The 115343-nt window shown below is 60.3% G+C and carries 101 protein-coding genes and 2 riboswitches (1 of these 103 running past the window's edge); of the genes, 48 read left to right on the top strand and 53 right to left on the bottom strand.

All coding sequences use genetic code 11. From position 1 onward, the window contains the following. From AUR04nite_RS05175 to AUR04nite_RS05155, 5 genes are all read left to right on the top strand, one after another. Positions 1-601, top strand: partial view of a DUF2848 family protein gene (locus tag AUR04nite_RS05175; RefSeq protein WP_246055379.1) — the 3' portion only. Its footprint begins 77 nt before the window's first position; the window shows 601 of its 678 coding nt (coding positions 78-678); its start codon lies beyond the left edge, outside the window; its stop codon occupies positions 599-601. 5 nt (positions 602-606) lie between these two features. Continuing rightward, on the top strand, positions 607-2076 hold the full coding sequence (locus AUR04nite_RS05170) for a 4-hydroxyphenylacetate 3-hydroxylase family protein (RefSeq protein WP_141362656.1): 1470 nt from the start codon (positions 607-609) through the stop codon (positions 2074-2076). Positions 2077-2094: 18 nt separating this feature from the next. Beyond that, positions 2095-2448 (top strand): cupin domain-containing protein, encoded by a 354-nt coding sequence (locus AUR04nite_RS05165; RefSeq protein ID WP_141362654.1) that lies wholly within the window; start codon positions 2095-2097, stop codon positions 2446-2448. 3 nt (positions 2449-2451) lie between these two features. Beyond that, complete coding sequence (locus AUR04nite_RS05160; RefSeq protein WP_141362652.1) at positions 2452-2976, top strand: flavin reductase family protein; 525 nt, start codon at positions 2452-2454, stop codon at positions 2974-2976. 106 nt (positions 2977-3082) lie between these two features. Next, the gene (locus tag AUR04nite_RS05155; RefSeq protein ID WP_141362650.1) at positions 3083-3886 is read left to right on the top strand and encodes a carbon-nitrogen hydrolase family protein; all 804 of its coding nucleotides are present in this window, start codon (positions 3083-3085) and stop codon (positions 3884-3886) included. A 286-nt stretch (positions 3887-4172) separates the two neighbouring features. Here the strand turns inward: AUR04nite_RS05155 and AUR04nite_RS05150 are convergent, their stop codons facing one another. After that, positions 4173-7181 (bottom strand): alpha-mannosidase, encoded by a 3009-nt coding sequence (locus AUR04nite_RS05150; protein WP_141362648.1) that lies wholly within the window; start codon positions 7179-7181, stop codon positions 4173-4175. 392 nt (positions 7182-7573) lie between these two features. Here AUR04nite_RS05150 and AUR04nite_RS05145 point away from each other — a divergent pair, with 392 nt between their 5' ends. Further along, positions 7574-8164, top strand: coding sequence for a TetR/AcrR family transcriptional regulator (locus tag AUR04nite_RS05145; protein WP_141362646.1), 591 nt, complete (start codon positions 7574-7576; stop codon positions 8162-8164). A gap of 11 nt (positions 8165-8175) precedes the next feature. Here AUR04nite_RS05145 and AUR04nite_RS05140 read toward each other — a convergent pair whose 3' ends face one another. Further along, a complete protein-coding gene (locus AUR04nite_RS05140; RefSeq protein ID WP_141362644.1) occupies positions 8176-9513 on the bottom strand; it encodes an MFS transporter in 1338 nt (445 codons plus the stop codon). Positions 9514-9704: 191 nt separating this feature from the next. On the opposite strand from AUR04nite_RS05140, the gene AUR04nite_RS05135 reads away from it, so the two are divergent. Then, a complete protein-coding gene (locus tag AUR04nite_RS05135) occupies positions 9705-10406 on the top strand; it encodes a hypothetical protein (protein WP_170184099.1) in 702 nt (233 codons plus the stop codon). A gap of 98 nt (positions 10407-10504) precedes the next feature. Beyond that, positions 10505-12172: a bifunctional phosphoribosylaminoimidazolecarboxamide formyltransferase/IMP cyclohydrolase gene (gene purH / locus AUR04nite_RS05130; protein WP_141362640.1), complete on the top strand. Its 1668-nt coding sequence runs from the start codon at positions 10505-10507 to the stop codon at positions 12170-12172. Between the two features lie 85 nt (positions 12173-12257). On the opposite strand, the gene AUR04nite_RS05125 is transcribed toward purH, so the two are convergent. Next, complete coding sequence (locus AUR04nite_RS05125; protein ID WP_170184098.1) at positions 12258-12860, bottom strand: TetR/AcrR family transcriptional regulator; 603 nt, start codon at positions 12858-12860, stop codon at positions 12258-12260. Positions 12861-12963: 103 nt separating this feature from the next. Here AUR04nite_RS05125 and AUR04nite_RS05120 point away from each other — a divergent pair, with 103 nt between their 5' ends. Further along, positions 12964-13749, top strand: a complete 786-nt coding sequence (locus AUR04nite_RS05120) for an SDR family NAD(P)-dependent oxidoreductase (RefSeq protein WP_141362637.1) — start codon at positions 12964-12966, stop codon at positions 13747-13749. Between the two features lie 105 nt (positions 13750-13854). Here the strand turns inward: AUR04nite_RS05120 and AUR04nite_RS05115 are convergent, their stop codons facing one another. The 3 genes from AUR04nite_RS05115 to AUR04nite_RS05105 are packed head-to-tail and all read right to left on the bottom strand — an operon-like array spanning position 13855 to position 18096. Further along, entirely contained in the window at positions 13855-16767 is a 2913-nt protein-coding gene (locus AUR04nite_RS05115) for an ABC transporter permease family protein (protein WP_141362635.1), read from the bottom strand. A gap of 1 nt (position 16768) precedes the next feature. After that, on the bottom strand, positions 16769-17494 hold the full coding sequence (locus tag AUR04nite_RS05110) for an ABC transporter ATP-binding protein (RefSeq protein WP_141362633.1): 726 nt from the start codon (positions 17492-17494) through the stop codon (positions 16769-16771). Further along, entirely contained in the window at positions 17491-18096 is a 606-nt protein-coding gene (locus AUR04nite_RS05105) for a PadR family transcriptional regulator (RefSeq protein ID WP_141362631.1), read from the bottom strand. Before AUR04nite_RS05105 ends, AUR04nite_RS05110 begins: the two co-directional genes overlap by 4 nt. Positions 18097-18360: 264 nt before the next feature. Here AUR04nite_RS05105 and AUR04nite_RS05100 point away from each other — a divergent pair, with 264 nt between their 5' ends. Both AUR04nite_RS05100 and AUR04nite_RS05095 read left to right on the top strand, forming a co-directional pair. Continuing rightward, positions 18361-19581, top strand: coding sequence for an NRAMP family divalent metal transporter (locus tag AUR04nite_RS05100; RefSeq protein ID WP_141362629.1), 1221 nt, complete (start codon positions 18361-18363; stop codon positions 19579-19581). A gap of 12 nt (positions 19582-19593) precedes the next feature. Beyond that, complete coding sequence (locus AUR04nite_RS05095) at positions 19594-20403, top strand: putative hydro-lyase (RefSeq protein WP_141362627.1); 810 nt, start codon at positions 19594-19596, stop codon at positions 20401-20403. 77 nt (positions 20404-20480) lie between these two features. Here AUR04nite_RS05095 and AUR04nite_RS05090 read toward each other — a convergent pair whose 3' ends face one another. The 5 genes from AUR04nite_RS05090 to AUR04nite_RS05070 form a co-directional block, all read right to left on the bottom strand. Next, the gene (locus AUR04nite_RS05090; RefSeq protein WP_141362625.1) at positions 20481-21470 is read right to left on the bottom strand and encodes an adenosine deaminase; all 990 of its coding nucleotides are present in this window, start codon (positions 21468-21470) and stop codon (positions 20481-20483) included. A 66-nt stretch (positions 21471-21536) separates the two neighbouring features. Continuing rightward, positions 21537-22211, bottom strand: a complete 675-nt coding sequence (locus tag AUR04nite_RS05085) for a GntR family transcriptional regulator (RefSeq protein ID WP_141362623.1) — start codon at positions 22209-22211, stop codon at positions 21537-21539. Positions 22212-22238: 27 nt separating this feature from the next. After that, a complete protein-coding gene (locus AUR04nite_RS05080; protein ID WP_141362621.1) occupies positions 22239-23981 on the bottom strand; it encodes an acetyl/propionyl/methylcrotonyl-CoA carboxylase subunit alpha in 1743 nt (580 codons plus the stop codon). After that, positions 23978-25564: a 5-oxoprolinase subunit B/C family protein gene (locus AUR04nite_RS05075; RefSeq protein ID WP_141362619.1), complete on the bottom strand. Its 1587-nt coding sequence runs from the start codon at positions 25562-25564 to the stop codon at positions 23978-23980. The genes AUR04nite_RS05080 and AUR04nite_RS05075 overlap by 4 nt, the downstream gene beginning before the upstream one ends. Next, positions 25561-26319: a LamB/YcsF family protein gene (locus AUR04nite_RS05070; RefSeq protein WP_141362617.1), complete on the bottom strand. Its 759-nt coding sequence runs from the start codon at positions 26317-26319 to the stop codon at positions 25561-25563. Before AUR04nite_RS05070 ends, AUR04nite_RS05075 begins: the two co-directional genes overlap by 4 nt. A gap of 238 nt (positions 26320-26557) precedes the next feature. Here AUR04nite_RS05070 and AUR04nite_RS05065 point away from each other — a divergent pair, with 238 nt between their 5' ends. Continuing rightward, positions 26558-28657, top strand: a complete 2100-nt coding sequence (locus tag AUR04nite_RS05065) for a catalase (protein ID WP_141362615.1) — start codon at positions 26558-26560, stop codon at positions 28655-28657. A 74-nt stretch (positions 28658-28731) separates the two neighbouring features. Here AUR04nite_RS05065 and AUR04nite_RS17855 read toward each other — a convergent pair whose 3' ends face one another. The 4 genes from AUR04nite_RS17855 to AUR04nite_RS05050 form a co-directional block, all read right to left on the bottom strand. Beyond that, positions 28732-28875, bottom strand: a complete 144-nt coding sequence (locus tag AUR04nite_RS17855) for a hypothetical protein (RefSeq protein WP_170184097.1) — start codon at positions 28873-28875, stop codon at positions 28732-28734. Positions 28876-29014: 139 nt separating this feature from the next. Then, positions 29015-29749 carry a siderophore-interacting protein gene (locus tag AUR04nite_RS05060; RefSeq protein ID WP_141362613.1) on the bottom strand — a complete coding sequence of 245 codons (735 nt, stop codon included), beginning with the start codon at positions 29747-29749 and terminating at the stop codon, positions 29015-29017. Further along, the gene (locus AUR04nite_RS05055; protein WP_246055394.1) at positions 29742-30728 is read right to left on the bottom strand and encodes a FecCD family ABC transporter permease; all 987 of its coding nucleotides are present in this window, start codon (positions 30726-30728) and stop codon (positions 29742-29744) included. Before AUR04nite_RS05055 ends, AUR04nite_RS05060 begins: the two co-directional genes overlap by 8 nt. A gap of 14 nt (positions 30729-30742) precedes the next feature. Then, on the bottom strand, positions 30743-31810 hold the full coding sequence (locus tag AUR04nite_RS05050) for a FecCD family ABC transporter permease (protein ID WP_170184096.1): 1068 nt from the start codon (positions 31808-31810) through the stop codon (positions 30743-30745). A gap of 58 nt (positions 31811-31868) precedes the next feature. On the opposite strand from AUR04nite_RS05050, the gene AUR04nite_RS05045 reads away from it, so the two are divergent. Next, a complete protein-coding gene (locus AUR04nite_RS05045; RefSeq protein WP_141362607.1) occupies positions 31869-32822 on the top strand; it encodes an ABC transporter substrate-binding protein in 954 nt (317 codons plus the stop codon). Between the two features lie 215 nt (positions 32823-33037). On the opposite strand, the gene AUR04nite_RS05040 is transcribed toward AUR04nite_RS05045, so the two are convergent. The 4 genes from AUR04nite_RS05040 to AUR04nite_RS05025 are packed head-to-tail and all read right to left on the bottom strand — an operon-like array spanning position 33038 to position 37818. Then, positions 33038-34081 carry an alcohol dehydrogenase catalytic domain-containing protein gene (locus AUR04nite_RS05040; protein WP_141362605.1) on the bottom strand — a complete coding sequence of 348 codons (1044 nt, stop codon included), beginning with the start codon at positions 34079-34081 and terminating at the stop codon, positions 33038-33040. A 41-nt stretch (positions 34082-34122) separates the two neighbouring features. Next, positions 34123-35427 (bottom strand): four-carbon acid sugar kinase family protein, encoded by a 1305-nt coding sequence (locus tag AUR04nite_RS05035; protein WP_141362603.1) that lies wholly within the window; start codon positions 35425-35427, stop codon positions 34123-34125. 2 nt (positions 35428-35429) lie between these two features. Further along, positions 35430-36695 carry a RuBisCO large subunit C-terminal-like domain-containing protein gene (locus tag AUR04nite_RS05030; protein WP_141362601.1) on the bottom strand — a complete coding sequence of 422 codons (1266 nt, stop codon included), beginning with the start codon at positions 36693-36695 and terminating at the stop codon, positions 35430-35432. 58 nt (positions 36696-36753) lie between these two features. Continuing rightward, complete coding sequence (locus AUR04nite_RS05025; protein WP_141362599.1) at positions 36754-37818, bottom strand: 2-keto-3-deoxygluconate permease; 1065 nt, start codon at positions 37816-37818, stop codon at positions 36754-36756. Between the two features lie 436 nt (positions 37819-38254). Here AUR04nite_RS05025 and AUR04nite_RS05020 point away from each other — a divergent pair, with 436 nt between their 5' ends. Both AUR04nite_RS05020 and AUR04nite_RS05015 read left to right on the top strand, forming a co-directional pair. Next, entirely contained in the window at positions 38255-39097 is an 843-nt protein-coding gene (locus tag AUR04nite_RS05020; RefSeq protein ID WP_141362597.1) for a GntR family transcriptional regulator, read from the top strand. Positions 39098-39320: 223 nt separating this feature from the next. Further along, positions 39321-39461, top strand: a complete 141-nt coding sequence (locus AUR04nite_RS05015) for a hypothetical protein (protein ID WP_218024636.1) — start codon at positions 39321-39323, stop codon at positions 39459-39461. Between the two features lie 91 nt (positions 39462-39552). On the opposite strand, the gene AUR04nite_RS05010 is transcribed toward AUR04nite_RS05015, so the two are convergent. Then, positions 39553-40959, bottom strand: coding sequence for an MDR family MFS transporter (locus AUR04nite_RS05010; RefSeq protein WP_246055375.1), 1407 nt, complete (start codon positions 40957-40959; stop codon positions 39553-39555). Between the two features lie 168 nt (positions 40960-41127). Here AUR04nite_RS05010 and AUR04nite_RS05005 point away from each other — a divergent pair, with 168 nt between their 5' ends. From AUR04nite_RS05005 to AUR04nite_RS04995, 3 genes are all read left to right on the top strand, one after another. Continuing rightward, positions 41128-41718, top strand: coding sequence for a TetR family transcriptional regulator (locus AUR04nite_RS05005; protein ID WP_141362593.1), 591 nt, complete (start codon positions 41128-41130; stop codon positions 41716-41718). 213 nt (positions 41719-41931) lie between these two features. After that, the gene (locus AUR04nite_RS05000; protein WP_141362591.1) at positions 41932-44154 is read left to right on the top strand and encodes an NADP-dependent isocitrate dehydrogenase; all 2223 of its coding nucleotides are present in this window, start codon (positions 41932-41934) and stop codon (positions 44152-44154) included. 136 nt (positions 44155-44290) lie between these two features. Next, positions 44291-44668 (top strand): hypothetical protein, encoded by a 378-nt coding sequence (locus AUR04nite_RS04995; RefSeq protein ID WP_141362589.1) that lies wholly within the window; start codon positions 44291-44293, stop codon positions 44666-44668. 4 nt (positions 44669-44672) lie between these two features. Here AUR04nite_RS04995 and AUR04nite_RS04990 read toward each other — a convergent pair whose 3' ends face one another. Next, the gene (locus AUR04nite_RS04990; protein WP_141362587.1) at positions 44673-45275 is read right to left on the bottom strand and encodes a hypothetical protein; all 603 of its coding nucleotides are present in this window, start codon (positions 45273-45275) and stop codon (positions 44673-44675) included. 325 nt (positions 45276-45600) lie between these two features. Between AUR04nite_RS04990 and AUR04nite_RS04985 the strand changes: the two genes are divergently transcribed. The 3 genes from AUR04nite_RS04985 to AUR04nite_RS04975 all read left to right on the top strand — a co-directional run bounded on the left by AUR04nite_RS04985 (position 45601) and on the right by AUR04nite_RS04975 (position 47147). Beyond that, positions 45601-46071, top strand: coding sequence for a nucleotidyltransferase domain-containing protein (locus AUR04nite_RS04985; protein ID WP_141362585.1), 471 nt, complete (start codon positions 45601-45603; stop codon positions 46069-46071). Beyond that, on the top strand, positions 46068-46418 hold the full coding sequence (locus tag AUR04nite_RS04980; protein ID WP_170184094.1) for a HepT-like ribonuclease domain-containing protein: 351 nt from the start codon (positions 46068-46070) through the stop codon (positions 46416-46418). The genes AUR04nite_RS04985 and AUR04nite_RS04980 overlap by 4 nt, the downstream gene beginning before the upstream one ends. 249 nt (positions 46419-46667) lie before the next feature. Then, on the top strand, positions 46668-47147 hold the full coding sequence (locus tag AUR04nite_RS04975) for a GtrA family protein (protein ID WP_141362580.1): 480 nt from the start codon (positions 46668-46670) through the stop codon (positions 47145-47147). On the opposite strand, the gene AUR04nite_RS04970 is transcribed toward AUR04nite_RS04975, so the two are convergent. Both AUR04nite_RS04970 and AUR04nite_RS04965 read right to left on the bottom strand, forming a co-directional pair. Then, positions 47144-48676, bottom strand: a complete 1533-nt coding sequence (locus tag AUR04nite_RS04970) for a deoxyguanosinetriphosphate triphosphohydrolase family protein (protein WP_141362578.1) — start codon at positions 48674-48676, stop codon at positions 47144-47146. The two genes, AUR04nite_RS04975 and AUR04nite_RS04970, sit on opposite strands and share 4 nt — an antisense overlap. Positions 48677-48719: 43 nt before the next feature. Continuing rightward, positions 48720-49637 (bottom strand): NAD(P)-dependent oxidoreductase, encoded by a 918-nt coding sequence (locus AUR04nite_RS04965; RefSeq protein ID WP_141362576.1) that lies wholly within the window; start codon positions 49635-49637, stop codon positions 48720-48722. Between the two features lie 358 nt (positions 49638-49995). Between AUR04nite_RS04965 and AUR04nite_RS04960 the strand changes: the two genes are divergently transcribed. Then, the gene (locus tag AUR04nite_RS04960) at positions 49996-50244 is read left to right on the top strand and encodes a type II toxin-antitoxin system Phd/YefM family antitoxin (RefSeq protein WP_141362574.1); all 249 of its coding nucleotides are present in this window, start codon (positions 49996-49998) and stop codon (positions 50242-50244) included. Further along, positions 50241-50507, top strand: a complete 267-nt coding sequence (locus AUR04nite_RS04955; protein WP_141362572.1) for a Txe/YoeB family addiction module toxin — start codon at positions 50241-50243, stop codon at positions 50505-50507. Before AUR04nite_RS04960 ends, AUR04nite_RS04955 begins: the two co-directional genes overlap by 4 nt. 322 nt (positions 50508-50829) lie before the next feature. Here AUR04nite_RS04955 and AUR04nite_RS04950 read toward each other — a convergent pair whose 3' ends face one another. From AUR04nite_RS04950 to AUR04nite_RS04920, 7 genes are all read right to left on the bottom strand, one after another. Next, a complete protein-coding gene (locus AUR04nite_RS04950) occupies positions 50830-52041 on the bottom strand; it encodes a glycerate kinase (protein WP_141362570.1) in 1212 nt (403 codons plus the stop codon). 15 nt (positions 52042-52056) lie between these two features. Next, positions 52057-53544 (bottom strand): SLC13 family permease, encoded by a 1488-nt coding sequence (locus tag AUR04nite_RS04945; protein WP_141362568.1) that lies wholly within the window; start codon positions 53542-53544, stop codon positions 52057-52059. Then, positions 53541-54200, bottom strand: coding sequence for a response regulator transcription factor (locus AUR04nite_RS04940; RefSeq protein WP_141362566.1), 660 nt, complete (start codon positions 54198-54200; stop codon positions 53541-53543). The genes AUR04nite_RS04945 and AUR04nite_RS04940 overlap by 4 nt, the downstream gene beginning before the upstream one ends. Before the next feature lie 2 nt (positions 54201-54202). Continuing rightward, positions 54203-55702 carry a sensor histidine kinase gene (locus AUR04nite_RS04935; RefSeq protein WP_141362564.1) on the bottom strand — a complete coding sequence of 500 codons (1500 nt, stop codon included), beginning with the start codon at positions 55700-55702 and terminating at the stop codon, positions 54203-54205. After that, the gene (locus AUR04nite_RS04930; RefSeq protein WP_141362562.1) at positions 55695-56072 is read right to left on the bottom strand and encodes a hypothetical protein; all 378 of its coding nucleotides are present in this window, start codon (positions 56070-56072) and stop codon (positions 55695-55697) included. Before AUR04nite_RS04930 ends, AUR04nite_RS04935 begins: the two co-directional genes overlap by 8 nt. A 125-nt stretch (positions 56073-56197) precedes the next feature. After that, complete coding sequence (locus AUR04nite_RS04925; RefSeq protein WP_141362560.1) at positions 56198-56764, bottom strand: YdeI/OmpD-associated family protein; 567 nt, start codon at positions 56762-56764, stop codon at positions 56198-56200. Positions 56765-56812: 48 nt separating this feature from the next. Then, positions 56813-57268 (bottom strand): Rossmann-fold NAD(P)-binding domain-containing protein, encoded by a 456-nt coding sequence (locus AUR04nite_RS04920; RefSeq protein ID WP_141362558.1) that lies wholly within the window; start codon positions 57266-57268, stop codon positions 56813-56815. 1186 nt (positions 57269-58454) lie between these two features. Between AUR04nite_RS04920 and AUR04nite_RS04915 the strand changes: the two genes are divergently transcribed. Then, positions 58455-60932: an AAA family ATPase gene (locus AUR04nite_RS04915; RefSeq protein ID WP_141362556.1), complete on the top strand. Its 2478-nt coding sequence runs from the start codon at positions 58455-58457 to the stop codon at positions 60930-60932. Between the two features lie 332 nt (positions 60933-61264). On the opposite strand, the gene AUR04nite_RS04910 is transcribed toward AUR04nite_RS04915, so the two are convergent. Genes AUR04nite_RS04910 through AUR04nite_RS04890 form a run of 5 tightly spaced genes read right to left on the bottom strand, consistent with a single transcriptional unit; the run spans position 61265 to position 70163 of the window. Further along, positions 61265-64348, bottom strand: a complete 3084-nt coding sequence (locus tag AUR04nite_RS04910) for a type I restriction endonuclease subunit R (protein ID WP_141362554.1) — start codon at positions 64346-64348, stop codon at positions 61265-61267. Further along, the gene (locus tag AUR04nite_RS04905; protein ID WP_141362552.1) at positions 64335-65627 is read right to left on the bottom strand and encodes a restriction endonuclease subunit S; all 1293 of its coding nucleotides are present in this window, start codon (positions 65625-65627) and stop codon (positions 64335-64337) included. Before AUR04nite_RS04905 ends, AUR04nite_RS04910 begins: the two co-directional genes overlap by 14 nt. Next, a complete protein-coding gene (locus tag AUR04nite_RS04900) occupies positions 65624-67585 on the bottom strand; it encodes a type I restriction-modification system subunit M (protein ID WP_141362550.1) in 1962 nt (653 codons plus the stop codon). The genes AUR04nite_RS04905 and AUR04nite_RS04900 overlap by 4 nt, the downstream gene beginning before the upstream one ends. Positions 67586-67638: 53 nt before the next feature. Beyond that, positions 67639-69699 carry an N-6 DNA methylase gene (locus tag AUR04nite_RS04895; protein WP_141362548.1) on the bottom strand — a complete coding sequence of 687 codons (2061 nt, stop codon included), beginning with the start codon at positions 69697-69699 and terminating at the stop codon, positions 67639-67641. Continuing rightward, on the bottom strand, positions 69699-70163 hold the full coding sequence (locus AUR04nite_RS04890; RefSeq protein WP_170184092.1) for an NYN domain-containing protein: 465 nt from the start codon (positions 70161-70163) through the stop codon (positions 69699-69701). Before AUR04nite_RS04890 ends, AUR04nite_RS04895 begins: the two co-directional genes overlap by 1 nt. Before the next feature lie 748 nt (positions 70164-70911). On the opposite strand from AUR04nite_RS04890, the gene AUR04nite_RS04885 reads away from it, so the two are divergent. The 3 genes from AUR04nite_RS04885 to AUR04nite_RS04875 all read left to right on the top strand — a co-directional run bounded on the left by AUR04nite_RS04885 (position 70912) and on the right by AUR04nite_RS04875 (position 75934). Beyond that, the gene (locus tag AUR04nite_RS04885) at positions 70912-73011 is read left to right on the top strand and encodes a KAP family NTPase (RefSeq protein WP_141362544.1); all 2100 of its coding nucleotides are present in this window, start codon (positions 70912-70914) and stop codon (positions 73009-73011) included. Between the two features lie 515 nt (positions 73012-73526). Continuing rightward, on the top strand, positions 73527-74588 hold the full coding sequence (locus tag AUR04nite_RS04880; protein ID WP_170184091.1) for an SAVED domain-containing protein: 1062 nt from the start codon (positions 73527-73529) through the stop codon (positions 74586-74588). Beyond that, a complete protein-coding gene (locus AUR04nite_RS04875) occupies positions 74585-75934 on the top strand; it encodes an SMODS domain-containing nucleotidyltransferase (RefSeq protein WP_141362540.1) in 1350 nt (449 codons plus the stop codon). The genes AUR04nite_RS04880 and AUR04nite_RS04875 overlap by 4 nt, the downstream gene beginning before the upstream one ends. Positions 75935-76902: 968 nt before the next feature. Here the strand turns inward: AUR04nite_RS04875 and AUR04nite_RS04870 are convergent. Together AUR04nite_RS04870 and AUR04nite_RS04865 are read right to left on the bottom strand one after the other, a co-directional pair. Then, positions 76903-77943, bottom strand: a complete 1041-nt coding sequence (locus AUR04nite_RS04870; RefSeq protein ID WP_141362538.1) for a methionine synthase — start codon at positions 77941-77943, stop codon at positions 76903-76905. 31 nt (positions 77944-77974) lie between these two features. Continuing rightward, positions 77975-78967, bottom strand: a complete 993-nt coding sequence (locus AUR04nite_RS04865; protein WP_141362536.1) for a putative oxygenase MesX — start codon at positions 78965-78967, stop codon at positions 77975-77977. A gap of 122 nt (positions 78968-79089) precedes the next feature. On the opposite strand from AUR04nite_RS04865, the gene AUR04nite_RS04860 reads away from it, so the two are divergent. The 4 genes from AUR04nite_RS04860 to AUR04nite_RS04845 all read left to right on the top strand — a co-directional run bounded on the left by AUR04nite_RS04860 (position 79090) and on the right by AUR04nite_RS04845 (position 84725). Further along, positions 79090-80031: a LysR family transcriptional regulator gene (locus tag AUR04nite_RS04860; RefSeq protein WP_141362534.1), complete on the top strand. Its 942-nt coding sequence runs from the start codon at positions 79090-79092 to the stop codon at positions 80029-80031. A 223-nt stretch (positions 80032-80254) separates the two neighbouring features. After that, positions 80255-80345, top strand: a riboswitch (SAM riboswitch). A gap of 121 nt (positions 80346-80466) precedes the next feature. Beyond that, a complete protein-coding gene (locus AUR04nite_RS04855; RefSeq protein ID WP_141362532.1) occupies positions 80467-81804 on the top strand; it encodes an O-acetylhomoserine aminocarboxypropyltransferase/cysteine synthase family protein in 1338 nt (445 codons plus the stop codon). After that, the gene (locus AUR04nite_RS04850; protein WP_141362530.1) at positions 81801-82994 is read left to right on the top strand and encodes a cystathionine gamma-synthase; all 1194 of its coding nucleotides are present in this window, start codon (positions 81801-81803) and stop codon (positions 82992-82994) included. The genes AUR04nite_RS04855 and AUR04nite_RS04850 overlap by 4 nt, the downstream gene beginning before the upstream one ends. 87 nt (positions 82995-83081) lie before the next feature. Beyond that, a complete protein-coding gene (locus AUR04nite_RS04845; protein ID WP_141362528.1) occupies positions 83082-84725 on the top strand; it encodes an HNH endonuclease signature motif containing protein in 1644 nt (547 codons plus the stop codon). On the opposite strand, the gene AUR04nite_RS04840 is transcribed toward AUR04nite_RS04845, so the two are convergent. The 4 genes from AUR04nite_RS04840 to AUR04nite_RS04825 all read right to left on the bottom strand — a co-directional run bounded on the left by AUR04nite_RS04840 (position 84722) and on the right by AUR04nite_RS04825 (position 87998). After that, a complete protein-coding gene (locus AUR04nite_RS04840; protein WP_141362526.1) occupies positions 84722-85351 on the bottom strand; it encodes a hypothetical protein in 630 nt (209 codons plus the stop codon). The two genes, AUR04nite_RS04845 and AUR04nite_RS04840, sit on opposite strands and share 4 nt — an antisense overlap. Positions 85352-85476: 125 nt before the next feature. Further along, positions 85477-85995 (bottom strand): gamma carbonic anhydrase family protein, encoded by a 519-nt coding sequence (locus tag AUR04nite_RS04835; protein ID WP_141362524.1) that lies wholly within the window; start codon positions 85993-85995, stop codon positions 85477-85479. A 72-nt stretch (positions 85996-86067) separates the two neighbouring features. Further along, entirely contained in the window at positions 86068-86907 is an 840-nt protein-coding gene (purU, locus tag AUR04nite_RS04830) for a formyltetrahydrofolate deformylase (RefSeq protein ID WP_141362522.1), read from the bottom strand. A gap of 50 nt (positions 86908-86957) precedes the next feature. Beyond that, the gene (locus AUR04nite_RS04825) at positions 86958-87998 is read right to left on the bottom strand and encodes an FAD-dependent oxidoreductase (protein WP_218024635.1); all 1041 of its coding nucleotides are present in this window, start codon (positions 87996-87998) and stop codon (positions 86958-86960) included. A gap of 51 nt (positions 87999-88049) precedes the next feature. Next, positions 88050-88126: riboswitch (ZMP/ZTP riboswitch) on the top strand. A gap of 38 nt (positions 88127-88164) precedes the next feature. Between AUR04nite_RS04825 and AUR04nite_RS04820 the strand changes: the two genes are divergently transcribed. Continuing rightward, positions 88165-89028 carry a bifunctional methylenetetrahydrofolate dehydrogenase/methenyltetrahydrofolate cyclohydrolase gene (locus AUR04nite_RS04820; protein WP_407646654.1) on the top strand — a complete coding sequence of 288 codons (864 nt, stop codon included), beginning with the start codon at positions 88165-88167 and terminating at the stop codon, positions 89026-89028. A gap of 67 nt (positions 89029-89095) precedes the next feature. Here the strand turns inward: AUR04nite_RS04820 and AUR04nite_RS04815 are convergent, their stop codons facing one another. The 4 genes from AUR04nite_RS04815 to AUR04nite_RS04800 are packed head-to-tail and all read right to left on the bottom strand — an operon-like array spanning position 89096 to position 93337. After that, positions 89096-90484, bottom strand: a complete 1389-nt coding sequence (locus tag AUR04nite_RS04815; protein ID WP_141362515.1) for an MFS transporter — start codon at positions 90482-90484, stop codon at positions 89096-89098. A 31-nt stretch (positions 90485-90515) separates the two neighbouring features. After that, positions 90516-91733: an NAD(P)/FAD-dependent oxidoreductase gene (locus AUR04nite_RS04810; protein ID WP_141362513.1), complete on the bottom strand. Its 1218-nt coding sequence runs from the start codon at positions 91731-91733 to the stop codon at positions 90516-90518. A 2-nt stretch (positions 91734-91735) separates the two neighbouring features. Then, positions 91736-92059 (bottom strand): 2Fe-2S iron-sulfur cluster-binding protein, encoded by a 324-nt coding sequence (locus AUR04nite_RS04805; protein WP_141362511.1) that lies wholly within the window; start codon positions 92057-92059, stop codon positions 91736-91738. Positions 92060-92080: 21 nt separating this feature from the next. Then, on the bottom strand, positions 92081-93337 hold the full coding sequence (locus tag AUR04nite_RS04800; RefSeq protein ID WP_141362509.1) for a cytochrome P450: 1257 nt from the start codon (positions 93335-93337) through the stop codon (positions 92081-92083). Between the two features lie 113 nt (positions 93338-93450). Between AUR04nite_RS04800 and AUR04nite_RS04795 the strand changes: the two genes are divergently transcribed. The 4 genes from AUR04nite_RS04795 to AUR04nite_RS04780 all read left to right on the top strand — a co-directional run bounded on the left by AUR04nite_RS04795 (position 93451) and on the right by AUR04nite_RS04780 (position 96711). Beyond that, positions 93451-94353, top strand: a complete 903-nt coding sequence (locus AUR04nite_RS04795; RefSeq protein ID WP_141362507.1) for a LysR substrate-binding domain-containing protein — start codon at positions 93451-93453, stop codon at positions 94351-94353. Between the two features lie 125 nt (positions 94354-94478). Then, positions 94479-95642: a sensor histidine kinase gene (locus AUR04nite_RS04790; RefSeq protein WP_141362505.1), complete on the top strand. Its 1164-nt coding sequence runs from the start codon at positions 94479-94481 to the stop codon at positions 95640-95642. Then, positions 95639-96304 carry a response regulator gene (locus tag AUR04nite_RS04785; RefSeq protein WP_141362503.1) on the top strand — a complete coding sequence of 222 codons (666 nt, stop codon included), beginning with the start codon at positions 95639-95641 and terminating at the stop codon, positions 96302-96304. Before AUR04nite_RS04790 ends, AUR04nite_RS04785 begins: the two co-directional genes overlap by 4 nt. Before the next feature lie 155 nt (positions 96305-96459). Beyond that, complete coding sequence (locus AUR04nite_RS04780; RefSeq protein WP_141362501.1) at positions 96460-96711, top strand: SHOCT domain-containing protein; 252 nt, start codon at positions 96460-96462, stop codon at positions 96709-96711. A gap of 115 nt (positions 96712-96826) precedes the next feature. On the opposite strand, the gene AUR04nite_RS04775 is transcribed toward AUR04nite_RS04780, so the two are convergent. After that, positions 96827-98191, bottom strand: coding sequence for an MFS transporter (locus AUR04nite_RS04775; RefSeq protein ID WP_141362499.1), 1365 nt, complete (start codon positions 98189-98191; stop codon positions 96827-96829). Positions 98192-98288: 97 nt separating this feature from the next. Here AUR04nite_RS04775 and AUR04nite_RS04770 point away from each other — a divergent pair, with 97 nt between their 5' ends. Continuing rightward, positions 98289-99206 (top strand): LysR family transcriptional regulator, encoded by a 918-nt coding sequence (locus tag AUR04nite_RS04770; protein ID WP_141362497.1) that lies wholly within the window; start codon positions 98289-98291, stop codon positions 99204-99206. A 52-nt stretch (positions 99207-99258) separates the two neighbouring features. Continuing rightward, positions 99259-99615 (top strand): VOC family protein, encoded by a 357-nt coding sequence (locus tag AUR04nite_RS04765; protein ID WP_141362495.1) that lies wholly within the window; start codon positions 99259-99261, stop codon positions 99613-99615. 3 nt (positions 99616-99618) lie between these two features. Here the strand turns inward: AUR04nite_RS04765 and AUR04nite_RS04760 are convergent, their stop codons facing one another. Beyond that, positions 99619-100242, bottom strand: coding sequence for a response regulator (locus AUR04nite_RS04760; RefSeq protein WP_174787860.1), 624 nt, complete (start codon positions 100240-100242; stop codon positions 99619-99621). Then, complete coding sequence (locus AUR04nite_RS04755) at positions 100239-101378, bottom strand: sensor histidine kinase (protein WP_141362491.1); 1140 nt, start codon at positions 101376-101378, stop codon at positions 100239-100241. Before AUR04nite_RS04755 ends, AUR04nite_RS04760 begins: the two co-directional genes overlap by 4 nt. Positions 101379-101486: 108 nt before the next feature. Here AUR04nite_RS04755 and AUR04nite_RS04750 point away from each other — a divergent pair, with 108 nt between their 5' ends. The 10 genes from AUR04nite_RS04750 (at position 101487) to AUR04nite_RS04705 (ending at position 110756) form a co-directional block, all read left to right on the top strand. Continuing rightward, complete coding sequence (locus AUR04nite_RS04750) at positions 101487-102239, top strand: GAP family protein (protein WP_141362489.1); 753 nt, start codon at positions 101487-101489, stop codon at positions 102237-102239. A 70-nt stretch (positions 102240-102309) separates the two neighbouring features. Continuing rightward, positions 102310-102807: a hypothetical protein gene (locus tag AUR04nite_RS04745; RefSeq protein WP_141362487.1), complete on the top strand. Its 498-nt coding sequence runs from the start codon at positions 102310-102312 to the stop codon at positions 102805-102807. A 54-nt stretch (positions 102808-102861) separates the two neighbouring features. After that, complete coding sequence (locus AUR04nite_RS04740; protein ID WP_141362485.1) at positions 102862-103320, top strand: NUDIX hydrolase; 459 nt, start codon at positions 102862-102864, stop codon at positions 103318-103320. Positions 103321-103461: 141 nt separating this feature from the next. Then, entirely contained in the window at positions 103462-104301 is an 840-nt protein-coding gene (locus tag AUR04nite_RS04735) for an exodeoxyribonuclease III (protein ID WP_141362483.1), read from the top strand. A 9-nt stretch (positions 104302-104310) separates the two neighbouring features. Continuing rightward, positions 104311-105318 carry a tryptophan--tRNA ligase gene (trpS, locus tag AUR04nite_RS04730; RefSeq protein ID WP_141362481.1) on the top strand — a complete coding sequence of 336 codons (1008 nt, stop codon included), beginning with the start codon at positions 104311-104313 and terminating at the stop codon, positions 105316-105318. 2 nt (positions 105319-105320) lie between these two features. Beyond that, positions 105321-105836: a 2'-5' RNA ligase family protein gene (locus AUR04nite_RS04725; RefSeq protein WP_141362479.1), complete on the top strand. Its 516-nt coding sequence runs from the start codon at positions 105321-105323 to the stop codon at positions 105834-105836. Continuing rightward, positions 105836-106729 carry a LysR family transcriptional regulator gene (locus tag AUR04nite_RS04720; protein WP_141362477.1) on the top strand — a complete coding sequence of 298 codons (894 nt, stop codon included), beginning with the start codon at positions 105836-105838 and terminating at the stop codon, positions 106727-106729. Before AUR04nite_RS04725 ends, AUR04nite_RS04720 begins: the two co-directional genes overlap by 1 nt. A 114-nt stretch (positions 106730-106843) precedes the next feature. Further along, on the top strand, positions 106844-107941 hold the full coding sequence (locus AUR04nite_RS04715) for a tartrate dehydrogenase (RefSeq protein ID WP_141362475.1): 1098 nt from the start codon (positions 106844-106846) through the stop codon (positions 107939-107941). Between the two features lie 99 nt (positions 107942-108040). Then, entirely contained in the window at positions 108041-109456 is a 1416-nt protein-coding gene (dctA, locus tag AUR04nite_RS04710; RefSeq protein WP_141362473.1) for a C4-dicarboxylate transporter DctA, read from the top strand. Positions 109457-109622: 166 nt separating this feature from the next. After that, the gene (locus tag AUR04nite_RS04705) at positions 109623-110756 is read left to right on the top strand and encodes an alanine--glyoxylate aminotransferase family protein (protein ID WP_141362471.1); all 1134 of its coding nucleotides are present in this window, start codon (positions 109623-109625) and stop codon (positions 110754-110756) included. Positions 110757-110843: 87 nt separating this feature from the next. Here the strand turns inward: AUR04nite_RS04705 and AUR04nite_RS04700 are convergent, their stop codons facing one another. The 5 genes from AUR04nite_RS04700 to sdhC are packed head-to-tail and all read right to left on the bottom strand — an operon-like array spanning position 110844 to position 115035. After that, a complete protein-coding gene (locus AUR04nite_RS04700; RefSeq protein ID WP_141362469.1) occupies positions 110844-111518 on the bottom strand; it encodes a mycothiol transferase in 675 nt (224 codons plus the stop codon). Positions 111519-111563: 45 nt separating this feature from the next. Next, positions 111564-112346 (bottom strand): succinate dehydrogenase iron-sulfur subunit, encoded by a 783-nt coding sequence (locus AUR04nite_RS04695; protein ID WP_141362467.1) that lies wholly within the window; start codon positions 112344-112346, stop codon positions 111564-111566. Further along, positions 112346-114133, bottom strand: a complete 1788-nt coding sequence (gene sdhA, locus AUR04nite_RS04690; RefSeq protein WP_141362465.1) for a succinate dehydrogenase flavoprotein subunit — start codon at positions 114131-114133, stop codon at positions 112346-112348. The genes AUR04nite_RS04695 and sdhA overlap by 1 nt, the downstream gene beginning before the upstream one ends. Positions 114134-114174: 41 nt before the next feature. Continuing rightward, entirely contained in the window at positions 114175-114618 is a 444-nt protein-coding gene (locus tag AUR04nite_RS04685; RefSeq protein WP_141362463.1) for a succinate dehydrogenase hydrophobic membrane anchor subunit, read from the bottom strand. Between the two features lie 3 nt (positions 114619-114621). After that, positions 114622-115035 (bottom strand): succinate dehydrogenase, cytochrome b556 subunit, encoded by a 414-nt coding sequence (gene sdhC / locus AUR04nite_RS04680; protein WP_170184090.1) that lies wholly within the window; start codon positions 115033-115035, stop codon positions 114622-114624. Positions 115036-115343 lie beyond the last annotated feature (308 nt).

Below are 115343 nucleotides of genomic sequence, written 5' to 3'. Positions count from 1 at the left end.
AATGGTCGCCGGCTATACCGGCCGCGACGAACATGCAGTTCAAGAACACATTGATGAACTAGCTGCCATCGGCATTGCACCTCCACCAGCGGTCCCGATGTTCTACCCGGTTGAAGCGGAATCGTTTACCTCAGTCGAATCTCTCCCCGTCGCTGGATCTGCGACCAGCGGCGAAGTGGAACCACTCTACATCCGCCATCAGGGACGCTACTACCTAGGGGTCGCGTCCGACCACACCGACCGCGAAGTCGAAACTAGGGATATCGCCGAATCCAAGCGTGCCTGCCCCAAACCCGTATCCCGCCAAGTCGTTGAGATCGAGGATATCGAAAACTTCAGTCTCGATGGAGCAAGAGCCCGCACTTGGGTGGACGGAGTTTTGTACCAAGACGGAACACTCAACAACCTGCGGACTCCGGCCAATGTCGTTGGCCTATTCCTAGAACGTCACGATATCGGTGACCAGGATTTCGTCTGTCTCGGCGGCACTCTGCCGGTAATCGGCGGGCAGTTCACCTACGGTTCACACTGGCGAATCGAGCTTGAACTCAACCCAGAAACAACCATTATTCACTGCTACAACACCTACAAAGGAGCATAATCACCATGCGTACCGGACAGGAATACCTAAACTCGCTCAACGACAACCGTCGCATCCTGCTCGACGGACAGGTCGTCAGCGACGTAGTCAACCACCCAGCTTTTGCGAATGTAGCCCGCACCGTCGCGGAACTCTATGACATCGCCGCTGACCCAGCTAACGGCATGCAGTACCATGCCGAAGAAATCAATGCGCCGGCGAACCTTGTCTTCAGTGCGCCGCGCACCGCCGAAGAAATGCAGATGCGCCGCAACGCCGTTGAACGTTGGTCCAAGCACACCCATGGCTGGGTGGGACGCAGCCCAGACCACGTGGGCACATTCTTCTCAGCATTCGGCACCCACCTGGATGTCTTCGAACACCCAGAACGCGATTTCGCAGGCAACGTCCGCCGCTACTACGAGCGCATCCTCCGCGAAAGCCTCTACGTTTCTTACGCAATCATTCCACCTCAGTACTCGCGGGCAACCACCGCTTCAGGCTGGGAAGGCGACTTCCTCCAGGTCGGCGTGGTCCGAGAAACCGAACAGGGTTTGATCGTTCGTGGCTCTCAGATGCTGGCTACCGGCGCTGCCATTGCGGATGAAATTTTCATCACCTGCATCAAACCGATGGGCCCTGATGACGTCGACTTTGCAATTTCCTTTGCGCTACCAGTAGACACAGAAGGTCTTAAGCTCCTCTGTCGCCGTCCCTTCGCTCCGCAGGCTAGTAGCGAGTACGACTACCCGCTGACCAGCAACTACGACGAGCCAGACTCCCTGGTTATTTTTGAAGACGTATTGGTTCCTTGGGACCGGGTCTTTATCGACCGTGATGTTGACAAGCTTCGCCGCCAGTTCTTCGAAACTGGAGCGCATGCTTTGGGCAACTGGCAGGCACAGACTCGTCTGAACACCAAACTACAGTTCATCGGTGCCGTAGCTCGCAAGATCACTCAGGTCAACGGCACCGAACGCATCCCGGGTGTACAGGAGAAACTTGGCGAACTGGCTGCGACGATTTCCTCGGTAGAGTCCGCACTGATTGCGGCGCAGTACACGGCTGAGCCGGATGCCCAGGGCTATCTGATCCCGGGCAAGCGTGCGTTGTATGGGGCCATGGGCTTGCAGTCCGAAACGTACCCCAAGGTCATCGAAATTTTGCGCGACCTTGTAGGTGGCGGTGTGCTGCAGATGCCATCTGGTGTCAACGATATGCATAGCGCTGTCACCGGGCCGGATGTCGAACGCTACATTGCCTCGCCGAATGTCAGCAGCGAAGAGCGAATTAAACTTTTCCGTCTGGCCTGGGACATCATCGGCACAGAGTTCGCCGGCCGTCACCAGCAATACGAAATGTTCTACGCGGGCGCACCCTTCGTGGTGAAGGGCGCATATACCTTCCGCAACTACGGATACGAGAAGCATGTCGCTGAACTTGATGAATTCCTCAATAGTTACAGCTCCACCACCTCTGAACCCGCCACTAACTAAATTTCAAGGAGACTCAAAATGGCAAAGCCAGAATTCGAATTCGGTCCCACAGAGGCGGTTGAATTCACTAACTGCAACCCACACATTGAAGGTCTTTCTGAAGCGATCCTGGCACGTGACGACTCCAGTGATGCGGTGACCAGAATCCTGAAGTTCGAGCCGGGGACGGATACCAGCCCCAACGGAGCACTCACCCATGACTTTTGGGAAGAGGTGTACATCTTTGAAGGTTCCTTCGTCGATCAGCGTCTGAAGCGCACTTTCAAGGCAGGCGACTGGGCCACACGTCCACCTGGTATGGAACATGGTCCATGGATCTCCGAGAACGGCGCGAAAATGTTCGAAGTGCGCTACTACCAGAAGGAGGATTAGGCCATGGCACTCCCACAAACTTTTGCGGTGCCAGACCCCCTGGCCATGCGCCAGGCAATGGGCCGCTTCCTGACCGGCGTGGCCGTGGTCACCACCGAGCACGAAGGCGAGGGCTCTGGAATGACCATCAACTCGCTGACTTCAATCAGCTTGGAACCGCCAATCCTGATGGTGTCGTTGAACTTCAACACTCGTACCGGTGATGCTATTCGGGACGGTGGTCGTTTCGCAATCTCCATCCTTGGTTCCAAGCAGGAGGCAGTGGCGCGTCAGTTCGCTACCCGCGGTGGCGCACGATTCGAAGCAGGCAGTTTCGACGCCACCCCTGATGGACTGCCAGTGGTCAGCGAGGCGCTGAGCCAGATCGAATGCAAGGTGGTTCACCAGTATGACATCGGAGACCACCAGGTATTCTTCGGCCAAGTCACTGCCAGCCGGGATCGCGACGGTAGTGGACTTGCCTTCAACGCCGGCAAGTTCGGAAGTTTCGAAGATTTCAATCACGAACGAGCACCCTGGCTGTTCTAACCGGGCGGTAACGGGAGCACAATGATCTTCATTGGGCCGCAAGCTACTGAGCTTGCGGCCCAATGAGGCATCAACAGTTTTACGTATTAACAGTAGGAGAAAACGAATGAAAATCGCACTTGCGCAGATCCTCAGTACTGCAGATATCCAAACGAACCTCGAATTGGTGAAATCCCACAGCATCGACGCTGCTGCGCAGGGTGCACGGCTGATTGTTTTTCCGGAGGCGACGATGCGTTCATTCGGCAATGAGCTTCAGTCAGTAGCGCAGGAGCACAGTGTGGACTGGGCTAACGCAGTACGCTCCATAGCAGCCGAACACAACATCACTATCGTGGTAGGAATGTTCACTCCCGGGGAAGGCGAACGCGTACGCAACACTCTGCTTATCACCGGGCCTTGCGTGGACAAATCTTATGACAAAATCCACCTCTACGATGCTTACGGCTACCAAGAGTCGGTTTCCGTTACACCGGGTGATAAGACAGTCACGTTCGCTATTGACGGTGTCACATTCGGTGTTGCTACCTGCTATGACGTGCGCTTCCCGGAAATTTTCTTTGCGAACGCAGCCAATGGAGCCGTCGTGAACATTGTGTGTGCTTCCTGGGCTATGGGGCCAGGCAAAGTGGAGCAGTGGCAGCTGGCAACTCGTGCCCGCGCGATGGACAGCACTACCTATGTAGTAGCCGTAGACCAAGCTGACCCGCATACGGTATCCGGGGCATTGGTGACTAACGATCCTCTGGGAGTAGGACACAGCTCGTTTATCGCGCCGAACGGAACCATACTGGAAGATTTAGGTGAGGCCCCAGTCTTGCGCATCGTTGAGGTCGATCCGCAGGAAGTGGAACGTGTCCGGGCAGGCCTTCCTGTGCTTGCCAACGCGCGCCTGCGTTCGAAGAGCTGAATCCGGCTCCGCGCCTGCCCGTGGACACGTAACCTCCTTCTCTTCAGAAATGTTTGGGACGGCGAAATTAAAGTTTCGTCGCTTCAACTCATTTTCATGTAACCTCAGCAGGTTGCTAACCCTCGCTGTGGGCGAGCAGGCCTTCAGAAACCATGAGGTATGGGGCAGCCCATCACCGAAGCAGTATGCCCAACGTGGTGATCCAGCGTGATCCGACGGACAAATGATGGTACCGGAATCGTAGCCTTTGACAACCGGAGGCTGCCTCCGGTTGTCAAAGTGACTGCTAGGACAGCTTCAGCCGCACCGTGCGCACCTCGAAGGCTCCAAGCTGCAGCTTGAGCGTGCCCTCGGACAGTTCAAGGTCTTCGAAGTGCTCCTCCAGCAGGCTCACGGTGGATGCCGAAGCAACAGCAGTGTTGAAGGCCAGCTCCCCGCGGGCCCGCCGGCCCAGCGACTCGTAGACGCGGACCACCAGATCGCCGGAGCGGTCAGCTGCCAGCTTCACGCTGGAAATGACAAGTCCTTCTCCGCTGATGCGCACCAGCGGCTCAACAGCCTTGGCGCCGACAACCACTTGTTCGTCGCTGTTCAGCAACGCACCGGCCTTGGTTGCGGAGGCAATGTCCGCGCCAATCACCAATCCATAGCGGTGGGTCTGCACACCCTGATCGGTGGCCGGGTCGGGGAAGCGCGGCGCCCGCAGCAACGACAGCCGCAGGGTGGTGGTGACATTCGCCTCCACCGAGTCGCGGGTGACGTCGAAGCCGTAGATTGAATCATTGACCAGCGCCGCGCCGAAACCCGGTTCCTGTGCCAGCACGAATCGGTGCATCGACGTCTCGAACTTCGCCGCCTCCCAGCTGGTATTCACGTGTGTGACACGCTGGTGGTAGCCGAACTGTGTTTCAGCCAGCGTGTGCTCGGCGCGGATATCCAGCGGGAAGGCAACCTTCAAGAACTTTTCAGCCTCATGCCAATCGGTGCTCTGGCGGATCTGCACGGTGCGCTCGCCGGGAGCCAGAGACACTTCCTGGACTACAGACGAGTTGGAGAAGGAACGCCCGATCGTCACCACCGCGCTGCCGTCGAGAACCTGCGCCTCTAGGACGTCGACGTCGCGCAGGTCGGTGACCTGGTTGCGGTAGTACTTGTCCACGTCCCAGGCGTCCCATATGTTCGGGAAATCCTGGTGCAGCTGCAGCAAGTTGGCAGGCTGGCCCGCCGCGATGGCTTCCCTGCCGGTGGCAAGGTCCACCGCGGAGGTGATCAGGCCCTGGGCGTCGATGACGACGCGGACCAGCTCGTTCTCCAGGATATAGCCGCCCTCGGACGAACTCAGGCTGACAGCGACGCCGTTGACTGCACTGGCTTCGCGGGCCGCGCCGAAGGGAACGTTGTTCCGGGTGAAAGCTGCGCCGTTGAAGGCGAGCCTTGTGCTGCCTTCGCCCGCCAGCTGCTGCTGGGCGCGGAGGATGAGGTCCTGGGCCTGCTCGATAACCTGGGCGTAGCGGGCCACGACCTCGCGGTGCACCCAGGCGATGGAGGTGCCGGGCAGGATGTCGTGGAACTGGTGCAAAAGCACTGTCTCCCACAGCTCATCCAGCTCGTCGTAGGGGTAGTCGGCGCCGGTGTAGATTGCTGCGGTGGAAGCCCAGAGCTCGGCCTCGACCAGCAGTTGTTCGGTGCGGCGGTTGCCCTGCTTGGTCTGGTGCTGGCTGGTCAGCGTGGCGCGGTGCAGCTCAAGGTAGAGCTCTCCCACCCAGACCGGAGGGTTGGGCAGCTCGGACTTGGCACGGTCGAAGAAGTCGTTGGGGTGCTCCCACGTGACGGTCGCGCTCCCTTCGAGATTAGCCAGGCGCTTGGCCTTGCCGGTCATCTCGCGGGTAGTGCCGCCGCCGCCATCGCCCCAGCCCACCGGGGCAATCGAATTGTTGGTCACGCGCGCTTCGCGGAACTGCCGCGAGGCCTTGGCGACTTCTTCGCCCGAAAGCTGCGAGTTGTAAGTGTCCATGGACGGGAAGTGGCTGAAGATCCGAGACCCGTCGATGCCTTCCCAGTTAAATGTATGGTGCGGGAACTTGTTCTGCTGGTTCCACGAGATCTTCTGGGTGAAGAACCATTCAAAGCCGGCACGGCGCATCAGCTGCGGCAAGGCAGGGGAGTAGCCGAAGGAATCGGGCAGCCAGACTCCGGCGCTGGTGATGCCGAATTCGTCGCGGAAGAACTTCTGTCCGTAGAGGAACTGGCGGACCAGGGATTCGCCCGAGGGCATGACGGTATCGGATTCGACCCACATGCCGCCCAGCGGCAGGAACCTTCCGTCGGTAACAGCCTTCTTGACGCGTTCCCAGACTTCGGGCCGGTGGCTCTTGAGCCACTTGTACTGCTGGGCGCTGGACATGCCGTAGAGGAAGTCTTCGTCATAGCCCAGCAGCTCCACCATGGAGGAGCATGTCCGTGAGACCTTGCGGATGGTTTCGCGCAGCGGCCACAGCCAGGCCGAGTCGATATGCGAATGGCCGATGGCTGAAATCTTGTGGGCGCTGTGTTCGGCGGGAGCCGCCAGTACTGCTTCCAGCTCCCTGCGGGCATCGGGCGCGGTGTCTACGATGCGCTGCAGGTCCAGACGGTCCAGGGCGTTGTCCATGGCCTGCAGAATCTGTGCCTTGCGCGGACCGACTGGAAGCTGTTCCTGCAGATCAAAGAGGACTTCCAGATCGAGTGCCAGTTCGTGGACCGCTGGTTCGAACACCGCCAGGTCCATGCGGCGGGTGGTGTAGAGCTTGCGCGGCGAGGAAGTGAGGATATCGCCCTGCTCGGTGGGCAGGAATGGGTGGTAGTCGAGCAGCACCGGGTTGGAGGCGGCCTCTAGGTAAAGGTCGACCAGTTCGCCGCCTTCGGCTTGCTCGGCGACCGGGACCCATTGGTTGCGCGGATTCAGCGCCTTGATGGTGATGCCGTCCGGCCGGTAGATCAAGCCTTCGCATTGGAAGCCGGTCATATTGACGTCGAAGCCCAAATCGATGACCGCCTCGACCTTGCGTCCTGCCCACTGCTTGGGAACCTGTCCGCTCAGGTGGAACCAGGTGGTGCCCCAGGCGGCGCCCCACTGCGTTCCCACCGAAGTTGGGCTGTAATCCAATGCCAAGCCCTCGGCCGGAGATACCGGTTCTCCGGGCAGTTCATGCCAGGAAACTTCCAGCGGCACGGTGTGCGAGTAGATGGCGGGGCGAATACGTTCTTCGAGAACTCGCTTGACTCGTCCGGTTGTCAGTGAGGCGTCGTCGTGCATGAAAACCTTTCAATTAGGCGGTCGTGCTCGGGTGCAGTTCCTTGGCCACCATACCTAAAATTACTAGTCCTGGGTTGGTTCGACTCTCGAAACTGCGGATCGGTTGCCCGTCATCGGAAGGTCATGTGCCGCGTGCCGAGTATGAGCGGCGGAATCCGCTGCGCGTCGGCAGCGGCCATGAATATGGACAAGTTGTAAGTACAAGGAAAAGTGGTCGCCGTTCCCTTGTCTTCAGCTAGTACTCATGGAAATTGTCTAGGATAAGGAGCCTGATGTTGAGGAGCTTTCACGTCCGCTTCGTCAGATCGAACATTCTCAACTATCGTTGGACAGTTGCCGGTGATATTCACCTGCCCTAAGACCACCGCCAACTATGAAAGGGGGACTCGAAGATGCGCTCAGATGCCTTGAGGAGGCGTGAGCTGATTCTTCGCACCGCGCGCCAGCTGTTCGCGGAGCACGGTGCAAACATTGCGATGGAAAGCATCGCAGATGCAAGCAACGTCGGCATCGGTACCTTGTACCGAAACTTCACCGCACGTCCAGAGCTCGTTGAAGAAGTCACCCTGGACATGCTTCGCGACGTGAAGAGCGCCGCCGAAGAAGCCGTTGTGCGGCTGGGCGAAGGAGAGCTGAACGCTTGGGACGAGTTCCTTCAGACACTGATCAGCCTGAACCTCGGTGCGCTGAGCGAAGCCTTGGGCGTGCAGCTTCCTGCCACCGTGGGCGGACGCATCATGGATCTGCAGCGATCCACCGTCAAAGTGGTGAACCAGGCGCTGGAAATGGCGAAGCAGGAGAACCTGATCCGCCATGACATCACCGGAAATGAGCTGATCACCGGCATCGGAATTGTCACCCGCCCCTTGCCGCGGGCCTTCGCCAAGGCGGCCCCGGGGCTGAGCCAGCGCCTGACCAGCATCATGATGGACGGCATGAAGCCCAACCCAGCCCTTCAACCGGCAGGTTCCGCCAGCTCCTAGCAGCCGCCTTGCTAGCCCAGTTCGTGGCCCTTGGTCTCGGGAGCGAACTTCGCCATGAACAGGATGGCGAGCACTACAAGAACCGTGGCACCGGCGAACAGCCAGGTCAATCCCACAACAGGCCACAGCGCCGCGAAGAGCAGCGGGCCGAACCCGGCGGCAAACCGGGACATGGTCGACGCCCAGCCGAAACCGCTGGCGCGCAGCTCGGTGGGGTAGAGCTCCGAAACATAGGCATAAAGCACGGGAATCGCCACCTGCACCACCGCACCGAACACAAGGATCCAGGCCACTGCCGCGGCAGGAGCCTGCAGGCTCTGTGCAACGATCATCAGCACTACGCCGGACAGCGGCGCGGAGACGGCAAGCAGCCATTTGCGTCCGACCTTCTCCACCAGCAGCGCGGCAAGCACCACGCCCACCAAGCCCATCAGCGCCATGACAGCGGTGGCGAAGAAGGATGCCGACTGCGCCATGCCAGCCTCGGTCAAGATGGTCGGCAGCCAGGTCAGCGCCAGGTAGTACACCAAGAGGATAGTGACGAACAGCAGCCAGCTGGTGGCCGTCAGCTTCCAGGAATAGCGCCACAGCGCGACGACCTGCTCCCACCAGCGCGGAGCCTTCGGCAGCGATGCGGTAGTGATGACGTAGTCCCGCCGCTCGGCGCCGGTGCGTTCAACCAGCGAATCGATGACTGCGCGGGCTTCCGCCTCGCGCCCCTTGGCCGCCAGATACAACGGGGACTCCGGCATGGAGCGGCGCACCACGTACACCATCAGCGCAGGAAGAATCATGACCAGCAGGATCAGCCGCCAGTTGTCCGCCGTGGCCATGACCCAGCCGGAGACGAGGAATGACAGGGCCGCGCCCACGGGCCACCAGCCGTCCATTGCTGTGAGCACCCGGCCCCGGTACTTTGCCGGGGTGAATTCGCCGACCAGCGCATAGTCCACCGGGATGCAGCCGCCCAGACCGACGCCGGCAAGGAAGCGGAAGGCGACGAAGAAGCCGAAGTTCGGGGAGAGCGCTCCAAGCACCGTGAACACGGCGAACATCAGCAGGGTCAGGCTGAAGGCGTTCTTGCGACCGAACCTGTCGGCAATGCCGCCCCAGAGGAATGCGCCGATGGCCATACCCACGAGGTTCGAGGTGCCCAGCAGCGCCGCAGTCGGCCGGTCCAAGCCCCATTCCTGGGCGACCAGCGGAATCAGTGCGCCGTTGAGCGTGACATCCCAGGCATCGAACATGAAGCCGAGCCCGCCGATGATGAAGATGGTGCCCTGCACTTTCCATTTGAAAGGCAGCTCCTGCACCACATGGGTGCCGGAGGGAAGGGTTGCAGTGGACACGGCGTGGGTACCTTTCGGTGTGCGAGACGGTGGCGGCTAGTGCCGGGTCGAAGCATAGCTGAAATTCGCCGACGGCGCTTATTCGCCTTACTTCCGATTTCACGGCACGTCAAGGCCTGTTGCGCATGCTGGATAGGGAGTAATCTTCGGTCATGGGAGTAGATTGGACAGCTCTCGAAGAGGCTCTACGGGTGGCAGCCCTTCGACACGCGGCTGAAGTAATAGATGGACACCCGGATCAGACCTTTTATGCCGTAGCCCTGCATGGGGTCAGCACAGAAGAAAGCGACAGCATCGCCATGCCGCTGCTTGCCCTGAATTCGCTGCAGGCGCTGGCCCGCGACCGAAACACCGAGCAGCGCGAACAGTTCGTTGAACGCGGCGAGGACCTTGACGAGCCCGACGACTACGAGGACCGCGCCGATGCGGACCTGACCGAAGGGCTCATCGAAACTGGTTCAGCGGCGGAAGACGATGACGATTCAACTGACGAGGACGACGACGGCGAGGACCTAGACCAGGTGCTGGCCTCCATCGAAGCGGACCTGGACGAGGACGACTCGGAGAGCTTCTACTCGGACAAGTGGGAGCCCAGCGACTGGCACTGGTCGTCCATTGACCTGTGCGAAGACCCGGCGGCCAGCATCTGGTCCGATGCGATGACGGCTCTGGCTGCCCGCGAAGGCTGGGAGCCGACGATTAAGCGCTACTACCAGACGCTGATCGCGGTGGCGCAGTCGCTGCGCGATGAGCTCAATGCCCAGACCAGCGAAGACCTCGTCACCTACGTTGCCGACGAAGACCATGCTGAGCAGCTGCTGACGCTGTGCTTGACGCCTAAGCAGCTGGCAAAGCATTTCCCGCAGCTGGGGGAGCTGATTGACGAACACTGACATGAACTGATCCCGCAGGCCGAGATTTCGCTAGAATGGAAGGCGGTGGCCTTTGCGCCGCCCGCCCCATTCATTCTCACCGCCGGGAGAAAAATTTCGTGAGTAAGACCGTCCTGGACCAAGTCGCTATTCGCCGCGCACTGATTTCCGTCTACGACAAGACCGGTCTGGAGGAACTGGCTGCTGGACTCCACGCCGCAGGCGTCCAGTTGATCTCCACCGGCTCCACCGCAAAGAAGATCGCCGCCGCTGGCATCCCAGTGACCGAGGTTGAGCAGGTGACCGGCTCTCCAGAAATGCTCGACGGCCGTGTTAAGACCCTGCACCCGATCATCCACGGCGGCATCCTGGCAGACCGCCGCGTGCCGGAGCACATGGAAACCCTGACCGAGCGCAACATCGGCCAGATCGACCTGGTGGTTGTGAACCTGTACCCCTTCGTGCAGACCGTTGCCTCCGGCGCATCCCAGGACGAAGTTGTCGAGCAGATCGACATTGGAGGCCCGGCAATGGTCCGCTCGGCCGCCAAGAACCACGCTGCCGTATCCATCGTGGTGGACCCGAGCTTCTACCCTCAGGTCATCGAGGCCGCCGCAGCCGGAGGCTTCGACTTGAAGACCCGCCAGCGCCTGGCAGCCAAGGCTTACGCCCACACCGCAGCCTATGACTCCGCAGTGGCCTCCTGGACCGCAAGCCAGTTCCTTGATGAAGACGGCGACGGCGTCATCGACTGGCCAGCCTACGCAGGCGTCGCCCTGCAGCGCGCCGCGGTGCTGCGCTATGGCGAGAACCCGCACCAGCAGGCGGCCCTCTACGTCGACGAGGCAGCCCCGGCAGGCATCGCCCAGGCCGACCAGCTGCACGGCAAGCCAATGAGCTACAACAACTACGTCGACGCCGATGCCGCGCTGCGCGCCGCCTTCGACTTCGACAAGCCGGCAGTGGCAGTCATCAAGCACGCAAACCCCTGCGGCGTTGCAGTGGCTTCCGACGACGCTGAAGACGCCATCGCCGACGCACACCGCAAGGCGCACGCCACCGACCCGGTCTCCGCATTCGGCGGAGTCATCGCCGCGAACCGCACCGTGACCAAGTCCATGGCTGAAACCGTGAAGGGCATCTTCACGGAGGTGGTCATCGCCCCTGACTTCGAGCCGGAAGCTGTTGAGATCCTCTCGGCCAAGAAGAACATCCGCCTGCTGGCCCTGCCGGATGGCTACGGCCGCAACGTGAATGAGTTCCGCCAGGTGTCCGGCGGTATGCTGGTCCAGGCAGGCGACACGATCAACGCCGAGGGCGACGACGTGGCCAACTGGACTCTTGCAGCCGGCGAGGCCGCCGACGAGGCGACCCTGGCTGATCTTGCCTTCGCATGGCGCGCGGTGCGCGCTGCGAAGTCCAACGCCATCCTGCTGGCCAAGAACGGCGCCGCCGTGGGCATCGGCATGGGCCAGGTCAACCGCATCGACTCCTGCAAGCTGGCAGTGGAGCGCGCCAACACCCTGGGCGTGAAGGTCGAGTCCGGTGCCGATGCGGCCGGCGGCGCAGAAAACGCCACTGGCGAATCCGAGCAGCGCGCCGCCGGTTCGGTAGCCGCTTCGGACGCGTTCTTCCCGTTCGCCGACGGCCTGCAGATCCTGATCGACGCCGGCGTCAAGGCTGTGGTGCAGCCAGGCGGTTCGGTGCGCGACGAGGAAGTCATCGCAGCAGCTAATGAAGCTGGCATCACCATGTACTTCACCGGTGCACGCCACTTCTTCCACTAGGAAGCACCAGGCGTAAAGCCCAAAAGACCTCAGGCCATGAACCCCCGAAGGGATTCATGGCCTGAGGTCTTTGCTGTCCTGGCGGCTAGTTGATCCCGGCGCCGAGCCAGGCGAAATTCTCGCGGGCCAGCGCCGCCACGTCCAAGGTGCCGGGGTGTTCCTCTTCGGCCCAGTCCTCCAGCGCGAGGCGGATGGAGCAGGTGGCGGCCGCAGCCCAGAGCTTGGCGGTGCGCTGGCTCAAATCTGGTTCGACTTCCTGCAGCAGCTGCGCCAGCACGTGCTCTGAACGGGTATTGACCCGCTGCCAGACATCTTCGATGCCCTGGTTCGCTTGGCGCAGGGCCAGCAGTTCATGCATCGCGGTGCCGCTGTCTCCTGCCTCAAATGCCGAAGCGTCCAAGGTGGTGGCCAGTGCGGTGTCGATGCGCTCGCGAAGTGATCCTGATGCCTCGTTGCGCAGGGTCTTCTGCCACTGTTCTGCACCCACCTGCAACAGCGGCGCCAAGGATTCCTCTTTGGTGGGGAAGTAGCGGTAGAAGGTGCGCAGCGAAATCCCCGCTTGGTCGGCGATGTTCTCCACCGTGGTGGATTCGATGCCCTGCCGCGCAAAAAGTGCTGCGGCAGCCTTGGCAATCTCAAGTTCGGTGGCCGCTTTGCGGCGCTGCGTCAGATTCTTCCGTTCACTCACAGTTCTACGATAAACGCTATCTCTAACGTCACATAATATACTTATGGCACGATGTGCCAATTAGGCGTATGGTGAAGTTATTGAACTTAGAGAGGAGCTCATCATGGAGCGTTTTGAAAATCGCCGAGTCATTGTCACCGGCGGCGGATCCGGCATCGGGCAGGCAACTGTTTTGCGCATGCTGCGCGAAGGCGGCCGTATCGTTGCAGCCGACGTTTCTGAAGCCGGTCTTGCTGATACCCGCCAGAAGGCAGGGGATATGGCTGACCGCCTGAAGGGCATTATCATCGACGTCTCCAACGAACAGTCTGTCAAGGACGGCGTGGCCGAGGCGGCGCAGTGGCTGGGCGGCCTCGACGCGCTGGTCAATGCCGCGGGCATCCTTCGTTCCTCGCACACTGAACAGACCAGCACTGAGTCCTTCGAGCAGATCCTGCGCATCAATCTGGTTGGCACTTTCCAGATGATCCGCGAATCTATCAAGTACCTGCGTGAGGGTAAGTTGCCATCGGTGGTCAATTTCAGCTCCACCTCGGCAATGTTCGCCCACCCGTATATGTCTGCCTATGCGGCCAGCAAGGGCGGCATCCAGTCCATGACCCACGCCATGGCTTCGGAATTCGCCAAGGACAATATCCGCTTTACCGCAGTGCAGCCAGGATCGATCTCCTCGGGAATGACCGATGGATCCGGTGCCAGCCAGCAGAGCGTAGGTCCGGGCCTTCCCGAGGATGCAGACATGTCCCTGTTCATGAAGCTTGCTCCGGCCCTGGGCCAAGGTTTCGGCGGAGCCGACGCCGTGGCCAATGTGGTTGCCATGCTGGCCAGTGAAGAAGGCTACTTCATCACCGGCACCGAGATTCGCATTGACGGCGGTACCCACTTCTAAGGATCCGCGCGGGCAAACCCCAGCCCCAAAACAGCAAGGCCCGAAGTTCGAGAATTGAACTCCGGGCCTTGCTGTTTTGGGGCCAGAGCGCCTGAACTTGAGTCATCAGACCAGGGTTCGCCGCCTCAGCAGCGGCAGCTGCGCCTTGGTGAAGAGCCAGGCAACCAGCGCACCGACCAGTGGAACCACAATCACCAGGACCGCCAGCTGCATCCACGGGATGGAGAGCCCCAGATCTCTGAAAAGCGACTGCATCGACAGCGCACCGAGCCCGCCTGCCGCCAGCCCAAGAACCGTGCCCAGCACCGAGGTGAGCCCCAGTTGGGCCGCCGACAACTGTTTGCGCAGCCTAGGATCCGCGCCAATGCTTGCCAGCACCGAATGGTCCTCGCGCCCGTCGGCCAACGCCAGCCCGGCGGTGATGCCTGCCGCGCTCAAGGTAATCAATGCAGAAACAGCGACCAGCGCCCACAGGCCCAGAGAAATCCCGCTCTGCGGTCCCGGCTCGAAGTAGGGTGTGGGGTAGTCTTCCCCGGCAGCCTGCATTAGATCGAGATTCAGCTTGTCCTGCACCGCGGCCGAAGGCATGCCGGTGGGGGTGATGAGCAGCGCACGGTCCTGGACCGGGATGCCCAGCGAGGCGGCGGTTTCCGGAGAAATGACCGCGTAGTAGGGCAGCGGCCGTTCCGGCTGCTCCACATGGGCCAGCAGCGTGCGGGTCTGAAGAGACTGCAACAGGTCCCGCGAGTAGCGCTGCCCTTCTGGCAGTTCCGGGGGCTCGATCGCGACAGCTTCCGCATCTCGTTTGGCGACCGTTGTCGTTCCATCCGAGTTCAGATAGATCCGGTTGCTGATGACAGCTCCGCCGCGCCGCAGCATGGTGAGCGCTTCCGCACTGGGCTTGCGGCCCATCAACGCTTCAAGCTCGTCCTGCCCGCCGACGACGATGCCGGGGAGCCAGCCGCTGGAATGGGTCTCTGCCATTGATCCCTTGCAGCGCCAATCGGCCAGATCGACAGGCTTGTTGTCTTCTGCGAGCACACAGCGATTTTCAGCCTGTTCCTGCAAAACCCAGTTGTAGCAGCCCGAAGGCTGGCTGCCAGCCGAGGCATCTCCCGTCTGCGGGGATACCGCCAAGCACTGTTCCAGGCTCGGACCGCCGCGCAGTATTTGCGTCTGGGTTTCTACCCCGAGGACCTTCTTTGCCGCGGCAGCGACTTCTTTGCCGTCGACCATGCGGATTGCCTGCTCTGAGCCGTTGGCACTATCCGAGGGGCTCGCCGAGCCAGGCAAATAGTCGACGATCGACAAGGGCAGCAGCGCCTGGTTGACGTTCGTTGACCAGATGTGATTGTCAATTTCGTTCTGCGACATGCTCGACCAGGCGATCAGCGTCGCGCTGGACAGCGTCGCGGCCGCCAGAACTGCTGCAACGGCGGGCACCGTTCGGCCGAGATTTCTTGCCGAATCGCGTGAAGCAAGCCGCAAGGGTAGGGGAAGCCACGTGGTTTTCGCTGTCAGCAGCCGGATCAGCGGTCCTGTCAGCAGAATCAACGAGGCGACCAGTCCGACGGCACCGGCAATGACCATCCCTACGGTAACCACTGTGCGCAGCTCGTAGTCCTGCACCAGCTTCAGCTGTTCGACCAGCACCGCGGCGCCCATGAGGACAAGGGCGGCGCACAACAGGAAGAGGCTTTTCACCCTGAATTTCGGGGCCTTGCCGCCCTGGGTGCGTGCGGTTCTCGCGGACTGGCGCAGCACCTGCTTAGCCACGTTTCGTGCTGGAGCCAATGCGGAGACCAGGCCGGCGAGCACGGCGATGAGGATGACTGCGAGGATGACCAGCCATGGAATGTGCAGCCACTGCTGGGGTGCGCCCCTGTACTGCCGGTAGAGCATCCAACCGATTCCTAGCCCCGTGCCGAGCAGCGCACCGGCACATCCTCCCAGGAGGCCCAGCCACAGCCCTGCGGAGGTAACTACCGACTTGAGTATCGAGGATTCGGCTCCGGAGGCGGCCAGGAGCTTGAGGTCCTGCTGTTGTTTGCGGGTTCCCACGGCAAAGGCCGCGCCCGCCAAGAGGCCGACTTCCAGGAGCACGAGGGCGGCGATGAGCCCGGCCATCGCTATCCATGCCAAGTTGGAGCTGTTGTCGAGCTCATCGCCGAAGACGAAGGCATCAGCGCCCAATTCTGCGTCGCTGGGTGGATTGCGGAAAAGCTCTGCCGAGGTCAGTACGGCGCCGCGGGAGTTGAGCTGCTGCGCCAGCTCCCATGAGGCAGGCTTGCTCCCTGCCAGATAGTATTTCGTTTCCGAGGTATCCGGCGCGAGGGTCTTCGGCAGGCTTGAGGGGTTCAGATAGAGCGCTGGGATCGAGGTGTCGAACTCATAGTTGCGCACGGCGCCGACGATCGTGAATTTTCCTGCGTTCGTTTCAAAGCTGTCCCCGAGCTTCAGGCTGAACCGCTCCATAAACCCAGGTGTTGCCGTGGCTTCATGCGTTGAAGCGGCGGCCCTGCCGTCAAGCAGGGAGAATTTACCGGCAAATGCAGGGTTTAAGACATCTCCCGCCACAGCATTGAAGCTGAGGGATCCGGAGGTGCGCGGCGCAGTCATCATGATGTCGCTCAGCGGCAGGAGGTCATAGTCATCCACCACTAGGTCCTGGAAAATCTCGGCTGAGACGGGTTGCGTGCTGTTGTTTGGTTCGCCGTCGTGCAAGACGCTGGAGAGATCTCCTTGCGGGCCCTGCCTGACATTTTTCATGTCGGCGAAGTCGAGGCTGACCCGCCCGGCGCTCTGCCCCAGCTCGACGGCGATCTTTTCCTCAGTGGTGGGGACGGAGCTGAACCCGACGACGAGCGCGGCAGAGATCAACAGGATGGGAACGGCGATCAGCGCCGCAATCAGCGTCGAGCGGCCTTTGTGCTTCTTAATGTCCCGCCAAGACAAGCGCAGGGCGAGCCTGAACTGCTGGGCTCTGACCCCTCGATTCGGTTCTAGATTCAGGCTCATCTCAGACCGCCGATTGGTTCAGCAGAATGGACGGGTCATATGACTGGGAGGCTTCGTCGACAATCCGCCCGTCCTTGAGAAAGAGGACCCTGTCCGCCCATCCTGCATGGCGCGCCTCGTGGGTGACCAGTACTACGGCGCATCCTGCGTCCGCGCGGTGGCGCAGTACTTCGAGGATTCCGTCGCCGGTGGCTGAATCCAGTGCGCCGGTGGGTTCGTCGGCAAGGATGAGGCGGCGCTGCCCAACGATTGCCCGGGCAATCGCGACCCGCTGCTGCTGTCCTCCGGAGAGCTGGTCCATGAAGCGCTCGGAGAGCTTTTCAATGCCCACGGTGCGCAGTGCATCCTTGGCCTGGCGCCGAGCCTTGCGCGGTGGCACGCCATCTAGCTCCAGAGGGAGGGATACGTTCTCCAATGCCGTCAGCGATGGCACAAGGTTGAAATCCTGGAAAACATAGCCGATGGCGCGGCGGCGCAGGCGCGCCAGCTCGTTGATGTTCAAGGACCCCAGCGGGGTGTTCTCGACGAAGATTTCGCCGCTGGAGGCCCTGTCCAGGCCGCCTGCCAGGGTGAGCAGGGAGGATTTGCCGGATCCCGAGGGGCCCATGACCGCTACGAATTCTCCCGCGGAGATCTCAAGATCAACCTCGCGTAGGGCTCCCACCGAGGTGGCTCCCGACCCGTAGGTTCTGCTGACTTTTCGAAGCTGCAGCACTTGCTCGCTCATCGTGAAACCTCCTGGGAGTTCTTGTCCTGGCTGCCGGCGGTGGTAGGTGCAGCCTTTCGACGCGCGGTGCTGGATTGGTGCTTCTTGAGCCATCCCTCGCAGTGGTCGAGCCAGCGGATCTCTGCTTCAGCGGTGAAGATCAGTGAATCAAGCACCAAGATCCATGCCACGTCGTGGTCTTGTTCGGCTTCGGCCTTGGCCGCTGCTCGGCGCTGCCGGGTGTAGCTCTGCAGGTTGAGCATCGAGGCGGTGCGCTGCGCCTGCAGGATTGCTTCGATGTCCAATCCGTCGAGCGTCAAGGCCAGCGACAGCTTGATGGCCAGTTCGTTGCGCGGGGGATTGGAGGCGATGACCGGGGCGCTGAACCATTTGGAGACTTCTGCCTGGCCGGCTTCGGTGATGCGGTACATGACGTGGCCTTCGCCGTCATCGCCGTCGTTGGCAGCCAGCCCGTCGCGCTCCAAGCGGTCAAGCGTCGTGTAGACCTGGCCGATATTCAGCGGCCAGGTAGATCCCGTGCGTTCCTCAAATTCGCTGCGCAGCTGATACCCGTACATCGGCTGGTCTTGGAGCAATGCCAGCAGTGAGTGGCGGATGGACATGTGGACCCCCGTGATGATCGATGGATGGCAACGCCTCATTGGCGATGCATACTCAGTATAGACCAAAGTATGAATACTGAGTATGCACTGCAAAATATAGTCGACGTGGTCAGCGTTCAAATTGAGGGGAGTGGTGCGTCTTTGGGTGGTCGAGTCACGAAGATTGTTCAACAACTACTTGCCTAGATTGTTCAACAACCTGTATTGTCTTGTGCATTACAAGTTCTTGTGACTGCCGTCACCGCTAGCGAATCGGATAAGACAATGACCGTCTCTGACTCCACGCCTAAGGCCAATTCCAAGGCCAAGCGCACAGCATTACTTGGGGCAATGTTCCTCATGGCCACCAGCGCCATCGGCCCGGGCTTCATTACCCAGACCACAGAGTTCACCGTCAAGATCGGTGCGGCTTTCGCCTTTGCGATCGTGGTGTCGATTCTCGTCGATATTGCCGTCCAGCTCAATGTCTGGCGCGTGATCGGCGTCAGCGGCCTGCGCGCCCAGGAATTGGGCAACAAGGTCATCCCGGGCGTCGGCTGGCTGCTGGCCGCGCTAGTGTTCATCGGCGGCATGGTCTTCAACATCGGCAACATCGCCGGCACCGGCCTGGGCATCAACGCCATACTGGGCGTTGATCCGAAAATCGGCGGAGCGATCTCGGCTGTCATTGCGATCTTGATCTTCCTGTCCAAGAAGGCAGGCATGGCGCTCGATCGGATCGTGGTGCTGCTTGGCGCCGTCATGATCCTGCTGATGCTCTACGTGGCCATTGTCGCGGCTCCTCCGGTGGGCGAGGCGCTGAAGAACGTGGTGCTTCCAGAGAAGATCGACTTCCTGATCATCACCACCCTGATCGGCGGCACCGTCGGCGGCTACATTACCTATGCCGGCGCGCACCGCATGATCGACTCGGGAACTTCCGGCATTGAGAACGTAAAGTCCATTTCCAACACCTCGGTCCTGGCCATCATCGTCACCGGCGTGATGCGCGTGCTGCTGTTCCTTGCCATCCTCGGCGTCGTTGCCGGCGGCGTGGCCCTGACCAGCGACAACAAGGCGGCCGAGGCATTCGGCGCCGCCGCAGGGGAAGTGGGCTTGCGCTCCTTCGGCATCATCCTCTGGGCCGCAGCGCTGACCAGCGTCATCGGCGCCGCCTACACCTCGGTCTCCTTCGTTACCAAGAGCAGTACCTCCGAGCGCACCCGCAACCTGATCACCGTTGGCTTCATCGCCGTCTGCGCAGTGATCTACATGCTGCTGGGCAAGGCTCCTGCCACCCTGCTGATCTTCGCCGGCGCCTTCAACGGTCTGATCCTGCCGGTAGGCCTCGCGGTGCTGCTGTGGGTGGCCTGGCGCCGACGCGATTTGCTGGGCGGCTACAAGTACCCGAAGTTCCTGTTGATCATTGGAGCCCTGGCCTGGCTGCTGACCGTTTACCTGGGCTACAGCTCGCTGTCGGGCCTCGCGGCACTCTGGAACGCCTAGGAGAGCTGCGCAATGCAAGATCTCAGTTCAATTGATCCAGCGCAGCGCGCGGCGCTCACTCCGGCGCAGGCCCGCGAATGCTTCAGGGCCGGACAGGTGCTTCCCACCGCCGGCATCAGCGCCGGCTATGCGCAGGCCAACCTGATCATTGTTACCCAGGAGCTCGCCTTTGACTTCCTGCTGTTCGCTCAGCGCAACCCGAAGTCCTGCCCGATCCTCGGGGTGCTGGAAGCAGGAGAGGTGACCAGCGAGCTGCTGGCCGGCGGTGACATCCGCACCGATGTTCCGCAGTACTTTATCTACGAGAACGGCGTGAAGGTGGCCGAGCCTACGGACCTGGGCGGCTACTGGCGCGACGATCTGGTCACGTTCATCGTCGGGTGCTCCTTCACCTTCGAATCGGCACTCATGGACGAGGGCATCAAGGTGGCGCACATCGAGCAGAACGTGAACGTCCCGATGTACAAAACCACAAGGCGCAGCAATTCGGCGGGATCTTTGTCAGGCCCCATGGTGGTTTCCATGCGGCCGATCCCTGCCTCGCAGGTCGCCGACGCCGTGCGGATCACCTCCCGCTATCCCGCGGTGCACGGGGCGCCGGTGCACATCGGCAACCCGGAAGAACTGGGCATCAAGGACCTGTCGACTCCGGACTTCGGCGACGCGGTGCAGATTCCGGCCGGACACATCCCGGTGTTCTGGGCCTGCGGGGTCACTCCGCAGGCCGCGGTCATGGAGTCGAAGCCGGCACTGGCGATCGGCCACGCGCCGGGCCACATGCTGATTACCAACGCCAGGGATTCCCAATACCAGGTCCCATAAATTCTCCAGGGCGATGCACCGCATGGTGCATCGCCCTAGATATTTAATTGGCAATGATGTGGCAGCGACTTTGCGTCCTAGTGGGCATCGGCCCATTCCTGGACCTCGGCCAGGTACTTCTGCTTGGTCGCCTCATCCAGGAACGAGGAGTTGAAGGAATTGCGGGCCAGCTGCGCCAGCTGGGCGGCGTTGAGTCCCAGTGGCTTGATGGCCGCGGCGATATTCGCATCCATGTACCCGCCGAAGTAGGCGGGGTCATCCGAATGCACCGAGACGTTCAAGCCCATCTCCAGCATCTGCGGCAATGGGTGGGCATGGATCGAGTCGACGGCACGCAGGCGCACATTGGACAGCGGGCAGACGGTCAGCGGGATCTGCTCGGCGACCAGGCGGCGCACCAGAGTGCGGTCTTCCACGCAGCGGATGCCGTGGTCGATGCGCTCGACCTTCAACAGGTCCAGCGCCTGCCAGATGTAGTCGGCCGGGCCTTCCTCGCCGGCATGGGCCACCACATGCAGCCCGTGCTCGCGGGCGTAGTCGTAGACCTTGGCGAACAGCGACGGCGGGAAGCCGATCTCCGAGGAATCCAAGCCGATGCCGTCGATGGGGTGCTTCTCCTCGACCAGGGTCTGCAGCAGTTCCAGGGCGTCGCTGGCCGGTGCATGGCGCCAGAAGCAGGCAATGAGCTTGTGCGTGATGCCCCAGCGTTCTTCGCCCTCGGCCAGGCCCGCGCGGATGCCGGCGACCACCTCGGCCAGGCTCAACCCGCGCTCCACATGGGCCTGCGGGTCGAAGAACAGCTCGACGTGCCGCACGCCGCTGCGCTGGGCGTTCTCCAGATAGGCGACGGTGGCCTGCTGGAAGTCCTCGGAAGTGCGCAGCACAATCAGGTTCGTGTACAGCAGGTCCAGGAATGACTGCAGGTTGGTGAAGCTGTAGCGGGCCTTGAGGTCCTCTATGGATTCATAGGGAAGCTCGATGCTGTTTTTCGCAGCCAGCTCCATGATCATGTCGGGCTCCAGGGTGCCCTCTAGATGGATGTGCAGTTCGGCGACTGGAAGCTTCACGATGTAACCCCTCAACAGCGGTTCGACGACGGTGTGCTTCCCACTCTAGGACAGTGGCCCGTGCAGCTAGGCGCGATCAGCCAGATGTCGCAGCAGTTCCGCCTCCGCCATGTCCAAATATCCGCGCAGCGTCTGCGCGGCTTCCTGTCGCTTGCCTGCGGAGAGCAGCTCGACCAGCGTGGCATTCTGCTCCACATAGTGCGAGTGGAAGTCGGGGGCGTCGCTCATGGCATGGAAGACCAGGCGCATGCGGGCCAGCACCCTGCCCATCAGCTCCTGCAGCAGCGAGCTGCCGGAGGTGAGCACCAGCTGCTTGTGGAACTCCTGGTTGGCGTTGGCCATCGCCGCGACGTCATCCGCTGCATGGGCCTTGCGCGCGGTGGCGATGATGGCCGACAGCGCGCTCAAGTCCACGTTCGGCCCCCAAGCCAGACAGGCCGGCTCGATGGTGCGGCGCACCGCGTAGATCTCCCGCACGTCATCCGCGTCGGGAGAGGCGACGAAGACCCCGCGGTTGGGGATGCGGGTGATAATCAGTTCGCTGTCCAGCAGCGTGAAGCTCTCGCGCAGAGTATTGCGCGAGAGCCCCAGCGACTCGGCGAGCGCCTGCTCGGACAACTTGGTTCCGGGCAGCAGCTCGCCGGAGGCGATCTGTGCACGCAGCAGGTCGGCGGCCCAGGCGCTTGAATGCGCGTGGGGTGCCTTGGCGGGCGGTGCTGGGGTGGTGCTGCGTGCGTTCATAGGGTCAAATTTACTGGATTTCACCGATCACTGGATTTCGCCGATCACTTGGCCGCGGACCAGCGCGGCGCCGACCTGCAGTGCGGCGGGGGAGAAGATTCCGGCGCGGTGGGCTGCAATATTTGATTCCATCTTCATGGCTTCCACCACTGCTATGGTCTGTCCCTTGTCCACGTGTTCGCCGTCCTGGACGCTGAAGCGCACCAGGTTGCCGTCCATGGTGCTGGCGATCTCGTTCGGGTTGGCCTCTGCCTGCTGGCCAGTGTCACCATCCGCCGCCTGGACTGCTCCGCCGGTGCGGTGCAGCGCCTGGACCATGGCCGAGGGAAGGCCCAGCTGCACTGCCTTGCCGTCCAGCTCGATGGTGATGGTTTCCCGGGCGGTGTCCCGCTGCGGCAGGTCCAGCTGTTCGCTGGCCTCCAGCTGATCCATGAACTCGTCTTCGATCCACGTGGTGTAGACCTTCAGCTGCTCTTCGGAGGCGAAGTCGGGGTGTTCGAGCACCGCCTGGTGGAAGGGCAGCACGGTGGGCACCCCGTCCACGAGCATTTCCTTCACCGCAATGCGGGCGCGGCGCAGCGCCTGGGTGCGGTCCTTGCCGTGCACCACGAGCTTGGCGATCAGCGAATCGTAGAAGGGCGGGACGAGCGATCCGCTGCGCACCCCGGAGTCCACGCGGATGCCTGAGCCCGTGGGCGCTTCGAAGCGGGTGATGGTGCCGGGGGCCGGCAGGAAGCCGCGGGCCGGGTCCTCCACATTGATGCGGAATTCGAAGGCGTGGCCCACCGGCTGCGGGTCCTCGGTAATGGACAGCGGCAGGCCGTCGGCGATGCGGAACTGTTCGGCCACCAAATCTAGACTCGCAGTTTCCTCGGTGATCGGGTGCTCCACCTGCAGGCGGGTGTTGACTTCCAGGAAGGAGATCAGCCCGTCGGGGGCCACCAGATATTCAACGGTGCCGGCGCCCACATAGCCCGCCTCGCGGCAGATGGCCTTGGCGGACTCGTGGATGCGTGCGCGCTGCTCGTCGCTCAAGAACGGTGCCGGGGCTTCTTCCACGAGCTTCTGGTGGCGGCGCTGCAGCGAGCAGTCGCGGGTGCCCACGACGATGACATTGCCGTGGGTATCCGCCAGCACCTGGGCCTCGATGTGGCGCGGGCGCTGCAGGAAGCGCTCTACGAAGCATTCGCCGCGGCCAAAGGCCACGGTCGCCTCGCGCACCGCGGACTCGAAGGCCTGCGGGATCTCTTCCATGGTGTAGGCGATCTTCAGTCCGCGTCCGCCGCCGCCGAAGGCCGCCTTGATGGCTACCGGGACGCCGTGCTCTTCGGCGAACTCGCGCACCGCCTGGGCGTTGTCCACCGGGCCGTCGGTGCCGGGAACCAGCGGGGCGCCTGCCTTGACCGCGATGGTGCGGGCGGTGACCTTGTTGCCCAAGGCTTCGATGGCCTCCGGTGAAGGGCCGATCCAGCTCAGCCCGGCGTCGATGACCGCCCGGGCGAAGTCGGCGTTTTCCGAGAGGAAACCGTAGCCCGGGTGCACAGCATCCGCGCCGGAGTCCTTGGCGATCTGGATGATCTTGCCGATGTTCAGGTAGGTGTCTGCACCGGTGGAACCGTGCAGCGGGTAGGCCTCGTCGGCGCGGCGCACATGCAGGGCGTCGGCATCCGGGTCGGAGTAGATGGCTACCGAAGCGATGTTGGCGTCGTCGGCGGCGCGGGCCACGCGCACTGCGATCTCGCCGCGGTTGGCGATCAGTACCTTTTTCATTTGCTTCCTTCGAATTCTTCGGTGCTAAAGCGGATGGTGCTGCCGGCTGGCAGCTGGGCGGCGAAACTCAAGTCTTCTTCAATGACGGTGGCGATCACCGGGTAGCCGCCGGTGACGGGGTGGTCTGCCAGGAACAGCACCGGCAGGCCGGAGGGCGGGACCTGCAGCGAGCCCAGGGCCACGCCCTCGCTGGGCAGCTCCTGGTGGATGCCGCGCTGCAGCGGCGTGCCTTCGGTGGCTAGGCGGATGCCCACGCGGTTCGACTCGCTGGTCACCTGCCAGGTCTGCGAGGTCAACTGCTTGATGCCGTCATCCCCAAACCAGTTCTGCCGCGGCCCGGGAACCACTCGCAGGGTAAAGACGCCCTGTGCATCGGGTACCGGCAGGGTGCTTGGCTGCGGGTTGCCCACCACATGTCCATGCTCGGGCTGGAGCACTGGCAGCAGCTGTCCTGCCGCCAGTGGCTTGGGGCCCAATCCGGAGAGCGTATCGGTAGAGCGCGAGCCCAGAGTCAAAGTCATATCGAGGCTGCCGCGCACGGCGACATAGCTGCGCAGGCCCTTGCCGGTTCCGTTCATTTCCAGGCGCTCGCCGTGAAGTAGTGCGAAGGGAGCGTTCATGGCGGCCTGCCGTGGTTCGCGCAGTTCGTCGCCCTCGGCCGGAGTGATCCACAGGTCTGCTTCGGCTCCGGACACTGCCAGCACCTGGTCGCCTTCTGCCTCCACGCTCAGCATGCCTGCCAGGTTCTCGATGACTGCGGCGCCCGCAGGGTTGCCCACCAGCGCATTGGCCTGGTGGTAGGAGGTCTTGTCTGCCGCGCCTGCGGCGCCCACGCCGAGGTTGCCGTAGCCGGAGCGTCCGGCATCCTGGATCAGCGATTGCAGGCCGGGGGAGAGGATCCTCAGCCCTTGTGATGCAGTGTCCGGTGCGTGCTGCTGGGCCGGCTCGGACATCACCGTGATGGCTTCGGTCGCCACGGTGAACTGCACGGTGTCCTGCGGTCGGATCAGCGCAGGGTTCTCGCGGTCCAGGTCCCACATGGGTACGTCGGTGTGGCCGATCAGCTGCCAGCCGCCGGGGGACTGCCGCGGATACACCGCGGAGTATTCTCCGGCCAGGGCCACCGATAGGGCCGGAACCTTGGTGCGCGGGGTGCTGCGCCGCGGCACGTTGAGCAGGTTGTTTTCCGAGCGCAGGTAGGCGAAGCCGGGTGCGAATCCGCCAAAGGCGGCGGTCCAGCGCTGCGAGGTATGCGCGGTGATCACTGCCTCAATGCTCAGGCCTGTCAGTTCCGCTACCTCGGCGAGGTCCTCGCCGTCGTAGTGTACGGGCACTTCGACGAGCTTGCCGGTCTTCGCGGCGGCCGCGCCAAGTTCCAGTGCAGGAAGCAGCTTGGCGGCCTTGGCGGCGTTGGCCGCGGCGTCGAATTTGACCAGCACCGTGGACGCGGCGGCCAGGATGTCCTTCTGCCCGGCCAGCGGGGAGGCTTCAAGTACCGAGTTCAGTGCCAGGACGTCGTCCAGGGATGGCAGGTCGATCAGCAGGTCGTGGCTGCCGGCCCGGTGGATGGCGGTGATGCTCACACGAAGCTCCGGATCTCTACGCCTGCCTGCTCAAGGCCCTGGCGCACGGCGGCGGCCATGGCCACGGCGCCGGCGGTGTCACCGTGCAGGCAGATGCTTTCCGCCGGCATGGTGATGGTGCTTCCATCCACCGCGGTCAGGGTGCCTTCGGTGGCTAGGCGGATCATGTTCTCGGTGACGGCGGCCGGGTCGTGCAGCACAGCGTTGGCTTCGCGGCGGGAGACCAAGGTGCCTTCGGGGGTGTAGTTGCGGTCGGCAAAGGCTTCTGCCACGCCGCGCAGCCCTGCCTGCTCTGCCTTGGCCAGGGCGACGGATCCGGGCAGCAGCAGGACCGGCAGGTCTTCGCCGAAGGCCTTGATGGCGTCGACGACCGCCTGGGCGTGCACCTCATGATGGACGATCGTGTTGTAGAGGGCGCCGTGCGGCTTGACGTATTTGATCTCGCCGCCGGCGGAGCGGGCCAGGGCCTGCAGGGCTCCGAGCTGGTAGAGCACGTCATCGGCCAGCTCGGTGGCCGAGCAGTCGAGGAAGCGGCGGCCGAATCCTGCAAGGTCCCGGTAGCCCACGTGGGCGCCGATGGTCACCGAGGCGGCCACCGCGTCGCGGCAGGTCTGGCGGATGGTGCTGGGGTCTCCGGCATGGAAGCCGCAGGCGACGTTGGCCGAGGAGACCGAGGTGAAAATGGCTGCGTCGTCGCCCATTTTCCAGTTGCCGAATGATTCGCCTACGTCTGAGTTCAGGTCGATGAACGCCATTGTGATCCCCGTCTCGTGAAATTGCCTTTGTAACAGGATGCACCAAATTCTCAGATTGTTCAACAATCTGGGGTGAAGTTTTCGAATCTGAACACAAGATGGGAAATCCCTGCCGCGGTAGCCATCAAGGCAGAGCGCTCATAGCGTGGCAAGTACCTCGGTGCACCAGAGCGTGAAGCCCAGCGTAACTTCAACCGAAGGTTTTCAGCAGTGAATCCCTAGGAGCAAGGAGCACGTCATGAACCATCCATCACCACAGCCAGGCCATGCAGGCAGCAAGCATGGGACACAAATCCCCAGCCAGACATCTGAATCCTTGACCACAAGCCAAGGTTCGCCCATCACCGATACCGATCATTCGCTCAAGGTCTCGGACCGCGGCCCTACGCTGCTGCAGGATCACCACTTGCGTGAGAAAATCATGCACTTCGACCATGAGCGGATTCCCGAGCGGGTAGTCCACGCGCGCGGCGCCGGCGCCCACGGAATATTCACCAGCTACGGCACAGCGGGGGATCTGTGCATCGCAGACTTCCTCCAGTCGGGCAAGCAGACCGAGGTCTTCGTCCGCTTTTCCACCGTCGTCGGATCCCGCGGCTCCATGGACACCGCCCGGGACACCCGTGGATTCGCCACCAAGTTCTATACCGAAGAAGGGGTCTTCGACCTCGTGGGAAACAACATCCCGGTGTTCTTCATCCAAGACGGCATCAAATTCCCCGACGTGGTGCACGCAGTCAAGCCTCACCCCGACCGCGAAATCCCACAGGCACAGTCCGCCCACGACACCTTTTGGGATTTCGTGTCCCTGCATACCCCGGCACAGGCCCACACCATGTGGAATATGAGCGACCGCGGCATCCCGCGCTCCTATCGCATGATGGAGGGCTTTGGCGTCCACACCTTCAGGCTGATTGGCACAGGCGGCAAATCTTCGCTGGTCAAATTCCACTGGAAGCCTAAGCTTGGTGTTCACTCATTGACCTGGGAAGAATCCCAGCTGGCGGCCGGCGCCGACCCGGACTTCCACCGGCGGGACCTGGCCGATGCCATCGACGCAGGCCATTACCCGGAATGGGAGCTGGGCGTGCAGATCTTTGAAGACGACGGCACCGCCGAATTCCATGGAATCGACCTGCTCGACCCCACCAAATTCGTCCCGGAAGAACTGGTTCCGGTGCAGCTGCTGGGCAAGATGGTGCTGGACCGCAACCCCTCGAACTATTTCGCGGAAACCGAGCAGGTGGCATTCCACCCGGGCCATCTCGTGCCCGGCATCGACGTCACCGACGACCCATTGCTGCAGGCGCGGCTCTTCTCCTACCTGGACACCCAGCTCACCCGGCTGGGCGGTCCGAACTTCGGGCAGATACCCATCAACCAGCCCAAGAACCCGGTCAACGACATGTTGCGCGACGGGTTCCACCAACACAAGATCCATGAGGGCATCGCACCCTATAAGCCGAACTCCCTCGACGGCGGCTGCCCGTTCATGAGCCAGCTGGCAGAAGGGGAGCTTCCGCCGCTGGAATACCCACAGCGGGTGGAAGGCGAAAAGGTCAGGGCAGAGCCAGTGAGCTTCTCGGACCACTATTCGCAGGCCCGGCTGTTCTACCGCAGCCTCAGCCGCACCGAACAGGAGCACGTCAAGCAGGCCTACAGCTTCGAGCTGGGCAAGTGCACGGTGCCCGAGGTCCGAGAACGCCAGCTTCAATGCCTGGCGAACATCGACGCGGCACTGGCCCAGGCCGTGACCCAAGCGCTCGGCTTGCCGGTTCCGGAAGCTGAAACCGCTCCCGGGGAGGTGGAGCCAAGCCCGGCGCTCTCGCAGGTCGGCGGCAGCTGGCCGGTGGACGGGCGCAATATCGGCATTGTCATCGGCGCGCAGGCCCCGGAAGGCCATGGACAACTGGTGCAGGCGATCAAGGACGAACTCATGACGCCTTTGACCGTTGCCCCGCACGGGGGAGAGACTTCAGCCGGCGTGAAGGTGGAACGCACTTATTTCACCGCACGCTCCATCGAATTCGATGCGCTGGTTCTTGTGGGGGACCTTGCTGCGGTCAAGGATGCGCAGGTGCCTCTCGATGCCAAGGCAGGAGCCAACCCGGGAAGTGGATCCGCCGTGGATCCCCGTGTGGTTCTGCTGTTGCAGGAAGCCTACCGGCACAGCAAGGCCATCTACTGTGTGGATGACGCGGCCCATAAGGCGCTGGCGACAGCCGGCATAAGCGCCGATGCGCCGGGCGTCTTCACCGTTGCGCCGCAGTCGCTGGCACAGCAGCTGGCAACCACCCTAGCCATGCACCGCGTCTGGGATCGGTTCCCAGTTAGCTGACAACTGCGAAAAAGTGTCGGGTCAAAGCAATAGCTTTGACCCGACACTGTCGTTAAGTTCTTTGAAATCAGACGTTACTGCTTAGAATCTGGCTCATCGTTGTTATGGGCGAAAGGAATGATGCCGCCCGGCGCCTCTTCAGGTACGGTCTTGTTTTCTTCGTGTGGATTAGGAGTTTCTTCTGGTGCGACAGTCTCGTCGTGGTGCTCGTTGCTCATGTTTCGATACCCCTTCGTCGTCCGTTGAATTAAGTGGCTTAACTTGTTCTGCCACTGCCGTCAGCATAGGAGGGCGGAAAAGACTTCGCTCGATTCTTGGCGTTGCCTGAGAAGCTCGTGGATTGGGACTGTTTCAAGATCAAAGACGCCAATAACCGGTGAACTGGATATGGTCTCGGCTGATGTCGTAGTCATTGACCAGGACACGTCGAAATTCTGTGCACCAACCGGCTTCGCCGGCAATCCAGAAAAATATAGGCTCCTTCACCGCGCGAGACGGCAGCGCTAGATGTCGCATAGCCTCAGTGGGATCAGTCCGTAAGGGGACCACCGAAACGCTGTCGCTGTGTTCTAGATCCGCAGCACCACGGTCTGAGAACAGAATTGCTTGATGGCTATTCGCCTCATTTTCCTCGATAAACCGTTCCATTGCAGGCCGAGCAGTATCGTCCGCAAGGAGAACTGTAAATCTTGCCTCTGGAACTAACCGGCACATGCGAGTGGGAACCGACCACAATAGATCGCCGATCGAAGCGGTGCGAAGCCAGTCAATTGCAGCGCCATGATCATGAAGCACAAAATCTACGCTGATTCGGTGGCCTGAACCATCGCAATGGCGCACCGTATATTCGCGGCCATTGAAAAGTTCGGCATCGTGTTCTGGGTGCAACTTTTCAGGATATGCATATTTGGAGAAATAAAGGACTACTACGTCGTCGAAACCGTGGCTGGCGAAATACTCGCCGCTGGTGGTTTCAAAGACAATGCGCACGAAATCAGATTGAGGCTGGCTGCGTTCTATCACGCGGAGCAGTTCCCACCGCGGCGAGTGCCGATGCTGGTCCCTGAGCGGAGTACGACGTCTTTCAGCCATGAATTCTCCTTTGCCGGAAAAGCAGCCAAAGGAAGAACCCGCCGCCGAACACCACCGTAATGACACCTACCGGGAGACTGACCGAGAATGCATATTGAGCTACCAGATCGCTGACGGCCAATAAGATGCCGCCGGTCAATCCGCAGCTGATGAGGTTCCTTGACTTCGTTAAGGCAAAAGAAATATGAGGTGCAACTAGGGAAATGAAACCTATCGGCCCGCAGCTCACCACAGCAAGAGCAGCTAATAGGGCAGCAATAAATAGTAGAACCAGTCGTGTTCTCGTAACTTGGACGCCAAGACCTGCAGCTAGGTCATCACCCATCTGCAGCATCTTCAAGTCAATACCGAACATAATCTGAGTAATGAGAAGAATAGCTACGCCTGCCAGCAGCCAAACAAGTTCTTCTTTACCGCGTCCCTGAAGGGATCCAACGAGCCAAGTTTGAGCAACCTCGGCAGACGGGACGAAAACCTGAGTTAGCAGAAAATTGGTCAGGGCCGTGGCCAATGCAGCTAATCCAACTCCCAGCAGTATGAGTCGAGAACCGCTGAGTCTGAGAACTTTAACAGCACCTATGAGAATGAGAGCCGCCATAATTGCTCCGGCCACAGCACCAAATGAAGCGCTGGCCAAGCTTCCGCCTAGAAGCAGGATAACCATCGCACCACCAAATGAGGCGCCGGTAGTAATGCCGATGATGTCGGGGCTGGCTAGCGGGTTGCGCAGCAGCTGCTGTGTCAGGCTGCCGCTGGCAGCGAGCAGCATGCCGGCGCAGAGAGCCACGGCTGCCCGCGATAGACGTCGTTCAAGTACGAAGAACTCAGTCATAGGGGCTGGAGCCTGGCCTCGAACAGTATTGAAAAAGTCCGCTAGGCTCACGCGGTAGCTGCCGAAGAAGGCTGAAGATACGAGCACAACCAGCGCTAGAACGAGGAGTATGGCAATCCAGCGTATTTCGCCTCGGCTCGGTCGCATGGAGCTATATGGTGTCATGTCAGCTTCCTACGGGCCGAAAACGCCACCAACAGCATGAGCAGTATCGAGCCGAGCACGGCGGTCACGATTCCCACTGGAACTTCTGCCCCGTGCCCGACGAGCCTGCCGATAATGTCGCATACCAAAAGCAGAGATGGGGCGGCCAATGCACTAAATCGGATGACTTGCTTGGTGTCGTGCCCTATGAAAAGCCTGACCATATGTGGAACTGCGAAACCAATGAAGGCTACCGGTCCAGCCAAAGCAGTTGCTGGCCCACAGAGTAACGCCACAATGAGCAGTGAACTGGTACGAACCATGGCGACTGATATTCCCAGTGCCTGTGCACTGTCGTCTCCCAGGTCCAAGATGTTCAGCTTGCCTCCAATGAACCAGGAAAATATCAGCCCGGCAAGGACCAAAGGTGCCACCCATGCTGCGGCTTCCAGCGGGCGTGCAGTCAGCGATCCGACCTGCCAAAACCTGAACTGATCAAGGACCTTGTCATTGGTGAGGACAATGCCCTGCGTAATTCCTGCCAGAACGGCTGAAAATGCGATGCCACAGAGGGTGATTCGCACTGCGGAAGACCGAAAACTCGGGAGCATAGCGCATAGAAAGAGAAAACCGGCAGCCAGAAGTGCGCCAAGTAGAGATGAGAGCAATCCAATCCAGAGTCCGGCCGCTCCGAGCAGCATGATTCCTGAAGCTACACCGAGCGAAGCACCGGCACTGATGCCTAAGACTCCGGGGTCGGCGATCGGATTGCGGATGACACTCTGCATAATGGCGCCGCTTGCCCCGAGAGCTGCGCCGACAAGCAAGGCGTTGACCGTTCGTGAGAAACGAAGGTCGAACACAATCAGTCGATCGGCTATCGATCCGTCTCCGCTTGAGAGGGCTAGGAGGTCGGATAAGCTCAGAGACTTAGAACCTAAAGCCAAACTCCCAAGGCATAACAGCACGAGGACCGTCAGCGATACCAGATAGCTGATGAGAATTTTGTTTAGTGAAGGGCCCGATTGCGCAGCAGTTTCTTGCCGGGCTTCTCGTTGGGACAGGGGTGATAAACGATTCAACACACTCGTGTCCGACAGGTTAGACTATGCTTGCTCACCAGATAATAATAAAGGAATGTTAATGGCTCCTATTACTCGCGCCCGGCTTTTCTCCGCTACCTCAGCATTGCTCATCACCGGTTTGGCATTGACTGGGTGCGCAAGCTCAGCCACCGACGCATCACCATCAGCAAGCGCCTCCTCCTCGCAACAGGGCTATCAAGTGAAACACGCCATGGGTGAGACCAAGCTGCCAAGCACCCCACAGCGCATTGTCGTCTTGGATTCACCTCATCTAGACGCTCTGGTGTCTCTGGGCATCACTCCAGTGGGAGCTACTGAATCGGGTGCGGGCAGCGGATTGCCTGAGTACTTGGACTTGGATGATGGCAAGGTCAGCAGCGTAGGGCTGACATCGGAGCCATCCATCGACAAGATTGCAGAACTTAAGCCTGATTTGATCATTGGGTCCAAAGTCCGTCACGAGGCGATCTACTCGGAGCTATCTGCCATCGCGCCGACAGTCTTTTCGGAGAATTCTGGAACTGACTGGCAGGAACAGGCCAGAGTCACCGCTGCTGCTGTCGGACAGAGCGAGAAAATGGAAGCACAGCTTGCTTCCTTGGAAACTCGCGCTCATGAAGTCGGCGAGGAAATCGGGGCTGAGGGCACTACCTTGTCGATGGTTCGTTTCCGCCCAGATAATTTCCGACTCTATGGCCCAGATTCCTTCTCAGGCTCGCTTCTGACCGAGGTTGGATTCGATCTTGGTTCTGAAGGCTGGAATGAATACTCGATGAAGGAACTGAGTCCTGAACAATTCGAGCAGATCGACGGGGACGTTGTATTCTATGCGAATCCAGGTGGAGACCCCAACGCGACCACAATGTCCAAGGTGACCGGTCTGTGGAAGGAGCTACCCGCTGTAAAGGCAGGGAAAACCTTTGAAGTTGAGGATGAAACCTGGATGGTAGGCATTGGCGTAGTGGGCGCAAATGAAATCCTTGATGATCTGGAAGAAGACCTCTCAAAGTAGCCAAGAGCAGCACGGCTGCCTAATGCTATAAGGCAGAAGATGCCGATGGCCTCGGGACCTTGCGGTTCCGAGGCCATCGACATGTACACCCGGTATGGGCATTTACTTAAGGGTGGAAGTCCCCTGGAGATGGGGTGGTGTGAGAGGCGGGTGACCTTCACCGTCTCGATTCGGGAATGACCGTAGGTGAATATCTTGATTTCCAGAAACTTGTTCTAGGTAAGTGAAGGAACCAGCAGCACTTTGCAGGCGTCTCCAGTGAGTAGTTCAATTGCTTCGTCCATCTGCTCCAATCGCATGCGATGGGTGACGAGCCAATCCAGTTCCACCCGGCCCGAATCCAGCAGCTGTAGGCTCTGCTCCCAGGTCTCCCAGAGACGGCGGCCAAAAATTCCACGCAGGGTGATGCCCTTTTTATTGATGTAGGCCGCGACGTCGATCTGCGAGGTACGACCTGGGTGCCCAACGGTCACCACGGTGGCTTCACGCCGCACCGCTTCGAAGAGAACATCCAGGGTGCCTGGTGCACCGGAGCATTCAAAGCCCACTTCAAAACCGCCACGGCGACCGGCCAAATCACGGCAGCGCTCCACGACATTATCGCTCGGATCCAATGCGATGGCCCCTAGCCGTTCGGCTTGCGCTCTGCGGAAAGGATTCGGGTCTACTGCCACTACATGCGAGGCGCCTAGATGTAGCGACAGGTAAATAGTGGCCAGGCCCACCGGTCCGGCTCCGCTGACCAGCACTGAACCGCCAGCCACAGAATAGTTTGCACGCTGGATCGCATGCACGGCTACGCCTGTTGCCTCCAGCAGCGCCCCGGACTCAAGAGAAAGGTCGGTTGGCAGGGGTACACAGATCTCGGCAGGCACCGCAGAGTATTCGGCGAAGACCCCGTCGAAGTGCATGCCTAGGATTTTGGTTTTCTCGCAAGTATGGGCACTGCTGGTTCGGCAGGCGAAACACTGTCCGCACGCTAGATGACTCTCCAGGGCCACGCGGTCGCCGATCTTAAGGTTGGTGACCCCGGCGCCCACCTCCACCACGGTTCCCGCGCCCTCATGGCCCAATACCACAGGGAGGTTCAGGTTAAAGGCCTGGGCTGAGGGAGTCCACTCGTAGAGCTCGCGATCTGTGCCGCACAGCGAGGCAGCGCCGATTTCCAGCACCACCATGCCAGGCATGGCCTTTGGATGCTCGGCGTCGGCGGTGAAGGTGGCTCCTCGTTCAGCGGAGGTTTTGAGAATGGCGCGCATGGCTGGTCCTTTCCAGAATTGATGCGAAGAAGTAGTGGTTTTCAGTGCCCGGTGAGACGGGCGAAACGGTTGAGGATATCTGTCGGACCGACCTGCCCGCCTTTGAGCAGCAAGTTACAGCCGGCAACACGGGAGGAACCGTGTGGTTGGACGATTGGTCCTGCGGTGACGAACTGGGCGGCTACCCGAAGCTGGGAAATGCCCATACTGATCAGCGCGTGGCTGGAAGTATCGCCGCCGAAGACTGCGATGTCTGCGGTGAGTTGTGCCTCGGCCATTTGAGCGGCGACATCGCCGATGAGCGCGCCCAAGTGGCCAGGATCTACGGGAGGGCCGTCGGTGAATCGAGGGTCGTTCGCACCTTTCGTGGAATGCACCACCACATGGCGCCCAGCCTGCAGTGCTTCGGCCACCTCGGTCACCAGTTGGCGATGCAATTCCTTGTTGGGTCCGTGCAAGAGCTCTTGGGGCAACGGGACTTCGGTCCATCCTTGGTCCACTGCCTTGGCGATCTGCTGCGCGGTGGTGCTAGAGGCTGAAGCGCTGACCGCTAGCACCGGTAAGTCTGGGTGCGCGGTGACAATGTTACGAACGCTCTGGGGATCAGCCTCAAGGGTTCGAGTCAGCGCAGCCATGATGCCGCCGGAGCCAACGACGATGCCTGGCGGTCCGTTGGTTCCTTCGGCCAGCAGCTGCTGGGCCGCGGCATCCATATGAGCTTCGGTGCAGGCATCAACAACGAATGCTTCCTGTGCCCGATCCTCACGGGCCGCAGACCACTGGGCCGCGAACTCACCGTGCTCATGGGAGGGCAGCGCGATCACCGATGGCGTGTTGCCGGAGGCGAACTGCTTGGTCAGAATGGCCGCCAGCTCGCTATCATACATGGGGGTTGACGGGTGCTGAGACATGACCGGGTGCAGATCCAGGCGGTAGACCTGGCCTTGGTAGTTGGCGAAGTGGTGGCCGAAGGCGGTGTACCGTCCGAAGGATGGCTGGGCCGGGAGAACCGGAACCGGGCCATGGCTTGCGTAGCGTTCGCGCAATAGTTCGATTCCTCGTCCGATGCTGCCGATGGCCGGCGAGCTGTCGAAGGTGGAGCACACCTTGTAGAGCAAGACATCAGGCGACCAGCTGGCGATAGTGGCGACATCCCGACGGATCAGATCATCAAACTCCTGGCCGCCCAGAGAGCGGGCCGGGCCCGCGACCCCGAGCACCTGTACGTCTTCGGGCAATTCGACTTCGCCAATCACCAATGCGGCGTTGACGCCGTTAGCATGGGCTTGAGCGAGCACGTCAGCGGCGCCGGTAAGGTCGTCGGCCACAAATCCAATACGTGCCATGCTTAGTTATCCTTTACGAATTTCTTGACCGCGTGTAACAGGTCGGTGTCGCCTCGGTTGCTGTAGTGGGCTGCTACCTGGCGTAGTTCGGTGCCTTCGACCGCTGCATCCCAGGCCTGGCGTAGGCTGCGCACTCCGGCGCCGGGTCCATCGGGGTGAGCGGCGACGCCACCGCCGGCGAGCATCATCAGGTCGGTAGATCCGATGGCTTGGAAGGTCGGGGCTGGCGTACCTACATTCTGTCCTGAAGAGAGCACCGGAACTACCGCTTCGGTCCTGCCTAGCGGGGTCAGCAAGCTGCGAATATTGGCCGATACTTCTTCATCGGTTTCGTAGAACTTGCTTCCCAGTCCGCTGGCATGCAGGTGGTCTGCACCTGCCAAGCGGGCCAGCTGTTGCCACACCTTGTAGTCGACACCGAGTCCGGGATGGCGCATGGAAGCGGCCAAGCCAGCACGGTGTCCATGAATGGCGACCTCGCTGAATTCGCGCAACATGGCCAGGGCGGGAAGACCCATCACGGGGATATTGAGCATGACGCAGGTACCGCCAGCCTTGACCACCAGGTCGTGGCGCCGGCGCAGGCCGGCGACGTCTCCGGTGATGTTGAAGGCATACATCGTGTGGTGCCCAGTGACTTCCCGGGCCGCAAGGATTTCCTCCATAGCCACGGCTACTCGGCGCTCCAAGGGAAGGTAGGCCGGGTCGGTCATCAGCTCATCGTCCTTGATCAGGTCGATGGAAGCCAACGCGAGCTCACGAACCACGAGGCGGAATTCATCTTCTGAGAGTCCGACATTGGGTTTGATGATTGTGCCTACCAAGGCTCCTTGGACCCCACCTAGGAGTTTACGGGTGCCGGCAATACCGAATGCCGGGCCTTGGTGGGCATTGATAAAGTCTTCGGGCAGCTCGATATCTTGCAGTCGGCAGGCATAAAGCTCGCCGAGTTCAAAGAGGTTGCCTGCCACAGTGGTCTGCAGGGTCGCCAGATCGGTGCCGATATTTTCCATCGGAAACTCGACGGTTGCCAGCGCAGCACGGACCTTTTCAGATGTAGCGCGTGAAGGCAAGGACGGTGCGCGAAGGCCGAGTTTTTCAATCTTGGTGACGTGGGCTGCGTGTCGGACTCGGATCCTTTCAGATTCGCCCGGGACTGGGAGGAAAGTACCACTAGACTGTTCGCCGGCGAGCAACGCGGCTGCTTTCTCCGGCTCGATGCTTGATTCAATGTAGTAAGTGCAGCGCACAATCCGAGAGTCGCGCATGGGATACTCCAAACTTCTGTGGTGTACTGAAAAAATTCGTGGAAACGGTCTGCATGGCTTAGCTGGACATCGCTTCGGGGATCTGATTTTTCTTGGAAAGCCGCTCGTAGTATTCGAGCTCCCATTCGGGGGACACTCCGCGACGGGCCTGCCATTTGGCGACCAGGGCTACAGCAAACGGGATCAGGATGGAAGTAGTGACCACGGCGGCTGCGATCTGCGCGGTGGCGACTGATTCGATGGCTTGGTAGGCCGGATCGGCGAGGGCCAATGCTGCAGGGGTAGCAATGGCGTTGCCTGCAGTTGTCCCTTCTGCCATTCCTGCGATGAGGTTACGGGTCTTGCGTGGTCGGCGATGTATCGCGTGGAAGCACCAGAGCACCAGCATGGAGGCCGGGCCGGAAATTAAGACGGTAGCTAAGCCCAGCAGTATGCCCTGCATGCCGCTCGTGATCAATGTGGAGAAGTCAATGCTTCGGCCCACCACAAAACCGAGGAATGGGATCAAGAGGGATTCGCCGACGCTCAGGAACTCGCGGGCTGTGCGGGAAAGATTACCTAAAATGAATCCCAAGGCCAGTGGCAGGACCAAGCCAACGAGGTCCTGGAGTGGGAACGTGGCCAGGCCCGCGGTGCCAAGGGCAATCATAGTGATGAACGGTCCGTCGTTCAGCGCGATCACTGCCACCGTTGCCCGGTCGGTCTTATTGCCGTACTGGCCAGTCAACGCAGCGAATAGCGCGCCGTTGGAGTTGGTCATGGCTGCGATGATGGCTAGTGGAGTCAGGCCGAGGATCGAGCCTCCGGGAATCCAGAAAGCTACCGCCAGTCCCACGGCGATGCCGATACCAACTTTGCCGATAAGGATCGCGATGCCCTTTTCGAGTGTCGGCCCAGTGGTTCGTACATCGAGCTGGGAACCGAGGCAGAAGAAGAACAATCCGAGCAACGCTCCGGTTCCATCGCGGAAGAGCGCGGTGGTGAAGCTTCCTACCTCAAGCGCCTGGGGGAAGAAGGTATTAATGATGGCCCCGAGGAACAGCGGGATGAGCATGAGGGCACCAGGGATGACAGACAACTTTGTCAGCCAATCCCTGGTGCTGCCCTGATTGCTAGTAGCCATGATCGTAGTCTTTCTGCCGAAGTACCCCGGTGCCACCGTGGACGGGGAATTAATGATCGAAAGGAGAAAATCGTCATACGGATGCACTGGAGCTTCCCATTGCATCCACTGTCCTAGCACGCCCGCCGGAGTAGTAGTTTGAGCCGGCAATGGCGAGGAGGCCGAAAAAGAATCCCTCACTTCCAGTTGTACGTACTTTTTGTACGTACAACTGGTTATAGTGAATATCAGGATGTGATCCAAGTCAAGTTAAATCTGTGACCTGGGCAATGTTTTAGTTTGGTTCCAAGTCATCTGGCAATGGCAGATACTGCTAAAAGGCTTCGTCAGAGCTGAAATGATAAGGGTGGAGATTAGACTGAAATGAAGTGCATGGCAGTCGTTTGAAGCATGGCCAAAAAATTGTATCGGCGCACGCCGGGAAACGAGGAAGGGTATGAACTTCGCACCACACGAGAGCTTGCTTAGCCGTTCCTCTGGGCAACCCCTGCACTCGCAGATAAGAAACATCCTGCAACAGCAAATCGTCGACCATGGACTGGAAGCTGGCACACCTCTACCCACGGAAGAGGAGTTGCAGAAGAATTTTGGCGTATCACGCAGTGTGGTACGACAGGCACTCGCAGGTTTGGCCGAAGAAGGCTTGATTCGTCGGCAACGTGGCAGGGGCAGCGTGGTTGCAGCCGCACCGGTTCTGAGGCGGCACATTCAACAAGCTGGCGGCTTGGATCAACAGGCTGCAGCTAGTGGCCAAAAGATGATGACGCATGTCCACTCCATTCAGCGATGTAACGCGCCGGATGAAGCTACTCAAGCTTTGGGCGTTATGGATGTGTTGCGAATCGAACGGATACGTATGTTGGAATCCGTACCCGTAGCCTTCATGCGCACTTGGGTTCCCTTTGCACCTTTTAGTGATTTTTCTGTCGAGTTACTGGAAAACGCATCTTTGCACCAACTGATGCGCGAACGAGGGCATATTCCTGTTGGCGGTCCGCGTAGCGTACAAGCGGTTTTAGCCGATGAGGCATTGGCGGAATTTCTACAATCTTGCACAGGAGATCCAGTTCTCCTGCTCCAAGGCGTAACTCAAGATGCTCACGGACGAGGGCTTGAATGGTTCAATGTTTGGCATAGGCCAAATACAATCTTCGACGTAGAAGCGAAAGTTACGCCTCCGGGTCTGATTTCAGCACAAGAACTATCCCAGTTGCATCGAATGTCTCAGAAACTTGAATCGGAGCTTGCTAGGGTCAGTGCGGCCACAAATTCGCAATAGTACTTGGGTCTTGGAACTCTGACTGGTCGTGCTCGTTGCCCGGGTTCTTTGCCTGATGTGTGGCGTCTGGTTGGCGCTCGCTGTGCGCCGCACCAGAATGTTTACACCCTTCGTGCAGATATTGATGTTTTCGGCATACTTTTTGCTACACCTACATGGCGTGTGAACTTCGATACTTCGTGCGGAACGCGCGGGAGTTTGAGTAAATTACGCTGCACTACCCATGGCATGTCTGTGGAAGGAGCTACCTGCTGTAAAGGCAGGGAAAACTTTTAAAGTTGAGGATGAAACCTGGATGGTCGGCATCGGCGTAGTGGGCGCAAATGAAATCCTTGATGATCTGGAAGAAGACCTCTCAAAGTAGCCAATAGCAGCACTGCCGCGTAAAGCTATATGGCAGAAGATACCAATGGCCTCGGGACTTTGCGGTCCCGAGGCCATTGCCGTCCTGTGTTCTAGCGATGTGCAGAGGAACGCGCAGGTTCCTTGATGAACAGTGACAAAACGAATGTCAGCGTTGTAATCACCCCGCCGATGAGGAATGCTGTGTGTGCCCCGGCAGCATAGCTGGCGGCTGTTTCGGCTCCGCTGTCGAGCTGCAGGTTGGCTGCGAACATCAACACGGTGACAAACACAGTGGTGCCGATGGCTCCTGCCAGCTGCTGGCTGGTGTTGAAGATCGCTGAACCGTGGTCGTAGTAGCGCGGTTCCACCGATGACATGGCTGAGGTCATCAATCCAGTCATCAGCAAGGCCATGCCGGCGGAGAAAATCATGTGGATCATCATGAAGGTGCTCAGTTCTGCTTGCGCGTCCAATGATGCATAGAGCCACTGTCCAACAGCGATCAGCGCGGTACCTGGAATCAACACCGGCCGCGGGCCGAACTTGTCATAGATGCGTCCGAAGATCGGGGCCGCTACCGCCTGGACGATGCCGCCGGGCAGCAGCATGAGACCGATGGCCAGGGCATCGAATCCGCGGCCGGTTTGCAGGATGATCGGAAGGATCATCAAGGTGCCCAGCATGGTGCCGAAGGCAATCATGATGATCACGATAGCCAGACTGAAATTGCGGTTTTTGAACACCATGAAGTTCAACAGCTCGCGGCCGCTGCGTGCCAGGCGCATCTGGCGGTTGATGAACAGCACCAGTGACGCGGCGCCGACGGCGAGGGCGCCGATGGTTAGTACAGGCTGCTCGGTGAGCTTTTCAACGTTGGAAATGCTGTAGACCAGCAGGCCGAAGGCTAAAGCAGAAAGGAGTACTGAAGCATAGTCCACTTTGGACTCGCGGGCATTTGACGGGACCTTGAGGAAAATTCCGCCGAGTACCAGTACCAGCAGACCGATAGGCAGCATCAAGGCGAAGACGTAGTGCCAGCCCAGAGAATGCACGATGGCACCGGAGGCGGTTGGGCCAATGGCGGGGCCTACGCCGATGACAACGGAATTTAGCCCCATAACGGTGCCGCGCTTATTGATCGGCACCAGGGTCAAAGTGGTGGTCATCATCAGCGGCAGGATGATCGCGGTGCCCACCGCCTGAATGATTCTCGCTAATAGGATCAGCGCGAAGTTCGGGGCAAAGGTCGCTAGGAGCGTGCCGCCGAGGAAGCTGATAATCGCAAAGTGGAAGAGCGAACGGTGGCTGTAGCGCTGGAGCAGAAAGCCGGTGGTAGGGATGACCACGGACAAGGTCAGCAGGAAGCCTGTGGTCAGCCATTGGCCTGCGGTCGCGGTGATGTTGAGGTCCTGCATGATGTCGGGCAGCGCAACGGTCAGCACTGTTTCATTCAGGATCATCGTGAAGGCCGCTAGCGCGAGGGTGATGATGACGCCGACCAGCTGCTTGGTACTCAACTGACCGGTGTCTTCTTGTTTGCTCAGCGTAGGAGCCATCGGCGCTGTGCCTTCTTTCTGAGAGTGTGGAGTGAATTTGAATTCTGTCATAGTCTGCCACTTTTGATTCAGAAAAGTGGCAGAATGTGACAGAAGATAAAATACTTGTTGATTGGCTGGGGAGGAATAATGGGGATTCGCGAGCAGCGCAAAGCAGCGACCCGCGGACAGATCCAGCGGGCTGCTTTGGACTTGGCGGAGCGCGATGGGTTGGAACATGTCACGATCAGCCAAATCGCTGCGCAGGCTGGAATCGCCGACAGGACCTTCTTCCGGTACTGCGAATCCAAGGAATCGGCAATCTTTCCCAAACACGATGCGCTTTTTGAAGCGATTGCCGGGTGCCGCCTCTTGCCTCATGCCGATGGCTCGCAGATTTTTGAACAGCTGCTTGCCGCCTGCCGGGAAGTGTTTGTGTGCGAAGTGAAAACCACGGAGTTCCGCCGGGTCTCCCAGCTCATTCTCTCGGAGCCGAAGCTTGCAGCGTTTGCAAAGCAGGAGGAGCAATGGCTGGTGGAAATTGTTCAGAAGCATCTAGACGGCCATGGAATCGATTCGATGCAGTCGCTGTTGATCGGCGAACTGGTGGCTACGACCTGGCGGGCGGCATGGCAGCGATTCGCCATCGAAGATCAGCCGGGACAAGAGGCTGATCCCGTGGCACTCTACGACCAAGCGATTGCGACGTTGGGCCTGCTGTGCGCGGGATTGTCCGAATAGCGATTTTTGTACATTGAGTTATCGATCATTAACTTAGATGTGACGAACTGCTCGTCGGCTGTTCAGCCCGGCATTTCGGCGTTAAATCGGTGTTGCTCATCGCGTTTTCCTCACAGAAACAGTGTGTCTTTGCTCAATATCGGGTAGATTTGGAACGTTGAGTTCAGGGCGGTTAACCCGCTTCCGCACGACGTTCAGGGAGACGCCACACCTATGGCCAAGATTATTTACACCCACACCGACGAAGCGCCAATGCTGGCAACGCACTCGTTCCTGCCAATCGTCCAGGCATTCGCCTCGACCGCCGGTGTGGAGCTGGAGACCCGCGACATCTCGCTGGCCGGCCGTATCATCGCCACCTTCCCGGATTACCTCACCGAAGAGCAGCGCATCGGTGACGCCCTGGCAGAACTGGGCGACCTGGCTAAGACTCCAGAAGCCAACATCATCAAGCTGCCGAACATCTCGGCATCGATCCCACAGCTCAAGGCAGCCATCGCCGAGCTGCAGGCAGCAGGCTACGCACTGCCTGACTACCCGGACAACCCATCTTCGGATGAAGAGACCGACGTGCGCGCACGCTACGACAAGATCAAGGGCTCCGCAGTGAACCCAGTGCTGCGCGAAGGCAACTCGGACCGCCGTGCACCGCTGTCGGTGAAGAACTACGCCCGCAAGTACCCGCACTCCATGGGTGCATGGTCGGCAGATTCGAAGACCAACGTTGCCACCATGGGCGTTGACGACTTCGCATCCAACGAGAAGTCGGTTGTCATCGACGCGGACAAGTCGATCTCCATCCGCTTCGTCGGCACCGACGGCGAAGTCAAGGTTCTGAAGAAGCCTTTCAAGGTGCTCAAGGACGAAGTCATTGACGGCACCGTCATGCACGTTGCAGCCCTGCAGGACTTCCTGAAGGCAGCCGTGGCCCGGGCCAAGGAAGAGGGCATCCTCTTCTCGGCACACCTGAAGGCCACCATGATGAAGGTTTCGGACCCAATCATCTTCGGCCACGTGGTCAAGGCCTACTTCTCCGAGCTGTTCGACACCTACGGCGACGAGCTGGCAGCAGCCGGCCTGAACCCGAACAACGGCCTGGCAGCAATCCTGGGCGGCCTGGACGAGCTGTCCGACGAGGTCCGCGCCGGCGTTGAGAAGCTGATCGCCAAGGGTCTGGAAGAGGGCCCGGCAGTTGCCATGGTCGATTCCGACAAGGGCATCACCAACCTGCACGTACCATCCGATGTCATTGTTGACGCTTCCATGCCTGCAATGATCCGCCTGGGCGGCAAGATGTGGGATGCCAAGGGCGACACCGCAGACACCTTGGCAGTACTGCCTGACTCCTCCTACGCAGGGGTCTACCAGGCTGTAATCGAGGACTGCCGTGCCAACGGCGCCTACGACCCAACCACCATGGGCACCGTGCCAAACGTCGGCCTGATGGCTCAGAAGGCTGAAGAGTACGGCTCCCACGACAAGACCTTCGAACTGGCTGCAGACGGCCACGTCCAGATTGTCGATGAGAACAACACCGTGCTGATCGAACACCAGGTCTTCGCAGGCGACATCTGGCGTGCATGCCAGACCAAGGACGTCGCCATCCGCGACTGGGTCAAGCTTGCAGTGAACCGCGCCCGCGCCTCCCAGACCCCAATCGTGTTCTGGCTGGATGAGAAGCGCGCCCACGACGCAGTGCTGATCGCCAAGGTCAACGAGTACCTCAAGGACCACGACACCGACGGGTTGACCATCGAGATCCTGAACCCGGTTGAGGCAACCAAGTACTCGATCGAGCGCATCCGCAAGGGCGAAGACACCATCTCGGTGACCGGCAACGTGCTGCGCGACTACCTGACCGACCTGTTCCCAATCCTGGAACTGGGCACCTCGGCAAAGATGCTGTCCATCGTTCCACTGCTGGCAGGCGGCGGCCTGTTCGAGACCGGCGCCGGCGGCTCCGCTCCAAAGCACGTGCAGCAGCTGGTGTCCGAAAACCACCTGCGCTGGGATTCGCTGGGCGAGTTCATGGCACTGGGCGCTTCCTTCGAGCACCTGGCAGTAACTACCGACAACGCCCGCGCACAGGTTCTTGCGGACACCCTAGATGCAGCCACCGGCACCTTCCTGCTGGAAGACAAGTCGCCAAAGCGCAAGGTCGGCGAGCTGGACAACCGCGGCAGCCACTTCTACCTGGCCAAGTTCTGGGCTGAAGAGCTGTCCAAGCAGGACAAGGACGCCGAGCTGGCTTCCGCGTTCGCCGAGGTTGCCAAGGCACTGGACGCCAACGAAGAGGCCATCGTCGCTGAGCTGGCAGAGGTCCAGGGCCAGCCAGTAGACATCGCCGGCTACTACCGCCCAGATGAGGCAAAGACCACCGCGGTCATGCGCCCATCGGCTACCTTGAACAAGGCTCTGGAACTGCTGAACAAGTAGTCCTGAACTAAGTACGCGTCAGGCGCCGTTCCCTTTGGGGAACGGCGCCTGACGCGTTTTTGTCGTCTTGGTCTGGCAGGCACTATACGATCGGGATAAAAGTTCTGCCCACCGCCCGTCCAGGAGTCCCTTTTTTATGTACATCCGATTCCAATCGCCGAAGAAGAACCATCGAGGCATTCACGTGGGGATCTTCGGGCTGGCCAACTCCTTAGGGAACCGCGGTCTGCTCAGCGAAGAAGAGCACCGGCTCTGGCGGTCCATGAATGACTGGTACAACGCTGCCTACCCTGATCCAACTGCTGCGTTCCCGGAGGTCTATGATGACGACGTAAATCCCGGGGCTGTGGCGTGGTTCAAATCAACGGCTGTGCATCTGCTGGAGAAGATTCCGCCCTATCTTCAGCTGCTGGATCGATACGGCGTTGACTGCGAACTGGTCACGTCAGATGACCCAGGCAAGGTGGTCTACGAAGACGAGTTTCAAATCGTCGTCGTGCCTCGCGAAGGATAGGCGGCTACAGTTCCGGCTCGTGCTCCAGCCAGGGAAAACCTAAGGGGTTCTTCTGGGACAGCAATCGAACTCTTTCAGCATTATGCGAACGCGGAACCAACGGCAGGTTGGCCAATGAAACCTCTATGGATTGCAGGACAGGCACAGTGGACTCGCTGACCCACTGGCATTCGGTAATCCAGCCCAGCTGCGGGTCTTCGTAAGCCGGCATTCTTCTGAATGAACCTCGCGGGACGACATAAACGATTCCGTCGGTGAATGATGGCTTGCTATCTGCACCGTGGGCGTAGGACAGGAAGATTCTCCGGTTTTGAATGCTTGGCGTCTGGGTTCCGAAGGAAAAGCAGGCGTTGAGAAATCCTGGGCACTGTGGAGAGCGGATCGCATAGGCAATAGCCCAGGTCGGGTCTTCGGTGGCGAAAACCGCAGTCGCCTTTGAAAAGTCGTCAAGGCTGAAATCAATTGGAGCTCTTGGCTCTAAGACTTCCAGCGAACGTGATCTAGAACCATGAAGCAGGTACTGGCCACTCGCTGCATACTCCATGAGTTGGGACCAGACATCGTCTCCCGCTACAGGTGCAGGCTCATGCCAAGAATGAACTGCCATGAAAATGCCCCCTCCTTACTTGAAGGAAGAATTCGAAACGTTCGTCGGACAGATCAGCTCGGCTCAATCCCATAAGCATGTCACCGAAAGTATCAACAGTTGATACTTTCGGTGACGTGAAGCTACTCGTCTCCAAGCATTGCTTCTCCACATTTGGGCCTGACAAACGGGACATGGAGCCAACTGTCCCACAACCTGTGGGACTTTCGCAGCGGGGTAGCCTTTGCCGGTCGACAAGTATGCGCAGTCAAGGTATCTCGAACCCGATGACACTTAATGTCTAGGAGCGGTTCACAGAGTTGCTCGATGATTATAAGGTTTACTTATGGACGTTGTTCAGCTCTACTCGCAGGCGCAACACGAAGAGAAGCTTGCACGGCTTCGTCGTGTCATGGCACTTCGCGGTCTTCGAGCAGCTGGTCATTCTCAACAGCAGATTGCCGATCTGCTCGGCATAAGCCAACCAGCTATTTCCCAGCAGCTGAAAATGTCTCTGGACGACATTTCATCCGCTGACCTAGTGAGAGCAGCCGCTCCGATTCTAGTTTCGCTTGCCTCAGATCGAGGCTTTAGCGATCTTGCCGTTTTCGGATCAGTTGCCAGAGGCGAAGCTGGACCAGACTCAGATGTCGATTTGATCATTAGGCCGGCAAAAGATGCAGATCTTTTTGAGCTTATTGCGTTTTCCGAGCTATGCACTTCGATCTTGGGACGCCCGGTAGATCTGGTTTCCTACAATGGCTTGAAGCCCAAAATTGACGACGACATTCTCCGAGACCTGAAGCCATTGTCGTGAAACGTGCAGTCGCCAAAGAGTACCTACATTTAGACCAACGGCTGAAGCAGATCGCTCTTTATACAGAACGAGGGGTCGAGTCTTATGCCGAGCCACTGGTGCAAGATGCTTGTGATGCACTTTTGATGCGGATCGGCGAAGCTGCTAATCGGCTTTCGAGGCTTGATGAACCTGATCCTGCAAGTGTTCCTTGGCATCGCGTGGTGAGCATGCGCAACTGGCTGATTCACGGATACGACGTCATCGACCGTGAACTGGTTTGGCAGACGATTTCTGTCGCATTGCCGACGCTGAACAAGGATCTGGCGGAGCGAATATCTGTGGCCCATCGTGTTGTAGGCACCTGAGCCTGGTCGCGATTTGGCGAAGTTTTTGCCGTCAGACTACCAGCAGCATCGGAGAAATTGCCTTTAAGAACTCGCATGCGCGCAAGCTCACATAGTGTTCATCGTGCCGTGTGAACACGGGTTTTTACACGCGGGTAACAAGAGCTCAAACAGGCTATTTTCAGCCAACTCTTTGTCTATGGCCACTGACTAACACTAAAATTAGTTCGTTAGGCGATGTTTTTCGCTGTTGTCCAGTTCAGGAGAAGTATGTCCCTGCGTGAAAACCCTGTGGTTGTCCGTGCTCTGCGTTTCCTCGGAGTCGGCGGATTTTGCTTCATCGTCACCCTTGCAGTGAACTACGGCTTGAAGTTCACCGTGCTTGAAGCACATCCAACCACTGCCTTCTTGATCGCCAACACCGTGGCGACAGTGGTCTCCTATGTTCTTTCACGCCAGTACACCTTCCAAGACCGCAACGACGCTTACCGCAAGCGCATCCAGTTCATTGGATTCTTCGTCGTTTCAGGCCTGGGCATCATCATCAACTCCGCCCCGCTGTATGTTTCGCGCTGGGTCTTCGGGCTGCACACCCCAAACATTTCCTTCCTCGCGCAGGAAACCGCAGACTTCATCTCCGGCCCGGTCATCGGCACCGCCATTGCCATGGTGTTCCGTTGGTGGGCACTGCACAAGTTCGTCTTCCCTGAAGACGCCAAGGCAGAAGAAAAAGTCGAGCTCGCGGCCTAGAGCCCGCGCCCTGCCTCCCACAGGTTGTCCGAGGTTCCGGTCAGCAGCGCATTCAGCGACACTGCCTGGGCGTCCGTGAATGAGGCAATGTAGTCAACGATTGCCCGGGCCTGGCCTAAGCGCTGCACCTCGTGCGGGCTGGCTTGCCTGAAATGCTCGGGAGACCGTTCCTTGAGCTGCTTGTATTCTTCGGTGGTTGCTTCCACTGAATCCAGTAGACGGCGCGGTGCGCGCCCGGCATCTTGGACGTCGTTGAGCCAGTTGTGGAATCCTTCAGCCAGCGAACGGATGATCCGGGTCTGCCCGCGCTGGTACACGGCAAGATCGGGACGCTCCAGCACAAAGCGGGCATGCACGAACTTCAAGACGATCACGTCATGCCAGGCGGCATCGCCTAGCCGGACATGTCCGCTGCGGATCGTCGGATTCTCCTCCACGATGACAGATTCCTGCAGCCTGTCGATCCAGCGCCGGGTGAATGCCGTGACCGCCCGGTCTGCACCCAAGCCGCCGTTGTAGGGAACCGCCAGCAGGCCATCGACCAGGTCGTGGCCCACGCGCTGCACCGAGTCCCGGAAGGCTTCAGGGTTTGCCACCCATGGATCCTTGGCCAGGGCCCGGCGCCAGGTCAGTTCCAAGGCATGGCCCGGCCTACGGGCGTCTAGCTCCACCTGCTTCAGGGCGGCGAGGCCGGCGGTATTCTCCAGCCAGGCGCGCAGCTCGGCGGAGACGCTGGTGTACTGCAATACTCCCGCGCGGTAGAAGTCATCCAGATCATGCACCGCATAAGCAATGTCGTCAGCAATGTCCATGACGGAGCTTTCGATGGTCTGCTGGTGCTTGGCGATGGTCGGGAAGACCGAGAGCACATCACCCATCTCGTGGGCTTCAATGTCATAGGCCGAATACTTCAAGGCACCGGCGGCCGGGTCGGTGCCGACGCCGCGGGGCAGCAGCTCCGGGGACAGCGGGGCCAGGGCGCGCCACTCATTGCGGGTCCACGGGTACTTCAGCACTGCGGCCCGCACTGCCCTGGTCAGGTTCATGCCGCGTGCGGTGGCATCGCAGCTGTCCAAGGCGGTGAGGATGCGGAAGGTCTGGGCGTTGCCTTCGAAGCCGTCGGGCAGGCGCAGGAAGCCGCGGGCCACGCGGTCAAGTTCCTGCTCTCCAAGATGGCCGAAGGGCGGGTGGCCCAAATCGTGGGCGGCGGCCGCCGCCTGCACCACCACAGGATCGCAGCCGCCCAGATGCTCGACGAGGCTGCGGGTCTTCTCATCGGAGGTGCGCAGCCGGATGGCGATGGAACGCGCAACGGCTGAAACCTTCAGCGAATGCGTCAGCCGGTTGTGGACCAGCGTTCCGGAGCCTGCCTGCGGAATGACCTGCGTGACCGAGGAAAGGCGCGAAAAATACGGCGAGAAGCGGATGCGTTCAATATCGACGCGGAACTCGTCTTCACCCTCGCGCTGAACTTCGGCGATGGCGCGTTCGCGACCGCCGGTGACATGTGTCTTGACCCTTGCTTCCATGGTAAAAACCAGCCTAGGGGATCAATCCAGATCTGCAGCGGAACTAGCTGACGACGTTGAAAGTTTTCTTCCCGGCGGCGATGCAGGTGACCTGGTCGATGGCCATTTGCGAAACCAGCGAGATGAACTGTCCGGTATCTCCAGCCATATGCGGAGTGATGATGCAGTTCGGGGCATCCCACAGTGCGTGGTTTTCCGGCAGCGGCTCAGGATCTGTGACATCCAAGGCCGCGTGCAGCCGGCCGGACTGAAGCTCCGGCAGCAGTGCTTCGGTGTCCACGATGGGGCCGCGGCCCACATTGACCAGCAGCGCTCCGTCTTTCATCAATGACAAGAAATCCCGGCCCACATACTTTTCGGTGTCATTTGTATGGGGCAAGGCCACCACAACGACGTCGGCTTGCGGCAAGTCTGCCGCGAGCCGGTCAAGGCTTCTGACCTCGGTTCCGTTGCCGCTGATGCGTGCGGTGCGGGCGTAGCCGACCAGCGAGGCAGGATTGAACGGTTGGATGCGGCTGGTGATTGCAGTGCCAACGCCGCCGGCGCCCAGGACCACAACATTCGAACCATGCAGAGATGAGGTCCAGGTCCTCACCCAGTTGTGCCCGCGCTGCCGTTCTCCCGCCAAGGGCAGCTGGCGCAGGGAAGCCAGGATTAGGGCGAGGCAGTGTTCGGCGGTGGCATCTTCCACTGCGCCCTTGGAATTGGTCAATGCCACCTGCTCTGGCAGATGCTCCAGCACCCATTCGTAGCCGATGGACAGCAGATGGACATGCTTCAACCCTTTGATGCGCGAGACCCTTGAACGCATCAGCGGGTTGCTGGGCCGTTCGGTGACCAGCATGTCGGCGGGCGGCGCATCATGAGGGTCGTCGTTGATGTGCCACAAGATCGGCTCGATGCCCGGAACCTGCAGCCTGTCAACCAGGTCTTGCCAGGGGAGTAGTACACGTAATGCCATCTGTGCAGTCGGGTCCTTTCGCTCTTCTCCATTCTGACCGCTGCAGGAGCGTTGTTCATAGTTGTGGTCGAGTGGTGTACGAGATCCTTCCTGATACTTGACCACGTCTGGAACATTCCAACAAGTATTTACTGGCTTACTCGCCGCCGCTAAAGAGATAACCGCTGGACAAGGAACGCCAATGTCTGCACTCGTGGCCTTCGCCGCATTGGTGGGCTTTCAAAAAATCTAATAAATGGATCAGGAGAAAAGGGGTGATCTATTGCGCCGGTGAAGCAGCGCCTTGTCAGATGTGGTCCTCATAGCTATGGACTTTAGTTCCCTAGTGGTACCATATCTAGTACCACTAGGAGGCGAAATGGCAATCACAGCCACCGAAGCACGCCGCGATCTCTTTGGTCTCATCGAGCGCGTGAATCTGGATCAAACTGAAGTTGAGATCATGTCCAAGCGCGGGTCTGCAGTGCTTATGTCAAAAGAAGAATACGATTCCCTCGTCGAGACAAGCTATCTTTTGCGCTCACCTAAGAATGCAGTACGCCTGCTCGCTGCACTCGAATCGGCACGAGATGGACATACGGTAGAGCACGAGCTTATCGAACCGTGAGCAGCAGACTATTAACTTGGACTGCTAATGGGTGGGACGACTATCTTTACTGGCAGACCCAGGACCGCAAAACGCTCAAACGTATCAATCTTCTCATTGAAGACGTGCTGCGGGATGATCCTTTTGAAGGTATAGGAAAACCTGAACCGCTGAAGCACGCGCTGGCTGGCGCTTGGTCAAGACGTATTGATGAAGTTAACCGGTTGGTTTATGTTGCTGATGACCACTCGGTGACCATTCTTCAGGCAAAATACCACTACTGAACTGAATCGCTAGCGGAAGAATGTAACTTGCAATGTTCGTCAGTGTCCTATGCGCCAGGATTGAACGGTAGCAACAGCTCACAGCAGATCCGCCCCGTCACGCGGGCCTTGAACCATGAAACCGCCAGCTGGGTAGTCACTGCGTCGGACCTAGCCTAAACACCACTCGGACAAGACAGTATTACGAGTAATGCCGCACCCGGGCCGGTGGACCGTCACCAACCTGTTGGCGGGCAACAGCAGAAATCACTGCAGTTGGTTAACAGCTCCAGCCCTGCAGACACGAATGACCCGTGTCCGCAGGGCTAAATCTCTTATCCGGCTACGCCATCTGCTCTCCACGCGCCGCCATTGCGGATCCCAGAAGCACCAAGCGCATGGTGCGCTCGGCTGCATCGATGAGCAGCTGCTCGCCGCACTCCACTGCCTCGGCCAAAGGCATGGGCAGGGTCATAATTGAGGCCAGTGCATCGATGCCAATTTCATGGACGCTCGGAGCGCCTTGACCAAGGGTGCCGGCCAGTCCGAGGACAGGGACACCTGCACGCTGGGCACGGGCTGCGACTTCTGCAGGAACCTTGCCATGTGGAGTCTGGAAGTCGATGGCACCTTCGGCGGTGATCACCAGATCAACTTGCTGCAGGGCTGCATCCAAGTCGATGCCAGCCATGCCAGAATCCAGCAGCACGTCAAAACGTCCGCCCAGTTCGGCCCCCAGTACTGCGCTCATGCCCACACCCAGGCCACCAGAAGCACCGGTGCCAGCGCCGTACTTCAAATCCTTGCCTTGCACGAAAAGGGCTTCGCGTTCAAGCAGTTCGGCCCAGTTCTCCAACCCTGCCTCCAGCTTGGCCACCTGCTTTGGGGTGGCCCCCTTCTGCGGACCGAAGACTCGTGCCACGCCGCGTTCGCCGCACAGCACGTTGTGGATGTTGCAGGCAAGGGTAATCGGCACTTCGTTCAACCGCGGATGCAGGCCGCCGGCATCTAGCGATGCCGCCCGGCGCAGCGCCCGCCCGCCGAACCCGATGTCCTTGCCCTGCTTGTCCAGGATGCGCACGCCCAAGGCCATCAGGGCTCCGGCGCCGCCGTCGCTGGTGCCCGAGTCTCCGCAGCCGAGCACAATGCGTTCGGCTCCGGCATCCAGTGCCGCGGCAATCAGCTGGCCCACGCCATAGGTGGTCGTAGTAGTCGGGTTGCGCAGTTCGCGGGGAACCAGCGAAAGCCCTGCTGCGGAAGCCATTTCCAACACCGCGGTGCGTTGTCCTGACTGTTGGATCATCACCCAGCCAGCGGTGACTTCCTGGCCCACCGGCCCGGTGACAGTCTCGGTGAACACCTGGCCTCCGGTGCTGGCGGCAATGGCAGCCACGGTGCCTTCGCCTCCGTCGGGAATGGGCATCTGCACCAGCTGCGCGCCGGGCAGGATGCGGCGCACCCCGGCGGCGATGGCCGAGGCCACGGTGCTGGCATCTAGGGATTCCTTGAAACCGCTGGGGGCGATCAAAATGCGTTGGGGAACGATCATAGCCATGGTTCTTGCTCCTTCTTAGGGGGTGGGGGAAAGGATGTTCAGTCCGAGCGCCGGCCAGATCAGCCAGCTGAACAGCATCAACAGGGCGAACATGACCGGTGCGAAGCGTGTTGCAAAGCTTCGAAGCTCGGCGGGGGAGAAGCTTGGGGAATCGGGGATGTCGCTGAACAGTGCCACAGGTTTGGCGCTGCTGGTCAGCGTGTGGCAGAAGCCTGCCGCCGCGGTGGACAGGAAGGCAGACGCCACGGGATTCAGTCCCTGGCTCATGGCCAAGGGAATGATCAGCGGGATCAGCACCGCGGAACGGGCCGAACGGGACTGGATGACCAGGTGCGCCGCCAGAGAGAGCACCGTCAGCACCACCACTGTTGCCAGCGAGCCGCCGGCACCCAACCAACCCAGCGGTGCAAAAATCACTGATGCCAGCCAGCCGGCAGCGCCCGTGTTGTTCAACGCGGTGCCCAAGGCCAGGGTGAAGGCCAGGAACAGCAGGATGTTCAGCGGGGTTTTCTTGATGCTGGCGCCGATGCCCGCCCCGGTGAAGCCGGGGAAGTTCATTACCGCCGCGCCAACCAGTGCAATCAGCACCGGGTCGATGCCGGTGGCCGGGGAACTGGCCCAACCGCTGATGACCACCAGCAGGACTACCAGCGCGCGAAGCATGGCTGGGCTCAAGGTGTTGTCCCGCTGCACTTCCAACTGGCTGCGGGTTTCAGCATCCAGCGAACCACGCTGCTCGCGCGGAACCTGCATTCGCAGGATCATTTCGCAGGCTGCTAACGCGGAAACCAGCGCCAGCGGTGTTCCCAGCACAATCCAATACAGGAAGCTGATTGGCTCCAGCCCCGCCGCGGCCAGCAGCTGGTTGGTGATCAAATGCGCTCCTGCACCGATCAGCGTTGCCACTGCGGAGAGCAGCACCACCGATGGAATCAAAAGACTCAATCCCACCACCACCGCACGTTGGGAGGCGAAGATGCCTGCCAGCACGGTGAAGATCGGCAGAGCCAAGGCCGCCCGCCCGCTGGTGGCGGGGATCGCGAAGGCAGTGGCACACAACGCGAAGGTCACCAGATAGAACAGCTGGCGCACCGTGCGCGCCCGGGAGATCACCTTGAAGCCCAGATAGTCAGCCAACCCGCTGGCGCTGATGCCGCCGGCCAGCAGGAACGCTCCGAGCAGCAGCCAGATCGTGTCATCCGCCAGTGCAGAGAACAGCTGCTGCGTATCCAGTGCGCCGACAGCCACCAGGGCCAGGCAGGCGCACAGGGCCACATAGGTGTCGGGAAGCTTCGTGGACGTCCACGCCCAGATCGCAATGGCGAAGATTCCAAGGGTCAGTGCTCCTGCGGTTCCGGGTCCGCCGGGCGCGAAGGCCAGCAGCCCGCTGGCGCAGGCAAGAGCCGCTGGAAGGAGCCAGCCCAGCCGCCGCTTGCTCTGCCTGCCGGGCTGTTGCGGCGCCGGGGCGCTCGCCGGTGTGGTGCGGTAGTAGACCTCGGTCATTTCAATCGGTATCCCGCCCCGCGGATGGTCTCAATGCGTTCGGCGCCGATCTTATTGCGCAGGCTACGCACGTACACGTCCACCACATTGGAAGCCGGGTCGAAGTCCAGCCCCCAAATATGCGCAATCAGCTGGTCGCGGGAGAGAACTTGCCCGGCATGCTCCACGAACACTTCCAGTAGTGCGAACTCCCGGGTGGTCAGGTCTACTTCCTTGGTGGAGGTGGTGACCCTGCGGGAACGAACATCCACGCTCAGATCTTTGTGCGTCAGCAGCTGGGCAATGGCAGGCTCCGCCTGCCCGTCACCGATGCGCAACTTCACCCGCGCCAGCAGTTCCGCGAACTGGAAGGGCTTGGTCATGTAGTCATTCGCCCCGCCTTCCAGACCTGCCACGGTGTCGAATACCGAGTCTCGAGCAGTCAGCACGATCACCGGGGTGCGCACGCCTTCGCCGCGCAGGGTTTCAAGAACGGTGAAGCCGTTCATTGCAGGCAGTCCGATGTCCAGGATGATCATGTCGATCTCTCCCTGCCGGGCGATCAGCAGGCAGGAGGCCCCGTCTCCTACGATGCTCGTCTGGTAGCCGGCCGACTGCAGCCCGCGGCTGACGAAGGAGGCGATATGCGCGTCGTCTTCGCAAATCAAGATATGCATTTCTAAGTCCTCTCCACCAGCTCAAGCGGAGCCGTGATGGTCATTGGTTCATAGGCTGGCACGTCAATGCCGAAGCGGGCGCCCTCACCCTTCACACTGGATACCCAGGCCGCCCCATGGTGGGCATGGGCAATGGTTCGCACAATCGCAAGGCCAAGCCCGGCCCCTGCCCGCTCATGCGGGTTGGATCCAGAACGATGCCCCTCGCCGCGTTCAAATCGCTCGAAGATGCTGGAGACATCAGCCGCTGCAATGCCCGGCCCGGAATCGTGGATCCAGAAGCGCAGTACGTGCTCGCCCTCCTCGGTGACCTCGAAGTTGGATCCCATGCGGATGCGGTCTCCGGGTGCCGTGTACTGCACGGCATTGGTGGCCAGCTGGAGGAATGCCTGAGTGATGCGCTGGGCATCGAGCTGGGCGGTGCCCTCAGCAATCTGGACCAGCTGCCAGCGCCGGTCTCCGAGCACCTGCACCTTCGCTTCGATATCAAGCATCAGCTCCACCAGCTCTGCTTCGGCAGGTCTGACGAAGTTCGGCTGCTCGGAGCGGGCCAGCACCAACAGATCAGAGACGATTCGTCCCATGCGTGCCAGTTCGGAATCCACCAGCCGCAGTGTGGCTGCCCGTTCTGCGGGGTCGTCACTGAGCAGTTCAAGGTGTCCACGCACGATGGTGATTGGCGTGCGCAGTTCATGGCCTGCATCATCAACGAAGCGCTGCTGGGTGTCGTAGATGGCCTGCAACCTGTCGAGCATGTGGTTGAAGGTGGTGGCCACCGCGGCGATGTCATCATTGCCGTTGACCGGCACACGCTCTGTGAGGTTTCTGGTGGAAATCTCCTGTGCCACCTGCTGTACCTGGCGGATGGGCTTGAGGATCTGCCCTGCTACCAGCCACGAGATGCCACAGGTCAATAGCAGGCCGGCTAGCCCTACCCAGCCCATGGCCAAGGTGGTGCGCTGCAGGGCAGCCACTGCCTGGTCGGTTGACTGAGTGATGATCAGCGCGCCGCGCTGAGAACCGAATTCGACCGGGATCTGTGCCCAGTGCAGGGCGCCGTCTTTGGTCTTGCTCACCCCGGCTGTTTCATTGCCGTCAATTACCTGGCGTAGCTCTTCAGGCAGCACACTGGTACTGGTTCCAGAACGCACCCAAGCAGTGGACGCTCCTTCAGAAGCCACGACCTTTTGGTCAACTACAGCCAGCAGGCTCTCACCGGTGGTCAGCGACTGACGGTGTACATAGAGGCTGAGCATCTGATCTACTGATTCAAAAGCCCCACCGGTGCTCGGGTTGCTGCCCGTTTCGGCAAAACGCACGAACTCCGCGCTTTCCTGAGCAACCGCCTCATTGGCGCTGTGCGTAATCTCTAGCTGCGAGATGCTGCGTGCCGTAGCAGAGACCGCTACCAAGGCAATTGTCGCGGTGAGCAGAATCCAGCCGGTGATGCGCAGTCTGGCGGAGATCTTTGATTGGCGGATCTTTGCAGGTGCCTTAGTCATCGTCATCGCCGCCATCGTCGTCATCATCGTCGCCGGCGGTGCGAGGAGCCGGTGCTGGGGTGGCTTTTTTCCTTGGAGCCTGGGTAGCTTTCGGAGCGGGCTTCGGTGCGGGTTTGGCAGATGGCTTAGGCTTAGGTGCCTTGGTCTCCTGCTTTGCCTTGTCGTCCTCGTTCTTTTTGCTGTCCTTTGCCTTGGCAGAAGGCGAAGGTGTAGCAGTCGGGGTGGCGCTTGGCGTATTGCTGACGACCACCGGTTTCTTCGGTACATCCGGTATTTGGTCGTTGACCAGCAGCAGCTGGCTTCCGAAGATCAGTCCCAGGGGGATCAGCAGCAGCCCGATGACTAGGGCAGTAGTTCGTTTTTTCCTCACAGGTTTCATCATGGTCTACGAATGTGAAACGGGTGTGAAGAGTGCTTAAAGAAATCTTCATCAAGCCTAGTCAAGCTTCCAATAGGCCAGTGAAAATTGCTAAGAAATTGTTTATTCAGCGCGCGTTACTCTGGATCCTCGCTTAGTTGGGAAATAAATCGAGTGATACGTGCGGCCCTTGTCTTCTCGGTCTTTGCAATCATCAGCTGGTGCAGGATGTGATAGCGAGGCTGGGACTTCAGCGCCTCGAAGGCGGTTTTGGCTGAGGGGTGCGCATCGAGGGCGCGTTGCAGGTCTTCGGGCACGCGGGCTGTGGCCTGTCCTTGGTAGGCGCGATCCCACCTGCCGTCTGCCTTGGCTTTGTCGATTTCGGCTTGCCCACGTGGGCGCATTCTTCCTTGCTCGATCAGTGCTGCCACGAACTGTGTGTTCTTTTCGGACCATACTGAAGCCTTGCGACGAGGAGTGTATCGCTGCAGGAAAGTGGTTTCATCTCGGCTGCGGCGTTGGCCATCGATCCACCCGCTGCATAACGCTTCCTGCAGAGCATCGGCAACCATCAGCGAAGTCGGCTCTGTGGTGCCCTTTTTGGCTACAAGCAGCCACACTCCATCGCTGGTTTCTTCGTTCTCGTCCAGCCACTCACGCCAGGCGGCTGCGTCTTTGAGAATCAGCGGGTTGTCATAGTCCATGGTAACTATTGTGCTTAATAATCGGGTCAACGACGAGCGGAACTGGCATCATTTGTGGCCAAGTTGTTCAATGAGCGAGCGTTCGAACTCATGGCTCAGTCCGGCACGGCGCTTACGCCGCAGGCTGTGAAGCCGTTCATCCTCCAGCACCGCCGAGAGCGTCTGATCCATCGAGTGCAATGTGGTAGTGAAGAGTTTGCCCGCCCGATTGAGCATGTTTTGGTCTACCTCCGGCAGCCAGAGCGGTAAGGACCGCTCTCCGGACCAATATGTCACGCCGTGCTCAAGTAGACACCGATCCGAAGCCGGGCGAAGTACGCCATCGAAGACTGCCACCTGTGCTGCTGCGTGAAGGAACTGCTCGAAACTCATCATCGGTCCCGCTGCATCGAGCACGGGTGGAAGTTCGCCGGCGACGACGGCGCCCGCTAGGTCTCGGACGTCAGTGAATTGCACCGGGCGGGAGAGGTCCTCGGGGACCAGAGCCGGATCGTCTGAGGCCATTCGATTCATCCAGTAGCCGAGCTGGTCGCTGCGATCGCCTGGACCGGCGATTAACCCTAGACGAATGATCCTCAGCCGTTCGCCAGCGTCTGCTCGCAGTTATGCTCTGCGGCTGCTTTCGCGTCCGTGTGAGTTGTCCTGAGATTTATGCCGTTTCTATTTTGAGCGAGTCGTAGCTCTGGGACCATGGAATCGGATTTCTATAGGTCTAATCATTTCTTGTTTAGGGCAGATTCTAGGTCATATTCGATGCCTCTGCCCGATTCATAACTCAACGTGCCGTCAAGTGATGAAACTTCCAAGACAACACTGCCTTTACCTTTTTCTGCCGGGCCAAAATTGTCCGGTAAGATCCCAGTCTCCGTTTCGCATAACATTCCACTGGCTGGCATAAGCTCCCCCCATGAGTTGAGCCGTCGGATTTGATGTACTTCCATCCGAACGGGAGGAACGAGATGCCGACCCCACCAGAAGCATCCAACTCCTTGGTAGTCTCTACGGACATATGTACTTCAATCCGTTTAATACCTTTTGGGGGTTCTGGGTAATCGGGGTACATGCACTTGGGGTTGGCTTTAGTCCAATCGACTCTAAATTTGGCGACTTCCACCCCGGAGCGATCTTCCCAGAGCACAACGTCACCGGGCTGTTTAATGTAGTTCCCGCGGTCGTTTCGCGTTTGTTCAAGATTAGTGGACGGTTTCTCGACTGGGGGCTTATTCATCGTCGCTTGAGGAACTGGAGCGCTACAAGAAGTTAGACTCAAGCTAATGATTGCAGTGGCATAAGCTTAAAGTTTTCTGTACATAAAATTGATCTTAGCGGCTTGAACGGACTATTTTCGAAGTGACAGAATAGCCCGTGATCTAGTTCATGACTGATCTCTATCCATGCCACTTTCGTAACTCTGGCGGCAACAATTGGGCAGCTGTATAAGTTTTAAGTATTGTAAAATAGAGCAGTATTGAAATGGTGTACTCTAACCTACGAACCGGGCACAGGGCAGTTAGACCGTGAATAACTAATCTGTTCAATAGGTGTTGCCGCTTGTTCGTGCGAATACGGCAGGAACACCAGTAGAATCATCGGATAATGATACTGATTGCACATAAGCATTAAAATTATTGTTATCGCATTGTTGCTTATACGCACGCCCCTGGGGTCGAGATCTTGAAGGAGAAAAGTAATCTTTACAGGTATTGAAGTCAAAGGCCGTTGCTACGTTGAAGCGGAGAAAATCGAGTTCTTTCCGATTCCTGAAAAGAAACAACGCCAACAGCCTCGCGTTGCTGTGGTTTACGGCAAAAACGGAACGGGTAAGAGCACTATCGGTGAGTCGCTTGCGATGCTCTGCTACGAGCAGGCACCGAAGTCTCTGAACCCGACCGAGTCTCCGGCTGATCCAATTGATCTCGACGTCATGCCACTTTTTCAAGCAAATAATCAGTCTTCTGTTTCGGAGGAGACAGACAGCCTAGTATTTAATGAGTCATTCATTGAGCGTCATGTAAAGCTCAAACGTGAAGGCCTTGAGACAGTCGTGCTATTTGGCGATCAGGTGCAAGTTCAAGAAAGACTAGAACGAGCCCAAACTGCACGCAAACTTCAGAATTCAGTCGTGGAAGACGCCACGACTGAACATGACGAAGCGATTCAGGCTGAACTACACGCCTTTAATGCGCTTCAGAAATCTCTTAGACTCGGTTGGGCTCAGAGACAGAAAAAAATTCGTGGAAATTCAGGCGCTTCTCCTGTCGGTAAGGAGATTGTTACTAGAATCGCCAAGACTAGTTTTCGATCTGATCGCCCGGCCAATTTCACTTCCGAACTCTCTAATAGAATTGATGAGTTTCTCGATACTGTCGACTCAGAAGTACCCCAGCGGCCATGGGTCGGATTGCTTGACAAGAATTTTGCCCAGACGATTGACGGTAAATTGCTCGAAACAACGCTAGAGGCTCCAACGGGCAGTGGAATTGCCGCGAAAGTGGGCAAAGCATTACAGGATTTTGCATCTGATGTACACCGTGCGCGGAATCTATTCGCAGACGATGCCGTTTCATGCTGCCCTCTCTGTCTGCAGGATACTTCTGCTAACTACAAGCAACAACTCGTTGCAGCCATTTCATCTGCAATCGACGACGAAGCGATGGCGTTCAGTAACAAACTGGACCGGTCCAAAGTGCCATTAGTGACTCTTGATACTTCTCTAATCGACTCGCGATTCAGCGTCGAAGCCGCCAGATTTGATACTGCTCGCGTTACGTTGAACCAGCAACTTGAAAAGTGGAACGAGGCCTGCGAGTCAAAGAAGCTTGCTATGTATTCAGTCGTTCATTGGAACAATGAATGTTTGCAGGCAGCTACTCAAGACCTGATGGAAAGTATTTTATCGCTTGAATCCCGCGCAAACGAGATCGATTTAGCTATTCAGGAGCGTGCGAAGCGACAGAAACAACTGGAGGACGAAAACGTTATTGCCGCACGGATCGAGTGTGATTCTCTCGTAAAGACTTTTATTGAGGCAAAAGTTCGTCTGTCGAAAGCGGAAGCCGCCTTCGAGCTGGAAGACAAAAAACTTGTCGACGCAGCGGAGCTAGAAGCAAACCTCTCCGCCCAGCTCATGAATGCACAAGTTGCCGTCGATGACATCAACAGTTCGTTGCGTGCAATTTTTGCGGAAGACGAACGGCTTGCACTTACTCTGAGTATTTCACCAGAGGCAGACCCACATTATGTCCTGCGCGCAAGAGGTCGAGCCGTTCGCCCAGACAGGTTGTCGATAGGTGAGCGCAATATTGTGGCTTTGGCGTACTTTTTCATTTCGGTACGAAAACGACTTGACGAGCTCCTAAGGACGGCTTCGAACCGATGGCTTATCATTGGGGTCGACGACCCGGTTTCAAGTATGGATATGGATAATCGGCTTGGGATACACGGGTTTTTAAGTTCACAGATGCAACGCATCTTCACAAGTGGCCATGAACGCGTACGAATGGTTCTTTTGACTCACGACCTCGGTGTAGCTCGGGAGCTCGACAAAGCATCAGTAACGTCACTTCTGAACGCCGTAAAGGCACGCGGTGAAAATTGGAATTGGGGTTTCAACCAAGTCAAAAGTCAGCTCATCTCCAGATTCGAACTTAATATGAGTCATGGTCTAGTTCGCATCGATGGAAAGCTAGATGCACAAAACGATTATGGGAAACTGATTAACATAATGTGGAGAAGTGCTACTGACAAGCTGAGCGTCGACGACGTGCTTTCACTGACAATTGCGAATGTAACACGACGAGTTCTTGAAGCCTTCTCAACGTTTATTTACAACGAGTCCTCAATACCTTCTCAAACACTTTCGGACGAATATGCCCGAGCCACGTCGGGTGCAGAGCTAATTGTTGACCTTGGACCTGGACACCGAATGTTCCTGCATGGAAACAGCCATTCCGAGGACCAGATTACGGCGATGAGCGATTATGGTGGCATTACTGGGGTAGACACTGACGAGCAAATTCGACACGTACGCAAAGTTCTTGCAGTCATGTTCACGCTTCAGCCATACCATGTGACTTCGTATCTAGAAGAGGGATCCAATATCACGATCCCAACACTTGAAAGTTGGTGCTCTGACCTGCTTGGGCAGAAAGGCGCGGAAAGAGTATAACGTGACTTCGAGGTGTTGACTTTGCGAATCATAGGGAATATGTGGGAATGAGTAATAGTCAATAACGATTATCAGTTGATCCGGATCTGGTATGCAGACTCAGCTTTGCTGACTGGTGCGCCTTAGAAACCTGCATCACGAGGCATTTTGATGGACTAAACGCCAGTTTGTTAGGAGACGAAAATAGAAGGAAGAGAATATTCAAATATTCGAGTAAATTTCATCAGTGTGTGAGCCTCTCTGAAGCTCCCGAGCAATCAACTGGGCGTCGCGACATTTCTTTGTGAGAGCTGCATGGATCAGTTGCAGCTCCCACGCAAGAACCGAATTTGTTATTCGTTGTCTTGGGCGTCTTTCTGTGCTTGCTCTCGCAAGCGCTTCTGCAGTCCGGCCGCGAGGAGGACTTCGACAATTTTCTCTGGGCTACCTAGTGATAGCAGGACATTGATCGCGTTCTGATGTCCTTCACCTGCGGTATAAATCAGTTCCTCGATGACCTCTATCAGGGTTGGTGAAGTACTGAAATCAGATGGGCCATTGGCCACGGCTTCGCGTTGCAGCTGCTCGTGGGACACAGCGTGCCGCAGGATGGACTCAAATACGTTCACTCTGTCTTCATCGCTGACGCCGGTGCCTTCGAAGATCTTGTTGATCTGTTCGATCAACCCGCCGAAAGTCTCGGAGGTCTTCTCCCGTGGAACACCGGATCCAGCACCGGTCATGCCCTTCAGCCCCTTGCCCTCTCCAGTGGTTAGTTTCAGGTCCTGGGTTTCCTGCTTCTTTAACGCATAGTGGGTCAGTACCACGTCAGTCAGGTCGATCCTGTTGCCGGTCGCGGTGGTCTGTAGGGCCTTGGACAGCAGTTTCAGGTAGATCGCCAATTTCTCTACCCGGGTATCGCCGTAATCGATGATCTGGGAGAAGAAATCATAGGACTTGTTGAACGCGCCGGCGGTCTTGCGGAACTCTTCCAGCTTTTCCAGCTCCAGCTTGTCGTTGTTGAACACCGCGGTCTTGTGCCGATGCTTGAACACGTCAATGGCCGGCTGCAAGTGCGACACGAGGCCGTTGTGGTTGCGCTGGGCCACCCATTTCTGCGCGACCAGGTCCACATCCCTGTCGTTATAGATCCCCATGGCATCAAGTTTCATGATCATGTCGTGAATGATGTCTGGGTTGGATTCCTGCTTGATAGACGCGTCCTCGTAGTACGTCTGGAACGCTTCAAGAATGATCCCAGGGTCGTTGACGAAGTCCAGGACGAACGTCTGGTCTTTGCCTGGGATGATACGGTTCAAACGGGAGAGAGTCTGCACGGCGGCGATGCCGGAGAGCTTCTTGTCCACATACATGCCGACCAGTAGTGGCTGGTCGAAGCCGGTCTGGAACTTATTGGCCACCAGCATGATCTGGTACTCGTCAGTGCCGAACGCCTTGGTGAGCGAGCGGCCCTTTAACCCGGGGTTCATATTGTGCTCGTTGAACGGCTCGGTCCCGGATTCAGGGTCGTTGACGTCCCCGGAGAATGCCACCAGGGCAGCCAGTTCGGATTGGAGGCCCTTGGCGCGCAGATAGTCGTCAATGGCCAGCTTGTAGCGCACGGCTTCTTTACGGGACGAAGTGACGACCATGGCCTTGGCCCGGCCAGCCAAGTGGTGGGCGACGTTCTGCCGGAAATGCTCGACGATGACCGCGACTTTCTGGGCGATGTTGTGCGGGTGCAGCTTCACCCACTGCATCAACGCTTTGGCGCCCTGGTCCCGGTCGACTTCCTGCTCGGCTGTCTTTTCGTTGGCGTGGGCGATCCGCGCCGCCATCTGGTAGGTGGTGTAGTTCTGTAGCACGTCGAGGATGAAACCTTCTTCAATGGCTTGCTTCATCGAATACAGGTCGAAAACCTGCGGTACGCCGTTCTCATCGGGGCGGCCGAACAGTTCAATAGTTTTCGCCTTCGGAGTGGCAGTGAACGCAAAGAACGACAGGTTTCCCGTGCCACCTGCGCGGGCTGCCATTTCCGCCGCGAGTACGTCCTCGGTGCTCACCTCGTCGTTCTCATCGAGACCGAGACTGGTCAGGACTTTCTTCAGCGATTTGGCCGCGTCCCCGGACTGGGAAGAGTGTGCTTCATCGGCGATGATCGCGTAGTTGCGTCCAGCTAAACCCTTGTTCTTGCGGATCTCTTCCAACGCATGCGGGAAGGTCTGCAGGGTGACGCCGATAATCTGCCGTCCCTTGAGCAACGCGTCAGCTAGCTGGGAAGACTTAGATCCTTCGGAGCCACGGGTAATCGGTGCGAAGACTCCGGCTACCGTTTCCAATTGTTCGATGGCTTTTTGCAACTGCCCATCCAGCACGGTGCGGTCAGAGATCACGATGACCCCGTCAAAGACCTTCGACCCGTCCCCACGATGCAGGGACGCAAGCCGGTAGGCAGTCCAAGCGATGGAGTCAGTCTTGCCAGACCCGGCTGAGTGTTGGATCAGGTAGTTATGCCCTGGCCCTTCAGCCAGAGCGGCTTCGGACAGGGCGTTGACGGCGCGCCACTGGTGGTAGCGGGGGAACCGGGTGGAGGCTTTGAAAGTCTTTTTCCCGGTGATCGGGTGGGTGTCCTCCTCGAAGCGGTAGTGGATGAACTTGCCCAGCACGGTCAGCCACGCATCGCGTTCGAGCAGTTCTTCCCAGAAGTAAGCGGTGGGACTGGTCCCTTCACGCGGTGTGTTGCCTGCTCCGTTGTTATTGCCGGCGTTGAAGGGAAGGAACCGTGTGGAGGTGCCTTCCAGCTTCGTGGTCATGTGCACTTCTTGGTTGGACACCACGAAGTGCACCAGGGCGCCGCGCCTGTAGGTGAGTAGCGGCTCGTCCTTGGGGTTGCGGTCCTGCTTGTATTGCTTCAGTGCTGCCTGGGCGTCTTGGGTCAGGTCAGTTTTCAGCTCGACGGTGGCCACGGGGATGCCGTTGAGGAAGAAGACCAAGTCCAGGGACTTGTTGTTGCTGGTGGAGTAGTGCACTTGCCGCATCACGCGCAATCGGTTCTGGCCGTAGCGTTTGATAGTGACGGGGTTCAGTCCGTCGGCAGGCTTGGACTGGAACATGCGGAAGGACGCCGGGGTGACGGCGAAGCTCTTCTTGATGGCGTTCAGCGTGCCTCCGCCATTGAACGGGTCCAGGCCCATGACTGTGACTAGGCGGTCTAGTAGACGAACCTTGGCCTTGGCGAGCAAAGCCGGGTTCAACCCTGGCTTGAGCATCTTGGCCAGTTCGTCTGGGGCGGTGTCTTCGAGCCAGCCGAACACGTCCTCGGGGAAGAGAGCGCGATCGCGGTCGTACCCTTCATCGGTAGGGGAGTAGTACCATCCTTGGGCTGCGAGGTACTCGCAGATTTCGTTTTCGAATTCGATTTCGTTATGCAGCGCCAACGGACGATCCTTCCACACCACTGATTGCCGGATCGATGATGCTGCGGACGTCGATCTTCCCGGTGACCGCGGCACTGATCACCGCGGCGCGTCGTTCCTTGGACAACGCGATCGCTTCACGCGCGTCAGCGATCGCATTGTCGATCTCACTTGTTTCTTGTTCAATGAAGTCGGCAAGAGCTGCCTGTTCAGAGAGCGGAGGCATGGCGATTGGGACCATTGCAAAGTTTGAAAAACGCATGGCTTGTCCATCTCTCACAAGATTAGAGGTAGAGCGTAGCGCGGAAATGTATCCTGTTGATTTGAACAAATACTTAACGTACTTTTTGAAGACTGGCCGAGTATTTGTAAGCATCACGTATGCGGAACTGATTTTTCCCGATACTTCCGAATACTCCAGACCACCTTGAAAACTTCGCATACTGATTACAAAATCGCCGGCTTCGACGTGCTTCAGTATGTCGAAGCCTTTTTGAACAGTCACGACTCTGTTACCAGTCAGCTCGATGTATTGCTGTTGCTTGATAACCCCGAATTCCTGTGTAGCTGCAAGTTGTTCGTCTTCTGCCATTGCCTTTTCGTTGCGGACCTTGAAAAATCGTCTGCCGCTTCGTACCTCCCAATGAGAAGGTATTTCTCCTAGCCAATCTACGCCGCTGTCTTTCATTGGTGCGTTAGGATTAAGCCCCTTGGTGACTGCGTGGGTGATCGTTGCTGTACGGCGCTCGGACAGCAACTCAATAAGTTCTTCCTGATCCGCGATAAAAGCATCGATCTCAGTGGTCTCACGATCCAAAAATGTAGCGATGGATTTCTGCTGTGGAAGCTCAGGCAATTGAACGACAAAGTCCTTAGTGAAGCTTTCCGGGACTCTTTTTAGACCTCCTGCACCCGTCATGGAAGCCTTTCCAAACTGTTTGAAGGAATCCTCTTGCAGGACATAAAACAGATACCGTCTGTCGATATGAGCATTAGGCCGTACAACTGTAACTTCTGTGGTGCCAAAACCGAATTCTAAATCTAAGTTATCTAGAACCGTAATTTTTCCGTTTTCAAAGCATGGCGTCACTTTGGCATATGCGATATCACCGTTTTCGAAATACGAATATCCTGTCAGTAAATCTTTGACGGGACGTGACCTCGAGCCATCGAAGCCGCCATGCTCTTTGATGGCTTCCATTGGCAAGAAAGTCGCTTCTTGTTCAGGTGCATTCCTCACCTGCATTGGCACCGCGGGATTCAGATCGATTAGAAAGCGAAGACGAGTTTTTCGACTCATGCCTTCACCTGCTCAAGACGTGCGCGGATGCGGCCTAGAACCGCGTCGAGGTCAGCATCGATCTCATCCAGAGGACGCGGCGGCACATACTGGTAGAAGTGACGGGTGAACGGGATCTCGCAGCCTTCTTTCGTCTTAGCCTCGTCGATCCAAGCATCAGGAACGAACGACTTCACTTCACGCTCCAGATAGGCGTGGATGTCTTCGTCCCATGGCACGTTCTCGGTATCACGCAGATCCGCGTCAGCTTCGATCTTGCTCTTGGCACCGGTGCACACATCTGCCGTCTCATCCCGCTCAGACAGGCCCAAGACCAGAGTCTTGAACTGAGGTGCGTTCAAGTCAACGCCACTGGTCTTCATCCGAAGTTTCAGTGCCTTGGTGAACTCGTCCCGGTTCTTCCAAACCTTGCCTGCGTCCATGGATTCCAGTGCGGTACGCAGAGTGGCCTGGGTTGCGGCGGTGAGCTTGGCCAAGGCTTTGGCAGTCAGAGCGGTGTCGATGCGATCGGAGGTAGTGGCGAAGTTTAGCTTCAGCGGCCGTTCAACGGTGATGGTGCGGTAGAAGAAATCAGTGGTGTTGAAGATCTTGGACTGCTCGGTTTCGGTGAAGTCGCCGTAGAGGTTTACGATCTTCTCGATGTCTTCTGGTCCCAATTCGTTGCGCTTGGATCCCAGACCCTTGCGCATCTTACGGAACATCTTGGACCCGTCGACCAGCTGGACCTTGTTCTTGCGTTCGGTCGGTTTTTCCTTGGACAGTACCCAGACGTAGGTGCTGATGCCGGTGTTATAGAACATGTCGGTGGGCAGGGCGATGATCGCTTCGAGGTAGTCGCGTTCGAGCAGCCACTTGCGGATGTTTGATTCGCCTGAGCCAGCGCCGCCGGTGAACAGCGGGGAGCCGTTCAATACGATGGCCGCGCGGCCACCGGTGGTGTCTTCGCCTGGTTCGCGCATTTTGGAAATCAGGTGCAGCAGGAACAGCATGGACCCGTCAGAGACGCGGGGCAGTCCTGGGCCGAAGCGGCCTGCGAAGCCCTTCTCGTTGTGTTCTTCACGGACGGTCTTTTCCTGCTTCTTCCAGTCCACGCCGAAGGGCGGGTTGGACAGGCAATAGTTGAAGGTGGAGCCAGCATGTCCGTCATTGAGCAGGGTGTCGTCGTTGACGATCGCGTCGACGGCCTGTCCCTTGATGACCATGTCGGCCTTGCAGATCGCGTAGGACTGCGCGTTGAGTTCCTGGCCAGCCAAGGTGAGGCGGGCGCGGGGGTTCATTTCCTTGAGATGATCTTCGGCGACGGAGAGCATGCCGCCGGTGCCGGCCGTCGGGTCGTAGACGGAGCGGACGATGTCCCCGTCACGCAGGGCTTCGTCATCATTGGCGAAGAGCAGGTCGACCATGAGTTCGATGACTTCACGTGGAGTGAAGTGCTCACCGGCGGTTTCGTTGGATGCTTCGGCGAACTTGCGGATCAGTTCTTCGAAGATGTGACCCATTTCTGCGTTGGAGACACTGCCTGGGTGCAGGTCGACGTCAGCGAACTGCTGGATGACCAGAAGGAGCAGGTTGCTTTCTTCGAGTTCTTCGATGCGGTCTTCGATCTTGTACTTGGTGAAGATGTCACGCACGTTTTCGGAGAAGGCATTGAGGTAGGCGAGCAGGTTTTCGCGTAGGTTTTCAGGGTCGCCGACCAGAGTAGTCAGGTCGTAGCGGCTGGTGTTGTAGAAGGAGTGCTGGTGCCCGGCGCGGGTCTTGAGCAACACTGGGCGGACGGGCAGGCCTTTGGCTTCTGCGTCGGCGACAGCTTCTAGAACTTTTGGCTTGGTGTCTGCCAAGACTGCGTCGAGGCGGCGCAGGACGGTGAAGGGCAAAATGAAGTCACCGTACTGGTGGGCTTTGAAGTTGCCTCGGAGCAGGTCGGCGATGCTCCAGATGAATGTTGCGTGGTTGCTCATTCGCAGGTGGTCCTTGATGAAATGTAATAATGGGGGGTCTTGCGGGGTGCTTTTTAGGCCGGGGCGATGGTTCCGCTGGATACGGAGTTTTGCAATGCGGCGAGGTGTTCTTCTGCCTTGGCTGCGGTGTTCCGGGCGGCGTTTGCGAAAGCCGAATAGTCACGGACTGCCTGGCCGATAGCTTGTTGTGCTTCCGGTGACAACTGGGCGACAAGAAGATGTTTTGCATCGACACGTTTGATGGTGATTCCGGTCAGCATTGCCTGGTTGCTTTCCGCGGTGATCTGCGACGCGACATAGTAGGGGTCCCAGGCTTGGCTGAGGTCCCTCAAGATGGTGACATTCTTGTCAACGGCGAGGCCTTCTTCATCCCATACGCATGCATTGATTCGTGGTCCTGTCGTGGTTATCAGAATGTCTCCTGTCTGGGTTGCGACAGGCGATTTCTTTGCAGTTCGTGCGGAGCTGGTTCGTTCTTCCGAGCGTCCGGTACGCACAGTTCCCATGGTAACTACTTGAACCTTTGGCGAAGAAGTCGTGTCGGCTGCCGAGCTTCGTGTTGAGGAAAAGTCGCCGCGGACGACGGTTCCAACTTCGGTTAGCGCGCGCAGAGGGACAACTTGGGACGCTTCGGCAACTGACAGGAGCGCTGGGAGCTCTGGCTGTTGCTGTGCTGCATCGGCTAATGCACTATAGGAGGCGTAGACATCTTCAACCAAGTGCTTGTTCTTGTCGGGGTCTTCCACCGTGAGCAGCCAGCGCTGGGGGAGAAGCACAGCATCAGGGGCTAAAAGTTCGGTAAGGGGAACAGCCGCTGAAATCTCAGTATCAAGCGTGCCTTGCTGGCGCCATGCTTCGAGCGAAGCGATAGCTTTGGCGTAGGCATCAGCGATGTCTATGTCTTGAGCGTTCTGGCTGGTCCCCGCGTCCGACTGGGTAACATCAATCATCAATACTTCAGAAGGAGCACTGCTCTTGCGAAGAACTAGGATACTCACTGGAATTGCAGTATTGATTTGAGTCTTTCCGGGCAGAGAAACGACAGCTTCGATCGCTCCTTGGGACACCATGCGCTTGAGGATATCCCGCGTGGTGCTTCCCCTCATGAGAACATTCGTCGCCACGACCACAACTGCACAACCGTCTTGCCGCAACGAACGGTAAGCGACTTGCGGCCATGCCGCATCCGCGTTGCTTCGGGGTGGCCTGCCGAACGGCCAAACGATTTCCTGCAGATCTTCGTCGTTGAGTCGCGTGCCGAAGGGTGCATGGAAGGTAATCCGGTCAAAGCTCGCTTCATGTGCAGAACGCAATACATCCTTTGAGAGCAATTCGGCGTGGACACCTTTGGTGTAGAGAAGGCATGCTGCGACTTGACTGGCTTGAACGTTGATGTCCAAGCCAGTTAGGGACCAGCTGGGTTCGAAGCGTGCTGCAGTGGAAAGTGTTTGCCCGTAGCCACTGCCGAAATCAGCAAAATCGGAGCCTCCACGCGGCAGCAAAGCCACGAGGAAATCTGAAAAAGCCGGCGTGGAAAGATGCTCGGCTCCGCCAATCCACGAAGTTTTCCGCACCAAGTCAGTCAGCTCTGCGGCGAGCTGCCCTGGATTCCCGTGTGCGAGGATCTTGCTGAAGACATTGGCGAGCAGATCTTTGTCGCCAAGCTGTGTTGATTCAGAAAGCAGCTGCTCCATGGAAGCGGCAACAAGAGGTCGGTCCTGTGACAAGGAATCAATACTGCGCTTCGCGAGCTCAATGAAGTCATCTTTGCTGGTTTCAGCGAGCGGGCGCTGATCGTTGGCCTGTACCCATCGAGCCAGGGCCAGCAAAGGAAAAAGCACTTGATGGTATCTGGTGACGTCGTATCGTCCGCGCAACAAGTCTGCAATGGACTGCACGGCGCCTCGTTCATGGAACTGTACGTTCTTCCCAGTCTTGAGCGTCCATTCTTTGACTTCTTCCAAGGAGAACAAGGGACGGGCGCTAGTTCCTGCTGCTGGCTGGGGGAACGTACCGTCGCGGCGTCGCCAGTTGCTGACGGTAGGCACTTTCAAGCCAGTCAGTTCTGCGATGTCGCTGATACTGACGAGCTGCTGATCTTTGGTTGTGGTCATTAGGCTGCGAGCCTTTCAATATCGTAGATCGGAAGTTCAATCATTGAGCGGGCTACGAGTTGCAGCCGCTTGGAAATGTGCCCGGTGCGGCCGACGACGGTCACATATGCGCCTTCTTGGCCAAGTGCGAGAACTGCGTCGACGAATCCACCATCACCCGAAGCAAGCACGATGCGGTCGAAGCGTTCAGCGATGTTTTCAAGCAGCATCACGTTCTGCAGTTCATGGTCGGCGCCATCCTTGCCTGATTTGTGCAGGTAGCGGTAGGGGGTAGTGCCTGCCATGGCCAGCTCCAACAGCCCAGCGCTGCTTGAGACGGCAATGATGACATGGTCTGTCTCTTGCATGTGCGTCACGTCCCTGTAGAGGGCCATGAACTTAGTGATTTCATCTGCCTTGATGCAGCCGGTGCCGAGCTGGTTCTCAAGGTCAATGAGATGCAGTGTTCGGTTTGCGGTGTTCACAGCGATCCTCCCTTGGTCGAGTTGTCCTGTGTTATGACTCAACCCTAAACCACCAAGAAGCGGAAGACAAGCTGAAAACATGTTTTCAGTAAAAAATCGCTTCAATAACTTTTCGAGATCTTAATGAGGGTTGGTTATTACTCTAAATACCCCATGTCAAATGCTAGATTGCGAATCACTTTGTTCTTTGGTCAGTCTCGCGAAAACCAAAATTTTCATTGCTCAAGGGAGTTGAAGACCCTTGTATCTATGATTCAACGCCGGTTGCTTGCCGGCTGGAGGCTGCTTTGACGATGGGTGGCCAACATGTTTCAGAAGATGTCCGAACAGTCAGCGGCATCGGTTGACTGCGACTTGAATGCGTTTGAGTGTGCAATCCTGTTGGCTGAACAACTCCGTCTCAATGCATCTGGCACGTTCAGCCTCGGGCGCGCTGCCTAAAAAGGTTGTTAACGAGCCGTAGGTAATCGCCGTGCTCTGACGGGCTCCGCGCCAAGTTCTCTTTATTCATCCGATAGCGACAGGTTCAAGACCAGAACTATTAAAGTCTCGAAAATTACCCAGTCCGTCGCTTCTGAGGCCAAGTGTTTGTCCATGAACTTCTTTGAAACCTTATTCGTCGAAGTTGCCGTAGCGATGGGTGGTAAATCAATACCCAACATTTCGAGCAATGGCATGGTCCGTTAGAAGCACATAGAACTAAGTTATTCTCGGCCTAAGAGTTGAAATGCAAGAGGATAATTGAAGCATGGAAAATCTCATGTGGACGGATGAAGCTCTCCGCGACAGTAACGGCGACGCTTTCGGACGACTGCGATATGCACAGCGGGCCGCGGAGCTTATTCACAGTACTCACTCATTTGAGACGAGCGCAGTTTTTGGACTCAGTGGACCTTGGGGTAGCGGTAAGACGTCACTGGTGAACATGATTGTAGAGGTTCTGCAAAAGGAGCATGGTGAGTGGGGAGTAACCAAGTTCACCCCTTGGGCTACGAGCGATGTGATGGGATTGTTGGGCGAGTTCTACTCCACTATTGCCGAGGTGCTCCCCAAGAAGAGGGGCCGACGGGTGCGAAAGGCGCTTGCTGTGACAGCGTCGGTGGCCGCGCCCGCAGCGAATCTCATTCCGTATGCGGGTGGTACGGCCGCAGAAGGTATTCGGCTGGCGGGTGAGGCGTTGGCTAAGTTGCCCTCCTGGGAGGTTGCGTTTGGCAAAGCTTCAGAAGAATTGAAAGAATTGCAAAAGCCTATCTTTGTAGTGGTCGATGATATCGACCGGCTGAATGGCGATGAGTTGCTGACTCTCTTGAAGGTAGTTCGACTTCTCGGAAGGTTCAACGGCGTTCACTACATACTTGCTTATGATGACGAAACCTTATATCGAAGCATGATGTCATCCAACGCTGTCAGCCCACACGATGGTACGGCTGAAAGGTTCATGGAGAAGATTGTCCAGTACCCATTATTCGTCCCGCCGTTGCTGCGGCACCAGCAGATCTCTCGGTTGAATAGTGGTTTTAAAGAAATTTCGCGCCAAACTGCAGATGATGGTTTGTCTAACCGGCGAATCAGCGGGTTGATCGACTGTTTCACGGATCTCTTGAGCACCCCTCGTGCTATTGACCGGTATATCGCGCAATTGCGACACCATATACCGCTTCTTCCTTCCGAAGAAGTCGATGACGAGGACGTTCAGTTACTTACACTAATTAGGGTCAGCTTCCCATCACTTTTCAACTCACTGCCCCGGTATCGAAGTGAACTAACCTCTGGGCACACCAGCGAACTAAAGTTCGATGCTGGGTCTGCGAGCTATATTCGCTTCGACATAGAGCCACTGTTGGAAGTTGTCCCGGTCGAGCTCCGGCGGAGCGCCAGGACTTTGCTGGTCGCGCTTTTCCCGAAGATCGCTGAGAAAGGAAAGCTCGCAACTCATAGGAGTCAGCGGCGACAAAGTGTCCAGCACGAAGAATATTTCGATCGGTACTTCGCAATGGGTATCCTCGATCATGATGTTAGTGACCGGGAGGTCGAGTCGGCGGTCGTCTCTGCGATTGATGGTTATGACGCTAAATTGAAGGATCTTATTTTCGGGCAATCGGACGAACTCCGGGGCCTCGTGCTCAGCAAGTGCATCGATCCAGCTAATCAACCGACTACGAGCGCGCGCCGCATCCAATTAGCTGAAGTTCTCGTCCCGATGGCGAACGACCTGCCTGTCAATGACAACGTATTTATCAGTGATCAAGATCGGATACTCTCCTGGATTGCTGACTTGCTCGTTGGGGCCGACAAGGAAACCTCGGTAGATAAGATTCAAACCGTCATTTGGAAATTCAATGGCTTGGCCCTTCGCCTCCGAGCTTGGAATAGGTTGGAGAGTACGATCGAGGATTTATCCTCATCGAAGAGACCTTCTTGGCCTGACCGGGTGACAGATATGATTGTTGATGACTCAATCGCAGACTTTCTGGAACATCTCAGGCAAGGCGACGACGCGGAGATCCGATCTGGCATCGGTTATCAGGTGCTATTCATATTGCGCCACCGTGCGGAAGAGCTTCGAACCTCGATACTCCAACTTTTTGAGACCGATGAGGTGGATCTATCGACTCTTGCCTCGCGACTGACATCTGCCCGAACCCTGATGGGTGTTTCACCTGACTGGCAACTTTCGCCGGACTTCGATCAGGAGACATTCAACCAGATCGCACCACCCGGAGACGACCCCTGGTATCACGAACCAGTTCAACATGTCGATCTTCGAGATCTGAGTTGGGCAAACCGGCGCAAGTTCGTTTTGGGTCGAGTTAATCCACCACCACCCGACGCGGTCGAGGGAGTCTAGCTGGCAGGGGTTATACGGGAGCAAATGAGCTCTGTACCGCGCGCATGCAACACCGAGACTTGATAGAGAGCACATGACAATGTTGGACTCTTGAACAAAGGTTTGATCTCCCCTTTCCGGTGCGCCAGCTGCGAACAGTTTTTGAGACTCCTTCGTTTGAGCGCAACCACAGAGGAGATATGAGGTCCAAGTATTAACCAAACCTTCAGCAGACTGAGGATAAATTGATCCTCCGCGATTGTCACGCCATAGTTGGCAAGTTGAAACAAGTGCTACGAGTACCCTTTCCTTGCAAAGCCAAGTGAAGTGCTAGGGCCGTGCCACGATTGCCCGAGTAGATTTGAACTCTAAATGTCCGATGAATGCTCTAAGCTTCAAGCATGGGGAATAGCGCAAGCCGCGAGGCTCGTCATCCAGCGAGGGATACAGAAATTAAGAGGACGAATGTCCCAGTTCCCGTAAAAATTCGGATCTGGGCTCGTTCCGCGGCAAGGTGTGTTCTTTGCGCGAAATGGATGATCGATGAGAAAGAATTCTGGCATGCCATTCCAACAGGTCAGATAGCCCATATTGTTGCGGCAGAAAATGGTCCCAAGGCTCCTCGTGGCGATTCAGGCCTCGACGCAAGTCAACGTGCAAAGGAAGAAAACCTTCTCCTGCTATGTCACGACTGTCACCTAAAAATCGATTCCCCCTTATACGTCAGCAAGTATACGGTGCAATTTCTGACTGAGAAAAAAGATCAGCATGAACGCTGGGTTCGCGAAGTGACAGATTTTGCACGACTGCGACCTGCAATAGTGATCAGGATGGCAGCCAGCGTTCGAGGAACCCTCAGCCCGCCCACGAAAGAGCAAATCGGAGAAGCCTTGCGGGGCGCAGGGCTTACCGGTATGCACGCCGATTCTCGCACAGGTATGTTCGACATCACCCTCGACGCAGATGAAAGCTCTCGATGGACTTGGGCCGCCGCGCGCGAGAGGATCGACCGCCAGATCGCTAGAGCACGTGAAGCCATCGCCGCCGGTGACTCAAGCGTCTTTGCCGTCTTTGCGATGGCACCGATCCCCATGCTGATCCATTTGGGTTCCGAACTCGACGACAAAACGGAAACCATACTATTCCGGCGATCTCGCACTGACGGACCAGAAGCATGGACCTGGAATGAAAACTCGACGGAACCAGCAGCGTTTAAGATCACCTCCACTGATCGGGACACAGATGCGTCCGACGTCGTGGTATTCGTGGACGTGACAGCTGAAATTACATCGGCAAGAACACCTTCAGAGCTGGCTGCGGCGCCGTCGGTGCGCATGAGCGTCGACGGACACCCCTCGGTGGACGCGATCGCAACACGAGCAGATCTAGCATCTTTCGCAAAAACATGGAGAGAAACACTCTCCCTGGTGGAACAAAAATGGCCGAGCGCAAAACGACTGCATATCCTTGCAGCCGTCCCTGCACCCGCCGCAGTAGAAATGGGTCGAAGCCGTATGCGCGCCGTTCATCCAGATTTCGTGCTTTACCAATATCAAGAGAACAAGTTCGATGAGAAAGTAATGGTGGTAGAGGGATGACTGAACGAATACGTGAGTTCAACGCCTTCTTGAGGGATCACGTCAACCTGAACCAGACTCGGGTAAGCACTCTTCAAGCACGGGTGTCCAGCCTAGATACGTTCCTTAGCGAAGATTCTTCAATTAGTCAGCTTGTAGCCGACGACATCATCCCGCAAGGATCATTCGCCCACAAAACCATCATTCGTCCATTGACTGGCAATGATTTCGACGCCGATGTCTTGCTCCCGATGGAGGAACAGGAGGATTGGCAGCCGAAGAAATACACAATTGAGCTCCAAAAAGCACTGGAGGCTTCGAGCCGCTACCGTGGGAAGACCACGTTGGGAAAACGTTGTGTGACGATTAACTATGCCGATGATTTCCACATCGACGTTGTTCCATTCGTGACACGTGCGGATGGGGACACCTACATAACCCACCGGATTAACAACGAATGGATTCATCAGGACCCGGTTGCGCTCACGGAGTGGATAGAGGAATCTTCCCGAACGACCCACGGCCATCTGATTCGTGTAATTCGCCTCATTAAATATTTACGTGACCGAAGCTCACTCAACGTAGCTTCTGTGGTTCTCACTGCGATGCTAACTGAGAGGGTTCATAGCTTCGCAGGAGTAGATGACTACCAAAACGTTTCGACAACTTTGGTCTCACTGGTGGAAGACCTCAACGAGCACATCGGTTCCTGTGCAACAGCTCCATGGGTTGACGACCGCATCGGCCAAAATCTAGCAGATCGTTTGAGCCACACAGGCTTCCTGAACTTAAAAAGCCAAGTGAAGACCTGGGCAAATAAAATGCGCGCTGCACTTGACGCACCAGCGAATGAGAGTGTCGAGAAATGGCGACAAATCTTCGGCGATAAATTTGGTGCCGCGACAACGTCAGAAGTCGCTCTCAGCGCATCGGCCGACTCTGTGGAAACGTTCAAATATCGTCTAGTTCCGGGTGAACAAGACATCGAACGCGATCACCACATTCCTGTGCGAATTTCTAGCCAGCATCGATTCCGGCTTGTCGGACGAATGTCGGCAACCCGAAAAAGAGCTGGACGGTTTCGGCCATTGAGCGGGGGCGGAGATCACGTTCCCATTGGTCGTAGTCTTACGTTTAGCATTGAAGATTGCACAGTTGAGCAACCATATGACATTTATTGGAAGGTTCGAAATTCCGGGGTCGAGGCTGTCAAACGAAATAGTCTGCGTGGAGAAATTATAAAGGGCGGACCCGTAAAAACAGAAACCAGCAACTTTGCGGGCAACCACTGGGTTCAAGCATGGATCGTAAAAAATGGTGTAGCAATAGCGACCGATATTCAGGAAGTGACTATCATGCCAAGATAATGAATTGGCATTGCGCAGCCTCATAGAGCTAGGCGGGTGAGCATGAAGAACTTTCCCTGAAATCATGTCACTAGTAAATTTGCGGAATGATTCTCGGGACGTGATGACCGTCGAAACCAACACAATAATTTAGTAGTGGATACTTACCTTTCAGGATATTGCGAGAGCAATAGCCCAATCTTCGAACTTTCTCGAACCGCCGCGCACGTAATGATCGTTGAAACCGGTTCGAACATGAGCGCTTTGTATTTTGAAGCGCTACGGACAACTTGAGCTGAAGCTTGTCTAAAACGAGAGGAGTCCGCTGGGCGCAGGTGAGTCTTCGCATTAAGTGGTGGCGATGCCTATTTGAAGGCGGTGCTTGGCGCAACTGCCATGGACGCTCCCAGCAGAAGAATTCTTTTCTTGCTGCGAGATTTCCGCGCCTCTATCCGTGTAACGACAGTAGCCGTGCTATAACGGCGATTGAACATTCGATCATAACTTCGATTCGGAACGCTTTGTTCAACGATGAAGTTTTCGAGGAGGCATGGCCGGTTATCGGTAGCGGCGGAAACAGGTCAAAACTAAAATCACTATTAGAATCTGTGCAGTTTAGGAACTGGAACGTTGGGAGCTTATCGTCCAGCTACCTCCGTCCGCAGTTTGATTGATTACGTAATTGGCATGAACAGGTATTTCGCTTGCGGAATCCTGGAGGTGTTTTCGCATTCGATAGATTCTGTCTCGGTCGGTGGAGACGTCGGAAACGCAGGCCGTAGTATTTTCGTCCGTGTGTTTTGGCGAAATCGGAGATTGCAGAGAGCCGGAACACCAGCGTCGGCGGTCAGAGCTCATCGAGGCTACGGAAGACGCGGTGAGGCGTCCGAGTCCTTTGGGCTACAGTCGCGGTGATCCGTGTTTCGTCGTTGGGGTGCCCGCGGAAGATCACCGTGAAGTCTTCCACGGGCAAGTCTTGTGCCTGAGACTTAGACACGCACGCCGGCAAGTTCCTCGCGCAGTACTGCAGCGCCAGCGCTCAGTGCGCTGAGCTTAGCCAGTGCTACGTCGCGTGGGAACGGCGCCATGCCGCAGTTGGTGCTGGCAATCAGCTTGTCAGCATCCACATATTCCAGTGCCTTGCGCAGGGTTTCTGCCACCTCTTCAGGGGTTTCAACCTGCTGGTTGGCCACATCGATGGCGCCGAGCATAACCTTCTTGCCGCGCACCAGCTCCACGACCTCCAGCGGCACATTCGAGTGGTGGGATTCCAGCGAGATGGTGTCGATGGAGGAGTGCTGCAGCAGCGGGAAGGACTTCTCGTAGTGGCGCCACTGGGTGCCCAGGGTTGCTTTCCAGTCGTTGTTTGCCTTGATGCCGTAGCCAAAACAAATGTGCGCGACGGTCTCGGCCTTCAATCCTTCGCAGGCACGCTCCAGGGCTGCCACGCCCCAGTCCGCCACCTCGTCAAAGAAGACGTTAAATGCAGGCTCATCGAACTGGATGACATCCACGCCGGCGGCTTCCAGCTCCTTGGCCTCCTGATTCAGGATGGCCGCGAACTCCCAGGCCAGCTTCTCGCGGCTGCCGTAGTAGGCGTCATGCAGGGTATCCACCATGGTCATTGGGCCGGGGAGGGTCCACTTGATCTGGCGGTCGGTCAGGGTGCGCAGGAACTTCGCGTCCTCTACGAATACCGGAGCCTTGCGCTCTACCGCTCCGACAACGCTGGGCACGCTTGCCTCATAGCGGTCGCGGATCAGCACGGTCTCGCGGTTCTCAAAGTCCACGCCTGACAGGTGCTCAATGAAGGTCGTCACGAAGTGCTGGCGGGTCTGTTCTCCGTCGGAAATGATGTCAATGCCGCGGCGGGTCTGCTCCAGCACGGCGGAGCGCATCGCGTCCTGCTTGCCCTCGGCCAGCTCCGTGCCCTCTAGCTTCCATGGGGACCACAGGGTCTCGGTTTCGGAAAGCCATGAAGGCTTGGGCAGGCTGCCGACGATGGAAGTGGGAAGCAGGGGATTGGTCATAATGGGTCCTTTGAATTCTGGAGGTAAATGGTTAGGCGGCGGGAACTGCGTAGCCGGCGGCCCAGGCGTCGAGCAGTTCGCGGTTCGGGGTGATGAAGTGTTCTTCGGTGTACTTGCCCTGGCTGGCGCCCAGGCGGGTGCGCTCTTCGCGGTCGTAGTCGATGCGGGTGCGGGAGAAGTCCTGTGCGCTCAGGCTCGGCTGGTAGACCGCCGGAGCAGGGGAATTTGCGTTGTAGATCTCCGGACGGTAGATCTTCTGGAAGGTCTCCATGGTGCTAATGATGCTGGCCAGCTGCAGATCCGTGTAGTCGTTGAGCAGATCCCCGCGGAAGTAGAAGGCCAGCGGAGCAACGGAGCCGACTGGCATGAAGTAGCACACGCGCAGGCCCATCTTTGCAAAGTAGGCATCGGTCAGCGAGTAGTCATCCTGCTCGTATTCAAGGCCGAGGACAGGGTGGCTGTTGCCGTTGCGGCGGTAGGTCTTGGAAGTGGAGACGCTGATGCAGATTACCGGCAGCTGCTCAAAGCGCTTGCGGTAGGCCGCCGAATTCAGGAAATGCTCAAAGAGCCTGCCGTGCAGGTCTCCGAAATCTTCCGGCAAAGAAGGCTTGCCCGTGGCGTCGGCCGCGTTGGGCAGCACCACGCTGAAGTCGTAGTCGCGCACATAGGAGGAGAAGTTGTTGCCCACAATTCCCGCGCTGCGGGTCCCTGTCTGGCGGTCCAGGATGCTGGTGTTCAGCACCTCCAGCAGTGGGAAGTCCTGCGCCCCCTGAGCTCCGTCGAAGTGCACGTTGGCGGAGAGAATTTCAAGCTCCAGCTCATAGCGCTCGCCGTCAGGATTGTCCCAGTGGGCCAGCGAATTGAAGCGCCGGTTGATCATCGTCAGGGCATTGCGCAGGTTCTCCTGGCGGTTCTCCCCGCGGGCTAAGTTGGCGAAGTTCGTGGTGATGCGCGAATCGGGGGAGGGAGTGTAGTCCTCGGTGAATTCGGTGCTTGAAATGCTGAAGGTCAATGCGTCTGCCATGGCGGCCAATCTGTTGGTCAGCGGCCTGGACAGGCCGGAAGAAGGTCGATGCGTCAATCATGCATGGCCTTTTCTGATATCAGGTAACTCGGCTTAGCTATGGATTGATATAGACTCAGCCTATGGTTCAGAAAGCTCATGGCCTGACGCTGCAGCAGCTGCGCTATTTCATTGCCGTTGCCACCGAGGGGTCGATCTCCGCCGCGGCGGATCTGCTCTACGTGGCCCAGCCCAGCATGTCCGCGGCGATGAAGGAGCTTGAAGCCCGCCTGGGGCGCACGCTGCTGGTCCGCTCGGCCAAGGGTGTGACGCTCACCGTGGAAGGCGCCGAATTCCTGGGCTACGCCCGGCAGGTGGCCGAACAGATCGAGCTGCTGGAACAGCGCTACCTGGGCCGGCCGCCCTCCCGCCGCCTGCTGGGCATCTCCACCCAGCACTACTCCTTCTCCGTGGACGCCTTCGTGAAAATGGTCCAGGCCAGCGGGGCGGAAGAGTACGAGTTTTCGTTGCGCGAGACCCGCACCGAGGAGATCATCGAGGACGTGCGCACGCTGCGCAGCGAAATCGGGATCCTCTACCGCAACGACTTCAACCAAAAGGTCATCGACAAGCTGCTGCGCGAATCGAAGCTGGTGTTCCACCCGCTGTTCCTGGCCGACCCGCACATCTTCATCTCGCGCGGCAACCCGCTGGCCTCCAAGGAACGCGCCACCTTGGAAGACCTGGAAGACCTGCCGCGGCTGACCTTCGACCAGGGCTCGAACAGCTCCTTCTACTTCGCTGAGGAGATCCTCTCTACCCTCTCCAGCAAGCGCGAAATCAGGGTCTCGGACCGCGCCACCATCTTCAACCTCATGATCGGCCTGGGCGGATACACCATCTCCACCGGCATCATCAGCGACGAGCTGGACCCGTCCATCGTCTCCATCCCGCTGGATGTCGAGGGCCGGATCGAGATCGGCTGGATCGACCACGCGGCGATCCCGCTGACCGAACAGGCGCAGCGCTATCTGGAGGAAGTGCGCTCGGTGGTCGCCGGATTCGGCGTCCAAGTGCTCGGCTGACCGACACACTCGCGTCATTGAATTCGGCACCTTCGTAACTTTTCTGGGCCCAAACTCTGCAATCCCGGGGATTCTTTCGCTTTCTGCGCGTAACACAGCGCATGACGGGGCAATGTCATGATGACGAAAGTGCGACATATGACGGGCCGCGGCCCAGTGTGAAGCGCCGGGCCGCATGCCGTTTGCGCCTCCCGCCGGCCGTGCCCAACCATGGGAAGCACACAACCCATCAAGAGCGACTAAGAGATCTGGCTCGTCGACGTCGCAGCAACCATCGGGAAACCGAAAGGTGCTAATGCCAGGAACGATGGAGCAGCCCCGAAAGCGTCCTTGCGACGCTGCGCTGTGCCGGATGCCGCGGGCGATATCGCCTGGCCCAGCCACCGCGCAAGGTGCACTCACTCGTGGAACGACACAACGAGAAGGAGTCCAGCCATGACGCAGCCAAACACCCTGCCGCAAGTCCAGCCGTCGACCACTGCCATCCACGCCGGCTACACCCCCAGCGGAGACTACCGCCCGCTGACCGTGCCGCTGTATTCCTCGGCCGCCTACGAATTCGGCTCCCACGCCGAGGCGGTGGAGAAGTTCGCGCTGCGCGCCTCCGGCTTCACCTACTCGCGCACCGGCAACCCCACGGTCTCCGTGTTCGAACAGCGCGCCGCCGCCCTGGAAGGCGGGGCCAACGCGGTAGCCACCGCCACCGGCCAGGCCGCCGTGGCCCTCTCCCTGCTGGCCCTGACCCAGGGGCCCAAGCACATCATCGCCTCCAGCCAGCTCTACGGCGGCACCGTTGACCTGCTCACCGACTCCTTCAACGACTTCGGCATCCGCATCACCTTTGTGGACCCGGACCAGCCAGCCGCCTGGGAAGCTGCGATCGAAGAAGACACCCGCGCGTTCTTCCTGGAGTCCGTGACCAATCCGCTCTCCACCCTGCCCGACCTCCCTGCCCTGGCCGAGGTGGCCCACCGCCACAACATCCCGGTGGTCGTGGACAACACCCTTGCCACCCCGGCGAACTTCAAGCCGCTGGCCTACGGGGCAGACATCGTGGTGCACTCTGCCACCAAGGCGCTGGCCGGGCACGGCCAGGTGCTCGGCGGCGTGGTGGTCGATTCGGGCACCTTCGACTTCTCCGACGAGGCGCGCTGGCCGCAGATCGCCCGCGCCCGCGAACGCTATGCCGGCACCTCCCTGCTGGCCCGCTATGCCGGCGGCGCCTACTCCATGCTGGTGCGCTCCAAGTTCCTGCACGATCTGGGCCCCACCCTGCCGGCGGCCAACGCCCACAGCATCATCACCGGTATCGAGACCCTGCCGGTGCGCACCGCCGCCGCCCAGTCGACCCTGCTGCTGCTGGCCAACTTCCTTGAGGCCCACCCGCTGGTCAAAGCCGTGCACCACCCATCGCGCACCACCCACCGCCACCACGAGCGCGCGGCGAAGTTCTTCCCGCGCGGCACCGGCAGCGTGCTGGCAGTAGAACTGCACGACGCAGACCTGGTCCCTGCCTTCATCGACAACCTGAAGATCATCGCCCTGGCGGCGAATATCGGCGACACCCGCACCATGATCGCCCACCCGGCGACGATGACCCACTGCCGCCTGACACCATCCCAGCTGGCCGAGGCCGGGCTGAACGCCGGGGTGCTGCGCATCTCCGTGGGCCTGGAAGACCCTGCAGACCTGATCCGCGATCTTGACCGCGCGCTGGCAGCCGCCGAGGTTTCAGGCGACAAGTCGACCGTTAAGGACGTGGTGTTCGCATGAGCGGCTTCAACACCCTGGCGGTGCACGCCGGACAGTCAAAGGACCCGCACACCGGTGCGGTGATCCCGCCGATCTACCAGACCAGCACCTTCATCCAGGACGGCATCAACGTGCTGCGCGCCGGGCACGAATACTCCCGCGGCTCCAACCCGACCCGCAACGGCTTCGAGGAACAGCTCGCCGCCCTGGAGCACGGGGCCGCCGGCTACTCCTTCGCCTCCGGCATCGCCGCCGAGGACGCCCTGCTGCGCGCGGTGCTTCAACCGGGCGACCACATCGTATTGGGCGCCGACGGCTACGGCGGCACCAACCGGCTCATCTCCCAACTGCACAGCAAATGGGGGATCACCTCCTCCGCGGTGGACATCACCAACCTGGACGCGGTGCGCACCGCACTGCGCCCGAACACCGCACTGCTCTGGCTGGAAACCCCGTCCAACCCGCTGCTGGGCATCGCCGATGTGGCAGGCTGGGCAGCCCTGGCCCGCGAGGCCGGCGCCCTGCTGGTCGTGGACAACACCTTCGCCACCCCGTACCTGCAGCGCCCGCTGGAATTCGGCGCGCATGCGGTGGTGCACTCCACCACCAAGTACATTGGCGGGCACTCCGATGTGCTCGGCGGGGCGGTCATCGTGGCCGACCACGAGCACCGCGGCCAGTCCCTGGCCCAGGCCGTGTCCTTCCAGCAGTTCGCCGGGGGAGCAGTCTCCGGCCCGCAGGATTCCTACCTGGCGGCCCGCGGCCTGAAGACCCTGGGCCTGCGCATGGCCCGGCATTGCGCCAGCGCCAACACCATCGCCCACTGGCTCGACTCGCATGAGGACGTCGCCCGCGTCTACTATCCCGGACTGGAATCCCACCCGGGGCACGAGCTGGCCGCCCGCCAGCAGCGCGACTTCGGCGGCATCGTCTCCCTCCAGCTGGCCGACGAGGCCGCGGCCCGCGCCTTCGCCGAATCCATGCACTACTTCCAGCTCTCGGTCTCCCTGGGCGGGGTCGAGTCGCTGGTCTGCTACCCGCGGGAGATGACCCACGCTTCGCTGATCGGCACCCCGCTGGAAGTCCCGGCCAACCTGGTGCGCCTCTCGGTGGGCATCGAAGAGGTCGAGGACCTGCTGGGCGATCTGGAACGCGGGCTGTCCGCCGCCGCCCGCGCCTCGCAGGGCCAGCGCGTCGCCGTGCACGCCTAATCTGCAGCACGGTTCACCACAGCACAGTTCTCCACAGCCCGTCACCCATCTGCCCCGCGCCATCACGGTGCGGGGCAGACTGGGTTCATGAACAGCCCGATCCATGAGCTGGCCCAGGCGGCCGAGCTCATTGCCACCGCCACCGCGGCCATCGCCGGCGACCCGCAGCTTCCCGCGGGCCATGCCGCCCATGCCGCGTGGCTGGTCGAAGAGCTGTCCAAAGAACTGTCCCGCGCCCAGCTCCACGCGGCCGACGCCCTCCGCCGCACCGGCGCCCACAAACTGGATGCACAATCCCTGCAGGCAATCACCCAGGCCGGCCTGCACCCCGGCGACCTGTCTGCCACAGCCGGCAACACCACCGCCGGGCGCACCCACTACAAGAAGTCGCTGGATGTGCTGGTCAACTGGCTGAACCTCCCATTGTCCACCGCCCGCGACCGTCTGGCCCAGGTGGACAATCTCATTGCCCAGGTCAACGATGCCGGCGAACGCACCGCCCCGCGCCTGGCGGTGCTGGCGGAAACCTTCACCACGGATGCCGATCCGCGCCTGGTGCTCAGCGCCGCCCGGCAGATCCAGACGGTCCGCAAGGATCTGGACGACGCTTCTTGCACCACGCTACAGCGCGACTGCGCCGGCTTCATGGCCGATCCTGCCACCGCCCGCAGGCACATCAAGGATGCGGTGGATCAGTCGGTGTCAGACGAGCGCTCGGAGGAGTCACTGCTTGATGAAATTGGCGTCTACAAGCGCGGAACAAGCCGCGGCCTGTGCTCTTACCTAGTCAAAATGCTGCCCTCCCAGGCACCGCTGATGGATTCCCTAAGTGAGGCGATGGACAATCCCAAGACGATGGCCGGAAACCGCGACCTGCTGCGCGCCCAAGCCACCGGGCTCTTTGCAGAAGCACAGCCGGAATGGGACGACAAGTCCACCATGCCCGACTGGGCGCAGCCCGGCGCAGACGACGGCACTTCCGCCGACGCATTTGGCACTGTTAATACTCCCGCTGGTGGCACTTCCAAAGAAAACTCCGGCTCAACCACTCCAGAACCGAACGTATCACCGCCCATCGAGGAACTGCGCCCGGAGGTGCGGCACCTGCTGGGTCTCTTGGCCTTGCTCAGATCCAATGGCCCGCCCGATGCGCTGGTACGGAATACAGATCAGATAGGCATCCTGATCGACTACGACAAGATGTGCCAGACCGGCCGCGACTTCGCCGTCACCACCCGGGGCATCCCGCTGACAGCCGGCGAGGCCAGGGCGAAAGTCTGCACCGCCGGACTCTACCCGCTGGTGCTTTCCGGGCAGAGCAAGATCCTGGATTTGGGCCGCTCCCAGCGGCTCTTCTCCAAGGCGCAGGTCCGCGCGCTGCGGGCGGTGCACCGCGGCTGCGGCTACCCTGGCTGCACCATGCCTGCCAGCCGCTGCGAAGCGGACCACTTGGACAAGTGGGAGAATGGCGGCCGGACTGACATCGACCGCGCCGGCCTATGGTGCGAGGTGCACCATATCGCCAGGCACTGCGGGTTGTTCCACGCGGTCATCATCCCGAACTCCCGGCCGCTGGTGCTGCTCCCGCTGGAGTTGAACCCCTCGCAGAAGCTGCAGGTTAACACGTACTTCATGACGCCTGCCGAAGCCCAGGCGGCTCAGCTTCAAACGTCCATAGCCACGCAGAAATGGCGTGATGGCACCCTGGACGTCGAGATCATCGAGCCTTAGCACTTCCCGCCATACATGGGCACGTTGAAATCCTTACTGGCTTGGCGCGCGGGGTCGGTCACCCGCAGCACCACGCAGGAAGCCTCCCGAACCAGGACCATCGATGGGTACGTGGCCGCCGTAGAACAGCTGCGCAGTTCATAGCGCTCCGGCAGTACGATCTCGCCCCGCTTCAGCTGTTCCGAGGTTCCCCAGTACTTCATGGGAGAAATCAGAAGCGCTGCATCGGAGGGTGAGAGGACTTCGATGATCCGCGTGCCGGCATCGGCGGCAAGGGTGATCGGCGCCTTCCATCCTCCGTACTCGACACCGCCTACCAGGACTGGGTAGCCGGTCAGGTCGGTGACCGTGAAGTGGTACGTGTCCGGGCTTCCGCTCCAGCTCACCGATTCGATGCCAAACGAGGCCTCTTCGCTCATGGTGACGGTGCCGCCCATAGACTGCTCGCAGCTCAACGTGCTCGGCAGTTTCAGCGGACCGTCGCTTGCCGTTGCTGCCGATGCGGAGGTGTCCGGCGATCTCTTAGTGGCGCCGTCTTCTGCAACGCCTTGCGGGTCGGCAGTGCTGGAGCAAGAGGCCAGCGCCAGCATCATCGCCGCCGCACAGAGCCGGAATGGGACAGCCATCGCGCACCACCTTCGTAGGGCCGAACCATCAGTTGTTACACCCTACTGCCGCCCGCTGAATAAAGCACGAGGGCCGGCAAGAGCCGACCCTCGTGAAAGATTGGTGTTCTATTGTGCGAACTCGATTAGGAATTCGCTACAAGATGTTTTGCGGCCAGACCCAGGTAGGTGTCGGCGTTCTTCTTCAGTCCGGCGATCTCTTCCTCGGTCAGCTCGCGGCGCACCTTGGCAGGCACACCGGCGACAAGCGAGCGCGGCGGCACCTGAGTGCCCTCAAGCACCAGTGCGCCGGCGGCGACCAGCGACTGTTCGCCGATCACTGCGCCGTTCATGACGGTGGCACTCATGCCGATCAGGCTGCCATCGCCAATGGTTGCCCCGTGCACTACTGCGGTGTGGCCGACGGAAACGCCCGCGCCCAGGGTGCAGGGGTAGCCGGTGTCAGCGTGGAGCACGACGTTGTCCTGCAGGTTGGTGCCTTCGCCCACGCGGATCGGCGCGGAGTCTCCGCGCACGGATACTCCGTAGAAGGCGCTGGCGCGGTCCGCCAGCTCAACATCGCCGCTCAGGGTGGCGGTAGGTGCGAGGAATACGTCCTGGCCGACCTTCGGGGTCGCGCCGTCAATGGTGATGATGTGGCTCATGCCACCTACTGTAGTAGGCGTTTGCGCCTACTACAGTAATTGGCGCCGCGATAAGTCGGGCAGAAGACGGCGCTAGGAGAAGACGACGGTGCGCTGTCCGTCCAGCATCACCCGGTGCTCGGCATGCCATTGCACGGCACGGGTCAGCGTCCGCCCCTCCACGCTCCGTCCCAACTGCACCAGCTGTTCGGCGCTGCGCGTGTGGTTCACGCTGGTCACTTCCTGGTCAATGATCGGGCCCTCGTCCAGGTCCGCGGTGACATAGTGCGCCGTGGCGCCGATCAGCTTCACGCCGCGCGCATAGGCCTGGTGGTAGGGCTTGGCGCCCTTGAAGGAAGGCAGGAACGAGTGGTGGATGTTGATGACCCGGCCCTCCATGCGCTCGCACAGCGAGTCGGAGAGGATCTGCATATAGCGGGCCAGCACCACCAGCTCGATGTCGTATTTTTCCGCCAGCCCCAGCAGCTCCGCCTCGGCCTGGGACTTGTTCGCCGCGGTGACCGGCAGATGCACAAAGTCCACCCCGTAGAAATCTGCCATGGGCTTGAGCGTGAGGTGGTTGGAGACGATGACCGGCACCTCGATGGGCAGCGTGCCGGAGCGCTGGGCGAAGAGCAGGTCGTTGAGCGCATGCCCCGCGGTGGAGCACATGATCATGGTGCGGGTGCGCGCGGCGGCGTCGGAAACCCGCAGGTCCATGTGGAAGTCGTCGCGGATCGGCGCCAGCGCGGCGCGCACCTGCTCCAGCGACGCGGAAGTGGCCACCTCGATGCGCATGAAGAAGGTGCCGGATTCGGGCGAGCGGAACTGCTGGGACTCGATGATGTTGCAACCGGCGCCCAGCAGCCCGCCGGAAATTGCATGCACGATGCCGGGGCGGTCAAGACAGGACAGGGCGACGATGTAATTCATGCACCTTAACCTAGCGCCCCGGCCGCTGATGCGCCCAATTGCGTGAAGTGCTACGCCGGAACCGCCGCCAGGAACTTGGCGGCGGCCGCCGCTGCCTTGCGCCCAGCGCGGGTTGCTCCCAGGGTCGACGCGGACGCGCCGTAGCCGACGAAGAACATCCCCGGCAGTTCCAGCGCGCTCACCCCGTCATCGCCCACCAGGATCCCGCCGGCAGGGGTGTGCAGCTTCAGCGGGCGCAGGTGGCGGTGGGCATGGCGGAAGCCGGTGGCCCAGAGGATCGCGTCGATGTGCTCGCGGCTGCCGTCGGTGAACACCACCGCGTCGGATTCCAGCCGGGCAATCGCGCCGCGGGATACCAGCGCACCGGAGGCGATCCCTGCCCGCATCGCGGGGGTGAGCAGCAGCCCGGTGGTGCCAACCACGGACTTGGGCGGAAGCCCCGCCCGGGTGCGCTCGTTGACCTGGCGTTCGACCTCCTGGCCCCACTCGGTGCCGGAGGGCACCTCGCGCCAGTCAGGCGCATTGCGCGTGGACCACAGGGTGTCCACGCCGGCGGCCCGCAGCGCGACGATGAACTGGGTGGCGCTGGCGCCCGCGCCGACCACCAGCACCCGCTGCCCGGCAAACTGCTCTACGGACCTGAAGCCGTTGGTGTGCACCTGCGGGCCGTCGAATTGTCCGGGGTAGGAGGGCCAGAAGGGGTTGGTCCAGGTGCCTGTCGCATTGATCAGGGTGGCGGAGGTGAATTCCTCGCCCCCGGCGTGCACCGTGAACACGCCGTCCTCATGCGTAACGCGCTCGACGCTGATGCCGTGGCGCACGGGAAGCTGAAAGCGGCGCTCATACTCGCCGTAATATTCGGCCACCACCGCAGAGGCAGGACGCGTGGAGTCCTGTTCGGCCAGCGGGAAATCCGGCAGCGGGTGGATGTGGTGCGCGGCGCCCAGGGTGAGCGAGTCCCAGCGGTTCTGCCAGGCGCCGCCCGGGCCCGGGTTGGCGTCGAGCACGATGAAATCCACACCCCGGCGCTGTAGATGGTAGGCGGCTGACAGCCCGGCCTGGCCGGCCCCGATCACGATGCTTTCATACATGTCAGCTAGAACACCGCCGGGGCCTAAGGCATTCCCGCCGCAAACCGGTAGAATTAACCGCGTGACTGGCGTTGGGTGGGTAACCACCGGGGAGCTAATTGTGCGTGCCGCGCGCCTGGGTCCGCACACCATCCGCCCGTAAATGGGCGTCGACGGAAGGATACGCGTGAGCGCACGCATTCTCGACGGCAAGGCCACCGCGGCCGCCATCAAGCAGGAGCTAACCGAACGAGTCGCCGCATTGAAGGCCGCCGGGCACCGTACCGGCCTGGGCACCATTCTGGTGGGCGACGATCCGGGCTCGGCCTGGTATGTTGCGGGCAAGCACCGCGATTGCGCGCAGGTGGGCATCGAATCCATCCGCGTGGACCTGCCGGAGGAAACCACCCAGGAAGAGCTCCTCGCCAAGGTGCAGGAGCTGAACGAAAACCCAGACTGCACCGGCTACATCATCCAGCTGCCGCTGCCCAAGCACATCAACCAGGATGCGGTCCTGGAGGCCATGGATCCTGCCAAGGACGCCGACGGCCTGCATCCGATGAACCTGGGCCGCCTGGTCGCCAACGTGAACCGCCCGATGACCTCGCCGCTGCCTTGCACCCCGCTGGGCTGCGTGGAGCTGCTGGCCCGCCACGACATTGACCTCAAGGGCAAGCACGTGCTGGTGGTCGGCCGCGGAGTGACCATCGGCCGCCCGGTCGGACTGCTGCTCACCCGCCGCAATGTGAACGCCACGGTCACCCTGGCGCACACCGGCACCACCAACCTTGACGAGCTGCTGGCGCAGGCCGATGTGGTCATCGCGGCCGCCGGTTCCGCCCACATGATCAAGACCGCCAAGCCCGGCGCGATCCTGCTGGACGTGGGCGTCTCCCGCGTGGACGGCAAGGTCACCGGAGACATCGATCCAGCGCTCTACGAAGTGGCCAGCTGGGTCTCGCCGAACCCGGGCGGCGTAGGCCCGATGACCCGCGCCATGCTGCTGAACAACGTGGTGGAAACCGCCGAGCGCGCCGCCGGCATCCGCTAGACCAACGTTAAATAAACAAGCCAACGGCCAGCATTTCGCTGGCCGTTGGCTTTGTTAAGCTGACATTCTACGCATCCTGCTTCACTGGCTGCACGGCTCGTCTGTTGTCGAAGACCAGCGCCCCGACTTCCTGTTCGGCCTGGTTGCCGATGGACAAGTCGATCCCGCTGCGGTCGCGGACCAGCGAGACGGCCGCTAGGGATACGGCAGTCAACCCTGCGAGATACCAGGCCACCGCATTGGTGCCGCCAGTGGCTTGGACCAGCGCGGTGGCGATCATCGGAGCGAAGGCGCCGCCCAGAATCGCGCCGAAGGCGTAGGAAATCGACACCCCGGAGAAGCGCACCGAGGCCGGGAACAGCTCGGAATACAGGGCGGCCTGCGGGCCGTAGGAGAATCCCAGCCCAACGGAGAACAGTGCGAAGGCGAGGTACAGCAGCGGCAGGCTCGCGGCGTTGACCAGCCAGAACAACGGGAAGACGCAGAGCAGCTGGCTGATGAAGCCGATCTGGTAGGTGCGCTTGCGCCCAATACGGTCGGACACCACGCCCGACAGCAGCGTGAAGATGAACCACATGACGGCGCCGAAGGACACTGCCAGCAGCACCTGGGTCCTGTCGAACCCTACCGGGCCTTCGGGGTTGGTCATGTAGGCCTGCAGGAACCCGCCGGTGGTCATATAGCCTGCGGCGTTATTGCCGGCGAAGATGAGGGCCGCGATGAGCACTAGCAGCCAGTGCTTTTTGAACAGCACCACGATCGGGACGCGAGTCTGGGCCTTCTTTTGCGCGATCTCCTCGAACACCGGCGATTCGTCGACCGAACGGCGGATGAAGTAGCCGACGACGATCAGCACGAAGCTGACCAGGAAAGGCACGCGCCAGCCCCAGGCAACAAACTGCTCGCCGGGAGAAATGACACCCGTCATCAACGCCATCATCGCCGACGCCAGCAGCATGCCCAGCGGAACGCCAAGCTGCGGGTAGGCTCCGGCCCGCCCGCGGCGCTGAGCTGGAGCATGCTCCACCGCCATCAGCACCGCGCCGCCCCATTCGCCGCCGGCGGAGATGCCCTGGGTGATGCGCAGCAGCAGAAGAAGAACCGGCGCGAGAATTCCGGCGGTTTCATAGGTCGGCAGGACGCCGATCAGGATGGTCGAGGCGCCCATCAGCGTCAGGGTGAGCACCAGCATGGCGCGTCGGCCGATCTTGTCGCCGAAATGCCCGGCCAGGAAGGCGCCCAGCGGGCGGAAAAGGAACGAGATGCCGACGCTGGCGAAGGAAAGCAGCAGGCCGATCTGCGACCCAGCAGGCTCGAAGAACAGGTGGGCGAAGACTAGCCCTGCCGCCGTGGCATAGATGAAGAAGTCGTACCATTCGATGGTGGTGCCGATGATGGTGGCGAAGGCGATGCGTCGCTGGCTGGCGGCGCGCCCTTGTGAAACTGCGGTACTCACGTTGTTACCTCTGGTTCTTGTCGGTGGAAGGTTAGGCGGGGATCGGGGAGTTGCGAAGAAGGTCTTTGAGCGACGCGGAAGCCTGCACCATGGCGGCGGTGACCGGCGCCCCGCTGCCCAAGAGCTTGCGGGCGGCGATATGGTCGGCAGGCTTGTTGACCGACTCCACGGCCACCAGCATCCCTTCGCGGAACAGGGCGATGGAGAACTTGCCGGTTTGGGGCGCTCCGAGAATCACCGGCTCGTCACCCGTTGTAGACAGCCCTGCAATCTGCAGGCGATGCTCGCCCTGGGCGCTCCAGAACCAGGGCAGCTCGGCGTAGGCCTGAGGCACTCCGGTCAGGGTATGTGCCAGAGTGCGGGCTTGGTCGTTGGCGTTCTGCACCGATTCAAGACGAACGCGCTTGCCCGCGAGCGGGAAGCTGGCGCAGTCCCCGATGGCGAAGATCCTCGGGTCGGAAGTTTGCAGCGCCTCGTCGACCAGAATCCCGTTTTCGCAGGCTAGCCCACAGTCTTCAGCGAGGTCGCTGTTGGGCTGCACGCCGATGCCGTAGACCACCAGATCGGCAGGGTAGCTTCCTGCCGCTGAATCCACCTCAAGGCCGCTGCCGGTCTGGCGGATGCGCCGCACCCCTTCGCCGCAGCGCAGGTCGATGCCGTTGTCGCTGTGCGCCTGCAGGAACCATGAGGACAGCGGTTCGGAGGCTGCCCGGCCCAGCGGACGCTGCGCGAATTCAAGCACAGTGACCTCCAGCCCGCGCGCCCGCGCCGCCGCGGCGAATTCCAGGCCGATGAATCCTGCTCCGATGACTACTACCCTGCGTGCCTCATTCAGGCGCCGCTGCAGCGACTGCGCATCCTGAAGGGTCCGCAGTCCCAGTACCCCCTGGAGTTCGCCGCCCTCGCAGGGCAGTGGCCGGTTGCGGGCACCGGTGGCGAATACCAGCCGGTCATAGCCCAGCAGCGTGCCGTCGTCGAGCCTGATGACGCGGGCCGCCCGGTCTATGGATTCTGCGCGAGCCCCCGATACCAGATCAACGCCACGGTAGAAGTCCTCGGGGCGCAGGGCCAGCGGTTCTGCGTCGGCGTAGGCGGCGACGAAGTCCTTGGACAGCGGCGGGCGCTGGTAGGGGAGCGCCGATTCCTGCGATATCAAGGTGAGCGGGCCGCGGTGGCCCGCCTCGCGCAGCGACGCCGCCAGCTGTACGCCGGCGTGGCCCGCCCCGATGATGACTATGCGATCTTCCACGGCTACACCTGATCGCTGGGCACGTTCACGCGCAACCGCTGCACGGCCCCGCCGAGTTTGACCTGGCAGCCGAGCCTGCTGAACTCGGTGCGTTCGGCGGCGGCGCAGTCGAGCATCTCGTCTTCGTCTTCGCCGACGGGGGGAAGGCCGGAGGCAGCCTGCGGATCGACATAGACATGGCAGGTGGCGCACATGGCCTGGCCGCCACATTCTCCGATGATCCCGGAGATGCCGTTGGAGACTGCGGCACGCATGATGTTGCCGCCCTCGTCGACCTTGACCTCGGTGACCGCTCCATCGGGCTGTTCAAAAATGATGGTAGGCATAGCATGCTCCTTTAGTAGTGGTTAGGATTCCCAGACGACAGGCATTTTGGTCATGCCACGGAAGACCCAGCCGGCATCGGTGCTGGCCGAGCGCGGGTCCAGCTGCAGTTGTGGAAGACGGCGGAAGAGCTCGGGCAGTGCGATCTGGGCGACCTGCGCCCGCGCGATCCAGGTGCCGGCACAGAAGTGCACGCCACCGCCGAACGCCAGATGAGGTTTCTTCTCACGGAAGATGTTGAACGTCTCCGGCTCGGAGAAGACTTTGGGGTCTCGGTTCGCCGCGCCGAGCACCACCCCGAGGCGCGCTCCTGCCGGCAAACGCACGCCTTCCAATACCAGTTCTTGCGTGGTCTCGCGCGGGTACATGCCGATGGGCGCCACCCAGCGCACCGATTCTTCAAATGCTCTCGCGAACAGGCTGGGGTCCTGCAGGACCGCGTCGAGTTGGTCCGGGTTGGACAGCAGCGCCCATACGGTGGTGGCGAGGACGTCGCGCGGTTCGTTCAGCCCGCCGCCAATGGTCATTTTCAGGTTCGCGCGGATGGCCTCCAGGGGGATCGGCATCGAGGCCAAGTTGGAGAGCAGCGAATGATCGGGGGTGGCCGCAAGGTAGGGGAGCATGTCGTCAATGGCAGCGTCGACCTCGGCGGAGGAAGCCTCGGCGCGGGCCCAGACCTCAGGGTCGTCGGCGTAATTTCCGGTGCCGTCGATCAGGGTTTGGCTCCAGCGCTGCAGGTCCTGCTGCGTTGAATTGTGGAATCCGCAAATCAGGCGAAGGTTCTCTGCGGTATAAGGTGCGGCGTAGTCCCAGACGAAGTCTGCACCGGGGCCCCGCTCAATCAGCTGGTCAAGATACTTCTTGTTGTTGGCGGCGAAGATCTCGTTCCAGTGCTTCTTGATCGTTGCAGGGCGGAGGGTTGCGCCGTAGGAATCCCGATCCACTTGGTGCTCCGGGTTGTCTTTGCGAAGCATGGAGTGGCCCATCGACCGTTTCATCAGCGAATTGCGTTCATTGGCCGAGAACCTGGCCTCGTCCTGCTCGATCTCGTGGCAGGCGCTGTATGAGGTCACCATGTATCGGTTGACTTCCGGCACCCAGTGCACAGGGGATTCCTCGCGCAGTCGCTGGTAGATGGGGAATGGGTTTTTGTAGAGGTCCTCGATTGTCACCCAGTCGGCGGACGGCGCTTCGCGGAATGGCTGCTCCGATGGCGAACTGGCGGAGGTCGGCGTTGAGGTTGCACCGGTGAAAGGGCAGGTTGTTTGTGATTGGCTCATAGCGGGGCTGGCTCCTGAATTGTCGTTCTGACCTGCTACCCAGTGTGATGTGCGGCATATCCGCAGGTAAAATGGTTATATTCGATGAATATCCATGGTTTTAGCGAGGTTTGATGCCGCAATTCACCCTCAGGCAGCTTGAATGCCTTGCCGCCGTAGGGAACCAGGGCTCCATTGCGGCAGCCGCGGCGGCCCTGAACCTGTCGGCCTCCGCGATTACCGGTGCGCTGAACGAACTGGAACGCGTTCTGAACACCCAGCTGACCATCCGCCGCAAGGCCCACGGCGTGAGCCTGACCCCCTCGGGAAGATACGTGCTGGACGAGGCCCAGGGAATCCTCCAGGCCTCCCAAGATCTCCAGGAAATGGCACATGCCGCAGGAACATTGTTGGCAGGAAAGGTGCGCGTCGGCTGCTACTCGTCGCTGGCGCCCACGGTGCTTCCCGAGCTGCTCGCCGCCTACAGCTCCCGGTACAGCCAGGTGGAAGTGGACTTCTTCGCCGGAACACAGCAGGAGATCTTCCAGCGGCTCGCCAACGGAACCCTTGATCTGGCCTTCGTCTACGACTTTGGGCTGCCAGAAGGCGTCGAGCGCACCACCCTCTATACAACCGAACCGAATGTTCTGCTGCCGCCGGAGCACCCTCTGGCCCGATCGGCCAAGGTTTCCCTGGCGCAGCTGGCTGGCGAGCCGATGATCCTGCTGGACGTGCCGCCGAGCCGGGAGCACACCGAAGCATTGTTCGAAGCCGCTGGGGTGAACCCGTGGATCCGCTACCGAACCGCCGATTTCGAGGTAACCCGCTCGATGGTTGCCAGAGGGCTGGGCTATGCGGTGCTGGTGCAGCGCCCCGCGGCAGATGTTTCCTACGAGGGGCTTGCATTGGCGGTGAGGTCGATCCATCCGGCGACCCGGCGTGTGCGGATCACCATGGTCCGTTCGCAGTCCGTCCGCCCGTCCAAGGCCGCGTCCGCAATGTTCGACTTGGCGCTGGAACTGCATACCCGGCGGTAGGGACACCGCGCCTGGGGCAACCTATGTTGCAGGTTTCGCTGGAGTCCTTGCGTACTCCGCGCGGAGTACGGCGGATGCGCCGTGGGCCGGATGCCGGAGAAACGCTGCGGGAGTATCCTCGCACTATGAGCACCCGACGCGCCCCGCTGGCGGTCCTGCCCGCGGTTCTCGCCGTGATTCAGCTGGTGGGAACGCACTTTGCCGCCGCCCGCATGGGCCTGCATCTGCCGCCGGCGTCGGTGCCCTTGCTTCTTGCCGGTCCTGCGCTGCTGCTGCTTCGCCGCCGGGCCGCCGGGCCAATGGCCGCCGGCTCCGCGGCGGCGGCCTTGGGATGCCTCGCCCTGGGCCTGCCTTTCGGCCCCTTCCTGCTCAGCTTTGCCGTCGCCCTGGTGCTGGCGGTGGCCGCCGGCGACCGCTGGTGGGCGTGGGGTGCGGCGGCGGGATTCGGCGCAGGCAGCTGGCTGCTGGCTGGTCAGCTTCATGGCCAGTTTCATGAGCGCGGCCCGGTGCTGCTGGCCTGGGTGGTTATCGTTCTGCTGGCTGGCGAGCTGGCGCGGGTCGGACGGGAACGCGCCGCGGAGCGCCGCCGTGCCTCGGAAGAACACCGCCGGCACCAGGCAGACGAGCAGCGCCTGGTGTTGGCCCGGGACATCCACGACGTCGTCGCCCATTCGCTGTCGATGATCAACGTGCAGGCGTCGGTGGCCTTGCACCTTGCCGCCAAGGATCCGGACGTGGACAAGCTGACCTCGGCGCTGGGCGCCATCAAGAGCAGTTCGGCGCAGTCCTTGGCGGAAGTGCGCGAGGTGCTCTCGGTGCTGCGCCAGGATGCGCCGAGGCTGCCGGGCCAGCGCCTGGAGCAGCTGCCGGAACTGGTGGGCCGCGTCGCCTCCGAGCAGCTGTCGGTGCAGTACACGCCGCCGGTGATCCCGCAGTGGGTGGGCGAGCGCGAGCAGACGGCGATCTACCGCATCGTGCAGGAAGCGCTGACGAATATCGTGCGGCATGCCGCCGCCACGCGGGCGGAAGTCATCGTGCAAATCGATGAGCGCCGGGCGCTGGTGCAGGTGGCCGACGACGGCGTCGGCCTCGGCGCGGTGGATGAGGGCAACGGCCTGCGCGGCATGCGCGAACGGGTGCAGCAGTTGGGCGGCAGCCTGCTTCTGGGTCCGGGAAACTTGGGTCCGGGAAACCAGCGCGCGGGTGCCGGACCGGGCATCCGGATCACCGCCAGCATTCCACGCCGCGAGCATCCAGAACGCGAGCACCCAGAACAGGAGGGGCAATGAACCCCATCGACGTTTTGATCGTGGACGACCAGTCGCTGATCCGGGCGGGATTCAGCGCGCTGCTGTCCGCCGAGGAAGACATGCGGGTGATCGGCACGGCGGCCAGTGGCGCCGAAGCAGTGAGGCTGGCGCGCAGCTGCAAGCCGGACGTCGTGCTGATGGACATCAGGATGCCCGACGGCGACGGGATCTGGGCGGCGGCGCAGATCACCGGCGACCCGCAGCTGCAGGCAAGGGTGGTCATGCTGACTACCTTCGAGCTCGACGAGTACATCTTGGATTCGATCAGGGCCGGAGCCAGCGGATTTTTGGTCAAGGACACCGAGCCGGCAGCGCTGATCGAGGCGGTGCGGGTGGTGGCCGGCGGCGACTCGCTGCTCTCCCCGTCGGTGACGCGCAGGCTGCTGTCCCAAATCGCCGCCACGCCCAAGCGCGAGCTGCCCGAAGAGGGCCGGCTCAGGGAACTGACAGCCCGCGAACGCGAGGTGCTGGTGCAGATTGGCGCCGGAAAAACCAACGCGGAGATTGCCGCGGAGCTGTTCATCACCCCGCTGACGGCCAAGACCCATGTTTCGCGCATCATCGGCAAGCTGGGCGTGCGCGACCGCACCTCACTGGTGGTGCTTGCCTACGAGTCGGGGCTGATCACCCCTGGCGGCTAGCATCTGCGGCTGACTCCCTGGACAGTTGACTCCTCGGGGAGTAGGCAGGGGCGCGCAAGTGACTTCCTGCGGCCGATGCGGCAGACCGGGGCACAGGAGCAAGGTGGAAGAGAAATCGAAATCAGTTCGATTCACCCAGCTAAGGAGCAACTGCCATGACTGCCGCACTACTTCCGATCCTCGACTACATGCCGGGCCACGTCTGGGGCGGCCCCGGATGGTTCGTGCTTATCCCGTTCTTCTGGATCCTGCTGATCGGATTCTTCATTTTCGCCGGCCGCCGCTACCGGTGGCGGCATTCATCGACCAGCGCCGAGGGGGTGCTGCGTGAACGCTACGCCCGCGGCGAGATCGATGACACCGAATACCGCCAGCGCCTTGAGGTCCTGCGCACCAAGCTGAAATAGCGCTGCGAATTTAGGCTGCGAATCTGGGCCGTGAAACAGCGCTGTGAAACAGTGAAGGCCTCGTTCCGCCGGTTGGGGCGGGACGAGGCCTTCACTGTGCGCCACGCAGAGCTGCTTATTTCACCTTCTGCGCCGGGGGTTCGGCGGCGCGCTGGCCAAAGACCAGGGCGCCGGTCTCCTGCTCCGCTTGGTTGCGGAAGGACAGGTCGATGCCGCTGCGGTCGCGGATCAGCGAGACCGCGATGAATGCCAGCACCACGACCACCAGCAGGTAGACGGCCACCGCGGTGGTGCCGCCGGTGGCCTGCACCAGCGCTTGGGCAATGGTCGGGGCAAAGGCACCGCCGAGGATCGCGCCGATCGCGTAGGAGATGGAGACGCCGGAGAAGCGCACCGAGGCGGGGAAGAGCTCGGAGTACAGGGCCGCCTGCGGGCCGTAGGTCAGGCCCAGCCCGATGGAGAACAAGCCGAAGGCCGCGTAGAGCAGTCCCAGCGAACCGGAGTTCACCAGCGCGAAGACCGGGAACAGCGAGGCGGCGAGCACCACGAAGCCGATCTGGTAGGTCCGCACGCGGCCGATCTGGTCAGCCAGGACGCCGGCGATGAGCGTCATCACCAGCCACACGGCGGCGCCGAAGGCCACCGCGATCAGCACATCGGTGCGCTCCAGCCCGATCGGGCCCTCGGGATCGGTGGTGTAGGCCTGGAAGAACCCGCCGGTGGTCATGTAGCCGGCGGCGTTGTTGCCGGCGAAGACCAGAGCGGCGATGAGCACCAGCGGCCAGTGCTTCTTGAACAGGACCAGCACCGGCACATTGGTCTGCGCCTTGTGCTCGGCGATTTCCTCGAACACCGGGGACTCGTCAACTGCCCGGCGCACAAAGTAGCCGATCGCGATCAGCACGATCGAGACCAGGAACGGCACGCGCCAGCCCCATTCGATGAACGCCTCGCCGGGGGAGACGACGCCTGTCATCAGCGCCATCATGCCGCTGGCCAGCAGCATGCCCAGCGGAACGCCGATCTGCGGGTAGGAGCCTGCGCGGCCGCGCTTGCCTTCTTCGGCGTGCTCGACGGCCATGAGCACCGCCCCGCCCCATTCGCCGCCGGCGGAGATGCCCTGGATGATGCGCAGCACGAGCAGCAGGATGGGAGCCCACAGCCCGGCGGTGTCATAGGTGGGCAGCACGCCGATCAGCGTGGTGGCCGAGCCCATGAGCGAGAGCGTCAGCACCAGCATGGCGCGCCGGCCGATCTTGTCGCCGAAGTGCCCTGCAAGGAAGGCGCCCAGCGGGCGGAAGAGGAATGAGAGGCCGACGGAGGCGAAGGAGATCAGCAGCGCGATGTCCTTGCCGGCGGGCTCGAAGAACAGGTGGCTGAACACCAGGCCGGCGGCGGTGGCGTAGATGAAGAAGTCGTACCATTCGACGGTGGTACCGATGACAGTGGCGAACGCGACGCGCCGTTGGTTGGCGTTCATGTGAGGCGGCTCCTTGGAGAGGTGGACCACTATAGTGTGGCAACCCACATACGTAAGGTAAACTTCAAATTTCTGTAGAACTTCTGAAGGCTGGCTTATGTATTCGATGCGGCACCTTGAAATCATGGCCGAACTGCCCGAGCACCGGACCCTTGGATCCGCCGCCGACGAACTGCATATTTCCGAATCCGCCCTGTCCCAGGCGATCAGCACGATAGAGAAGCTGGCGGGGGAGACGCTGTGCCTGCGCCGCAAGGCCCACGGCTTCACGCTGACAGCTTCCGGCGCCCATTTTTCTGCCATGGCCCGCAAAATCATTGCCGAGGTGACGGAGCTTGCAGCCACCTTCCCGCAGCGCGAGGGAGTGCTGCGCGGCCCGGTGCGCTTCGGCTGCTTCGCCTCGCTCTCCCCGCACCTGATTCCAGCGACCATGCAGGGCTTCGAGCACCCGCAGGTGCAGCTCACCGTGCAGGTGGGCACGAATGAAACCCTGGTCCCGGCGCTGCGCAGCGCCGAACTGGACGTGGCCTTCGTCTACGACCTGGGGTTGCCGCCGGACATGGACAAACAGCCGATCTACCAGACGGCGATGCAGGCGGTGCTGCACCCCGAGCATCCGCTGGCGCAGCTTCAGCGCCCGCTGCAGCTAGAAGACCTGATGCACGAGCCGCTGGTGATGTACGAGTCGGACCCCTCCACCAACTACGTGCGGCAGCTCTTCGCCGCCCGCGGGCTGAACCCCAGGATCATCGCCGAGGTGCCGCAGATGATCCTGGTCTCCGCCATGGTCGGCCGCGGTCTGGGCTACGGGCTGATGATGCGCCGCCCGAACAACGCCGAAATGTCGTTGGAAGGCAGGCCGCTGGCATTCCGCGAGCTGCAGGTTCCGGCGCTGCCGGGCGCCCCCGCCGCCCACAGTTCGGTGGTTGCCATCACCCCGCGCTCGGTCAAGATTCCCGCCCGGGTGCAGGCGCTGATCGACCACTGCCGCGCGGCCATGGAAGATTCCTGGTAGGCCCTACCCAAGGGCAGAGCGCTGCCGCATAATGGGGCCCAAGGGAGGCATCATGATTGGCACATGGCAGGCACTAGTAATCGACTGTGAGGACCCGGATGCGCTGGCCAGGTTCTATGAGCAGCTGCTGGGAATGATCAGGATCGACGACGAACCGGACTGGGTCAGCATCGGCGACGCGCCGGACCGCCCGGGGCTCGCCTTCCAGGCGGTCAGCCCCTATGTGGCCCCTGAATGGCCGGGCCACTTCCACCCCCAGCAGATGCACGTCGACGTGCGCGTGAAGGACCTGGATCTGGCCGAGAATCTGGTGCTGGCCCTGGGCGCCACGGCCACCGGCGAGGGCACCGCCACCTTCCGCGTCTACCTGGACCCGCAGCAGCACCCCTTCTGCCTAGTGAGTTGGTAAGCGTCAGTTGGTAGTTCCGCCAGCCCGGTAGGCGATCTTCGCCGCCTGCAGCCGGGTGGATACGCCGAGCTTGGCAAGCACCGCCGAAACATGGGTTTTGACGGTGCTTTCGCCGATGCCCAGGCGCGCCGCCAGCTGCGGATTGCTCAGCCCGTCGCCGATTCCCGCCAGCACCTCGCGCTCCCGCCCGGTGAGCACCGCAAGATCCGGCAGGTCTACAGGAGCGGCCAGCGCACGCTGCACCACACGGGCGGTCACCTGCGGGGAGAGGATCGCTTCCCCGCGCCCGGCCGCCCGCACCGCGGCGATGATCTGATCCGGCTCAGCGGTTTTCAGCAGAAACCCGGCGGCCCCGGCATTCAGCGCGCCAAAGAGGTACTCGTCGTCGTCGAAGGTGGTCAGCACCAGCACCGTGGCAGGCTGCACCGCGGCGGTGGCGGCGATCCCGTCCATCACGGGCATGCGCAGGTCCATCAGCACCACGTCCGGGGCCAGCGCGCGCACCATGCGCACCGCGGCGGCACCGTCCGCCGCTTCGCCCACCACCTCGATGTCCTCGGCGGCTTCAAGCACCATGCGGATGCCCAGCCGCACGGTTGAATGGTCGTCGACCAGCAGGACCTTCATGATGCCTCCGTAGGCAGGGTGATGGACACGGTGAAGCGCTCGCCGGACTCCACGCGGCAGCTGCCACCCAGCGCGTCGGCTCGGGTGCGGATGTTCTCCAGCCCGATGCCTGCGCCGCTTCCGCTGGCGGCGCCGCAGCGATTGGACGCGGTGATCTGCAGTTGGTGTGCCGACTGCGCCACGCGCAGCTCAAGCCGGTGCTCGGGGGCGTGCTTGGCGTGGTTGACCAGCAGTTCGCGGATGCTGCGGTGGGCGGCGGTGTGCACCTGCGGCGGCAGGTCCTCGGGATGCGGCACGGCGAAGTCCAGGTCCACCGGGGCCGGCGAGGCGGCGGCCAGTGCCGGGACGTCGCCCAGCTTGGCCGCCAGCGCGGCGGTGCCGCCGTGCAGCATGCGCACCATGGCTGTCAGCTCCTCCAGCGCGGTGACCGACTCGCTGCGGATGGCAGGCATCGGCTCGCCATCGCCGCGGGCCAGCGCGGCCCCGGAGAGCAGGGCGATGGAGGAGAGCCTGGCCGAGAGCACATCGTGCATTTCCCTGGCCAGCGCGGTGCGCTCTTGGACCCGGGCGGCCTGGTGCTCCGCCTGCAGGCGCTGCTCGCTTTGCGCCGCGGCGGCCGCCACCGCGCTGGCCCGGGCGCTTTCCGCGGCCGCCAGGGATGTGGCGGTGCGCACGTTTTCCGCCCACAGCATCGGGGTGAACAGGATGAACGCGCTCATGAACACGCTGAGCACCACCTGCTGAGCGTCGTGCGAGCCGTCCCAGACAACGACGGCGAACACCACAGCGGCCAGGCACACCAGGGCCAGCGCCGCCCGCCGCACTTTTTCCCGCCCGAGCAGGAACAGGCTGAACACCGACTCGAAGACCAGGAAGTAGCCGCTGATGCTGCCCAGCGCCAGCAGCAGCGCACCGGCGGCCGCCATCGCCGAGCTGGCGATGACCAGCGCGCGGCGGCGCAGCAGGATTGCGGCCAGGCCGGCCAGCAGCACCGGCAGCCACAGCCAGCCAGGAGCCGCAAACAGCGGCGGATTGACCAGCCCGGTGATGTGCAGGACGGCCGCCAGCAGCAGGTAGATGCCGGCGACTTCCGGCTCCTGGTCGCCGCGGCCCACACGCTGCACAAACTTCTTCATGCTTCCAGCATCGCTTAAACCAGGTACCGGAGGGCATCCCCCTTAAGGGGGAGGTGCTTGGCCGGCCGCCCGATACCCCCTCGGGCCAGGTGCGCGCAGGCTTGAAGCATGGAAACTTCATCGCTGTTCGTGCTGGCGCTGATCGACGCGACAAGCATCGGCACACTGGTCATTCCGATCTGGCTGCTGCTGCGCCGCGACTACCGCAGCGCCATCCCGCGCGTGCTCGTCTACCTGGGGCTGATCGGGCTGTTCTACTGGGTTATCGGGCTGCTGCTGCGCTCCGGGATGACCCTTGCCTCCGACGTTTTCCAGCAGCCCTGGGCCAGGGCCGTCGGCCTGGCTGCCGGCGTGCTGATGCTGGTGTGGGCGCTGAGCTACCGCACCGACGCCCAGAAGGAAGCGGCCCGGCTGAAGGCAGGAGGCGCCCCGCGGACCGAATCCGAGCCGGCGCCCGAGCAGTCCATTTCGCCCAAGCTGGGCTCCCGGGTGGGCACCGCCCTGGATACGCGCACCGGCGTCGCGGCGCTGGCGCTGATCGCCGGGCTGCTGGAGCTGCCGACGATGCTGCCGTACCTGGCGGCCATGGGCATCATGCAGAATGCGCAGTGGTCTCCGGGAATCCAGGCGCTGGCGCTGGCCGGCTACTGCCTGGTGATGATCGCCCCGGCGCTGGTGCTCTGCGCGGTGCGGGCGGTGCTCGGCTCGCGCATCGAGGGCTGGCTGAAAACCGCCGGGGCCAAGCTGGCGAAGATCAGCCAGGAATCGCTGGGCTGGATCGTCGGCATTGCCGGCTACCTGCTGATCCGCGCCTGCCTGCAGGACATGGACCTCTCCGAGCTGATCCATTCGATCTTCTAGAGCCAAGCTGTGGGCGAAAGGACACCCCTGCGATTGGCTTGCCGTCGGGGATGATGCGAGAATTAACGCTATGGAACCTCTAGGCAGCAACGCGACGCAGGGCAAGAAAGTCACCCTCAACGCTTCGACCTTGGCCATGTCGGTGATGGTCATCATTCTTCTGGTGGCAGTCATCTTCGCCGCCAACTCCAATGCGATTGTCGGCTGGTTCGTCGTCGCCATCTCCGCAGGCTGGTTGCTGCTGGCTGCGTTCATGATGTTCGGCCTGAAGCGCGGGGCTGACAAGATCAACAGCTCGCTGCGCGAAGCCGCTGCCGCTGCCACCCCGCGGGCCGAGTCCGGCTCCGTGGTCGTCGACGAGGCCACCAGCCAGCGCGACATGAAGCTTGACCACTCCTTCAAGATCGTCCAGGTGCAGGCACGGGTCATCTCCGAGCAACGCGCCGCCGCGACCCCTGAATCCGAGGGCATGATCGACCGCGCGCTGGAGACCATCCAGATGACCGCGGCTAACGCCCGCGACATGATCACCCCGGCCAAGCCGATCGACGGCGAAATTATCGACTAGGTTTTATCAATTCAGGGCGGCTGCGGCCGCCCTGAGGTTTTTAAGGAGCAGCCTTTGATTGCCGTTGCCTATGTGGTCTTCCGGCGCGGCGGCCGCGTCATGCTGCAGCAGCGTGCAGGGACCGGATTCCTCGACGGGTACTGGGGCGCGGGAGCCGCCGGACATGTGGAGCCGGGCGAATCGGTGCACCAGGCGGCTTGCCGCGAAGCCTTCGAGGAACTGGGCATCCACCTGCGGCCCGAGGACCTGGACCCGCTGGCGGTCCTGCACCGGGCGCCTGACCGGGTCGACTTCTTCTTCCAATGCACCTCATGGGACGGAGAGCCGAGGCTGATGGAAGCACACAAGGCGGCGGACCTCCGCTGGTTCGAAGTGGAGGATCTGCCCGCGCCGGTGGTTCCCCATGAGCTGCATGTGCTCCAGCGGCTGGGCGGCGGCCTGCCGGGCATCATTTCGCTGGGCGACTTCACGGCGCTCGACGACTCTGAGGCTCCAGCGGCGCACGGCAGTTAAGTAGTAGGCGTTTTTGACGCCTACTACTAGGACAGCGCAAAAGAAAACGCAAGGGGCTGGCGCGAACACGTAAAGTACCGTGTTTCTGCCCCGGCGCGTGGGTTTGAGCGCGTAATCAGCGCGCGAATTTTGTAAGGTGGAATGGTGATACCAACCAGCGTGGAAATTCTGAGCAAGAACGCCGGCGCCCTGCGCGTCGCCTCGGTCAATGTCAACGGCATTCGCGCCGCCTACCGCAAGGACATGGCGCAGTGGGTCGAGGCCCGCGACGTCGACATCCTGTGCCTGCAGGAGGTGCGCGCACCGGACAAGGTGCTGCGCGAACTGATCGGCGATGGTTGGCATATCCTGCATGCCGAGGCCAAGGACAAGGGCCGCGCTGGAGTGGCCGTGCTTTCCCGCGTCGAGCCGGTGGCCGTGCGCGAGAACATCGGCGACGAGTACTTCGCCGATTCCGGCCGCTGGGTGGAGGCTGACTTCGACGTGAACGGCGAGATCTTCACCGTGGTCTCCTGCTACGTGCACTCGGGCGAACTGGGCACCCAGAAGCAGGATGACAAGTACCGCTTCCTGCAGCGCATGACCGAGCACCTGCCGGCGCTGGCGGCGGAAAAGGACCATGTGCTGGTGGTGGGCGACTTGAACGTCGTGCACACCGAGAAGGACATCAAGAACTGGAAGCCGAACCACAATAAGCGCGCCGGCGTGATGGACGAGGAGATCGCCTACTTCGACGGCTTCTTCGGTGAGGTGGGCTACAAGGATGTGGCCCGTCAGCTGGCCGGCGACGCGCAGGGCCCCTACACCTGGTGGTCCTACCGCGGGCAGGCCTTCGACAACGACGCCGGCTGGCGCATCGACTACCACATGGCCACCCCGGGCCTTGCAGACAAGGCGATCAAGTCGCACGTCGACCGGGCATCGAGCTATGACCTGCGCTTCTCCGACCACGCACCGCTGGTCGTCGACTACCAGTTTTAAGGAAACACCATGAAATCCCGCGTACTTTCGGGCATGCAGCCTTCGGGCGATTCACTCCACTTGGGCAACTACCTCGGCGCGCTGGTCAACTGGGTCAAGAACCAGGACGAGTACGACGCGTTCTTCTTCATCCCAGACATGCACGCGATCACCGTGCAGCAGGACCCGGCCGAGCTGCGCGCCCGCACCCGCAAGACTGCCGCGCAGTTCATCGCCGGCGGCATCGACCTGGAACGCTCGACGCTGTTCGTGCAGTCGCAGGTGCCTGAGCACGCCCAGCTGGCTTGGGTGTTCAACTGCCTGACCGGCTTCGGCGAGGCAAGCCGCATGACCCAGTTTAAGGACAAGTCAGCCAAGGGCGGCGCGGATGCCGCCAGCGTGGGCCTGTTCACCTACCCGATCCTGATGGCGGCTGACATCCTGCTCTACCAGCCGCACGGCGTGCCGGTGGGCGATGACCAGCGACAGCACGTGGAGCTGGCCCGCGATCTGGCCAAGCGCTTCAACCACCGCTTCGGCGACACCTTCACCGTGCCCGAGGCGTTCATCCCGAAGGAGGGTGCACGCATCTACGACCTGCAGAACCCTACCTCCAAGATGTCCAAGTCCGCCGAGTCGCCGAACGGCCTGATCAACGTGCTGGACGAGCCGAAGCTGATCGCCAAGCGCATCAAGTCCGCGGTGACCGATGCCGGCACCGTGATCGCGTACGACAAGAAGGAAAAGCCAGGCGTCTCCAACCTGTTGGACATCCTTGCCGCGGTGACCGAACGCCACGTGCCGCAGCTGGTGGAAGAGTTCGACGGCAAGATGTACGGGCACCTGAAGGTGGCCGTGGCGGACGCCGTCGTCGAACGCCTGACCCCGATCCGCGAACGCACCCTTGAGCTGCTGGACGATCCTGCAGAGCTTGACCGCCTGCTGCTGGCCGGCGCTGCCAAGGCGCGCGAGGTGGCGTCGAAGACCGTGGCAGAGGTGTACGAGAAGGTCGGCTTCCTGCCGCCGCTGGGTGTCTAGCCATGAGCGTTGAATCCCGGTTCACCCTGGGCGTTGTGATCCCTGTGCCGCAGCCGCACAGGGATACCCTGCGTGCCTGGCGCCGGGAGTTCGGGGGACAGGCCACCGAGCCGATCGCCCCGCATATCACCCTGGTTTCGGGCTCCTACCTGAACACCTGGGACAAGGCGGCGGCGCAGGTGCGCCGGGTGGCGCGGCAGGGCGAGCCCTTCCAGGTGCGCCTGGGCGCCGCGCTGACCTTCCGGCCCGCCAGCGACGTGGTGTACCTGCCGCTGGAGTCCGGTGCCGAATCCTGCTGGGAGCTGCACCGGGCGCTGCTGGGCGATGCGCTGCGCCATGAGTCGTGCTTCGCCTACCACCCGCACCTGACCATCGCGCAGAATGTTCCGGCCTACCGGCTGGATGCGGCTCAGGCCGCCCTGCATGCGGTGGACCTGTCATTCACCGTGGAGTCGATCCAGCTCTTTGACACTGCCAGCGGGCAGTGGAACCTGAGCGAAGAACTGCGCCTGGGCTGATGGACGCGCGGTCGCTGAAGTACTTCCTCGCTGTCGTCGACCATGATGGGTTTTCCCGTGCGGCGCAGCACCTGCTGATCGCTCAGCCGTCGCTATCTCAAACTATCAAGTCGCTTGAACGTGAACTTGGAGTGCCGCTGTTTCACAGGGTGGGGCGCCGTTCGGTCCTCAGCCAGGCGGGACAGGAACTGGTGGGGCCTGCGCGCCTAGTGCTTCGGGACCTGCAGGCTGCCGAGGATGCCGTTGCCGGGCTGAAGGGTCTGCAACGCGGCACCCTGGACCTCGTATCAATGCCATCGCCTGCGGTTGAACCTCTGACCACACTGATTGCGCGGTTTTCACAGGTGCATCCGCACGTAGCGGTCAATACAGCGGCCGCCTTCACCGCAATAGACGTAATTTCGCTGGTCTCGAACGGCAGCAGCGAGATCGGGCTTCTTGGAACCGACGCTCCGGCTGTGGTGCCGGAGCTGGATGTGTTTCCACTGCAACGCCAGCCGCTAGTTGTAGTCAGCCCCGCGAACGCCGCGCTGACCGATTGTCCGAACGTCACCGGTGAACAGCTTGCCGGAGAACGCATTATTATTTCTCAGCGCGGCTCTCTCATGCGTGCCCACGTCGACCGGCTCATAGCTGAAGGCATCGAACTCGAAATCGCAGTAGAGGTGGCCCATCGTTCTTCCGTACTCCCTTTGGTGCTGGCAGGAGTCGGCCACGCCATTCTCCCCGAGGCCTGGGCTCCGATGGCCCGCAGCGCGGGGCTACATGTGGTGGAACTTGAACCTGCGGTACAGCTCCACATTTCGTTGATCAGCCGTCGCACAGGACTGACTCCAGTAGCAAGAAAGTTCCTTGACGCCGCTAAGAAGCTTGCGTCTGACAAGAACTTATAGGTTTCACCTATGCGCTAGATGCATTTCTAGTCTTAGACGCTGCAAGCTGAAACTGGCTCTAATTGATTACACCCACCGCATGTGATGCGGGACACGATCAATGAGGAGGCCGTCATGGCAGAAACCCAGACTTTCAAGATTGCAGCAATTCCAGCCGACGGAGTCGGCAAGGAAGTGGTGGAGGCTGGACGCACGGTCCTGGACACTTTGGCAGGGCATTCAAACGGCAAGTTCGCATTTGACTGGACCGAGTTCGACTGGGGCAGCGAGTACTATGCCAAGCACGGTGTGATGATGGATCCGCAGGGACTCGAAAAGCTGAAGAACTTCGATGCCATCTACTTCGGAGCCGTTGGTTGGGAGAATGTTCCAGACCATGTCAGTCTGTGGGGTCTGCGCTTGAATATCACGCAGAACTTCGATCAATGGGCCAACATCCGTCCGGTGAAGTTTCTCCCTGGAGTTGCCTCGCCGCTGCGCAAGGCAGAGGATACTGAGCTCGACTGGGTTGTTGTTCGAGAAAACAGTGAAGGAGAGTATGCAGGGCTCGGAGGACGGAACCTGTCGGGCCGTGGCCCCGGCAACGAGGTCGCCATCCAGTCTTCGCTGTTCACAGAAAAAGGCTGCGAGCGAATTATCCGGTTTGCATTTGAACTTGCACTTACCCGGCAGGTGAAAAAGGTTTCATCGGTAACTAAGTCAAACGCCCAGCAATACGGCATGGTGCTTTGGGATGAAGTCTTTTCCAAGGTCGCTGCCGAATATCCGGACGTCGCCACCGAAAGCGTGCTGGTGGATGCGATGAGTGCCAAGTTCATTTTGCACCCGGAAGAGCTCTCGGTGGTTGTCGCCTCGAACCTGAATGCGGACATCCTTTCAGACTTGGGGTCAGCGCTGGCCGGAAGCCTGGGACTGGCAGCCAGTGCGAACCTCAATCCGGAGCGCCGATTCCCCTCCATGTTTGAACCCGTCCACGGTTCGGCACCAGATATCGCGGGCCAGAACATCAGCAACCCCATCGGCGCAATTGCCAGCGCTGCACTGATGCTTGACCACTTCGGACTTCATGACGAAGCAAGAGTCGTGGAAGCAGCTATTGAAGCGGCGACTTCGAAGGGAGTGCTCACCCGTGACATCGGCGGGAACGCTGCCACGCGTGAGGTTACCGAAGCTATCGTTGCAGCGCTGACCGCTAACTTGGTCGTCGCCTAATAACCGGAAAGTCCGGGGCCAGCCCCGGGCCACACTTATCAAAGTCCAGCTCCCAGTGTTTTTTGGAGTCAGACTTCTTCTTCCAGCGAGGTAGAAACCATGGGAAACTCCTTGAACAACGGCGCTAAGGCCCACAAGAAGTGGTATCGGCAACTATACTTCTGGGTGCTCATCGCAATTCTGATAGGCATCGGTATCGGATGGGCGGCGCCGGATCTCGGCGAATCTATGCAGCCGATCGGCACCACATTCGTCGAAGCCATGAAAATGCTCATCGGGCCTATCGTCTTCCTGACCATCGTCGGTGGCATCGCCAGCGTTGCTGATCTAAAACGAGTTGGCATTACCGGATTGAAAGCATTGGGCTATTTCCAGATCGGCACAATCTGCGCTATGACCCTGGGACTAGTTGCCATCAACATCTTCCGGTTGGGCGACGGAGTCAATGCCGATGCCAGCACTATGGAGGTCACCGGAAAAGCATCTGATTTGATTGCCGCCGGTGAAGAGCAGAAGTGGTGGGAGTTCTTGACCCACGTGGTCCCGGGATCAATGGTCGAGCCATTCGTCGAGGGCGATATTCTGCAGATCATCTTTATGGCGGTGATCTTCGGAATCGCATTGAACGCCGTGGGAAAGATCGGTGAACCGGTGCTGGACGCCGTGCAGCGCTTGACCGCCGTAGTCTTCAAAGTCTTGAATTTCATCATGAAAGCGGCCCCGCTCGGGGCCTTCGGAGCTATGGCCTATGCAGTGGGAAAGTATGGGGTCGAGACTCTTTCCAGCCTTGGATGGCTGATCTTGCTCTTCTACGGTACTTCGGCAGTGTTTGTCGTATTCTTCCTCGGCGGCGTCATGGCATTCCTGCACTTGAATATTTTCACGATGCTCAAGTTCTTCCGCGAAGAATTGATGCTGATTCTCGGCACATCAACAGCTGAACCGGCACTGCCGGGACTGATGAAAAAGCTGGAACATGCTGGGGTGAAAAAGGAAACTGTCGGTCTGGTGGTCCCCACCGGCTACAGCTTCAATCTTGATGGAGCCGCGATTTATCTGTCCTTGGCCGCCGTGTATATCGCCCAGGCGACGAATACCAATTTGAGCGTTGGCCAGCAGCTGGGCATGCTTGCGGTCATGCTGCTAACTTCCAAGGGCGCCGCCGGGGTAGCAGGAGGAGGATTCATTGCGTTGACAGCGACGCTGAGCACGTTGGGGACCATTCCGGCGGCAGGAATTATGCTGATCTTCGGCATCGACAAATTCATGTCAGAATGTCGTGCGCTAGTAAATTTCTGCGGCAACGCGGTCGCCACGCTGTTCATTGCCTGGTGGGACAAGTCCCTCGATCTGGACAGGGTTCGAAGGGTGTTTAGGGGAGAGGAAGTAAGTCCGGTCTCAGAAACCCAGAGGACCGATCCTGCCGATGTCGAGGATCCAGACAGGGAACCGGACTTTGACAAGCGGCTGGCGGACTTCAGTCCGGAAACTCACGACCTCAGCACGGTCAAATAGCGGCAGTAAACGCCGGCTGAGCAGCCGGCGTTTTCTGTCTGCGCGGGGCCCGGCGACATAGCCATTCGTCAACTGGGATTTGAATACCAAAATTGGCAGAATTGAAAGCGGTGCACGATAGTGCCCACGGTTCCCCCGCTGCGGGGCAAGCTTTTGGAGAAAACGCATGAATTTGCCACATGACACTATTGATCCTGACGGACTGCTTGAATACTCGGTGGTGTTCACCGACCGCTCGCTGAACCACATGTCCCAGCGGTTCGTGGGCGTCATGCAGCAGCTGCTTGAAATCCTTCGCGAAGCCTACGATGCGCAGAGCGCTGCGATCGTCCCCGGCGGCGGCAGCTACGCCATGGAAGCCGTGGCACGCCAGCTGGCTGACCAGCAGAAGGTCCTCGTGGTCCGCAACGGCCTGTTCTCCTACCGCTGGTCGCAGATCTTCGAGACCGCCGGCAACGCTTCCGAGGTCCTGGTGGCCGCGGCCCGCGCCGAGAGCGATGCGCCGCAGGCGGCCTTCGCCCCTGCCCCGATCGAAGAGGTCGCTGCGCTGATCCGCGAGCAGCGCCCGGCCGTGGTGTTCGCGCCCCATGTGGAGACCGCGGCAGGCATCCAGCTGACCGACGAGTACATCTCCGCGCTGTCCCAGGCCGTGCATGAGGTCGGCGGCGTGATGGTGCTGGACTGCATCGCCTCCGGCGCATCGTGGGTGTCGATGAAGGACACCGGCGTCGACGTGCTGATCTCCGCTCCGCAGAAGGGCTGGAGCGGCACCCCCTGCGCTGGCTATGTCATGTTCAGCGAGGCCGGCGCCGCCAAGGTGCAGGAAACCGCGTCCAGCAGCTTCGCGCTGGATTTGAAGAAGTGGCTGTTCATCTCCGACGAGTACGTGGCAGGCCGCGCGCCGTACCACGCCACCATGCCTACCGATTCGCTGGCGCACAACGCGGAGCTGATGGAAGAGGCCCGCCAGATCGGGCTAGACAAGCTCAAGGCCGCCCAGATCGAGCTGGGCGCCAAGGCTCGCGCGCTGATGGCCGAGCGCGGCTTCGCCTCCGTGGCCGCCGCAGAATTCGCCGCACCATCGGTGGTCGTCAGCTACACGGACGACGAGGGCATCCGCACTGGCGCTGCGTTCAAGGAAGTCGGCGTGCAGATCGCGGCCGGTGTTCCGCTGCACTGCGGCGAGCCTGCAGATTTCTCCACCTTCCGCCTGGGCCTGTTCGGTCTGGACAAGCTGGGCGATGTCGACGGCACCGTTGCCCGCCTGCGCGATGCGCTGGACCGCGTTGCCGCCAAGTAGCCGTCGGCAAGCCGCCAGCGTCCAAGGCGCCCGTTTCCTTCATGGAAGCGGGCGCCTTTGCCGTGTTCCCGGGCGTTCCCGCCGGGTTCAGGACTGCTGCTGATTCGAGGCGTCCGACGCGGGAGCGTCCAGCTCCGTGAGGTCTTCGGACAGCGCGTGGTCGATGCTTTCGCGCAGAATATCCGCGTGTCCAGCATGGCGGGCCACCTCGGCGATCAAATGCTGCCAGACCCACAGCCCGGAGACCGAGCCTTCGACGCCGGGCCACTGCCTGTCGCCCAGCGGAACCCTGACGTCGAGCTCGAACAGCGTCAGCCCATTGGATTCAATGAATTCGATGCTGCGGTCCAGCTGCCTGCGGACCGCCTCGACGGGGACGTCGGCCAGGTCTTCGGCCCCCTCGTGCATACGGGTGAAGCCCAGCTGGGCGCTGATGCCAGGGTAGTCGGCGATGGGAACAAATTCGGGGGCGCGCTGGGCGGTGACCAGCCAGCCGTGGGCCACCTGGGCGCAGTGCATGGCGATTGATGAAAGGGACAGCGCGCTGACGGTGGGGCGCGATGCTGCCTGTTTGGTGCTCAGCCCGTTGAGCGCTGCGCGGATCTGGCGCAGTTCATGGATGAGCAATGCTGGCAGGTCTTGGGTTGAATCAATGTTCGGCGGCATCAACGTCATGAGTGGGTCCCAGCGGTCGAGGCGGTGGATTTCTTCCAGCCTAGGAAACCGCGCCGGCGCTGGCAAGGTCTTGAGGTTAAACGGCATCGGGCCGCCTCCCAGTGAAGGGAGGCGGCCCGATGAGCGCCGCACTTAGACGGTGCGGGACAGGATTGCCTGCTTGACCTCGGCGATGGCCTTGGTCACCTGGATGCCGCGTGGGCATGCTTCGGAGCAGTTGAAGGTGGTGCGGCAGCGCCACACGCCTTCCTTGTCGTTCAGGATCTCCAGGCGCATGTCGCCGGCTTCGTCGCGTGAGTCGAAGATGAAGCGGTGTGCGTTCACGATCGCGGCTGGGCCGAAGTACTGGCCATCGGTCCAGAACACTGGGCAGGAGCTGGTGCAGGCGGCGCAGAGGATGCACTTGGTGGTGTCATCGAAGACTGCGCGCTCTTCAGCGGACTGGATGCGTTCCTTGGTCGGCTCGTGGCCCTTGGTGATCAGGAACGGCATGATCTCGCGGTAGGACTGGAAGAAAGGTTCCATGTCCACGATGAGGTCCTTCTCCAGCGGCAGACCCTTGATGGCTTCAACGGTGATTGGCTTGGAGGTGTCCAGGTCCTTGAGCAGGGTCTTGCAGGCCAGGCGGTTGCGGCCGTTGATGCGCATGGCATCGGAACCGCAGACGCCGTGGGCGCAGGAGCGGCGGAAGGACAGCGAGCCGTCGTGGTCCCACTTGACCTTGTGCAGGGCGTCCAGCACACGGTCGGTGCCGTACATGGTCAGCTTGAAATCTTCCCAGTAGGCTTCGGCAGTGGTCTCTGGCAGGTAGCGGCGAACACGCAGGGTGATGTTGAAGGTTGGGATCTCTCCGCCGCCACCGACACCGGCCTTCAACTCAATCTTTGATGGTGGTTCTGGCAGTTCGGTGCTCATTAGTACTTACGCTCCATTGGCTGGTAACGGGTGACGACAACTGGCTTGGTCTCCAGACGGATGCCAGAAATGCCTTCGGTGGTGGCGTTGTGGTCGCGGTAGGCCATCGAGTGGATCATGAAGTTCTCATCATCGCGGTTCGGGTAGTCTTCGCGGTAGTGGCCGCCACGGGATTCCTTGCGGTGCAAGGCAGCGGTGGTCATGACCTCTGCAAGGTCCAGCAGGAAGCCCAACTCCACAGCTTCGAGCAGGTCTAGGTTGAAGCGCTTGCCCTTGTCCTGGATGGACACGTTCTTGTAGCGCTTGCGCAGGTCCTCGATGACCTCAAGTGCTTCGGTCAGCGACTTCTCGTCGCGGAATACCTGCACCTTGGCATCCATGGTGTCCTGCAGGGTCTTGCGCAGCGCGGCGACGTTCTCGGTGCCGGTGGAGGACAGCAGGCCCTCCAGCTGGGCGGTGACCAGTGCATCTGGGTTCTCAGGCAGCTCGACGAAGTCGGCGTCCTGGGCGTACTTGGCGGCGGCGATGCCTGCACGGCGGCCGAACACGTTGATGTCCAGCAGCGAGTTGGTGCCCAGGCGGTTGGCGCCGTGCACCGATACGCAGGCGGTCTCGCCGGCGGCGTAGAGGCCAGGGATGACGGTGTCGTTGTCCTGAAGGACCTCGGTCTCGATGTTGGTCGGCACGCCGCCCATGGCGTAGTGCGCGGTCGGGTACACAGGAACCGGATCGGTGAACGGCTCGACACCCAGGTAGGTGCGGGCGAATTCGGTGATGTCTGGCAGCTTGGACTCGATGTGCTCTGGCTCCAGGTGGGTCAGGTCCAGCAGCACGTAGTCCTTGTTAGGACCGCAGCCGCGGCCTTCGCGCACCTCGTTGGCCATTGCGCGGGCCACGATGTCGCGTGGGGCAAGGTCCTTAATGGTCGGAGCGTAGCGCTCCATGAAACGCTCGCCATCGGAGTTGCGCAGGATCGCGCCTTCGCCGCGGGCGCCTTCGGTGAGCAGAATGCCCAGGCCTGCAAGGCCCGTTGGGTGGAACTGGAAGAATTCCATGTCTTCCAGCGGCAGACCCGAACGGAAGGCGATGCCCATGCCGTCGCCGGTCAGGGTGTGGGCGTTGGAGGTGGTCTTGAAGACCTTGCCTGCGCCGCCGGAGGCGAAGATGACTGACTTTGCCTGGAAGACGTGCAGTTCGCCGGTGGCCAGGTCGTAGGAGACGACGCCTGCAACGCGCTTCTGCTGGTAGGCGGTGCCGTCTTCGCGGAAGGCTTCTTCCTCGACCATCAGCAGGTCCAGCACGTAGTACTCGTTGTAGAACTCAACGTTGTGCTTGACGCAGTTTTGGTAGAGGGTCTGCAGGATCATGTGGCCGGTGCGGTCTGCTGCGTAGCAGGCGCGGCGCACGGCGGCCTTGCCGTGGTCGCGGGTGTGGCCGCCGAAACGGCGCTGGTCGATCTTGCCCTCTGGGGTGCGGTTGAACGGCAGACCCATCTTTTCCAGGTCAAGCACTGCGTCGATGGCTTCCTTGGCCATGACCTCTGCCGCGTCCTGGTCGACGATGTAGTCGCCGCCCTTGACGGTGTCAAAGGTGTGCCACTCCCAGTTGTCTTCCTCAACATTGGCCAGTGCGGCGCACATGCCGCCCTGGGCCGCACCGGTGTGCGAGCGGGTTGGGTAAAGCTTGGTTAGCACTGCGGTGCGTGCACGCTGACCGGATTCGATCGCTGCACGCATACCTGCACCGCCGGCACCGACGATGACTACGTCGTACTTATGTACCTGCATTCTAGATGCTCTCTTTTCTAAAAATCTGTGGTTCTAAAGGGTTAGCACTGTGGCAGGGTGCTGCCGGCTACGCATGGGTCGAAGGTGAAGATCACCAGGGAGCCCAGGACAACGATGAAGATCGTTGCAACGTACAGGATGCCCTTGAGCCAAGCACGGGTTGCGTGCTTCTCTGCGTAGTCGTTGATGATGGTGCGCACGCCGTTGGTGCCGTGCAGCATGGCCAGCCACAGCAGTGCCAGATCCCAGAACTGCCAGACCGGATCGGCCCACTTGCCGGCAACGAAGCCGAAGGAGATGTCGGAGATGCCGCCGCCGACCATGAGGTTGGAGATCAGGTGGCCGAAGATCAGCACGATCAGTGCAACGCCGGATAGACGCATGAACAGCCATGCGATCATCTCGAAGCTGCCGCGCGAGCGTGGGCCGCGCTTGTACTTAGGATCAATACGCTGGCTGCGTGGAGCAGGAATAGTAACGCTCATGGCTTAGTGGCTCCCGAATGCGATCGACAGGTGACGGATGGCAAAGCCTGCGAAGACGACAGCCCAGAGGATCAAAACGCCCCAGAGCATCTGACGCTGGTACTTGGTGCCCTGCTTCCAGAAGTCAACCAAGATCAGACGCAGACCGTTGAATGCGTGGAACAGGATGGCGGCGACCAGAGCGGTCTCACCCAGCGCCATCCACCAGGTCTGGTAAGTGCTAATTACTGCGTTGTAGGCGTTGGCATCGACACGCACAAGCGAGGTGTCCAACACGTGAACCAGCAGATAGAGAAAAATAACGACACCGGTGACTCGGTGTCCCACCCAGGACCACATGCCTTCATGGCCGCGGTATAGGGTGCCTGACGAAGTCTTCGACACTGAACTAAACCTCCAAGGCTCGCAACGGCGCATGTGTATATTGCACACAATGAGATTTGACGCACTTGTGCGAGCGTTCCTTTTGTGAGTCTAAACCACTTTCAGGACTTCGATCTATTTCGTGTCCATATCATGTGAGTATGTTCACCGAATCGTGCCATCTATGCGCTAAAAGGTCGGAATTCTGCGGAAATTACCGTATGAGATGCTTGCGTATTTGAGTGGCGGGAAACTCCGCCGCCGGCAGTGATAACAGTGCTCAATCGGGTGTATCAACTACCCTTGGAAGCGTGAGTGAAGATATTTTTTCGCGTTTTTACGGTGTCATCCCCGCCGGCGGT

Origin of the sequence: Glutamicibacter uratoxydans, from assembly GCF_006539925.1 — a bacterium.
GTDB classification, from domain to species: Bacteria; Actinomycetota; Actinomycetes; order Actinomycetales; family Micrococcaceae; genus Glutamicibacter; species Glutamicibacter uratoxydans.
Note: the sequence above shows the minus strand (reverse complement) of the source record. Positions and strands in the feature narration are given on the sequence as shown.

Bases quoted from the DNA above. Each gene is read 5' to 3' on its own strand.
- AUR04nite_RS04685 (WP_141362463.1), bottom strand. From the start codon at position 114,618: ATGAGCGTTACTATTCCTGCTCCACGCAGCCAGCGTATTGATCCTAAG.
- AUR04nite_RS05105 (WP_141362631.1), bottom strand. From the start codon at position 18,096: ATGTCCATCCGCCACTCACTGCTGGCATTGCTCCAAGACCAGCCGATG.
- AUR04nite_RS04870 (WP_141362538.1), bottom strand. From the start codon at position 77,943: ATGACCAATCCCCTGCTTCCCACTTCCATCGTCGGCAGCCTGCCCAAG.
- AUR04nite_RS04925 (WP_141362560.1), bottom strand. From the start codon at position 56,764: ATGGACTATGACAACCCGCTGATTCTCAAAGACGCAGCCGCCTGGCGT.
- AUR04nite_RS05100 (WP_141362629.1), top strand. From the start codon at position 18,361: ATGACCGTCTCTGACTCCACGCCTAAGGCCAATTCCAAGGCCAAGCGC.
- AUR04nite_RS04790 (WP_141362505.1), top strand. From the start codon at position 94,479: ATGAGCACCCGACGCGCCCCGCTGGCGGTCCTGCCCGCGGTTCTCGCC.
- AUR04nite_RS05055 (WP_246055394.1), bottom strand. From the start codon at position 30,728: ATGCGACCGAGCCGAGGCGAAATACGCTGGATTGCCATACTCCTCGTT.
- AUR04nite_RS04720 (WP_141362477.1), top strand. From the start codon at position 105,836: ATGGACGCGCGGTCGCTGAAGTACTTCCTCGCTGTCGTCGACCATGAT.
- AUR04nite_RS05030 (WP_141362601.1), bottom strand. From the start codon at position 36,695: ATGCGCGACTCTCGGATTGTGCGCTGCACTTACTACATTGAATCAAGC.
- AUR04nite_RS05085 (WP_141362623.1), bottom strand. From the start codon at position 22,211: ATGAACGCACGCAGCACCACCCCAGCACCGCCCGCCAAGGCACCCCAC.
- AUR04nite_RS04705 (WP_141362471.1), top strand. From the start codon at position 109,623: ATGAATTTGCCACATGACACTATTGATCCTGACGGACTGCTTGAATAC.
- AUR04nite_RS04785 (WP_141362503.1), top strand. From the start codon at position 95,639: ATGAACCCCATCGACGTTTTGATCGTGGACGACCAGTCGCTGATCCGG.
- AUR04nite_RS05040 (WP_141362605.1), bottom strand. From the start codon at position 34,081: ATGCGCGCCATTCTCAAAACCTCCGCTGAACGAGGAGCCACCTTCACC.
- AUR04nite_RS04860 (WP_141362534.1), top strand. From the start codon at position 79,090: ATGGTTCAGAAAGCTCATGGCCTGACGCTGCAGCAGCTGCGCTATTTC.
- AUR04nite_RS04765 (WP_141362495.1), top strand. From the start codon at position 99,259: ATGATTGGCACATGGCAGGCACTAGTAATCGACTGTGAGGACCCGGAT.
- AUR04nite_RS04755 (WP_141362491.1), bottom strand. From the start codon at position 101,378: ATGAAGAAGTTTGTGCAGCGTGTGGGCCGCGGCGACCAGGAGCCGGAA.
- AUR04nite_RS04735 (WP_141362483.1), top strand. From the start codon at position 103,462: ATGGTGATACCAACCAGCGTGGAAATTCTGAGCAAGAACGCCGGCGCC.
- sdhA (WP_141362465.1), bottom strand. From the start codon at position 114,133: ATGCAGGTACATAAGTACGACGTAGTCATCGTCGGTGCCGGCGGTGCA.
- AUR04nite_RS04865 (WP_141362536.1), bottom strand. From the start codon at position 78,967: ATGGCAGACGCATTGACCTTCAGCATTTCAAGCACCGAATTCACCGAG.
- AUR04nite_RS04750 (WP_141362489.1), top strand. From the start codon at position 101,487: ATGGAAACTTCATCGCTGTTCGTGCTGGCGCTGATCGACGCGACAAGC.
- AUR04nite_RS04835 (WP_141362524.1), bottom strand. From the start codon at position 85,995: ATGAGCCACATCATCACCATTGACGGCGCGACCCCGAAGGTCGGCCAG.
- AUR04nite_RS04775 (WP_141362499.1), bottom strand. From the start codon at position 98,191: ATGAACGCCAACCAACGGCGCGTCGCGTTCGCCACTGTCATCGGTACC.
- AUR04nite_RS04885 (WP_141362544.1), top strand. From the start codon at position 70,912: ATGGAAAATCTCATGTGGACGGATGAAGCTCTCCGCGACAGTAACGGC.
- AUR04nite_RS04840 (WP_141362526.1), bottom strand. From the start codon at position 85,351: ATGGCTGTCCCATTCCGGCTCTGTGCGGCGGCGATGATGCTGGCGCTG.
- AUR04nite_RS05065 (WP_141362615.1), top strand. From the start codon at position 26,558: ATGAACCATCCATCACCACAGCCAGGCCATGCAGGCAGCAAGCATGGG.
- AUR04nite_RS05165 (WP_141362654.1), top strand. From the start codon at position 2,095: ATGGCAAAGCCAGAATTCGAATTCGGTCCCACAGAGGCGGTTGAATTC.
- AUR04nite_RS05155 (WP_141362650.1), top strand. From the start codon at position 3,083: ATGAAAATCGCACTTGCGCAGATCCTCAGTACTGCAGATATCCAAACG.
- AUR04nite_RS05045 (WP_141362607.1), top strand. From the start codon at position 31,869: ATGGCTCCTATTACTCGCGCCCGGCTTTTCTCCGCTACCTCAGCATTG.
- AUR04nite_RS04845 (WP_141362528.1), top strand. From the start codon at position 83,082: ATGAACAGCCCGATCCATGAGCTGGCCCAGGCGGCCGAGCTCATTGCC.
- AUR04nite_RS05020 (WP_141362597.1), top strand. From the start codon at position 38,255: ATGAACTTCGCACCACACGAGAGCTTGCTTAGCCGTTCCTCTGGGCAA.
- AUR04nite_RS05025 (WP_141362599.1), bottom strand. From the start codon at position 37,818: ATGGCTACTAGCAATCAGGGCAGCACCAGGGATTGGCTGACAAAGTTG.
- AUR04nite_RS04850 (WP_141362530.1), top strand. From the start codon at position 81,801: ATGAGCGGCTTCAACACCCTGGCGGTGCACGCCGGACAGTCAAAGGAC.
- AUR04nite_RS04825 (WP_218024635.1), bottom strand. From the start codon at position 87,998: ATGTATGAAAGCATCGTGATCGGGGCCGGCCAGGCCGGGCTGTCAGCC.
- AUR04nite_RS04800 (WP_141362509.1), bottom strand. From the start codon at position 93,337: ATGAGCCAATCACAAACAACCTGCCCTTTCACCGGTGCAACCTCAACG.
- AUR04nite_RS17855 (WP_170184097.1), bottom strand. From the start codon at position 28,875: ATGAGCAACGAGCACCACGACGAGACTGTCGCACCAGAAGAAACTCCT.
- AUR04nite_RS04960 (WP_141362574.1), top strand. From the start codon at position 49,996: ATGGCAATCACAGCCACCGAAGCACGCCGCGATCTCTTTGGTCTCATC.
- AUR04nite_RS04780 (WP_141362501.1), top strand. From the start codon at position 96,460: ATGACTGCCGCACTACTTCCGATCCTCGACTACATGCCGGGCCACGTC.
- AUR04nite_RS05015 (WP_218024636.1), top strand. From the start codon at position 39,321: ATGGCATGTCTGTGGAAGGAGCTACCTGCTGTAAAGGCAGGGAAAACT.
- AUR04nite_RS04725 (WP_141362479.1), top strand. From the start codon at position 105,321: ATGAGCGTTGAATCCCGGTTCACCCTGGGCGTTGTGATCCCTGTGCCG.
- AUR04nite_RS04975 (WP_141362580.1), top strand. From the start codon at position 46,668: ATGTCCCTGCGTGAAAACCCTGTGGTTGTCCGTGCTCTGCGTTTCCTC.
- AUR04nite_RS05095 (WP_141362627.1), top strand. From the start codon at position 19,594: ATGCAAGATCTCAGTTCAATTGATCCAGCGCAGCGCGCGGCGCTCACT.
- AUR04nite_RS04940 (WP_141362566.1), bottom strand. From the start codon at position 54,200: ATGCATATCTTGATTTGCGAAGACGACGCGCATATCGCCTCCTTCGTC.
- AUR04nite_RS05145 (WP_141362646.1), top strand. From the start codon at position 7,574: ATGCGCTCAGATGCCTTGAGGAGGCGTGAGCTGATTCTTCGCACCGCG.
- AUR04nite_RS04880 (WP_170184091.1), top strand. From the start codon at position 73,527: ATGATCGATGAGAAAGAATTCTGGCATGCCATTCCAACAGGTCAGATA.
- AUR04nite_RS04945 (WP_141362568.1), bottom strand. From the start codon at position 53,544: ATGACCGAGGTCTACTACCGCACCACACCGGCGAGCGCCCCGGCGCCG.
- AUR04nite_RS04715 (WP_141362475.1), top strand. From the start codon at position 106,844: ATGGCAGAAACCCAGACTTTCAAGATTGCAGCAATTCCAGCCGACGGA.
- AUR04nite_RS05000 (WP_141362591.1), top strand. From the start codon at position 41,932: ATGGCCAAGATTATTTACACCCACACCGACGAAGCGCCAATGCTGGCA.
- AUR04nite_RS05150 (WP_141362648.1), bottom strand. From the start codon at position 7,181: ATGCACGACGACGCCTCACTGACAACCGGACGAGTCAAGCGAGTTCTC.
- AUR04nite_RS05170 (WP_141362656.1), top strand. From the start codon at position 607: ATGCGTACCGGACAGGAATACCTAAACTCGCTCAACGACAACCGTCGC.
- AUR04nite_RS04770 (WP_141362497.1), top strand. From the start codon at position 98,289: ATGTATTCGATGCGGCACCTTGAAATCATGGCCGAACTGCCCGAGCAC.
- AUR04nite_RS04970 (WP_141362578.1), bottom strand. From the start codon at position 48,676: ATGGAAGCAAGGGTCAAGACACATGTCACCGGCGGTCGCGAACGCGCC.
- AUR04nite_RS04995 (WP_141362589.1), top strand. From the start codon at position 44,291: ATGTACATCCGATTCCAATCGCCGAAGAAGAACCATCGAGGCATTCAC.
- AUR04nite_RS05160 (WP_141362652.1), top strand. From the start codon at position 2,452: ATGGCACTCCCACAAACTTTTGCGGTGCCAGACCCCCTGGCCATGCGC.
- AUR04nite_RS04965 (WP_141362576.1), bottom strand. From the start codon at position 49,637: ATGGCATTACGTGTACTACTCCCCTGGCAAGACCTGGTTGACAGGCTG.
- AUR04nite_RS04990 (WP_141362587.1), bottom strand. From the start codon at position 45,275: ATGGCAGTTCATTCTTGGCATGAGCCTGCACCTGTAGCGGGAGACGAT.
- AUR04nite_RS04985 (WP_141362585.1), top strand. From the start codon at position 45,601: ATGGACGTTGTTCAGCTCTACTCGCAGGCGCAACACGAAGAGAAGCTT.
- AUR04nite_RS05005 (WP_141362593.1), top strand. From the start codon at position 41,128: ATGGGGATTCGCGAGCAGCGCAAAGCAGCGACCCGCGGACAGATCCAG.
- AUR04nite_RS04900 (WP_141362550.1), bottom strand. From the start codon at position 67,585: ATGAGCAACCACGCAACATTCATCTGGAGCATCGCCGACCTGCTCCGA.
- AUR04nite_RS04855 (WP_141362532.1), top strand. From the start codon at position 80,467: ATGACGCAGCCAAACACCCTGCCGCAAGTCCAGCCGTCGACCACTGCC.
- AUR04nite_RS04760 (WP_174787860.1), bottom strand. From the start codon at position 100,242: ATGAAGGTCCTGCTGGTCGACGACCATTCAACCGTGCGGCTGGGCATC.
- AUR04nite_RS04895 (WP_141362548.1), bottom strand. From the start codon at position 69,699: ATGACCACAACCAAAGATCAGCAGCTCGTCAGTATCAGCGACATCGCA.
- AUR04nite_RS04950 (WP_141362570.1), bottom strand. From the start codon at position 52,041: ATGGCTATGATCGTTCCCCAACGCATTTTGATCGCCCCCAGCGGTTTC.
- AUR04nite_RS05120 (WP_141362637.1), top strand. From the start codon at position 12,964: ATGGAGCGTTTTGAAAATCGCCGAGTCATTGTCACCGGCGGCGGATCC.
- AUR04nite_RS05080 (WP_141362621.1), bottom strand. From the start codon at position 23,981: ATGAAAAAGGTACTGATCGCCAACCGCGGCGAGATCGCAGTGCGCGTG.
- AUR04nite_RS04745 (WP_141362487.1), top strand. From the start codon at position 102,310: ATGGAACCTCTAGGCAGCAACGCGACGCAGGGCAAGAAAGTCACCCTC.
- AUR04nite_RS04700 (WP_141362469.1), bottom strand. From the start codon at position 111,518: ATGCCGTTTAACCTCAAGACCTTGCCAGCGCCGGCGCGGTTTCCTAGG.
- AUR04nite_RS05070 (WP_141362617.1), bottom strand. From the start codon at position 26,319: ATGGCGTTCATCGACCTGAACTCAGACGTAGGCGAATCATTCGGCAAC.
- AUR04nite_RS05115 (WP_141362635.1), bottom strand. From the start codon at position 16,767: ATGAGCCTGAATCTAGAACCGAATCGAGGGGTCAGAGCCCAGCAGTTC.
- AUR04nite_RS04875 (WP_141362540.1), top strand. From the start codon at position 74,585: ATGACTGAACGAATACGTGAGTTCAACGCCTTCTTGAGGGATCACGTC.
- AUR04nite_RS04905 (WP_141362552.1), bottom strand. From the start codon at position 65,627: ATGAGTCGAAAAACTCGTCTTCGCTTTCTAATCGATCTGAATCCCGCG.
- sdhC (WP_170184090.1), bottom strand. From the start codon at position 115,035: ATGCGCCGTTGCGAGCCTTGGAGGTTTAGTTCAGTGTCGAAGACTTCG.
- AUR04nite_RS04920 (WP_141362558.1), bottom strand. From the start codon at position 57,268: ATGGCCTCAGACGATCCGGCTCTGGTCCCCGAGGACCTCTCCCGCCCG.
- dctA (WP_141362473.1), top strand. From the start codon at position 108,041: ATGGGAAACTCCTTGAACAACGGCGCTAAGGCCCACAAGAAGTGGTAT.
- AUR04nite_RS05035 (WP_141362603.1), bottom strand. From the start codon at position 35,427: ATGGCACGTATTGGATTTGTGGCCGACGACCTTACCGGCGCCGCTGAC.
- AUR04nite_RS05110 (WP_141362633.1), bottom strand. From the start codon at position 17,494: ATGAGCGAGCAAGTGCTGCAGCTTCGAAAAGTCAGCAGAACCTACGGG.
- purU (WP_141362522.1), bottom strand. From the start codon at position 86,907: ATGAATTACATCGTCGCCCTGTCCTGTCTTGACCGCCCCGGCATCGTG.
- AUR04nite_RS05060 (WP_141362613.1), bottom strand. From the start codon at position 29,749: ATGGCTGAAAGACGTCGTACTCCGCTCAGGGACCAGCATCGGCACTCG.
- AUR04nite_RS04795 (WP_141362507.1), top strand. From the start codon at position 93,451: ATGCCGCAATTCACCCTCAGGCAGCTTGAATGCCTTGCCGCCGTAGGG.
- trpS (WP_141362481.1), top strand. From the start codon at position 104,311: ATGAAATCCCGCGTACTTTCGGGCATGCAGCCTTCGGGCGATTCACTC.
- AUR04nite_RS04695 (WP_141362467.1), bottom strand. From the start codon at position 112,346: ATGAGCACCGAACTGCCAGAACCACCATCAAAGATTGAGTTGAAGGCC.
- AUR04nite_RS04935 (WP_141362564.1), bottom strand. From the start codon at position 55,702: ATGACTAAGGCACCTGCAAAGATCCGCCAATCAAAGATCTCCGCCAGA.
- AUR04nite_RS04805 (WP_141362511.1), bottom strand. From the start codon at position 92,059: ATGCCTACCATCATTTTTGAACAGCCCGATGGAGCGGTCACCGAGGTC.